The sequence below is a fragment of the Xanthomonas sp. LMG 12459 genome, assembly GCF_009192905.1.
GTDB lineage: Bacteria > Pseudomonadota > Gammaproteobacteria > Xanthomonadales > Xanthomonadaceae > Xanthomonas_A > Xanthomonas_A sontii.
In genome coordinates this window covers 1-104,697 of record NZ_NSGT01000032.1, presented here as the reverse complement: position 1 = coordinate 104,697, position 104,697 = coordinate 1, and the positions used below count along the sequence as shown (strand labels likewise).

Annotated in this window: 89 protein-coding genes and 1 tRNA gene; 38 read left to right on the top strand and 52 right to left on the bottom strand. The window is 69.4% G+C overall.

The window, feature by feature from the left end:
* Together CEK65_RS08505 and CEK65_RS08500 are read left to right on the top strand one after the other, a co-directional pair.
* A partial coding sequence (locus tag CEK65_RS08505; RefSeq protein ID WP_148829871.1) for a DUF1244 domain-containing protein occupies positions 1–124 on the top strand: 124 nt, incomplete at its 5' end.
* A 2-nt stretch (positions 125–126) separates the two neighbouring features.
* Complete coding sequence (locus CEK65_RS08500) at positions 127–900, top strand: alpha/beta fold hydrolase (RefSeq protein ID WP_152181418.1); 774 nt, start codon at positions 127–129, stop codon at positions 898–900.
* A 198-nt stretch (positions 901–1,098) separates the two neighbouring features.
* Here the strand turns inward: CEK65_RS08500 and CEK65_RS08495 are convergent, their stop codons facing one another.
* The 11 genes from CEK65_RS08495 to ndk form a co-directional block, all read right to left on the bottom strand.
* On the bottom strand, positions 1,099–2,946 hold the full coding sequence (locus tag CEK65_RS08495) for a monovalent cation:proton antiporter-2 (CPA2) family protein (protein WP_152181417.1): 1,848 nt from the start codon (positions 2,944–2,946) through the stop codon (positions 1,099–1,101).
* A 476-nt stretch (positions 2,947–3,422) separates the two neighbouring features.
* A complete protein-coding gene (gene moeB, locus CEK65_RS08490; protein WP_152181416.1) occupies positions 3,423–4,559 on the bottom strand; it encodes a molybdopterin-synthase adenylyltransferase MoeB in 1,137 nt (378 codons plus the stop codon).
* 165 nt (positions 4,560–4,724) lie between these two features.
* Complete coding sequence (gene glp, locus CEK65_RS08485) at positions 4,725–5,942, bottom strand: gephyrin-like molybdotransferase Glp (RefSeq protein WP_152181415.1); 1,218 nt, start codon at positions 5,940–5,942, stop codon at positions 4,725–4,727.
* Positions 5,939–6,544, bottom strand: coding sequence for an NTP transferase domain-containing protein (locus CEK65_RS08480; protein ID WP_152181414.1), 606 nt, complete (start codon positions 6,542–6,544; stop codon positions 5,939–5,941). Before CEK65_RS08480 ends, glp begins: the two co-directional genes overlap by 4 nt.
* Positions 6,545–6,551: 7 nt before the next feature.
* Positions 6,552–7,949 carry a ribosome biogenesis GTPase Der gene (gene der / locus CEK65_RS08475; protein WP_017910713.1) on the bottom strand — a complete coding sequence of 466 codons (1,398 nt, stop codon included), beginning with the start codon at positions 7,947–7,949 and terminating at the stop codon, positions 6,552–6,554.
* 18 nt (positions 7,950–7,967) lie between these two features.
* Positions 7,968–9,323, bottom strand: a complete 1,356-nt coding sequence (gene bamB, locus CEK65_RS08470; RefSeq protein ID WP_017910712.1) for an outer membrane protein assembly factor BamB — start codon at positions 9,321–9,323, stop codon at positions 7,968–7,970.
* On the bottom strand, positions 9,323–9,961 hold the full coding sequence (locus CEK65_RS08465) for a tetratricopeptide repeat protein (RefSeq protein WP_017913736.1): 639 nt from the start codon (positions 9,959–9,961) through the stop codon (positions 9,323–9,325). The genes bamB and CEK65_RS08465 overlap by 1 nt, the downstream gene beginning before the upstream one ends.
* Before the next feature lie 64 nt (positions 9,962–10,025).
* Positions 10,026–10,901 carry a RodZ domain-containing protein gene (locus CEK65_RS08460; RefSeq protein WP_152181413.1) on the bottom strand — a complete coding sequence of 292 codons (876 nt, stop codon included), beginning with the start codon at positions 10,899–10,901 and terminating at the stop codon, positions 10,026–10,028.
* A complete protein-coding gene (pilW, locus tag CEK65_RS08455; RefSeq protein WP_026143845.1) occupies positions 10,898–11,689 on the bottom strand; it encodes a type IV pilus biogenesis/stability protein PilW in 792 nt (263 codons plus the stop codon). The genes CEK65_RS08460 and pilW overlap by 4 nt, the downstream gene beginning before the upstream one ends.
* 13 nt (positions 11,690–11,702) lie before the next feature.
* Entirely contained in the window at positions 11,703–12,884 is a 1,182-nt protein-coding gene (gene rlmN, locus CEK65_RS08450; RefSeq protein ID WP_017910708.1) for a 23S rRNA (adenine(2503)-C(2))-methyltransferase RlmN, read from the bottom strand.
* Between the two features lie 35 nt (positions 12,885–12,919).
* Positions 12,920–13,345: a nucleoside-diphosphate kinase gene (gene ndk / locus CEK65_RS08445; protein WP_002812972.1), complete on the bottom strand. Its 426-nt coding sequence runs from the start codon at positions 13,343–13,345 to the stop codon at positions 12,920–12,922.
* 214 nt (positions 13,346–13,559) lie between these two features.
* Here ndk and CEK65_RS08440 point away from each other — a divergent pair, with 214 nt between their 5' ends.
* The 3 genes from CEK65_RS08440 to CEK65_RS08430 all read left to right on the top strand — a co-directional run bounded on the left by CEK65_RS08440 (position 13,560) and on the right by CEK65_RS08430 (position 17,957).
* Positions 13,560–14,192, top strand: a complete 633-nt coding sequence (locus tag CEK65_RS08440; RefSeq protein WP_017910707.1) for a TetR family transcriptional regulator — start codon at positions 13,560–13,562, stop codon at positions 14,190–14,192.
* A gap of 34 nt (positions 14,193–14,226) precedes the next feature.
* Positions 14,227–16,599 carry a 3-hydroxyacyl-CoA dehydrogenase/enoyl-CoA hydratase family protein gene (locus tag CEK65_RS08435; RefSeq protein ID WP_152181412.1) on the top strand — a complete coding sequence of 791 codons (2,373 nt, stop codon included), beginning with the start codon at positions 14,227–14,229 and terminating at the stop codon, positions 16,597–16,599.
* Positions 16,600–16,751: 152 nt separating this feature from the next.
* Positions 16,752–17,957, top strand: a complete 1,206-nt coding sequence (locus CEK65_RS08430) for an acetyl-CoA C-acyltransferase (protein WP_017913732.1) — start codon at positions 16,752–16,754, stop codon at positions 17,955–17,957.
* A gap of 651 nt (positions 17,958–18,608) precedes the next feature.
* Here CEK65_RS08430 and galU read toward each other — a convergent pair.
* From galU to cmk, 8 genes are all read right to left on the bottom strand, one after another.
* The gene (gene galU, locus CEK65_RS08425; protein ID WP_043092104.1) at positions 18,609–19,490 is read right to left on the bottom strand and encodes a UTP--glucose-1-phosphate uridylyltransferase GalU; all 882 of its coding nucleotides are present in this window, start codon (positions 19,488–19,490) and stop codon (positions 18,609–18,611) included.
* The gene (locus tag CEK65_RS08420; RefSeq protein WP_152181411.1) at positions 19,490–21,400 is read right to left on the bottom strand and encodes a nucleoside-diphosphate sugar epimerase/dehydratase; all 1,911 of its coding nucleotides are present in this window, start codon (positions 21,398–21,400) and stop codon (positions 19,490–19,492) included. Before CEK65_RS08420 ends, galU begins: the two co-directional genes overlap by 1 nt.
* Entirely contained in the window at positions 21,400–22,389 is a 990-nt protein-coding gene (locus CEK65_RS08415) for a glycosyltransferase family 4 protein (protein ID WP_152181410.1), read from the bottom strand. Before CEK65_RS08415 ends, CEK65_RS08420 begins: the two co-directional genes overlap by 1 nt.
* Positions 22,389–23,567 carry a lipopolysaccharide assembly protein LapB gene (gene lapB, locus CEK65_RS08410; protein ID WP_017910701.1) on the bottom strand — a complete coding sequence of 393 codons (1,179 nt, stop codon included), beginning with the start codon at positions 23,565–23,567 and terminating at the stop codon, positions 22,389–22,391. The genes CEK65_RS08415 and lapB overlap by 1 nt, the downstream gene beginning before the upstream one ends.
* A 6-nt stretch (positions 23,568–23,573) precedes the next feature.
* Positions 23,574–23,873, bottom strand: a complete 300-nt coding sequence (locus CEK65_RS08405; protein ID WP_017913729.1) for a LapA family protein — start codon at positions 23,871–23,873, stop codon at positions 23,574–23,576.
* Positions 23,874–23,946: 73 nt separating this feature from the next.
* A complete protein-coding gene (locus tag CEK65_RS08400; protein ID WP_010342890.1) occupies positions 23,947–24,252 on the bottom strand; it encodes an integration host factor subunit beta in 306 nt (101 codons plus the stop codon).
* Between the two features lie 80 nt (positions 24,253–24,332).
* Positions 24,333–26,012 (bottom strand): 30S ribosomal protein S1, encoded by a 1,680-nt coding sequence (gene rpsA / locus CEK65_RS08395; RefSeq protein WP_010342889.1) that lies wholly within the window; start codon positions 26,010–26,012, stop codon positions 24,333–24,335.
* A 230-nt stretch (positions 26,013–26,242) separates the two neighbouring features.
* On the bottom strand, positions 26,243–26,914 hold the full coding sequence (gene cmk, locus CEK65_RS08390) for a (d)CMP kinase (RefSeq protein ID WP_152181409.1): 672 nt from the start codon (positions 26,912–26,914) through the stop codon (positions 26,243–26,245).
* A 172-nt stretch (positions 26,915–27,086) separates the two neighbouring features.
* On the opposite strand from cmk, the gene ykgO reads away from it, so the two are divergent.
* From ykgO to CEK65_RS08365, 5 genes are all read left to right on the top strand, one after another.
* Complete coding sequence (gene ykgO / locus CEK65_RS08385; protein ID WP_010342887.1) at positions 27,087–27,212, top strand: type B 50S ribosomal protein L36; 126 nt, start codon at positions 27,087–27,089, stop codon at positions 27,210–27,212.
* Between the two features lie 127 nt (positions 27,213–27,339).
* Positions 27,340–27,669, top strand: coding sequence for a hypothetical protein (locus tag CEK65_RS08380; protein ID WP_017913727.1), 330 nt, complete (start codon positions 27,340–27,342; stop codon positions 27,667–27,669).
* A 168-nt stretch (positions 27,670–27,837) separates the two neighbouring features.
* Positions 27,838–28,875, top strand: a complete 1,038-nt coding sequence (locus tag CEK65_RS08375; RefSeq protein ID WP_043092108.1) for an agmatine deiminase family protein — start codon at positions 27,838–27,840, stop codon at positions 28,873–28,875.
* 141 nt (positions 28,876–29,016) lie between these two features.
* Positions 29,017–29,901, top strand: a complete 885-nt coding sequence (locus CEK65_RS08370; RefSeq protein WP_043092109.1) for a carbon-nitrogen hydrolase — start codon at positions 29,017–29,019, stop codon at positions 29,899–29,901.
* A 157-nt stretch (positions 29,902–30,058) separates the two neighbouring features.
* On the top strand, positions 30,059–31,339 hold the full coding sequence (locus CEK65_RS08365) for a TraB/GumN family protein (protein ID WP_193314731.1): 1,281 nt from the start codon (positions 30,059–30,061) through the stop codon (positions 31,337–31,339).
* Positions 31,340–31,470: 131 nt separating this feature from the next.
* Here CEK65_RS08365 and CEK65_RS08360 read toward each other — a convergent pair whose 3' ends face one another.
* Genes CEK65_RS08360 through CEK65_RS08350 form a run of 3 tightly spaced genes read right to left on the bottom strand, consistent with a single transcriptional unit; the run spans position 31,471 to position 39,178 of the window.
* Positions 31,471–34,557, bottom strand: coding sequence for an efflux RND transporter permease subunit (locus CEK65_RS08360; protein WP_152181407.1), 3,087 nt, complete (start codon positions 34,555–34,557; stop codon positions 31,471–31,473).
* On the bottom strand, positions 34,554–38,060 hold the full coding sequence (locus CEK65_RS08355) for an efflux RND transporter permease subunit (protein WP_152181406.1): 3,507 nt from the start codon (positions 38,058–38,060) through the stop codon (positions 34,554–34,556). The genes CEK65_RS08360 and CEK65_RS08355 overlap by 4 nt, the downstream gene beginning before the upstream one ends.
* Positions 38,060–39,178: an efflux RND transporter periplasmic adaptor subunit gene (locus tag CEK65_RS08350; RefSeq protein ID WP_152181405.1), complete on the bottom strand. Its 1,119-nt coding sequence runs from the start codon at positions 39,176–39,178 to the stop codon at positions 38,060–38,062. The genes CEK65_RS08355 and CEK65_RS08350 overlap by 1 nt, the downstream gene beginning before the upstream one ends.
* A 194-nt stretch (positions 39,179–39,372) precedes the next feature.
* Between CEK65_RS08350 and CEK65_RS08345 the strand changes: the two genes are divergently transcribed.
* Both CEK65_RS08345 and CEK65_RS08340 read left to right on the top strand, forming a co-directional pair.
* Positions 39,373–39,756: a cytochrome c gene (locus tag CEK65_RS08345; protein WP_026143839.1), complete on the top strand. Its 384-nt coding sequence runs from the start codon at positions 39,373–39,375 to the stop codon at positions 39,754–39,756.
* 7 nt (positions 39,757–39,763) lie between these two features.
* Positions 39,764–40,225 carry a cytochrome c gene (locus tag CEK65_RS08340; protein ID WP_017911097.1) on the top strand — a complete coding sequence of 154 codons (462 nt, stop codon included), beginning with the start codon at positions 39,764–39,766 and terminating at the stop codon, positions 40,223–40,225.
* 350 nt (positions 40,226–40,575) lie between these two features.
* On the opposite strand, the gene CEK65_RS08335 is transcribed toward CEK65_RS08340, so the two are convergent.
* Positions 40,576–42,267: a transmembrane repetitive protein gene (locus tag CEK65_RS08335; protein WP_152181404.1), complete on the bottom strand. Its 1,692-nt coding sequence runs from the start codon at positions 42,265–42,267 to the stop codon at positions 40,576–40,578.
* Between the two features lie 13 nt (positions 42,268–42,280).
* A complete protein-coding gene (locus tag CEK65_RS08330) occupies positions 42,281–42,877 on the bottom strand; it encodes an NfuA family Fe-S biogenesis protein (protein ID WP_010343876.1) in 597 nt (198 codons plus the stop codon).
* An 86-nt stretch (positions 42,878–42,963) separates the two neighbouring features.
* Here CEK65_RS08330 and CEK65_RS08325 point away from each other — a divergent pair, with 86 nt between their 5' ends.
* From CEK65_RS08325 to CEK65_RS08310, 4 genes are all read left to right on the top strand, one after another.
* Positions 42,964–43,305 (top strand): 4a-hydroxytetrahydrobiopterin dehydratase, encoded by a 342-nt coding sequence (locus tag CEK65_RS08325; protein ID WP_017910810.1) that lies wholly within the window; start codon positions 42,964–42,966, stop codon positions 43,303–43,305.
* A gap of 5 nt (positions 43,306–43,310) precedes the next feature.
* Positions 43,311–43,742, top strand: coding sequence for an energy transducer TonB (locus CEK65_RS08320; RefSeq protein WP_043090883.1), 432 nt, complete (start codon positions 43,311–43,313; stop codon positions 43,740–43,742).
* A gap of 85 nt (positions 43,743–43,827) precedes the next feature.
* Positions 43,828–44,649 (top strand): zinc transporter ZupT, encoded by an 822-nt coding sequence (gene zupT, locus CEK65_RS08315; protein ID WP_152181403.1) that lies wholly within the window; start codon positions 43,828–43,830, stop codon positions 44,647–44,649.
* A 126-nt stretch (positions 44,650–44,775) separates the two neighbouring features.
* Positions 44,776–46,614 carry a DUF3300 domain-containing protein gene (locus CEK65_RS08310; RefSeq protein ID WP_152181402.1) on the top strand — a complete coding sequence of 613 codons (1,839 nt, stop codon included), beginning with the start codon at positions 44,776–44,778 and terminating at the stop codon, positions 46,612–46,614.
* A 43-nt stretch (positions 46,615–46,657) separates the two neighbouring features.
* Here the strand turns inward: CEK65_RS08310 and CEK65_RS08305 are convergent, their stop codons facing one another.
* Positions 46,658–47,647 carry an RluA family pseudouridine synthase gene (locus CEK65_RS08305; protein WP_043090516.1) on the bottom strand — a complete coding sequence of 330 codons (990 nt, stop codon included), beginning with the start codon at positions 47,645–47,647 and terminating at the stop codon, positions 46,658–46,660.
* A 394-nt stretch (positions 47,648–48,041) separates the two neighbouring features.
* On the opposite strand from CEK65_RS08305, the gene CEK65_RS08300 reads away from it, so the two are divergent.
* Complete coding sequence (locus tag CEK65_RS08300; RefSeq protein ID WP_152181401.1) at positions 48,042–51,587, top strand: Rne/Rng family ribonuclease; 3,546 nt, start codon at positions 48,042–48,044, stop codon at positions 51,585–51,587.
* Positions 51,588–52,204: 617 nt separating this feature from the next.
* Here CEK65_RS08300 and CEK65_RS08295 read toward each other — a convergent pair.
* Positions 52,205–52,852, bottom strand: coding sequence for a response regulator (locus CEK65_RS08295; protein ID WP_026143418.1), 648 nt, complete (start codon positions 52,850–52,852; stop codon positions 52,205–52,207).
* Positions 52,853–53,313: 461 nt separating this feature from the next.
* Here CEK65_RS08295 and CEK65_RS08290 point away from each other — a divergent pair, with 461 nt between their 5' ends.
* Positions 53,314–53,775 carry a GNAT family N-acetyltransferase gene (locus tag CEK65_RS08290; protein ID WP_152181400.1) on the top strand — a complete coding sequence of 154 codons (462 nt, stop codon included), beginning with the start codon at positions 53,314–53,316 and terminating at the stop codon, positions 53,773–53,775.
* 27 nt (positions 53,776–53,802) lie between these two features.
* On the opposite strand, the gene CEK65_RS08285 is transcribed toward CEK65_RS08290, so the two are convergent.
* A complete protein-coding gene (locus CEK65_RS08285) occupies positions 53,803–54,990 on the bottom strand; it encodes a DUF2252 family protein (RefSeq protein WP_152181399.1) in 1,188 nt (395 codons plus the stop codon).
* 347 nt (positions 54,991–55,337) lie between these two features.
* On the opposite strand from CEK65_RS08285, the gene CEK65_RS08280 reads away from it, so the two are divergent.
* The 3 genes from CEK65_RS08280 to CEK65_RS08270 all read left to right on the top strand — a co-directional run bounded on the left by CEK65_RS08280 (position 55,338) and on the right by CEK65_RS08270 (position 57,303).
* The gene (locus CEK65_RS08280) at positions 55,338–55,916 is read left to right on the top strand and encodes a DUF3617 domain-containing protein (protein WP_226980521.1); all 579 of its coding nucleotides are present in this window, start codon (positions 55,338–55,340) and stop codon (positions 55,914–55,916) included.
* A gap of 278 nt (positions 55,917–56,194) precedes the next feature.
* A complete protein-coding gene (locus tag CEK65_RS08275) occupies positions 56,195–56,524 on the top strand; it encodes a hypothetical protein (RefSeq protein ID WP_152181398.1) in 330 nt (109 codons plus the stop codon).
* A 29-nt stretch (positions 56,525–56,553) separates the two neighbouring features.
* Positions 56,554–57,303 (top strand): BPL-N domain-containing protein, encoded by a 750-nt coding sequence (locus tag CEK65_RS08270; RefSeq protein ID WP_226980520.1) that lies wholly within the window; start codon positions 56,554–56,556, stop codon positions 57,301–57,303.
* A gap of 68 nt (positions 57,304–57,371) precedes the next feature.
* On the opposite strand, the gene CEK65_RS08265 is transcribed toward CEK65_RS08270, so the two are convergent.
* The 5 genes from CEK65_RS08265 to CEK65_RS08245 form a co-directional block, all read right to left on the bottom strand.
* The gene (locus CEK65_RS08265) at positions 57,372–58,676 is read right to left on the bottom strand and encodes a hypothetical protein (protein WP_152181397.1); all 1,305 of its coding nucleotides are present in this window, start codon (positions 58,674–58,676) and stop codon (positions 57,372–57,374) included.
* Positions 58,669–59,262: a hypothetical protein gene (locus tag CEK65_RS08260; RefSeq protein WP_226980519.1), complete on the bottom strand. Its 594-nt coding sequence runs from the start codon at positions 59,260–59,262 to the stop codon at positions 58,669–58,671. The genes CEK65_RS08265 and CEK65_RS08260 overlap by 8 nt, the downstream gene beginning before the upstream one ends.
* Positions 59,249–59,827, bottom strand: a complete 579-nt coding sequence (locus CEK65_RS08255) for a hypothetical protein (protein ID WP_152181396.1) — start codon at positions 59,825–59,827, stop codon at positions 59,249–59,251. Before CEK65_RS08255 ends, CEK65_RS08260 begins: the two co-directional genes overlap by 14 nt.
* Positions 59,824–60,387 carry a hypothetical protein gene (locus CEK65_RS08250; RefSeq protein WP_152181395.1) on the bottom strand — a complete coding sequence of 188 codons (564 nt, stop codon included), beginning with the start codon at positions 60,385–60,387 and terminating at the stop codon, positions 59,824–59,826. The genes CEK65_RS08255 and CEK65_RS08250 overlap by 4 nt, the downstream gene beginning before the upstream one ends.
* A gap of 192 nt (positions 60,388–60,579) precedes the next feature.
* Positions 60,580–61,320 (bottom strand): DUF2306 domain-containing protein, encoded by a 741-nt coding sequence (locus CEK65_RS08245; RefSeq protein ID WP_226980518.1) that lies wholly within the window; start codon positions 61,318–61,320, stop codon positions 60,580–60,582.
* A gap of 114 nt (positions 61,321–61,434) precedes the next feature.
* Here CEK65_RS08245 and CEK65_RS08240 point away from each other — a divergent pair, with 114 nt between their 5' ends.
* Positions 61,435–62,355, top strand: coding sequence for an AraC family transcriptional regulator (locus CEK65_RS08240; RefSeq protein WP_152181394.1), 921 nt, complete (start codon positions 61,435–61,437; stop codon positions 62,353–62,355).
* Between the two features lie 111 nt (positions 62,356–62,466).
* Here CEK65_RS08240 and CEK65_RS08235 read toward each other — a convergent pair.
* The 3 genes from CEK65_RS08235 to serS all read right to left on the bottom strand — a co-directional run bounded on the left by CEK65_RS08235 (position 62,467) and on the right by serS (position 65,313).
* Positions 62,467–62,556: transfer RNA gene (locus tag CEK65_RS08235), tRNA-Ser, on the bottom strand.
* 101 nt (positions 62,557–62,657) lie between these two features.
* Positions 62,658–63,647, bottom strand: a complete 990-nt coding sequence (locus CEK65_RS08230) for a LysR family transcriptional regulator (RefSeq protein ID WP_152181393.1) — start codon at positions 63,645–63,647, stop codon at positions 62,658–62,660.
* Positions 63,648–64,032: 385 nt separating this feature from the next.
* Positions 64,033–65,313, bottom strand: coding sequence for a serine--tRNA ligase (gene serS / locus CEK65_RS08225; RefSeq protein ID WP_152181392.1), 1,281 nt, complete (start codon positions 65,311–65,313; stop codon positions 64,033–64,035).
* Between the two features lie 131 nt (positions 65,314–65,444).
* On the opposite strand from serS, the gene CEK65_RS08220 reads away from it, so the two are divergent.
* Positions 65,445–66,101, top strand: coding sequence for an energy transducer TonB (locus CEK65_RS08220; RefSeq protein ID WP_152181391.1), 657 nt, complete (start codon positions 65,445–65,447; stop codon positions 66,099–66,101).
* Positions 66,102–66,329: 228 nt separating this feature from the next.
* The gene (locus tag CEK65_RS20955; protein WP_167521972.1) at positions 66,330–66,467 is read left to right on the top strand and encodes a hypothetical protein; all 138 of its coding nucleotides are present in this window, start codon (positions 66,330–66,332) and stop codon (positions 66,465–66,467) included.
* Positions 66,468–66,534: 67 nt separating this feature from the next.
* Here CEK65_RS20955 and aroA read toward each other — a convergent pair whose 3' ends face one another.
* The 3 genes from aroA to serC all read right to left on the bottom strand — a co-directional run bounded on the left by aroA (position 66,535) and on the right by serC (position 70,700).
* Positions 66,535–67,848, bottom strand: coding sequence for a 3-phosphoshikimate 1-carboxyvinyltransferase (gene aroA, locus CEK65_RS08210; protein ID WP_152181389.1), 1,314 nt, complete (start codon positions 67,846–67,848; stop codon positions 66,535–66,537).
* Between the two features lie 538 nt (positions 67,849–68,386).
* The gene (gene pheA, locus CEK65_RS08205; protein WP_017910781.1) at positions 68,387–69,535 is read right to left on the bottom strand and encodes a prephenate dehydratase; all 1,149 of its coding nucleotides are present in this window, start codon (positions 69,533–69,535) and stop codon (positions 68,387–68,389) included.
* Positions 69,536–69,614: 79 nt separating this feature from the next.
* Complete coding sequence (gene serC / locus CEK65_RS08200; protein ID WP_152181388.1) at positions 69,615–70,700, bottom strand: 3-phosphoserine/phosphohydroxythreonine transaminase; 1,086 nt, start codon at positions 70,698–70,700, stop codon at positions 69,615–69,617.
* A 154-nt stretch (positions 70,701–70,854) separates the two neighbouring features.
* Here serC and msrP point away from each other — a divergent pair, with 154 nt between their 5' ends.
* Entirely contained in the window at positions 70,855–71,823 is a 969-nt protein-coding gene (msrP, locus tag CEK65_RS08195; RefSeq protein ID WP_152181387.1) for a protein-methionine-sulfoxide reductase catalytic subunit MsrP, read from the top strand.
* Positions 71,824–71,957: 134 nt separating this feature from the next.
* The gene (msrQ, locus tag CEK65_RS08190; protein ID WP_152181386.1) at positions 71,958–72,587 is read left to right on the top strand and encodes a protein-methionine-sulfoxide reductase heme-binding subunit MsrQ; all 630 of its coding nucleotides are present in this window, start codon (positions 71,958–71,960) and stop codon (positions 72,585–72,587) included.
* On the opposite strand, the gene CEK65_RS08185 is transcribed toward msrQ, so the two are convergent.
* The gene (locus CEK65_RS08185) at positions 72,556–73,353 is read right to left on the bottom strand and encodes an FHA domain-containing protein (RefSeq protein ID WP_017916065.1); all 798 of its coding nucleotides are present in this window, start codon (positions 73,351–73,353) and stop codon (positions 72,556–72,558) included. The genes msrQ and CEK65_RS08185 overlap by 32 nt on opposite strands.
* A gap of 116 nt (positions 73,354–73,469) precedes the next feature.
* Between CEK65_RS08185 and CEK65_RS08180 the strand changes: the two genes are divergently transcribed.
* Complete coding sequence (locus CEK65_RS08180; protein WP_017907797.1) at positions 73,470–73,745, top strand: polyhydroxyalkanoic acid system family protein; 276 nt, start codon at positions 73,470–73,472, stop codon at positions 73,743–73,745.
* 545 nt (positions 73,746–74,290) lie between these two features.
* Here the strand turns inward: CEK65_RS08180 and CEK65_RS08175 are convergent.
* Complete coding sequence (locus CEK65_RS08175; protein WP_017916053.1) at positions 74,291–75,010, bottom strand: hypothetical protein; 720 nt, start codon at positions 75,008–75,010, stop codon at positions 74,291–74,293.
* 87 nt (positions 75,011–75,097) lie between these two features.
* Here CEK65_RS08175 and CEK65_RS08170 point away from each other — a divergent pair, with 87 nt between their 5' ends.
* From CEK65_RS08170 to CEK65_RS08160, 3 genes are all read left to right on the top strand, one after another.
* Positions 75,098–76,363 (top strand): patatin-like phospholipase family protein, encoded by a 1,266-nt coding sequence (locus CEK65_RS08170; protein ID WP_152181385.1) that lies wholly within the window; start codon positions 75,098–75,100, stop codon positions 76,361–76,363.
* 126 nt (positions 76,364–76,489) lie between these two features.
* A complete protein-coding gene (locus CEK65_RS08165) occupies positions 76,490–77,140 on the top strand; it encodes a phasin family protein (RefSeq protein ID WP_152181384.1) in 651 nt (216 codons plus the stop codon).
* Between the two features lie 200 nt (positions 77,141–77,340).
* Positions 77,341–78,354 carry a restriction endonuclease gene (locus CEK65_RS08160; protein WP_193314730.1) on the top strand — a complete coding sequence of 338 codons (1,014 nt, stop codon included), beginning with the start codon at positions 77,341–77,343 and terminating at the stop codon, positions 78,352–78,354.
* A gap of 158 nt (positions 78,355–78,512) precedes the next feature.
* On the opposite strand, the gene CEK65_RS08155 is transcribed toward CEK65_RS08160, so the two are convergent.
* The 3 genes from CEK65_RS08155 to CEK65_RS08145 all read right to left on the bottom strand — a co-directional run bounded on the left by CEK65_RS08155 (position 78,513) and on the right by CEK65_RS08145 (position 82,964).
* Positions 78,513–80,501, bottom strand: a complete 1,989-nt coding sequence (locus CEK65_RS08155; RefSeq protein WP_152181382.1) for an SDR family oxidoreductase — start codon at positions 80,499–80,501, stop codon at positions 78,513–78,515.
* A 284-nt stretch (positions 80,502–80,785) separates the two neighbouring features.
* Positions 80,786–81,517 (bottom strand): histidine utilization repressor, encoded by a 732-nt coding sequence (gene hutC, locus CEK65_RS08150; protein WP_026144128.1) that lies wholly within the window; start codon positions 81,515–81,517, stop codon positions 80,786–80,788.
* Between the two features lie 49 nt (positions 81,518–81,566).
* The gene (locus CEK65_RS08145; RefSeq protein WP_152181381.1) at positions 81,567–82,964 is read right to left on the bottom strand and encodes a formimidoylglutamate deiminase; all 1,398 of its coding nucleotides are present in this window, start codon (positions 82,962–82,964) and stop codon (positions 81,567–81,569) included.
* A 63-nt stretch (positions 82,965–83,027) separates the two neighbouring features.
* Between CEK65_RS08145 and hutI the strand changes: the two genes are divergently transcribed.
* The 7 genes from hutI to CEK65_RS08110 all read left to right on the top strand — a co-directional run bounded on the left by hutI (position 83,028) and on the right by CEK65_RS08110 (position 90,413).
* On the top strand, positions 83,028–84,230 hold the full coding sequence (gene hutI / locus CEK65_RS08140; protein ID WP_152181420.1) for an imidazolonepropionase: 1,203 nt from the start codon (positions 83,028–83,030) through the stop codon (positions 84,228–84,230).
* Positions 84,227–85,765, top strand: a complete 1,539-nt coding sequence (gene hutH, locus CEK65_RS08135; RefSeq protein ID WP_152181380.1) for a histidine ammonia-lyase — start codon at positions 84,227–84,229, stop codon at positions 85,763–85,765. Before hutI ends, hutH begins: the two co-directional genes overlap by 4 nt.
* A gap of 124 nt (positions 85,766–85,889) precedes the next feature.
* Positions 85,890–86,753, top strand: coding sequence for an N-formylglutamate deformylase (hutG, locus tag CEK65_RS08130; RefSeq protein WP_152181379.1), 864 nt, complete (start codon positions 85,890–85,892; stop codon positions 86,751–86,753).
* Positions 86,754–86,803: 50 nt separating this feature from the next.
* Entirely contained in the window at positions 86,804–88,471 is a 1,668-nt protein-coding gene (hutU, locus tag CEK65_RS08125; protein WP_152181378.1) for a urocanate hydratase, read from the top strand.
* Between the two features lie 140 nt (positions 88,472–88,611).
* Positions 88,612–89,436, top strand: coding sequence for a hypothetical protein (locus tag CEK65_RS08120; protein ID WP_148828295.1), 825 nt, complete (start codon positions 88,612–88,614; stop codon positions 89,434–89,436).
* A 93-nt stretch (positions 89,437–89,529) separates the two neighbouring features.
* Positions 89,530–89,787 carry an acyl-CoA-binding protein gene (locus CEK65_RS08115; protein WP_017909407.1) on the top strand — a complete coding sequence of 86 codons (258 nt, stop codon included), beginning with the start codon at positions 89,530–89,532 and terminating at the stop codon, positions 89,785–89,787.
* On the top strand, positions 89,787–90,413 hold the full coding sequence (locus CEK65_RS08110) for a TetR/AcrR family transcriptional regulator (RefSeq protein WP_152181377.1): 627 nt from the start codon (positions 89,787–89,789) through the stop codon (positions 90,411–90,413). The genes CEK65_RS08115 and CEK65_RS08110 overlap by 1 nt, the downstream gene beginning before the upstream one ends.
* A gap of 44 nt (positions 90,414–90,457) precedes the next feature.
* Here CEK65_RS08110 and CEK65_RS08105 read toward each other — a convergent pair whose 3' ends face one another.
* Complete coding sequence (locus CEK65_RS08105; protein WP_157835214.1) at positions 90,458–90,946, bottom strand: GNAT family N-acetyltransferase; 489 nt, start codon at positions 90,944–90,946, stop codon at positions 90,458–90,460.
* A 77-nt stretch (positions 90,947–91,023) separates the two neighbouring features.
* Positions 91,024–91,428 carry a hypothetical protein gene (locus CEK65_RS08100; RefSeq protein WP_148828293.1) on the bottom strand — a complete coding sequence of 135 codons (405 nt, stop codon included), beginning with the start codon at positions 91,426–91,428 and terminating at the stop codon, positions 91,024–91,026.
* A 162-nt stretch (positions 91,429–91,590) separates the two neighbouring features.
* Here CEK65_RS08100 and CEK65_RS08095 point away from each other — a divergent pair, with 162 nt between their 5' ends.
* Positions 91,591–92,445 (top strand): hypothetical protein, encoded by an 855-nt coding sequence (locus CEK65_RS08095; protein WP_152181376.1) that lies wholly within the window; start codon positions 91,591–91,593, stop codon positions 92,443–92,445.
* 202 nt (positions 92,446–92,647) lie between these two features.
* Here the strand turns inward: CEK65_RS08095 and CEK65_RS08090 are convergent, their stop codons facing one another.
* From CEK65_RS08090 to ligA, 7 genes are all read right to left on the bottom strand, one after another.
* The gene (locus CEK65_RS08090) at positions 92,648–95,077 is read right to left on the bottom strand and encodes a membrane-bound PQQ-dependent dehydrogenase, glucose/quinate/shikimate family (protein ID WP_152181375.1); all 2,430 of its coding nucleotides are present in this window, start codon (positions 95,075–95,077) and stop codon (positions 92,648–92,650) included.
* 358 nt (positions 95,078–95,435) lie between these two features.
* Positions 95,436–98,252 carry a DNA gyrase subunit A gene (gyrA, locus tag CEK65_RS08085; RefSeq protein ID WP_152181374.1) on the bottom strand — a complete coding sequence of 939 codons (2,817 nt, stop codon included), beginning with the start codon at positions 98,250–98,252 and terminating at the stop codon, positions 95,436–95,438.
* Positions 98,253–98,462: 210 nt separating this feature from the next.
* The gene (gene mtnA, locus CEK65_RS08080) at positions 98,463–99,527 is read right to left on the bottom strand and encodes an S-methyl-5-thioribose-1-phosphate isomerase (RefSeq protein ID WP_152181373.1); all 1,065 of its coding nucleotides are present in this window, start codon (positions 99,525–99,527) and stop codon (positions 98,463–98,465) included.
* A 69-nt stretch (positions 99,528–99,596) separates the two neighbouring features.
* A complete protein-coding gene (locus CEK65_RS08075) occupies positions 99,597–100,241 on the bottom strand; it encodes a DUF3011 domain-containing protein (protein WP_152181419.1) in 645 nt (214 codons plus the stop codon).
* A 199-nt stretch (positions 100,242–100,440) separates the two neighbouring features.
* The gene (epmA, locus tag CEK65_RS08070; protein WP_152181372.1) at positions 100,441–101,391 is read right to left on the bottom strand and encodes an EF-P lysine aminoacylase EpmA; all 951 of its coding nucleotides are present in this window, start codon (positions 101,389–101,391) and stop codon (positions 100,441–100,443) included.
* Positions 101,391–101,876: a GNAT family N-acetyltransferase gene (locus CEK65_RS08065; protein WP_152181371.1), complete on the bottom strand. Its 486-nt coding sequence runs from the start codon at positions 101,874–101,876 to the stop codon at positions 101,391–101,393. Before CEK65_RS08065 ends, epmA begins: the two co-directional genes overlap by 1 nt.
* Entirely contained in the window at positions 101,873–104,389 is a 2,517-nt protein-coding gene (ligA, locus tag CEK65_RS08060; protein WP_152181370.1) for an NAD-dependent DNA ligase LigA, read from the bottom strand. The genes CEK65_RS08065 and ligA overlap by 4 nt, the downstream gene beginning before the upstream one ends.
* Positions 104,390–104,697 lie beyond the last annotated feature (308 nt).

Below are 104,697 nucleotides of genomic sequence, written 5' to 3'. Positions count from 1 at the left end.
CAAGGAACAGGCGCGCGAGCGCGTCTACGGCATGCCGTTCGCCGACTGGAAGGCACAGCACCAGGCCGAGGCCACACCTGAGCAACTGGCCGCCTTCGCCGAGGCGCAGCGCAAGCACGGCTAGCGATGCTGCGTTACACCGCGATCGCGGCGGCCATTCTCGCCGCGGCCTATGTACTGGTCTGTGCCTTGCTCTACCTGGGCCAGCGCGACCTGCTGTACTTCCCGCAGGGCACGCGGGTGGCACCGGCACAGACCGATTTCGCGCTGCGTCGCGGCGCGGACGTGGAGCTGCGCGGCTGGCAGGTCAATCCCGGTCGCGACAAGGTGCTGCTGTACTTCGGCGGCAATGCCGAGGATCTGCGTTTCGCACGCGCGCAGTTGCAGGCCGCCCTGCCCGACCACAGCCTCTACCTGCTCGCCTACCGTGGCTACGGCGCCAGCGACGGCAAGCCCAGCGAGAACGCACTGGTCGGCGACGCGATGGCGCTGTACGACCACGTCCGCGCCGCGCAGCCGCAGGCACAGATCGCGGTGCTGGGGCGCAGCCTGGGCAGCGGCGTGGCCAGCCAATTGGCGGCGCGTCGCGCCGTGGCGCGCCTGGTGCTGGTGACGCCGTTCGACAGCCTGGTGTCGGCGGCGCAGGCGCACTACCCGTGGGCGCCGGTGCGCTGGTTGCTGCGCGATCGCTACGACTCGGCGCGCGCCTTGCGCGCCTATCGCGGCCCACTGCTGATCCTGCGCGCCGGCCGCGATCAGGTGGTGCCGCCGGCCAGCACCGATGCCCTGCTCGAGGCCCTGCCGCAACGCCCGACCGTGGTCGTCTTCGCGCAGGCCGACCATAACGACATCAGCGACGATCCGGGCTACGTGCGGGCGCTGCAGGCGTTCTTGCGCTGAGGCGGCATCGCTCGGGCGGGGTACTCGAAAGGTACCCGGGAGTCGACTGTCATGCAGCCACGACGCGCGAAGTGGTGCGTGCTTCCGAAAGCGCAATGCGTCGGGACTGAAGTCCCTCCCACGGTGCATCCGGCGGGCTCGCCGCAAGTCCCTATCGGTTCCCACACGGGCACCGCACACAATGCTGCCTTGCCGTGGCTAATCGCCGCGACGCGGCTCGCCGGTCTCGACCGGCACGCCTTCCGGATTGAGCGTGCGGCTCTCGCGCCGTGGCGGCGTGAACGGAGTCGGGGTCGGCACCACTGGGGTGATGTTGCCGTACATCAGGCCCCTGCCAGCACGCACGTCGCCGGCGGCGATCTCCAGTTCCAGCCGCTCGGCATCGCGGCGGCGGATCTCGCGGGCGATGGAACGCGCCTCGCTCTCGTCCATGCCCAGTTCGATCAGCGCGGCCTGGCCGAATTCCACCGCCGATTCGAAGGTCTCGCGGATGTGGTAGTCGACGCCGGCGGCGATCAACTCCAGCGCGTGTTCGCGGTCGTAGGAGCGCACCAGCAGCTTGGCCTGCGGAAACTCGGTGGTAGCCAACTCGACGATGCGGTTGGCCGCCTCCCGGTCGTCGATGCACACCGCGATGGCGCGGGCGCTGTGCGCGCCGGAGGCGTGCAACACGTCCAGACGCGTGCCGTCGCCGTAGTAGATCTTGAAGCCGAACTTGGCCGCGCTCTGGATCATCTCGATGTCGTTGTCGATGATGGTCACGTCCACGTCGCGCGCCAGCAGCGACTGGCTGGCGACCTGGCCGAAGCGGCCGAAACCGATGATCAGCACGCTGCCGGTGAGGCCGTCGGCTGCATCCACGCCTTCCATCGACGGCGCCTCCACCGGTGCCCAGCGCCGGTACAGCAGCACGAACAGCGGCGTCAGCGCCATCGACAGCACCACGATGGCGGTCAGGTTGGCATTGATCTGCGCGTCGATGACGCCGGCAGCGCTGGCGGCGGCAAACAGCACGAAGGCGAACTCGCCGCCCTGCGCCATCAGCACGCCGCGATCCAGCGCCTGCGCATGGCCGCTGCCGGTGAGCCGCGCGACCAGGTAGATGCACGCGGCCTTGGCCGCCATGAAGGCAAGCACACCGCTGAGGATCAGCGTCCAGTTGGCCGCCACCACCGCCAGGTTCAGCGCCATGCCGACACCGAGGAAGAACAGCCCCAGCAGGATGCCGCGGAACGGTTCGATGTCGGCTTCGATCTGATGGCGGAAGGTCGATTCGGACAGCAGCACGCCGGCCAGGAACGCCCCCATCGCCATCGACAGCCCGCCGAGCTGCATCAGCAGCGCCGCGCCCAGCACCACCAGCAGGGCGGCCGCGGTCATCACCTCACGCGCCTTGGCGGCCGCCAGCAGCCGGAACAGCGGGTTGAGCAGCCAGCGCCCCGCCGCCAGCAGGCCGACGATCGCCGCGGCGCCGATACCGATGTCGATCCAGCGCGACGGCGCAGACGCGTCCGCCGGCACCGGCGCCATCCACGCCACTACCGCCAGCAGCGGCACGATCAACAGGTCTTCGAACAGCAGGATCGCGACGATCTTCTGCCCCGCCGGCAAGGCGATGTCGCCGCGCTCGCCGAGCAATTGCATCACCACCGCGGTGGAGGTCAGCACGAAGCCGGAGGCCGCGATGAAGGCCACCGGCAATGAAAAGCCGAAGGCCAGTCCGACCCCGGTCAGCACGCTCGCGCAGACGATGATCTGCGCGGTACCCAGGCCGAAGATCTGCTTGCGCAGGCTCCACAGGTGCGAGGGCCGCATTTCCAGGCCGATCACGAACAGGAACATGACCACGCCCAATTCGGCGACGTGCAGGATCGCCTGCGGATCGGAGAACCAGCCCAGGCCGAACGGCCCGATCGCCAGGCCGGCGGCGAGATAGCCGAGCACCGACCCCAGGCCGAGCCTGCGAAACACCGGCACCGCCACCACGGCCGCGCCGAGCAGCGCTACCACCTTGATCAATTCGCTGCTGTCGGCTGCACTGGTCATGCGCCGATTCTACGCACAAGGTCCGGACATCCCCATGGAGCGGACTGCGACATGAGACGCGGCGCACTGCGTGCTGCGCGCAAGGAACTTCTTGTGCGACATGCTAGCGGTCGCGCGCTGCGCGCCGCACCCTCACCCCAACCCCTCTCCCGACGGGAGAGGGGCTTGAGCGCGCACGGCGCTGCTTCCGCCATCGAGACCGCATCTCCCTTCTCCCACCGGGAGAAGGTGCCCCGAAGGGGCGGATGAGGGTACGGGTGCCGCTGCTTACAACGAAAGCCAGCGCAGCCTTGCATCGCGAGTCGCTTCGCGCCCCACCCTCACCCCAACCCCTCTCCCGCAGGGAGAGGGCTTGAGCGTGCGCGACGCTGCTTCAGCCACCGAGCCAGCACCTCCCTTCTCCCGTCGGGAGAAGGTGCCCCGCAGGGGCGGATGAGGGTACGAGTGCCGCCGCGAACAACGACAGCTAGTAGCAGCTAACCCTCAGCCCCACAGAACCGCGCGTAGTCGATATAGCCAGGGAACGGCCGCTCCGGCGCACACAAGGGACACTGCGGATCGGCGGACAGGCGGGTTTCGCGGAAGCGCATCGCCAGGGCATCGAAGTGCAGCAGGCGGCCGCGCAAAGGTTCGCCGATCTCCAGCAACAGCTTCAGCACCTCGTTGGCCTGCAGCAGGCCGACGATGCCGGGCAGCACGCCGAGCACGCCGGCGTCGGCACAGTTCGGTGCGAACTCCGGCGGCGGCGGCTCCGGGAACAGGCAGCGGTAGCATGGCGCCTGCCCGCGCCGACGGCCGGCATCGAACACGCTGACCTGGCCTTCGAAGCGCTGCACCGCGCCGTACACCAGCGGCTTGCCCAGCTTCACGCAGGCATCGTTGAGCAGGTAGCGCGCGGGAAAGTTGTCCGAGCCGTCCAGCACCACGTCCACGTCCTGCAGCAGCCGCTCGACGTTGTCCGCGGTGACCCGCTCGCGCACCGCCTCCACGCGCACGCCCGGGTTCAGCGCGCCCAGGCTCGCCGCGGCCGAGTCCACCTTGGCCTGGCCGATCCGCGCGTCGCCGTGCAGGATCTGCCGCTGCAAATTGCTGCGCTCGACCACGTCGTCGTCGGCGATACGCAAGTGCCCCACCCCGGCCGCGGCCAGGTAGAAACCGGCCGGCGAGCCCAGGCCGCCGGCACCGACCAGCAGCACGCGCGCGGCATGCAGCCGGCGCTGGCCCTCGACCCCGACTTCGGGCAGGCGCAGATGCCGCGAATAGCGGTCGAAGAAGTCTTCCTGCGCCGGTTCCAGCGTCGGTCGCTGCAACGGCAAGCCTTCGCGCTGCCAGCGCGTGGTGCCGCCCAGCACGGAAGCGACATGGGTGTAACCGGCCTGCTCCAGGAACAATGCGGTGTCGTGCGAGCGCTTGCCGCTCTGGCAAATCAGCAGCACCTCGGTCTCGGCGCCAAGATAGGCAGCCGGGTCGGCCTGCAACTGCGCGCGGGCCACGCCCTGCGCGCCCTCGGCCATGCCGGTGACGCGCTCGTGCTCCTCGCGGATGTCGATCAGGCGCGCGCCCTGCGCCTGCCGCGCCTGCGCCTGTGCCGGGGTCAGTTCTCGAATGCCCATGCGCGCATTATCGGCGCAAACCGGTTCCGCGTCCGCTGTCGACGGCGCGGCTGAAGGAACCTCGCGACGCGCTTGCCCGGGAACGCCCCGTCCCGCTGAAACCATTCCCACAGGCATCCTGTATCCGGCTTGATGATGTTGGATGCAGCTGCTTAGGGGGTGCCCTCAGTACGGCACCACCTCGACCACGTCGCCGGCCTGGAACTGGCGCGCGCCCTCCTCCAGCCGCAGCAGCACGTCGCTGTCGGCGGCGCCGCGCAGGCGATGCGAGCCGTCCGCGGGATTCGGCTCCGCCCACAACTGGCCGTGGGCGTCGCAGCGCATGCGCCCGCGCAGAAACTCCAGCCGGTCGTGGCGTTTGTCCCAGCCGGCCGCCAGCCGGGCGCGCCAGGCCCGATGCGGCTCGCTGCGCCGCTGCAGCGCATCCAGCAACGGTCGCCCGATCGCCAGGAAGGTCGCCAGCACCGACACCGGATTGCCCGGGAGACCCAGGAACAGGGCGCGGTCCCACTCGCCGAACAGCAGCGGCATCCCCGGGCGCATGCGCACCTTCCAGAACAGGATGCGGCCGTGCTCGGCCAGCAGCCGCGGCAGGTAGTCCTTCTCGCCGGCAGAGACACCGCCGCAGGTCAGCACCACGTCGAACGCCGAGGCGGCGTCGGCGAGCATGGCCTGGATGCGCTGCGGATCGTCCGGCAGGGTCGGCCACGCGGTCGGCGCCAGGCCGAGCAGGCGCAGTTGCGCCATCAACATGTCGCGGTTGCTGTTGTAGATCTGCCCCGGCTGCAACGGCAGGCCCGGCTCGACCAGTTCGTCGCCGGTGGCGAACACCGCCACGGTCGGCCGCGCCGCCACCATCAGCTGGTCCACGCCCAAGGCCGCGGCCAGGCCGATGCGCGAAGGCGTCAACAGCATGCCGGCCTCGAGCACACGCTCGCCGGCGCGCACGTCTTCGCCACGCGACCGCACATGCGCGCCAGCGGCGAGCCCGTCCGGCACCTGCACGAGGCCATCGCGCTCGTGCACGTTCTCCTTGATGACCACCGTATCGGACCCGGCCGGCAGTGGCGCGCCGGTCGTGACCCGCAGGCATTCGCCGGGCGCGAGCGCCTGGTGCCGATCGGCGCCGGCGAACTGCTCGCCGGCCAGCCGCAAGTCGGTCGCCGCCCCCGGGGTCAGATCGGCATGGCGCAGCGCGAAGCCATCCATCGCGCTGTTGGCGAACGGCGGCAGGTCGATCGGCGCATCCAGCGGCTCCAGCAGGATGCGGCCATCGGCACGCGACGCTGCAAGGCGCTCGCTGTTGACGGGACGGGCACGCGCCGCGGCGGCGACGATCGCCAGCGCGTCGGTGTAGGCGATCCGGGAGGGATAGTCGGTCATGGTGGCGGCAGGATACCCGCTGCAGCCAGGTCCTGCGGCGTGTTCAGATTACCCAGCACGATTTCCGGCAGCGGCACCGGCCGCATTCGCAGGCGCTGCTGCAAGGCGCGCGGCGCGTAGCGGGCGGCTGTCAGCGCCTCCTCCAGCGCCGGGCGCAGCGCGGCCAATCGGTACAGTGCCACCAGCGGCTGCGCGCCGGCGGCATCCTCGAGCCAGGCGCCATCGCACTCCTCAGCGGCTGCGGCCAGCACCGCAGGCAGATCACGCGGCAACACGCAGATATCGACCGGCACGGTCAGAAGCCAGGGCGTGGCACAGGCGGCGGCAAGCGCGTCCAGCCCGGCGATCGGCCCCAAGGAACGTTCCGCCCCGGCTGGTGCCGCGACGCGGTCCGGCACGGCCTGCAGGCCGATGGCGGCATAGCGCGGCAAGCTGCGGTTGGCGCTGACCAGCACTTGGGCGACCTGAGGCGCCAGCGCCTGCACCAGCCATTGCACCTGCGCCTGCCCGTCGCGCTGTAGCCAGGCCTTGTCGCATCCGCCCAGGCGCTGCGCGAAGCCGCCGGCGAGAATGCCGAGGGTGATCGCGCGCCGCGTATCCATCGTGCGGCTACTTGCCGCGGACGTGCTTCATCAGGCGCCGCTTCTTGGCGATCTGGCGCTCGGTCAGCACGTTCTTCTTGCCTTCGTACGGGTTGGCGCCTTCGCGGAACATGAAGCGCACCGGCGTGCCGACCAGCTTGAAGCGCTTGCGGAAGAAGTTCTCCAGGTAGCGCTTGTACGACTCCGGCAGCACCTTCAGGCGCGTGCCGTGGACGATGAAGGTCGGCGGATTGCTGCCGCCCGGATGCACGTAGCGCAGCTTGGAGACGTGGCCGCGGATGCTCGGCGGCGGATTGCTCTCGTAGGCGATTTCCAGCGCCTGGTTGACTTCGCTGGTGCTGAACTCGCGCACCGCCGAGGCGTGCGCGCGATGGATCGCCTGGAACAGTTCGCGCATGCCCGAACCGTGCTTGGCCGAAATGCGCACCGCCTCGGCCCAGGCCACGAAGCCGAGCTTGCGCGACAGCAGGTCTTCGGCCTGCGCACGCTGGTAGTCGCTCTGCCCGTCCCACTTGTTGATCGCCACCACCAGGGCACGGCCGGCATCGAGGATCGCGCCGAGCACGGTCGCGTCCTGATCGGTCACGCCCTCGCCGGCATCGAGCATCAGCACTGCGACCTGGCATTGCTCGATCGCCTGCAGCGTCTTGAACGCGCTGAACTTCTCCACCGCCTCCTCGACGCGACCGCGGCGACGCAGGCCGGCGGTGTCGATCAGCCGGTACAGGCGGCCGTCGCGCTCCAGATCTACCGCGATCGAGTCGCGGGTGGTGCCGGGCACCTCGGAGGCGATCATGCGCTCCTCGCCCAGCAGGCGATTGACCAGGGTCGACTTGCCCACGTTCGGGCGGCCGACGAAGGCGATGCGCATGCGCGCCGGATCGGTGTCCAGGGTCTCGCCGGCGCCCTCTTCCGGCAGCCGCTCCAGGACCTCGTCGAGCAGGTCGTCGATGCCGTGGCGATGCGCGGCGGAGACCGCGATGGCGTCGCCGAGGCCGTAGCGCGCGAACTCGGCGCGCACCTGGTCCTCGTCGGTGCCGTCAATCTTGTTGATCAGCAGCAGGGTCGGCCGCGCCAGCTTGCGCAACCAGGCCAGGATCTCGTCGTCGAGCGCGGACGATCCCTCGCGACCATCGACCACGAACAGGATCAGGTCGGCCTCGCCGGCGGCGGCGCGCGCCTGCTCGGCCGTGGCGCCGGCCAGGCCTTCCTCTTCGCCGGAGATGCCGCCGGTGTCGACGATCACGAACGGGGTGTCCGGCTGCAGCCGGCATACCCCGTAGTGGCGGTCGCGGGTGACGCCGGGCTGGTCGTGGACCAGCGCGTCACGGCTGCGCGTCAGCGCATTGAACAGCGTGGACTTGCCGACATTCGGCCGTCCAACCAGGGCGACCAGCGGCAGCATCGCGACATCCTTCTCTTGTTATTGACCCAACCGGAACGCGGTCAGGTCGCCTTTCGTGTTCTGCATCAGCAGGATCCCGTCCGCGACCACCGGCTGCGCCACCAGCGGCTTGCGGCCGACCCGCTCGCGCGCGGCGAACTCGCCGTTGTCGAGCCGGAGCCAGTGCAGATATCCCTTATAGTCGCCGACCACGGCGTAATCGCCCTGGATCGCCACGCCGGTCAGCGACCGGCGCGCCAGCCCCGGCTGCGACCACATCGCCGATCCGGAGGCCTTGTCCAGCGCCCACACGGTGCCGGCGTTGTCGGCCACCACCACGTTGCCGGAACTGACGCCGACACCGCCGGCGCCGCCATGATCGCGGTTCCACAGCGGGCGGCCGCTCGGGCCTTCCAGCGCCACGGTCTCGTTCTTGAAGCTGGTCGCATACAGCGTGGTGCCGTCGAGCACCGGAGCGCCGTCGACGTCGGCCATGCGCTCCAGCTCGGTGCGGCCTTCCGGCACGCCGATGGTCTGCTCCCACAGCACGCGGCCGTCCTGCATCGCCAGCGCGGCCAGCGTGCCGTCGTCGTTGCCGATGAACAGCACGCCCGGACCCGCCACCACCGGCGCATTGCCGCGCACGGTCAGGCTCGGCAGTTCCTGCGCATTGAACCAGCGCTGCTGCCCGGTCGCCGCATCGAAGGCGGTGGTGCGGCCGTCGTTGCTGCGCACGAACACCATGTTCTGCGCGATCACCGGCGCGGCGATCACTTCGTTGGGCACCTTGGCGCGCCACTTCTCGGTGCCGTTGGCGGCATCGAGCGCGATCACGGCGCCGTCCAGCGCACCGACGACCACCAGGCCGTCGCCCACACCCGGACCACCGGCGAAACGCGGCAGCGGACGCTTCTTCTCGAGCCGCTTGCGCTCCTTGGCCTGCTGCTTCTCGTTGCGCAGGCGCTGCTTATAGGCGGCGCGCTCGTCCTTGGACAGGTTCTTGCCGGACTCGCTCTCGACCTGGCTCTTCGGCTGGTCCTCGGCCTGCGACAGCTGCTGCTTGCGCGCCTGCTTGGCGTCGTATTCCCAAATGGTCTTGCCGGTCTGCAGATCCAGCGCGTACACCGTGCCGGAGGTCGCGGCCGCATACACCTTGCCGTCGGCCACCACCGGACGCTGGCGCACGCCGATCTGGCGCTCACCCTTGCCGGCATCGGTGGACCACAGCTTCACCACCTTCACCGACGGGGTGAACTTCACCAGTTCGGCCGGCTCGGCGGCTTTCTTGGCGGCCGCATCCTTGCCGGCGAACCAGCCCTTGACGGTGGTACAGCCCGACAAGGCCAGACCCAGCAGGGCCACGGTGGCGACACGCTTGAACATGACTACCTTCATCAGATCGGCTCCGCGGCATTCGGCACGCTGCCGCCCGCATCCATCAATTTCGTTTCGACCACGCGCCGCTGCGGCGAGGCCACGTCCAGGCTGGTCAGCGCCTTGGCGTACGCATCGCGCGCCGCCTCGCGCTTGCCCTGCGCGATCAGCGCATCGCCGCGAATCTCCAGACCCTGCGAATCGGTGGCCGAGGCCACCAGCGCCAGCGCGTCCTGCGGCTTGCCGCCGGAAATCAGCAACCGCGCCACGCGATGGTCGACCAGCACCTTCATTTCGCCGTCGGCCTTGAGCGCGCGCAGCGTGGTCAACGCGGCATCGGACTTGCCGGCATCGACCTGCGCCTTGGCCAGGCGCAGCGCCGCCAGTTCGGCGTAGATGTTGGTCGAGCCCTGCTGCAGTTCGGCCATGTCCTTGGCCGCCTTGTCCAACTGATTGGCCTGGATGCTCTTGAGCACCGCTTCGTAGCGGGTGTTGGCCTGGGCCAGATCGTTGGACCGCTGCTTGGTCCACCACTGCCAGCCGATGATCGCGCCAAGGCCCAGGACGATGCCGCCGATCAGGCCGGCGCCGTTCTTCCTGAGCCAAGTGCGGACGCGTTCGCTTTGTTCGTGCTCGTCGAGCAGGTCGTCAATCGCCATGCGTACTCTCGCCCCGCCGCTGCGACGGGACATGAAATGTTGAAGATGAGGAACCGCGCCGCCGTCACTCGGAGGCGGGCACCACGGAACCGTCAGAGGATACCGCAAAGCGCGCCACGTTCGCGCGCCTGAACGGGGTCAGATCCACGGTACTCCCGGATTGCTGAACCTGGACCGCGGAGGCATTGCCCAGCACCACACGCCCGACCTGCCCCGGCGCATACGTGCGGGTCTCGCCGGCCTTCAGCAGTGCCTTCTCCACCGGCGTGCCGTCGGGCGCGAGGATCTGCACCCAGCTGTCGCCCTGGAACGACAGGCTCAGACTGTTCTTCTCCGGCTCTGCAGCCGGACGCGGCATCGGCGTCAGCGAAGCGATGTACGGCGCCGCGGCGCTTGGCGCCGGACGCGTGGCCGCCGGCGTGGTCGGTGCCGGCGCAGCAGCACCGTTGGCCGGCGTCGCCGTCGCGGCAGCGGTCGTGCCCGGCGTGCCAGGCACCACGTCCAGCGAGGCGGTGCTGGGGCCGTTGTCGTCGGCGAAATGGCTACGGGTGGCGTACCACACCGGCACCGCCAGTCCGGCGGTGATCACCACGTAGACCATGCGCCGCGTGGCGCTCTCGAGCATGCGCCGCAGCGGCGGCGTGTGCGTGTGGCTGATCAATTCGACCGGCTGCACCGGCGCGATCTGCGCGGTCTGCAGCAAGGGCTCCAGGTCGACGCCGAGCAGGCGCGCGTAGCTGCGCAGCTGCCCGCGGACAAAGACCGGCGCGCCAAGGCGCTGCCACTGCTCCGACTCGAGTGCCTGCACCACATGCACCGGCATGCGCAGTCGGCTGCCGACGTCGTCGATGCTCAGGCCGGCCGCTTCGCGCGCTTCGCGGAGCTGTTGCCCGCAGCCTTTGGCGCCATCGAAAGCGTTCGGATTGGAATCACTGATCACAATGCACTAGCCCCGGGTGTCGTGGTCGCGGCGTCGGGAAACTCCTTGCGCAACCGCTGTTGGTAACGGCCGGCGGCAGCCTTGTCGCCCAGCCTTTGCTCAATCTGAATAGCAAGTTGTAACACGGAAGCGGTGGCAGGCGCAGCCGCCAGACGCCGCTCGGAGAAGGCCCGCGCCTCGAAAAAGCGCCCTTGCGCGACCTCGTTGCGGGCCATCGCCTCGAGCGCGTACGCGTTGTCCGGATCCAGCTCCAGCGCCTTGCGCAGGTCGCGTTCGCCACGCTCGCGCTGGCCGACCTGCAGTGCGCAGCCACCGGCGTTGGCCAGCGCCGAGGCTGGCGTGGCGTAGTCCTGCAGCGCGAGCGCGCGGTCGAACCAGGCCAGCGACTCCGCCGGCGAGCCGTTCGCGCACAGCCAGGCGCCGTAGTTGTTCAAGGTCGCGCCGTTGCTCGGCGCCAGCTCGGCGGCCTTGCGGTAGTACCCGCCGGCGGTCGCGGCATCGCCCTTGCGATCGGCGACCACCGCCAGCACGGTCAGTGCGTCGACCGAGTCGGCGTCCACTGCCAGCGCCTTGCGCGCGTGCGTCTGCGCTGCATCCAGGTCGTTGGAGGCGAGCCCGTTGGCGGCCAGGCCCAGTTGTTCCTGCAAGGCCACGCGCGACTTCACCGCGCGGCTGTCGCGGAAGGAATAATGCGGCTGCACCTGTTCGGCGGTGCGCACGGTGCCGGTCTTGGCAGCGATCCAGTTGCAGCCCGGCAAGGCCAGCACTGCGATCGCCACCACCGCGATGGAACGCCCTTGGCTACGCCGCCGCATCCCGATCCGCCCGCGTCTGCAATTCGCGCTTGAACTCGGCCTGCCGGCGGGTACGGTCCATGACCTGCCCCTTGAGCTGCCCGCAGGCGGCATCGATGTCGTCGCCGCGCGTGCGCCGCACCATGGTCAGCACCTGTGCGTCCAGCAGGATCTTCTGGAATGCACGGATCTCGGTCTCGCCGGAGCGCTCGTAGCGCGTGCCCGGGAACGGATTGAACGGGATCAGGTTGACCTTGCCGGCGTTCGACGCCTGCACCGCGTTGTCGAACTGGCGCATCAGCCGCGCCAGTTGCCGCGCATGCTCGGGCTGGTCGTTGATCCCCTTCATCAGGGTGTATTCGAAGGTCACCGACTCGCGGCGCTTGTTGGCGCGCAGGTAGCGCGCACAGGCGTCCATCAGTTCGGCGATCGGGTACTTCTTGTTGAGCGGAACCAGGGTCTCGCGCAGCGCGTCGTTGGGCGCATGCAGCGACACCGCCAGCGACACGTCGCTCTCGCTGGACAGGCGGTCGATCTGCGGCACCAGACCCGAGGTGGACAGGGTCACGCGCTTGTTGGCCAGGCCGTAGCCCAGGTCGTCGCGCATCACGCTCATCGCGCGCACGACGTTGTCGAAATTCATCAGCGGCTCGCCCATGCCCATCATCACCACATTGGTGAGGCGGCGCATCTGGTGCGGCACGTTGCCCAGATGCCGCGCCGCCACCCACACCTGGCCGATGATCTCGGCGGTGGAGAGGTTGCGGTTGAAGCCCTGGGTGGCGGTGGAGCAGAAGGTGCAGTTGAGGCCGCAGCCGACCTGCGAGGACACGCACAGCGTGCCGCGGGTCTTGTCGGGGATGTAGACGGTCTCGATCGCGTTCTTGCCGTCCACGCCCATCGCCAGCAGCCACTTGTGGGTGCCGTCGGCGGAAGGCTTGTCGAACACGATGTTGGGGACGACGACCTCGGCATGCTGCTGCAGCTTGGCGCGCAGCGCCTTACCGAGGTCGGTCATCTGGTCGAAGTCGGTGACGTAGCGGTGGTGGATCCACTTCATCACCTGGTGGGCACGGTAACGCGCTTCGCCGAGGGTCTCGGCGAAGAAGCGCTCCAGCCCCTCGCGATCGAGGTCGAGCAGATTCTGCTTGGCCGCCGCGCCGGTCCGCACGGGATCGGCGATGGCCAAGGGAGGATGGACGACCTCGTTCACGACGACCTCGCTTAGCGCGAAACCACTTCAGTGGCGGCGAAGAAATACGCCACTTCGTTGGCGGCGTTCTCGACCGAATCCGAGCCGTGCGCGGCGTTGGCGTCGATCGAATCGGCGAAGTCGGCGCGGATGGTGCCCGGCGCGGCGTCCTTCGGGTTGGTGGCGCCCAGCAGGTCGCGGTGCGCGGCCACGGCGTTCTCGCCTTCCAGCGCCTGGATCATCACCGGGCCGGAGATCATGAACTCGACCAGCGCGTTGAAGAACGGACGCTCGCGGTGCACGGCGTAGAAGCCCTCGGCCTCGCGGCGCGACAGCTGCTTGTACTTGGCGGCCACGACCTTCAGGCCGGCCTTCTCGAAGCGCGAGTAGATTTCGCCGATGACGTTCTTGGCGACGGCATCGGGCTTGATGATGGACAGGGTGCGCTCCAGCGCCATGGGAAGTTCTCCGTTGGGCGGGCCACTGAAGGCCCGAGGTTAACATGAAAAAAACCCGCGTCAAAACGCGGGCTTAGCCAGAGCTGCGATGGACAATTCTATCCAATCGGCGCCGGCTTTGCACGGCCAGGCTGAATCGTGCTGCAAAGCAGCATGACGCGCCCACCGCCCGGGCCTAGACTCAAACAATCGTTTGATTGATTCTGGCGGCCGCATGGCAAAGCAAGCGCACTTCTCGACCAAGGACCGCATCCTCAGCGCGGCCGAGGAACTGTTCGCGCAGCACGGCTTTTCCGGCACCTCGCTGCGCCAGGTCACCAGCCAGGCCGACGTCAACATCGCCGCGGTGAACTACCACTTCGGGTCCAAGGAAAACCTGGTCAACGAGGTGTTCCGGCGGCGCATGGACGAAATGACCGCCGCACGCATGGCGCAGCTGGAAACCGCGCAACGGCAGCATCCCGGCCAGCTCGGCCCGGTGCTGGCCGCCTTCGTCGAGCCGGCCCTGGCGATGGCCCAGGAGCGGCAGAGCGGCGGCGCCTTCGTGCGGGTGATCGCCCGCGCCTATGCCGAGAACAACGACAGCCTGCGCCAGTTCCTGTCCGACCACTACGGCCATGTGCTGCGCGAATTCGGCAAGGCCATCGCCGCTTGCGTGCCCGGGCTGAGCAAGCAGGAACTGTACTGGCGCCTGGATTTCCTGGCCGGTGCCCTGACCTACGCGATGGCCGACTTCGGCCTGATCAAGCGCCCCGCCGGCGTCAGCGAGGGCGCGCACCGTGCCCACGCCGCCCGCGAACTCATCCGTTTCGCCGAAGCCGGCTTCCTCGCCCATTCGGTTCCCTGATCCCGCAAACGTTGACCCACAGAGGCTGATCGCTATGTCCAATCCCCTGCTCGTCCGCCGTGCCGCTGTCCTGGGCGCGGGCGTGATGGGTGCGCAGATCGCTGCGCACCTGACCAACGCCGGCGTCGACACCGTGCTGTTCGACCTCCCCGCCAAGGAAGGCCCCGCCGATGGCGTGGTGCTCAAGGCGATCGCCAACCTGACCAAGCTCAGCCCGGCGCCGCTGGCCAGCACCGCGCTGGCCGAGGCCATCACCCCGGCCAACTACGACTCCGGCCTGGAGCAGCTGCGCGGCTGCGACCTGATCATCGAAGCCATCGCCGAGCGCATGGACTGGAAACAGGACCTCTACAAGAAGATCGCGCCGTTCGTGGCCGACCATGCGGTGCTGGCCTCCAACACCTCCGGCCTGGGCATCAACGCCCTGTCCGACGTGCTGCCGGAACAGCTGCGCCACCGCTTCTGCGGCGTGCACTTCTTCAACCCGCCGCGCTACATGCACCTGGCCGAGCTGATCCCGGCCAAGCACACCGAGCCGTCGGTGCTGGAAGGCCTGGAAAGCTTCCTGGTCACCACCCTGGGCAAGGGCGTGGTCTACGCCAAGGACACCCCGAACTTCATCGGCAACCGCATCGGCGTGTTCTCGATCCTGTCCACCATCCACCACACCGAGCAGTTCGGCCTGGGCTTCGACGAGGTCGACGGTCTCACCGGCCCGCTGGTCGGCCGCCCCAAGTCGGCGACCTACCGCACCTCCGACGTGGTCGGCCTGGACACCATGGCGCACGTCATCAAGACCATGGGCGACACCCTGCCGAACGATCCGTGGCATGCTTTCTTCAAGGCGCCGAAGTGGCTGGAGGCGCTGATCGGCAAGGGCGCGCTGGGCCAGAAGACCGGCGCCGGCATCTTCCGCAAGGTCGGCAAGGACATCGTGGTGCTGGACCTGCAGAAGCAGGACTACCGCCCGGCCGACCGCGCCGCCGCACCGGAAGTCGTCGAGATCCTGAAGATCAAGAACCCGGCCGAGAAGTTCGCCAAGCTGCGCGAGAGCCAGCATCCGCAGGCGCAGTTCCTGTGGGCGACCTTCCGCGATCTGTTCCACTACAGCGCCTACCACCTGGCCGACATCGCCGAGACCGCGCGCGACGTGGACCTGGCGATCCGCTGGGGCTACGGCTGGGCGCTGGGTCCGTTCGAGACCTGGCAGGCCGCGGGCTGGAAGCAGGTCGCGCAGTGGATCGCCGACGACATCGCCGCCGGCAAGAGCATGAGCAGCGCGCCGCTGCCGAACTGGGTGTTCGATGGCCGCGACGGCGTGCACGCCGCCGAAGGTTCGTACAGCCCGGCGCGCGACGCCAAGCTGCCGCGCTCGGCGCTGCCGGTGTACAAGCGCCAGCGCTTCCCCGATCCGCTGCTGGGCGAGAAGTTCGCGCAGGGCGAGACCGTGTTCGAGAACGACGGCCTGCGCATGTGGCACGACGGCGACGACATCGCCGTGGTCAGCTTCAAGACCAAGATGAACACCGTCTCCGACCAGGTGCTGGACGGCCTGCAGGAAGCGGTGGGCCGCGCCGAGAAGGACTTCAAGGGCCTGGTGCTGTGGCAGCACAAGGAACCCTTCTCCGCCGGCGCCGACCTGGCCGGCGCGCTGGGCCTGCTGCAGGCCGGCAAGGTCGATGCGTTCGAGGCGATGGTCGCCAACTTCCAGGCCACCAGCCAGCGCATCAAGTATTCGCTGGTGCCGGTGGTCGCGGCGGTGCGCGGGCTGGCGCTGGGCGGCGGTTGCGAGTTCCAGATGCACAGCGCCAAGAGCGTGGCTGCGCTGGAGAGCTACATCGGCCTGGTCGAGGCCGGCGTGGGCCTGCTGCCGGCCGGTGGCGGCCTCAAGGAGATCGCGGTGCGCGCGGCGCAGGCGGCGGGTCCGGGCGGCGACGTGTTCGCCGAGCTGAAGAAGACCTTCGAGACCGTGGCCATGGCCAAGGTTTCCACCTCGGCGGTCAACGCCAAGGAACTGGGCCTGCTGCGCGGCACCGACAAGGTGGTGTTCAACAGCTATGAATCGCTGTACATCGCCAAGGCCGAGGCGCGCGCCCTGGCCGAGGGCGGCTACCGCCCACCGCTGCCGGCGCGACGCATCCAGGTCGCCGGCGACGTCGGCATCGCCACCTTCAAGATGCTGCTGGTCAACATGCTGGAAGGCCGCTTCATCAGCGAATACGACTACGAGATCGCCACCCGCATCGCCACCGTGCTGTGCGGCGGCGAGGTCGACCGCGGCGCGCTGGTGGACGAGGAATGGCTGCTGAAGCTCGAGCGCAAGCACTTCGTCGAACTGGCCCAGCAGGAAAAGACCCAGGCGCGCATCGGGCACATGCTGAAGACGGGTAAGCCGCTTAGGAACTGAGAATCGGGAATGGGGAATCGGGAATGGAAACGCATTCCCAGCTCCTCCTTCTACCCCTAATTTTCTGCCGGAAATAGGACTGCTGCAGATCGCGCGAATCGCTTTACGATTCCCGACTCCCCATTCCCTATTCCCGGCTTTCGGAGAAAGCCATGAGCAAACAGATCCAGGAAGCCTACATCGTCGCCGCCACCCGCACCCCGGTCGGCAAGGCGCCCAAGGGCATGTTCCGCAACACCCGTCCCGACGACATGCTGGCGCACGTGCTGCGCGCGGTGGTGGCGCAGGCGCCGGGCATCGACACCTCGCGCATCGACGACGCGATCATCGGCTGCGCGATGCCCGAGGGCGAGCAAGGCATGAACGTGGCGCGCATCGGCGTGCTGCTGGCCGGCCTGCCGAACTCGGTGGCCGGGCAGACCATCAACCGCTTCTGCTCCTCGGGCATCCAGGCAGTGGCGCTGGCCGCCGACCAGATCCGTCTGGGCAACGCCGACCTGATGCTGGCCGGCGGCACCGAATCGATGTCGATGGTGCCGATGATGGGCAACAAGGTCGCGCTGTCGCCGAGCGTGTTCGCCGACGACCACGTGGCCATCGCCTACGGCATGGGCATCACCGCCGAGAAGGTGGCCGAGGAATGGAAGGTGTCGCGCGAGGACCAGGATGCCTTCGCCCTCGCCTCGCACCAGAAGGCCATCGCCGCGATCGCCGCCGGCGAGTTCCGCGACGAGATCAGCCCCTACGAGATCCTCTCGCACCAGCCCGACCTGGCCGGCAACGTCATCGCCCTGCGCAAGAAGCTGGTCGATACGGACGAAGGTCCGCGTCCGGACAGCTCGATCGAAGGCCTGGCCAAGCTGCGCCCGGTGTTCCGCAACGGCCAGTTCGGCGGCAGCGTCACCGCCGGCAACTCCTCGCAGATGAGCGACGGCGCCGGTGCGGTGCTGCTGGCCTCCGAGCAGGCGATCAAGGACTACGGGCTGACCCCGCTGGCCCGCTTCGTCAGCTTCTCGGTCGCCGGCGTGCGTCCGGAAGTGATGGGCATCGGCCCGATCGAGGCGATTCCGAAGGCGCTCAAGCAGGCCGGCCTGAGCAAGGACCAACTGGACTGGATCGAGCTCAACGAAGCCTTCGCCGCGCAGTCGCTGGCGGTGATCCGCGACAGCGGCCTGGATCCGTCAAAAGTCAATCCGCTGGGCGGCGCCATCGCCCTGGGCCATCCGCTCGGCGCCACCGGCGCGATCCGCACCGCCACCCTGGTACACGGCCTGCGCCGCCACAAGCAGAAGTACGGCATGGTCACCATGTGCATCGGCACCGGCATGGGCGCCGCGGGGATCATCGAGGCGCTGTAAGCGCGCGGCGCCCTCCCCTCATCCGGCCCTGCGGGCCACCCGACGGGAGAAGGGAGCAGTACACAGCCCCTCTCCCACCGGGAGAGGGGTTGGGGTGAGGGTCCGGCGCGAAGCGACTCGCGATGCAAGGCAGCGCTGGGTTTCGTTGTACGTAGCGGCACCCGTACCTTCATCCGCCCCTTCGGGGCACCTTCTCCCGGTGGGAGAAGGAAGGAGAGATCTCGATGGCTGAAGCAGCGTCGCGCACGCTCAAGCCCCTCTCCCTCCGGGAGAGGGGTTGGGGTGAGGGTCCGGCGCGAAGCGACTCGCGATGCAAGGCAGCGCTGGGTTTCGTTGTACGTAGCGGCACCCGTACCCTCATCCGCCCCTTCGGGGCACCTTCTCCCGGTGGGAGAAGGAAGGAGAGATCTCGATGGCTGAAGCAGCGTCGCGCACGCTCAAGCCCCTCTCCCTCCGGGAGAGGGGTTGGGGTGAGGGTCCGGCACCAAGCGTTTGTTATACAGACCAGCGCACAGAACGGAAAAGGCAGCCTCGCGGCTGCCTTTTCCGTTTGTCATCCGATTCGGCTTCTCCGGATCGAATCAGCCGCCAGACGCTCCTGGATCGGCACTCAGCCAGCGCACCGCTCTGCAGCGGCGCGCAGCACCAGGCTCATTCCTCCGCGAGCATCTGCGTGAGCTTCTCGCGCGCCGGCTTGGCCAGCTTCTTGTTCTCCAGCGCAAACCGGATGGTCGCCTCGACCAGGCCCAGGTGGGTACCGCAGTCGAAACGGGTGCCCTCGAAACGGTAGGCGTCCACTTCCTCGCTCTTCAGCAGCGCGGCGATGGCGTCGGTCAGCTGGATCTCGCCGCCCGCACCGGTGCCGGTGCTTTCCAGCAGTTCGAAGATCTTCGAGCTGAGCACGTAGCGCCCGACAACCGCCAGATCGCTCGGCGCGTCTTCCGGCTTGGGCTTCTCTACGATCTGCGCGATGCGGCCCTTGCGGCCGTCGAAGGCCTCGGTGGCCACGATGCCGTAGCTGGCGGTGTTCTCGTGCGGCACGTCTTCCACCGCGATCACACTGGCGCCGCTGCGCTCGTTGAGATCGGCCATCTGCTTCAGCGCGCCGTCGCCGCGGTTCCAGATCAGGTCGTCCGGCAGCAGCACCGCGAACGGCTCGTCGCCGATGACCGACTTGGCGCACAGCACCGCGTGGCCCAGGCCCAGCGCTTCGGCCTGGGTCACGAAGACCGCGCGCACGCCGTCCGGCAGCACGTGGCGGATCATTTCCAGCTGCTCGTGCTTGCCGGCACGCTCCAGCTTCTGCTCCAGTTCGTAGGCCTTGTCGAAATAATCCGCGACCGCGTGCTTGTAGCGGTTGGTGACGAAGATCAGGGTGTCACACCCGGCTTCGATCGCCTCATCCACGGCGTACTGGATCAGCGGCCGATCGATGATCGGCAGCATTTCCTTGGGAACGGTCTTGGTGGCGGGAAGGAAGCGGGTACCCAAACCTGCCACCGGGAATACTGCCTTGCGGATTCTCTTGCTCATCAGAGCCTTCTGGCCTCGCGTGCGGGGAATGGAACGATGGTAGCGGAGTCGTCGTGACCGTCTTGCTGACGCAAGGGCGCGAACTCCGGCATGGTCATGCGCAACACCTTCTCGATGGTGTCGCTATCGTAATCGGCCACCGCGGCGCGCAGTTGCTGCACGCCGCGCAGCACGTCCTCGCGCGAGAAGCTGCGCACGCCGGCCTCGAGGATCTTCGGGTGCGAGGTGGGCCGGTAGTTCTCGTCGGCGTAGAACAGCGTCTCGTGCAGCTTCTCGCCCGGACGCAGGCCGGTATAGACGATGGCGATGTCGCGCCCGGGCTGCTTGCCCGCCAGGCGAATCATCTGCTCGGCAAGCAGTCGGATCGGCACCGGCTCGCCCATGTCCAGCGTATAGATGGCGCCATGCGACGCCGAGGCCGCCGCCTGCACGATCAGCTGGCTGGCTTCGGGAATGGTCATGAAGTAGCGCGTCACCTGTGGATCGGTGACCGTCACCGGGCCGCCCTGGCGGATCTGCTCCCGGAACAGCGGCACCACGCTGCCGGCCGAGTCCAGCACGTTGCCGAAGCGCACGGTGACGAAGCGCGTGCTCACCGCCTGGTCGTCCAGCGACTGGCACACCATTTCGGCGTAGCGCTTGGACGCGCCGAGCAGGTTGACCGGATTGACCGCCTTGTCGGTGGAAATGAACACGAAGGTCGAGACCTTGGCCGCGACACAGGCGCGCGCCACGTTCTCGGTGGCCAGCACATTGTTGCGCACCGCCTCGCGACACTGCCGCTCCAGCAGCGGCACCTGCTTGTAGGCGGCGGCATGGAACACCGCGTCCGGCTCGGCCACCTGCATGGCGTGGCGGATCACCGCCGGATCGCCGCAGTCGCCGAGCACGCAGTCGATCTCCAGATCGGGGAACGTGCGGTGCAGGTCGGCATGGATGGTGATCAGCGCCAGCTCGTTGATCTCCAGCAGCACGATCTTGCGCGCGCCGTGACGCGCGCACTGACGGCACAGTTCCGAGCCGATCGAGCCGCCGGCGCCGGTGACCAGCACGGTCCGCCCGGACAACCAACCCTTGATCAGCTTCCAGTCCGGGGTCACCGGCTTGCGCCCGAGCAGGTCCTCGATCGCGACCTCCTTGAGCTCGCCCGGCAGATAATGGCCTTCGAGCACGTCGAGCAGGCGCGGCACGGTGCGGAACGGCAGGCCGGTGCTTTCGCAGATCGCCACCACACGCTGCATGCCGGCCGCGTCCAACGACGGGATCGCGATCACCAGCAGCTTGGCGGCGGTTTCCTTGGCGATCGCGCCGGCTTCGTCGATGCGGCCGAGGATCGGCAGGCCCTGCAGCTTGGCGCCGTGCAGATGGCCGGCGTCGTCGACGAATCCCACGGGCTGGTAGGCACCGGAACGGCGCAGGTCGCGCACCAGGGCCTCGGCCGCACGGCCGGCACCGACGATCAGCACACGTCGCGCGGTGTCGTCCGAGTGGGCGATTTGGTAGTCCTTCCAGGCGCGGTACAGCAGCCGCGGCGCGCCCAGCAGCGCCGACAGCGCGAACGGATACACCATCAGCACAGAGAGCGGGATCGCGTCGAAGCGGCTGTAGGCCAGCCCCAGCACGATCGCCACCAGGCCATAGAAGCTGGCCTTGAAGATATTGAGCAGGTCGGGAACGCTGGCGAAGCGCCACAGGCCGCGGTACAGGCCCACCTTCCAGAACACCAGCCCCTGGGCCACCAGCACGATGGCGGTGTTGAGGTTCCACAGCGGCAACGGATGCTCGCCGGGGAGCATGGTGTAGCGCGCGGCGTGCAGCAATTGCCAACAGACCCAGACGATGGCCAGATCGTGGAGGACCACGGAGGCCTTGGGAAACAACTCTGTGACTCGGTCGCGCGTGGAAAGCATCAGTGATCCGTGAGAGTTCGGCGCATCCGGTTGCGCAAGGCCAGCCAAAGCACACCTGCCGAACAGAACCAGGCGATCGTCAGACCGGCCTGCGTGCCCGCATCCAGGGGCCTGCCCAGCCGCGCAATTGTAATCGCGACAATGCTGAACAGACCGTAGGCGAGCGTGACGACAGTATGGCTACTGCCGGTGTGTACCCAACGCTGGTAAAAATGTTGCGCGTGCGGTTGCCACCAGCGTTCGCCGGCGAGCATGCGCGAGACGAGCGTGAAGCCTGCGTCGATGGCAAAGGCCGACAGCGGCAGTGCCGGCAGCCAGGGCGCCTGGCCGCCGGCGACGAGGCACCAGGCGAACAGCGCAGCGATCAGGTAGCCAAGCGCGCCACTGCCGACATCGCCAAGGAAAATACGCGCCCGGGGGTAGTTGAACGGCAAAAATCCCGCGCAGGCCACCAGCAGCACCCAGCACGGCCAGCGCAGCGGCGCCGGCAGTAGGCAGGCGAACCCCAGGGCGGCGAGCATCGCCTGGCTGCCGGCCAGTCCATTGATGCCATCCATGAAATTCCAGATATTGATTAGCGAAACCGTCGCCAACCACACCAGCGCGACGATCCACAGCGGCTGGCTCGCCTTGTAGACAAGTGCAGCCAGCAGGGTCGCGGCGACCGCATGCACCAGCAATCGCAGCGCCGCCGATAGCGACCGGTGGTCGTCCCACCAGCCGACGCCAGCGACCAGCACCAGGCCGGCGGCGACGGTGGCGATGCCCGCGCCGTGCTGCGGCCATTGCAGGGCCGCCCAGCCGCAGGCCAGCAGCACCGCCGCCACGATCGCCACGCCGCCGCCGCGCGGCGTCGCCACGGTGTGGCTGCGCCGCTCGCCCGGCGCGTCCATCAACTTGCGTTTGAGTGCGTACTGGCGCGACAGCCAGGTGCCGGCCGCGCTGAACACCCCGAGCGCCAAGAGCAGCGCGGCTCCTGCGATGGGCACTACACCACCGCGTAGTTGAGCAACGGCTTGACCGTGCCCCACTCCTTGCAGCTGGGGCATTGCCAGTGGTGGGTGCGCGCGCCGAAGCCGCAGCGGGTGCAGCGGTAGCTGGGATTGCGCACCAGCAGCTGGTCGGTGATGTGCTTGAGATCCTGCAGAGTCGCGGTGGAATCGGCGCCCTCGGCCAGGGTCAGGTCGATCAGCGCGGACTCGCCGCGCACCGACGGCCGGTCCTTGAGCTGCCGGCCCAGGTAGGAACGCGCGGCGGAAATGCCTTCCTGCGACTCCATCAGGCGGGTCAGCGCCAGCACCGGAGCGATGCCGCGGTAGTGCTCGGTCATCTCCGACAGGAACGCGCGCGCGCCGCTGAGATCGTTGCCGCGGCGATAGCACTCCATCAGCGCCGGCATGATCTCCGGCAGGTAGTCCGGGTCGTGGCGCGCGGCGCGCTCGAAGGCGCGGATGGCGGCCTCGTCGTTGCCGTCGTCGACATCGATGCGCCCTTCCAGGATGCCGGCACGCACCGACTTGGCATCGGCCTGGTAGGCGCGCGCGATCGCCTCCCGCGCCAGATCGTTCTTGCCCGAGGCGCGGTAGCGGTCGGCCAGCTCGCATTCGAACTGGGCGATCAGCTTGCCCATCGGCTCGCCGGTCACCTCTTCGTAGCGGGTGGCGTTGTCGATGGCCTTTTCCCAGTCGCGTTCGGCCTGGTAGATGCCGATCAGGTGCTTGAGCGCCTGCGGCGCACGCTGGTCGATCTGCGCCAGCTCGGTGAACACGGTTTCGGCGCGGTCCAGCAGCCCCGACTTCATGTAGTCCTCGCCCAGCGCCAGCAAGGCCTGCACGCGTTGCGCGTCGCTCAGGTCGCCGCGCTGGACCAGGCCCTGGTGCAGGCGAATGGCGCGGTCGACCTCACCGCGGCGACGGAACAGGTGGCCCAGCGCGACCTGGGTCTCGAAGGTTTCCTTGTCCAGTTCGGCGATGTGCAGGAACAGCTCGATCGCCTTGTCCGGCTGCTCGTTGAGCAGGTAGTTGAGGCCGCGGAAATAGGTGCTGGACAGCCGGCTGACCTGGGTATCGCCATGGCGCTGGCCGCCACGGCGGCCAATCACCCAGCCGCTCAATGCCGCCAGCGGCAGGAACAGGAAGAACCAGAACCACTCGGTCAGAAAGTCCATCGAAGATCAGCGTCCGTCCAAGGGCTGGTGGGCATGGGGGGAAACCGGCGCGACGGCCGGGGTCGCGGCGTTCGCGGCCTTGTTGGCGCGACGCAGCTTGGCATACAGGGGAATCACCAGGGCCGCCAGCACCAGCGAGGCGCCGATCAGCACGCCGGCGAACAGCGAGACAATGATGGCGATGCCGGAGGTGGTGGCGATGCTGGAGAACACGAAGTTGATCTGGATCGGCTGCGAATTGAGCGACCCGATGACCAGGCCGGCCAACAGCAACACCAGCAGGATCAGCAGTCGTGCGATCTTCATGAGCAACTCCAGCGTCGGGAGACACTAGATTAGCCGAACAGGCGTGGATTCCGGCAAGCGCCGGACGCCGGGCTCAGGGCGTGTCGGATTCGACCGGGACGACGCCGCTCACGCGCTCGCGCAGCTCCTTGCCGGGCTTGAAATGCGGCACGTGCTTGCCGGGAAGCGCGACGGACTCGCCGGTCTTGGGATTGCGTCCCAGGCGCGGCGGCCGGTAATGCAGGGAAAAGCTGCCGAAGCCGCGGATCTCGATGCGATCGCCGCCGGACAGGGCGCCGCCCATCATTTCCAACAACGACTTCACCGCCAGATCGACGTCGTCCGACTTCAGATGCGCCTGCTTGCGCGCCAGGATTTCGATCAGCTCGGATTTGGTCATTTACGGATGCGTGCAGTGGGGTCGCAACCTGGCACGGCCCGGGAACACCGGGCCGTGCCAGTAACGCTGCGTGTGGCGGATTACTCGGACTTGTTGCCGTTCAGCTGCGCACGCAGCAGCGCGCCCAGCTGGGTGGTGCCGCCCGACGCGGACTGGTATTCCTCCAGCACTTCGCGCATTTCGGCATCGTCCTTGGCCTTGATCGACAGCTGCAGGGTGCGGCCCTTGCGGTCCATGCCCACGAACTTGGCTTCGATCTTGTCGCCGACCTTCAGGTGCTGGCTGGCGTCGTCGACGCGCTCGTTGGCGATGTCGCGCGCGGCGACGTAGCCTTCGATGCCGTCGGCCAGGTCGATGGTGGCGCCCTTGGCGTCCACTTCACGCACCACGCCCTCGACCTTCGAGCCCTTCGGGTTGGCGGCCATGTACTGGCCGAACGGATCCTGCTCCAGCTGCTTGACGCCCAGGCTGATGCGCTCGCGCTCCGGGTCCACCGCCAGCACCACGGCTTCCAGCGTGTCGCCCTTCTTGAAGTTGCGCACGATGTCTTCGCCGGTGGTGTTCCAGCTGATGTCGGACAGGTGCACCAGGCCGTCGATGCCGCCGTCCAGGCCGATGAAGATGCCGAAGTCGGTGATCGACTTGATCTGGCCGGACACCTTGTCGTTCTTCTTGTGGGTGGCGGCGAAGGTCTCCCACGGATTGGCGGCGACCTGCTTCATGCCCAGCGAGATGCGGCGACGCTCTTCGTCCACGTCCAGCACCATCACTTCGACTTCGTCGCCGACCTGCACGACCTTGGACGGGTTGACGTTCTTGTTGGTCCAGTCCATCTCGGACACGTGCACCAGGCCTTCCACGCCCGGCTCGATCTCGACGAACGCGCCGTAATCGGTGACGTTGGAGACCTTGCCGAACACGCGGCTGTTGGCCGGGTAACGACGCGCGATGTTGTCCCACGGATCCTCGCCCAGTTGCTTCAGGCCGAGGCTGACGCGGTTACGCTCGCGATCGAACTTCAGCACGCGCACGTCCAGCTCGTCGCCGACGTTGACCACTTCGGACGGATGGCGCACGCGCTTCCAGGCCATGTCGGTGATGTGCAGCAGGCCGTCGATGCCGCCCAGGTCCACGAACGCGCCGTAGTCGGTCAGGTTCTTGACCACGCCCTTCAGAATCGCGCCTTCCTGCAGCTTGTCCATCAGCTGCTCGCGCTCTTCCGAGTGCTCGCTCTCGACCACCGCACGACGCGAGACCACCACGTTGTTGCGCTTGCGGTCCAGCTTGATCAGCTTGAACTCCAGTTCCTTGCCTTCCAGGTAGGCCGGGTCGCGCACCGGGCGCACATCCACCAGCGAACCGGGCAGGAACGCGCGGACATCCTTGATGTCCACGGTGAAACCACCCTTGACCTTGCCGCTGATGCGGCCGGTGATGGTCTCGTTCTTCTCCAACGCTTCTTCCAGCTCGTCCCACACCATGGCGCGCTTGGCCTTCTCGCGCGACAGCACGGTCTCGCCGAAGCCGTTCTCGAGCGAGTCGAGCGCGACCTTGACCAGGTCGCCTTCGGCGACGTCGATTTCGCCAGCGTCGTTACGGAACTGCTCGATCGGCACGATGCCTTCGGACTTCAGGCCGGCGTTGATCACCACCACGTCGCCGCGGACTTCCACGACGGTACCGGTGACGATGGCGCCGGGCTTCAGCTTGGCCAGGTTGGCTTGGCTGGCTTCGAACAGTTCGGCAAAAGATTCGGTCATTTGAAATTACTCTAGTGGACACACGGACAGGGCGTTTTCTTCTGGAAAACAGCGACTGTCCACCTGTTAGTCGGCCCGAACAGCGGCCGGGTGTGGAATGGAAAAACCGCAGCGCGGAATTGCGCAGCGGAGCCTTTGACGCTATCGATGGAACATGGATGTTGCGGGTGTAACGAGGAACCGGTGGCGCGGATGACGCCACCAAACTGCTGCCCTGCCCTGCGTGCCGCTCAGACCGGCAGCAACTGCAGGACGCGGCCCACCACCTGGTCGATGTCCATGCCGGTGGTATCGAGGAGGACGGCATCGTCTGCCGGCCTCAGCGGGGCCACCGCGCGTTGCGCATCGCGTGCGTCGCGGGCCATGATCTCGCGCAGCAGGTCGTCGAATATAACCGAAACCCCTTTTTTCTTCAACTGCTTATGCCGGCGCTGGGCGCGCTCCTCGGCGCTGGCGGTCAGGAACACCTTGTACGGGGCGTCCGGAAAAATCACCGTCCCCATATCGCGACCGTCGGCGACCAGCCCCGGCGGGGTGCGGAAGGCGCGCTGGCGCTGTTTCAGCGCCGCACGCACCTCGGGGATGGCGGCGATCGCCGAGGCCACCGCACCGGTGGTCTCCAGGCGCAGCTCGTCGGTGGCATCGGCGCCGTTGATCCGCACCCGCAGGCCGCCATCGGCGACCTCGTCGAACTCTACTCGGGTGTCGAACGTGCAGCGCACCAGGGCGGCGGCGTCGGAAATGTCCAGATTGGCCCAGCTGGCCGCCACCCCGACCGCCCGGTACAGCGCCCCCGAATCCAGGTAATGCCAGCCCAGGCGGGCGGCGACGATGCGGCTGACGGTGCCTTTGCCGGCCCCGGAAGGGCCATCGATGGTCAGGACGGGAGCGGGCTCGTTCATGCGGTTCCTCGGACGGGGGGCGGCGCATTGTAGCGCCGACGCCGGCCGGGCTGGCGCAAGCAGTTGAAACCATGAAGAAAACCAGGCTACAATCGCCGGCTTACTGATCCCGCGCCATGGTTTCGGCCGTGCCGCCCTCCTTCGAATCCACAAGTTTACGCCGAGGTGTGCCATGAAAGTCCTGTCCTCCCTGAAGTCGGCGAAGGCCCGTCACCGCGACTGCAAGGTGGTCCGCCGCCGCGGCAAGGTCTTCGTGATCTGCAAGTCCAACCCCCGTTTCAAGGCGCGTCAGCGCTGATCCGACCCGGCCTGCCCTGCCGCGCCGCGCGCAGCGGTGGCCGGTCGTCGACGAAAGCCGCCTTCGGGCGGTTTTTTGTTATCGAAGTTTGCTGTAATCGGCGCTCGTCCTCTGGGGAGTACACGTGATGAAGCATCGTCTGTCCGTCCTGCCGCTGCTGGCCGTGTTGGGCCTGGCCGGCGGCGCCCACGCCGAGACCCTGCTGGTCGACCGGGTCAAGGAAGAGCCCGCCGCGGCGCTGCCGACCCGCGGCCTGAGCATGGCCCAGGTGCAGGCGCGCTACGGCGCACCGCAGCAGAAACTGGAGCCGCGCGGCGGCCAGAAGCGGCAATGGCCGACCATCAACCGCTGGGTCTATCCGGCCTTCACCGTGTACTTCGAGAAACAGAAGGTGGTGGACGTGGTCGCCAACAAGGCCGACGCCAACGAGATCGGCCCGAAACCCGCGATCCGCTGACGCCGACCCTGCGCCCGGTCGCGCGTGCGCCTGGCCGAGCACCCCAGCACTGCCGCGTCGCGGTCGCCCAGTCGCGGCGCGGCGCAAAGCTCCCGCGCCCCGCCGGTGCGGGATACGAACGACACACACCCTGGCGCGATGCCGGGCACAACCTGAGTAGTGGTCGCAATGACTGATCGTCTTCGCCTTCCCGCGGAATGGGAGCCCCAGTCCGCCATCCTGATCGCCTGGCCGCATGCCGGCACCGACTGGGCCGAGCGCCTGGCCGAGGTCGAGGAAACCTACATCGCCCTGGTCGCGGCGATCGTGCGCTTCCAGCGGGTGCTGATCTGCGTGGCCGACGCCGATCTGCAGATCTACGCAGAGGCGCGGCTGCGCTCGGCGCGGGTGGACATGCAGCGGGTGCGCTTCGTCGAGGCCGAGTACGACGACACCTGGCTGCGCGATTCCGGCCCGATCACCCTGGCGCGCGCCGGCGGCGGCTTCCAGCTGCTGGACTTCCGCTTCACCGGCTGGGGCGGCAAGTTCCAGGCCAGCCGCGACGACCAGTTGGTGAGCGTGCTGGCCGAGCAGGGCCTGTTCGCCGACAGCGACGTGCGCCGCATCGACTTCGCTCTGGAAGGCGGCGCCATCGACTGCGACGGCGCCGGCACCCTGCTGACCACCTGGCAGTGCCTGCACGAGCGCCACCCGCAGCGCAGCCGCGAATCGCTCAGCCACGATCTGGCCGACTGGCTGACGCAGCAGCGCGTGCTGTGGCTGGACCACGGCTACCTGGAAGGCGACGACACCGACGCGCACATCGACACCCTCGCCCGCTTCGCCGGGACCGATGCGATCGTCTACCAGGCCTGCGACGACGCCGGCGATTCGCACTTCGCCGAGCTGCAGGCGATGGGCGCCGAACTGGCCGCGTTGCGTACCGCCGAGGGCGCGCCTTATCGGCTGTTCCCGCTGCCGTGGGCGCAGCCGGTGATCGATCAGGGCCGGCGCCTGGCCGCCTCCTACGCCAACTTCCTGATCGTCAACGGCGCGGTGCTGATGCCGGCCTACGGCGACGCGGCCGATGCGCAGGCGCAGGCGGTGATGGCGCAGGCCTTCCCGCAGCACGAGATCGTGCCGATCCCCTGTCGCGCGCTGATCTGGCAGAACGGCAGCCTGCACTGCATCACCATGCAACTGCCGGCCGGACTGCTGGCGGACTGAACCGCCGCGCCTGCGCCGCACGCCGGCGCAGCACCGAGCACCCGCGCCGCCGCCAAGCGTGGCGCGGGATTCATCTCCCCGGAACCTGCCGCGCGGCCATCCGCGCTACCATGCCGGTTTACCGCGAACCTTGATTCCGCAATGAGCCGAAACACTCTTTCCGTCGCGCTGATCCAGGAGCGCAACCACGGCGACGCCGCGGCGAACCTGGCAGTGATCGAATCGCGTGTGGCCGAGGCCGCCGCGCAGGGCGCGCAGCTGGTGCTGCTGCAGGAACTGCACAACGGCGCGTACTTCTGCCAGCACGAATCGGTGGACGAATTCGACTTGGCCGAGCCGATTCCCGGCCCCAGCACCGAGCGCCTGGGCGCGCTGGCCAAGCGCCATGGCGTGGTCCTGGTCGGCTCGCTGTTCGAGCGCCGCGCCGCCGGGCTGTACCACAACACCGCGGTGGTGTTCGAAAAGGACGGCAGCCTGCTCGGCAAGTACCGCAAAATGCACATCCCCGACGATCCGGGTTTCTACGAGAAGTTCTACTTCACCCCGGGCGATCTGGGCTTCACCCCGATCCAGACCTCGGTCGGCCGCCTCGGCGTACTGGTGTGCTGGGACCAGTGGTATCCGGAAGCGGCGCGGCTGATGGCCCTGGCCGGCGCCGAACTGCTGCTGTATCCGACTGCGATCGGCTGGGACCCCAGCGACGAACAGGCCGAGCAGGAACGCCAGCGCGATGCCTGGATCCTCAGCCATCGCGGCCATGCGGTGGCCAACGGCGTGCCGGTGCTGAGCTGCAACCGGGTCGGCCACGAGCCGTCGCCGCTGGGCGCGTCGGGCATCCAGTTCTGGGGCAACAGCCACGTGCTCGGGCCGCAGGGCGAGTTCATCGCCGAGGCCGGTGGCGAGCCGACCGTGCTGGTCTGCGACGTCGACCTGCAGCGCAGCGAGCACGTGCGGCGGATCTGGCCGTTCCTGCGCGACCGCCGCATCGATGCCTACGGCGACCTGCTGAAGCGCTACATCGACTGACCCGCAGCGCCGCCCCGGTCCTCGCATGCGCTGCGCCGCTGGCTGCGACGCAGCGTACCCCGGCCGCAGGCGCCCATGCCTGTCGCGGCCGATGCCCTCACACCCCCATGCCCGCTGAGCCCCGGCGCTGCCGAGGCGCCCTCCGATGAGTGATGGAATGAACGAACTTTCCCAGGCCGACGGCGACGATGCGCTGTTCGACGGCCAGCCGTACCGCATCGTCGAACGCGATGGCATCCGCTACACCCTGCTCGGCACCGCGCACGTGTCCCTGGCCAGCGTCGCCGCGGTGGAACGGGCGATCGGCAGCGGCCGTTTCGATGCGGTGGCGGTGGAACTGGATCCGCAGCGCCTGCAGGCGCTGACCGATCCGGACGCGCTGACCAAGCTGGACCTGGTGCAGGTGATCCGCAAGGGCCGCGTGGCCCTGTTCGCCGCCAACCTGGCGCTGGCCGCCTACCAGCGGCGCCTGGCCGAGCAACTGGGCATCGAGCCCGGCGCCGAACTCAAGCGCGCAGTCCTGCTGGCGCGCGAACGGCAGTTGCCGGTGTACCTGATCGATCGCGAAGTCGGCCTGACCTTCAAGCGCGCCTCCAGCCGGCTCGGCTTCTTCGGCAAGCTGAAGCTGGCCAGCGGCCTGCTCGGCGGCTTGTTCGCCTCCGACGAGGTCGGCGAGGCGGAGATCGAGAAGCTCAAGCAGGGCGACATGCTCGAAGCCAGCTTCGGCGATTTCGCCAGCGAGAGCCCGGCGCTGTACGACACCATCATCGCCGAGCGCGACCGCTACATGGCCACGCGCCTGCGCGAGGAACAGGCGCAACAGCGCGCGCTGCCGCTGGCCGGCAATGTCGAACCGCTGGATGGCGCCCCCGTTGCCGGCGTGCGCGACGTGCTGGCGGTGGTCGGCGCGGGCCACCTGGCCGGCCTGGCGCGGCACCTGCAGGGCGACCAGGACGACCCGGCGACGCTGCGCAAGGCGCTGGAAGAGGTGCAAACCAAGAAGAAGGTGCCGTGGATCACCCTGACCCTGACCGCGCTGGTGCTGGGCGGCGTGGCCTGGGGCTACTGGCACGGCGGCTTCGCCCTGGGCACCGACCTGCTGCTGCAGTGGGTGCTGTTCACCGGCGGCCTGGCCGGGCTGGGCTGCATCCTGGCCGGCGGGCATCCGCTGAGCGTGATCGCCGGCGCCATCGCCGCGCCGCTGAAGCCGTTCCGCCCGGGCGTGCCGGCCGGGGCGTTCAGCGCCCTGGTCGAAGTGCACATGCGCAAGCCGGCCTATGGCGATTTCCTGGCGCTGCGCGACGATGCGCAGAACCTGCGCGGCTGGTACCGCAACCGCGTCTCGCGGGTGGTGCTGACCTTCCTGCTGACCAACCTGGGCAGCATGCTCGGCGTGTGGCTGGCCGGCTTCCGCATCTTCGGCAAGCTGGCGGGTTGAACACCCGCCGCGCGGCGGCGGCAACTGTCACCGCGCGGGTTCGCCTTTGTGGGAGGGGCTTCAGCCCCGACGCCTCGGCGCTACGGCGTCGGGGCTGAAGCCCCTCCCACAGGTCGTCTGAAGCCTCCGGATCAGGACACCATCTGCGCGGCCATGCCGCGACGCCCACGCGCGCGCCGCACCAGGTTGGCCACGCCGTTGCTGAGATCGTCCAGGATCGCGTAGATGGTCGGCAGGAACAGCAGGCTGACCACGGTCGAGAACGCCAGGCCGCCGGCGATGGCGCGCGCCATCGGGTAGTAGGCCGGGCCGTCGCCGAACATCTGCGTGGTGGTCAGCGAGATCGGCACCATCGCCAGGATCGCCGTGCCCATGGTCATCATGATCGGGCGAAGGCGCTCGCGCGAGCCTTCGATCAGCGCCTCGGTGCGGCCCAGGCCGCGCCGGCGCAGATTGTTGATGTGCTCGATCATCACGATGCCGTTGTTCACCACCACGCCCATCAGTACCAGGATGCCGATGAAGGCCATGATCCCGAAGCTGGTGCCGGTGATCCAGAACAGCCAGAACACGCCGAACACCGAGAACAGCACACCGCTCATGATCGCCACGGGAAACAGCAGCGATTCGAACATCGCGGCCATGACCACGTAGATCATCACCAACGCGATCAGCAGGTTGAACAGCATCTGCTTGCTGGCCTGGTCGTCGTCCTGGCCGTCCGCGCCGTCGAAGCTGTAGCGGTAGCCGACCGGAAAGCTGACTGCGTTGAGGATGTCCTCGATCGCCTGCTTGGCTTCCGGCGCGGTGACCTTGGCGCCGAGGTTGGCGGTGATGGTCAGCGTGGTCTGCCGGTTGGTACGGGCGATCTGGGTCGCGGCCGCGCGCGGCTGCGTCTCGACCAGGCTCAGCAGCGGCACGCTGCGCCCGTCCTGGGTGCGCACGTTGAAGCTGTCCAGGTCTTCCGGCGAGGTCTGCTCGGCACCGGCGAAGCGCACCCACACCGGCACCTCGTTGTCGCCGTGGCGGAACTCGCGCAGCGACGCGCCGCGCAGCGCCAGGCCGACGAAGCTGGCGACCTGCTCGGCGCTGAAGCCGAACGCGGCGGCGCGCTCGCGGTCCACCCGCACCGCCAGTTCGGCGCTGCGATCGCCGCTGTCCACGCGCACGTCGCGCAGCTCCTTGCGCCGCGCCAGCACCGGCACCACGTCGTCGGCGAGCGCGCGCAGCGCCTCGGTGGAATCGCCGACCAACTGCACCTGCACGGTCTGCCCGCCGCCATTGCCGCCATCGCCGCCGTTGCTGTTGCCGACGTGGAAATCCACCCGCGCCGAGCGCGGCAGTTCCTTGCGGATGCGTTCCATCAGTGCCGGCAGGTCGCGGACCTGCTTCAGATCGACGGTGAGCGTGGTGCTGCTGCCCTCCTCCTCGCTGAACCAGGAATACACCTGGGTCACGTGGTATTGCGCGCGGCGCGCGTCGATGAAGCGTTCCAGCCGGGTCACTTCCTCGGCCATCTGCTCGCGCGTGTAGGCGCCCTTCCACTGGTAGCCGATGAAGACCTGCTCGCCGCCGTCGCCGCCGAACATGTCCTTCTTGGTCTGCAGCATCGGGATCACGCTCAGCGCGCTGATCAGCACGATCGCGCACACGCTCCAGCCACGGTGCGCCAGCGACCAGGCCAGCACCCGCGCGTAGCGGCGCTGCAGGCGCGGGATCAGCCCGTGCGGGGAATGCAGCAGCGCTGGGGTGCGCATGCGCGCCGACAGCATCGGGATCAGGCTCACCGCCACCAGCCACGACGCCAGCAGCGACACCGAGATGGTGATGGCGATCTGCGACATGAAGATGCTGATGTTGTTGGTCTCGCCGAACAGGTTCGGCAGGAACACGATGCAATGGCACAGGGTGCCGGCCGACAGCGCGATGGCGACATTGCGGGTGCCGAGGATGGAAGCGCGCTGCGGCTGGTCGGGCATGCGCTCGCGCTCCTGGTAGATGCTCTCCACCACCACCACCGCGTTGTCCACCAGCATGCCCACCGCCAGCAGCAGGCCCATCATGGTCAGGATGTTGAGGGTGACCCCGGCGAAATACATGAAACCCAGGGTGATGGCGAAGCAGATCGGGATCGCCAGGGTCACCATCAGCGTCGACGGCCAGTGCCGCAGGAAGAAGAACAACACCGTCACCGACAGCAGCAGGCCCACCGCGCCGGCTTCGGCCAGCTCCGCCAGCGACGAGGTCACCGCCTTGCCCTGGTTGTCGATGACCTTGATCTGCACGTCGCTCAGCGCCGGCTGCTTGCGGATCTGCTCGACCTCGGCCAGCACCGCGCGCGAGACCTCGACCAGATTCGCGCTGCGCTCCTTGAACACGTCCAGGCCCACCGCCGGACGCCCGTCCAGGCGCCGCCCGTAGCTCATCCGGGTCGGCTTCAGCCGCACCTCGGCGATGTCGCCCAGGCGCAGGCCTTTGGCGTCGATGACCAGGTCGCGCAGCTCCTGCAGGTCGCGCAGTTCGCCGACCGGCTGCACCCGCAGGCGCTGGCCGTTGTCGTCGATCTGCCCGGCCGACAGCGAGAAGTTGAGCTTGCCCAGGCGCTCGCTGAGCTGGTTGAGGCTGAGGTTGTGCGCGCTGAGCCGGTCCGGGGCGATGGCGATCTCGACCTCGTTCGGCGGCGCGCCGGACACCGACACCTTGGCCACCCCGGGAATGCGCTCCAGGCGACGCTTGAACTCGCGATCGAGCATGTCGTACGCGCCGGTCAGGTCGGCTGCGCCGGCCAGGCGTACTTTCAACACCGGCTGGTCGCTGCTGGACCACTTGAACACGTTGTAGCGCCGCAGGTCGGCCGGCAGGTCGGCGCGGATCGCGTCGATGCGCTCGCGCGCATCGGACGCAGCGATGGCGATGTCGCGGTCCCAGTCGGAGAACTCGATGAAGATGTTGGCGCCGTCGGCGGTGGCGGTCGAGCGCATGCGCTTGATCCCGGCCATCGTCGCCAGCGCTTCCTCGGTCGGCCGCACCAGGTTGCGCTCGACCTCGTCCGGGGTCGAGCCGGTGTACGGCAACTGCACGAACAGGAACGGCGCGGAGATGTCCGGCAAGGCCTCCAGCGGCAGGCGGAAGGCGGCGATCAGCCCGACCACCACCAGCGACACGAAGCACATGATGGTGGTGACCGGACGGCGGATGCTGAACTCGGCGACGCTCATGCCGGCGCGCCCTCGCCGTCCTGCAGGCGCTGCTCGCCGTTTTCACGTTGCCGCGCACGTCGCCCGCGTTCGGCGTAGTACGCGTCGGCGCGGCGGTCCAGGCGGTCGTAGACCACCGGGATCACCAGCAGGGTCAGCAACGTGGACACCAGCAGCCCGCCGATCACGGTGATCGCCATCGGCGCGCGCACCTCGGCGCCCTCGCCGCTGGCGATCGCCAGCGGCAGGAAGCCGAACAGCGTGCACAGCGTGGTCATCACGATCGGCCGCAGCCGCGAGCGTGCGCCTTCGATCAGCGCCGCGCGCTTGGCCACGCCTTCCTCGCGCAACTGGTTGACCTTGTCGATCAGGATGATCGCGTTCTTGGTCACCAGGCCCACCAGCAGGATCAGGCCGATGAACACCACCACCGACACCGGCTTGCCGGTCAGCAGCAGCGCCAGCACCGCGCCGACCAGCGCCAGGGGGATGGTGAACAGGATGACGAACGGGTGCAGCAGCGACTCGAACTGCGAGGCCATCACCAGGTACACCAGGAACACCGCCAGGCCGAACGCGAACAGCAGCGAGCGCGCCGATTGCGCCAGTTCCTCGCCCTGCCCGCCGATGTGCATGCCGACGCCGGCGCCGAGCGGATCGCGCGCCACCATCTCGCCGACCTCGCGCACCGCCGTGCCCAGGTCGATGTCGCGCAGATTGGCCGAGACGATCGCCACGCGGATCTGGTCGGCGCGGTGGATCTCGCTGGGACCGGTGGTGGCGACCACGTCGGCGACCGCGTCCAGGGTCACCGGCCGGCTGCTGCCCGGATTGACGATCAGCCGGCGGATGCTGTCGACGCTGGCGCGGTCGCTCTGCTGCGCGCGCACCAGCACGTCGATCTTGCGGTCGCGGAAGCTGTAGCGGGTGGCGACGTCGCCGCGCACCTTCTTCACCACCACGTCGGCGATCTGCCGGGTGGTCAGCCCCAGCGCGCCGGCGCGCTCCTGGTCGAAGCGGATCTGGATCTCCGGGAAGCCCTCCTCCACCGTGGATTTGACGTCGGCGAAGTGGCCGTTGCCGCGCAGCAGCGCCGCCAGCTTCTGCCCGGCGTGCTGGATGGTCTGCAGGTCCTGGCCGCGCAGTTCGATCTCCAGCGGCGTGGAGAAACTGAACAGCTCCGGCCGGCTGAAACCGACCTGCACGCCCGGATGGTTGCGCATCGTCGCGCGCATGCGCTCGCTCTGCTGCGCCTCGAACTGCGCGCTGCCGCCGCCGGCCATGGCGATGGTCAGCTTGCCGATGTTCTCGCCGCTCTCGGTGGGGTTGGCGTCGAGCCGGGTGCCGCTGCCGCTGACGCCGTACAGCGCCTGCACGCCCGCGTCCTTGCCGTGCACCTCCTGCAGTTCGCGCACCAGCGCGTCGGTCTGCCGCAGCGGCGTGCCGGCCGGCAGCTTCACCGTCATCTCGAAACGATCCTGCGCCAGCTGCGGGATCAGGTCGGCGCCCAGCAGCGGCGCCACCGCCAGGGTCGCGGCGAAGGCCAGCGCCGCCAGTCCCAGCACCCAGCCCGGACGCGCCAGCGCGCCGGGCAGCAGCCGCAGGTAGCCGCGCTCGGCCAGCGCGTACGGCGCCATCGCCAGGGCGCTGGCCTTGCGCATCACCGGGGCGACCACCGCCACCGCACCGCGCCACAGCCGCACGCACAGCCAGGCCACGCCGAAGAACACGCCGCGCACCGCTGCACCTGCGCCGCGCCGGCTCCAGGCCAGCGGCTTCAGCCAGCCGCGCCGCGGCTGCCAGTGCGGCGGCGCCGGTTCCACCGGGAACGCCAGCGGCGCACGGCCCTTCAGCGAGCTGAGCATCGGGATCAGCGTCATCGACACCACCAGCGAGATCGCGATGGCGATCGCCACAGTCAGCGCCTGGTCGCGGAACAGCTGCCCGGCCACGCCCTCCACGAACACCAGCGGCAGGAACACCGCGATCGTGGTCAGGGTCGAGGCGACCACCGCCATGCCCACCTCGCGGGTGCCGACGATCGCCGTATCCAGCACGCTCAGCCCGCGCTCGCGCGCCTTGGCGATGCTTTCCAGCACCACGATCGAATCGTCCACCACCAGGCCGGTGGCCAGCGCCAGGCCGCCCAGCGACATCACGTTGAGGCTCAGGCCGAGCCTGTCCATGAAGAAGAACGTGGTCACGATCGACACCGGCAGCGACAGGCCGATCACGAACGTGCTCCACCCATCGCGCAGGAACAGGAAGATGATCAGGATCGCCAACAGGCCGCCGATCACCGCGTCCTTCTTGACGTCGCCGATGGCGTGCTCGATGAAGCGCGACTGGTCTTCCAGCGTGGTCAGTTCGGCGTCGGCGGGAATCTGCGCCTGCAGTTGTTCCAGGCGCTTGCGCAGCGCCGCCGCGGTGGCCACGGTGTTGGCGTCGCCTTCCTTGTAGATGGCCAGTTCCACCGCCTCCTTGCCGCCCAGGCGGATGATCGCCTCGCGCTCCTTGTAGCCCTGCCGCACCTGCGCCACGTCCTTGAGCCGGATCGGCATGCCGCCAGCGACGGTGGTGGTCGTGCTGGAGGTCGCGCTCTGCGCCGCCGAGGCCGCCGCGATCGCGGCTTCCGAGCCGGTGGAGGCGGCGATCGCATACATCTGCTGCAGGGCCGCGTCGGCCGCGTTGCCGCCGGCGCCCTGGGTGGTCAGCAACAGGTTGCGAATCTCGTCCAGGTCGGCGAACTGGTTGACCGTGCGCACCAGGTAGCGCTGCGTCCCCTGCTCCAGGCGTCCGCCGGAGAGATTGACGTTCTCGTCCTTGAGCCGCGCGATGACCGTGTCGATCGGCATGTTGAGCTGCGCCAGCCGCTGCTGGTCGATGTCGACCTGGATCTCGTCCTCCAGCCCACCGCCGACCTTGACCGCGGCCACGCCCGCCACCGGCTCCAGCTTCTTCTTCAGGTCCTCGTCGGCGTAGCGGCGCAACTGGGTCAGCGCGCGCACCGCCTCGGCGTCGGTGTGCGCGGCGGTCTTGCTCGACAGCACCAGGCGCATGATCGGTTGGGTGGACGGATTGAAGCGCAGCAGCACCGGCGCCTTGGCCTCCAGCGGCAGCGACAGCGCCTCCATCTTGTCGCGCACCTCCAGGCTGGCCTGGTCCATGTTGGTGCCCCAGGCGAACTCCAGCACCACGTCGCTCTGCCCGGTGCGCGAGACCGACTTGAGCTTGCGCAGGTTCTTGACCACGCCGACCGCTTCTTCGACCGGCTCGGTCACCAGCGTCTCGATCTCCGACGGCGCGGCGCCGGCGTACTCGGTGCGCACGGTCAGGGTCGGATAGCTCAGGTCCGGCAGCAGGTTGACCTTGAGCCCGTGCAGCGCGATCGCGCCGAACAGCAGCATGGTCAGCGTGATCATCGCGATGGTCACGCGGCGGCGGGTGGCGAACTCGACCAGGCCGCCGCCGTGCGCGGCGGCGGGCGCAGGCGGTGCGTGCGCGTCGGAATCGGCGCCGTGCATCAGCGCGCTCCGCCGGTGGTGGCCGGGGCGGCTTCGGCCACCTCGCGCTGCGGCGCGATCACCTGCACGCGGCTGCCGTCGCGCAGCGCGACCTTGCCGGCGGTGACCACCTGGTCGCCGGGCTGCAGGCCCTGGCGGATCTCCACCCACGGCCCTTCGGCATAGCCCAGCGTCACCGGCACCCGCGCGACCTTGCCGGCGACCACGCGGAACACCGCCGGCTCGCCGTCGTCGAGCAGCGCCAGCCGCGGCACCACCAGCGCATCGGCGCGCTGGTCGTAATCGATGCGGATGCGGCCGAACATGCCCGGCTGCAGCGCCTCCGCCCCTTCGTCGAAGGCGCAGACCACGCGGAAGGTGCCGCTGCCGGCATCCACCACCGGCGCGATGCGGTCGACCCGGCCGCGGAACTGCTTGCCCGGCAGCGCATCGGCCAGCAGGGTCACCGGCTGCCCGGTCTTGAGCGTGGCCAGCTCGCGCTCGGGCACGTTGAGCGTGGCCTCCAAGCGCGAATCGTCGACGATGCGGAAGATCGGCGTGTTGATCTGCACGAAATTGCCGGTCTTGATCGAACGCGAGGCGATCACCCCGGAGATCGGCGCCACCACCGTGGCATAGGACAGCTCCAGCGCGGCCAACTGATGTTGCGCGCGCACGTTGGCCAAGTCGTATTTGATCTGGTCGACGTCGGCGGCGCTGACCAGTTGCTGGCCCACCAGTTGCTGCGAGCGGCGGTAGTTGTTCTCCAGCTTGCGCAGCTGCGCCTCGCTTTGCGCCAGCGCCAGCCGCGCGCGGTCGGGGTCCAGCCGCACCAGCGGCTGGCCGGCGCGCACCTGCTGGCCTTCCTCGGCTAGCACCGCCAGGGCCACGCCGGAGGTCTTGGCCACCACCTGCGATTCGGCGCGCGCTTCCAGCGCCGCGGTGCCGCTGTAGCTGGCCGCCACCGCGCGGCGACTGGCCGCCGCCACCTCCACCGGCACCGCCTCCGGTGCCTTTTCGCTGTCGGCGGCCTTGGCCTTGGCCTCGGCGGCCGGCTTGCAGGCGCTCAGCAGCAGCGTGGTGGTGACCAACAGCGCGGCAGCGCAAGTGGCAGTGCGGCGCGTGAGCGATCGCGTCATCGTGGTGTCCTTGGTGGATGGCGTGAATGGTGTTGTAGATAAGTAGATCACCAATCGACGTCGTGCCGAATGCCCCAAAGGTCACGGGTCGCCTACCGCCGCCAGTTTCGAAGCCGCGAAAGGTGAGGCTATACTCGGGCCGTTCCGTGTTCCCCCACGCCGGAACCCCAATCCGTCCTCCGGACCACGAAACCATGCGCACGCAGCCGCTAGCCGCTTGTTTTGCTCTGGCCGTACTCGTTTCTGTTGGGGCCGCCCCGGCGATGGCGCAGACCGCGCCGGCGCCCGCCGCTCCCGCCGCCGCAGCCGCGGCACCCGCGCCTGTTCAGGGCAACGCGGCCAACGGCCGGGTGCTCACCTACACCTGCCAGGGCTGCCACGGCGTCACCGGCTACAAGAACGCCTACCCCAGCTACCGCATCCCCAAGATCGGCGGGCAGTCGGCGCAGTACCTGACCCAGGCGCTGACCGAATACCGGCTCGGCAAGCGCAAGCATCCGACCATGCAGGCCCAGGCGGAAAGCTTCTCCGACCAGGAGATCGCCGACATCGCCGCTTTCCTGTCCACCCTCAAGTAGGCCTCCCATGCCGAACGCCGCGCACGCCTTGCGTCCCGCCCTCGTCCTGCTTGCCGCCCTGTGCCTGGGGGCCTGTTCGCAATCGCAGGTGGAATCCACCAGCAAATCCGCCGGCGACCCTGGCCACGCCAGCGGCGAGCACGGTTCCGGCTCCTCCGCCGGCCTGCCCGGCGGGCGCATCGACGCCGGCGACAAGCTGGCCCACGCCAAGGGCAAGGCCACCGGGCAGAGCTGCATCGACTGCCACGGCGCCGACGGCAACGCGCCGATCGACCCGACCTATCCCAAGCTCGGCGGCCAGTACGGCGATTACCTGGCACACGCGCTGCAGGCCTACCGCGGCGGCACCCGCACGCATCCGCTGATGAGCCCGCAGGCAGCGCAGCTGAGCGACCAGGACATCGCCGACCTGGCCGCCTACTTCGGCTCGCGCAGCAGCCAGTTGCGCGATTTGCACGGCGTGAACTGAGCGCACCGCGCGCAGGGACCTCGCACGCCACATGACGCGCCCGGTCGCCTGCGCCAGACTGCGCCGAGCAGCGGCGACGGGACTGCGCACAGAGCGCGCTCCGGATGCGACACCGTCGACGCGTGACCAGCTCGCCGCCACTCTCGCGTGGTGCGCGATCCGGTGGCGCTTCGACCCTATCCAACGACGTGAGGCACACACTTAAGAGCGGCTTCATCCGCGATGAGCCCTCGCAGGCAACGCCGTGCCAGCTGAAGTCGTCCACTCGGACCAAACCGCGCCCGGTCCGCGTGTGCCGCAGCTGGTGATGTGCGGCGCCCGCATGTGTGAGCGGGCGGATAGCCCGCCACTCAGCGACTGCCGTTGTCTTCCTGCAGCTCGCGTTTGAACGGCACGTTCGGCGGCGGCCGCGCGCCAGCCGGCTGCTCGTTGAGATTGGGGTCGGTGATGCTGCAGCCGCCGCCCACCTGCAGAATCGAGACCACACAGGAAATGCTGCTGGTGGTGCCCGGAATCGGGATCTTCACCGACTTGATGCCGCGCCGCACCCACTCTTCCAGCAGCGTCGCGTTCGGCAGCCAGTACTTGTCGAACGAAGTCGGCGTGTAGTCGTACGGCGGACGTTTGAGCCATTCCCCGGCCTTTTCGATGCGCTCCCGCGTCCAGGTGTCGGTCTCCGAGCCGGGTGCGCTGCGCGCCGGTGCCTGGTCGTTGCCGCGGCCATCGGCCAGGCGCACGCTGCCGTCGGCATTGAACAGGCCGCCGCCCTTGCTGGCGCCGGCACCGGCATCGCCGGGGCGGTTGCGTGCGGCCGCACCCCAGTCGTCGCCGCGCTGCGGCGTGGCCCAGCCGCCGTCACGTGCGACCGGCGCCGGACCGCTGCCCGGGCTCGCGGCCTGGCTGCCGGGCGGCGCGGTGCCGGCCGCGGGCGCGGTCGGCTTGGCAGTCGCACTGGCCGCAGCGCCGGCCGGCGCCGGCTGCGGGGTCTGCGCGCTCGCCGGCGTCGTGTCCGGGCTTGCGGCCGGGGCAGCCGCCGGTGCCGGCGTGGGTGCGCTCGCGGTGGCGGTGCTCGGCGTCGGCACTTCGATCTGCCGCACCTGCGGCACGTCCGCACTGCGCAACACCGGCGTGGGCGTCGGCGTGCGCAGCTGTGGTGCGGGAACCTGCACCTGCGGCAGCGGTGCCGGCACTTCCCGTTCGCGCACCTGTACCTGCGGTGCGACTGGGCGCGGCACCGCGATGTCGCGCGACCGCAGTTGCGCCACGGTCGGCACGTCGGTGACCACTTCGACCTCGCGCACCGACACCTGTACGTCGGGCGGCACCACCGCGCGCGGTGTCGGCACCGCTACACGCACGCTCGGTGGCGGCGGCAGTACGAAGTCGCGGGTGGGCGTCGGCGTTTCGGTCACCTGCAGCGGCTGCTCAACCGGCGGCGGTGGCGGCGCACTGGCCGTGGTCGGCGCGGGCACCGGCGGAGCCGGCGCTGGCTCCGCGGCCGGTGCAGGCGCGGGCGCTGCAGCGGCCGGCGGCGTCGGGCGCGCACGCGGCGGGGTCGGCGACGTCGCCTCCGCGGATGCCGCCGCCTCGGCCGGCGCCCCACCGCCGCTCTCGGCGGGCGTGCCGCGGCCGACGAATTCCACCTGCACGCGTCCGGCCTGGTCCGCATCGGTCAGCGGCGGCAGCCAGCGCACGAACGCCACCCACAGCAGGAACACCGCGAACAGCAGATGCAGCAGCAGGCTGAGCAGCACGGCGATGCGCCGCCACCAGCGCTGGTCGTACGGCGCCGGATCCCAGTGCTGCCACCACAACCGGCGGAACGCCTGCCACAGCGGCAAGGCCGGCAGGCGCAGGGTCGCCGGCGGCTGCGCCGGCGGCATCGCCGCGATCAGTTCGGGAGCCGCGAACGGCCGCGGCAGCGCAGGCTGCGCCGCGATCCAGTGCGCCCATGCATACGGCAGGCCGGTGCGGCGATCGCGCAGCAGCTTGCGCGGCGTGCGCGCCAACAACACATCGAGGATGTCGGCGGCGCGCGTCACCGGCAGCGAAACGTCAGGCGGCCGAATCGCGCGGGATGTAGGGAGCGCTGCCGCTGTCGTGGTCGGTGGCGTCGCGCACCGCGGTCACCCCCGGCACGCGGCCCATCAGCGTCTTCTCGATACCCTGCTTCAAGGTCACGTCGGCCATGCCGCAGCCGTGGCAGCCACCGCCGAAGCGCAGCAGCACCACGCCGTCGGCGGAGACTTCCTGCACCGCCACGCGGCCGCCGTGCTGGGCCAACTGCGGATTGACCTCGTTCTCCACCACCCAGCGCACCCGCTCCACCAGCGAGGCCGCCTCGCCCGGCGCTTCGCCCTTGATCTTGGGCGCCTTGATGGTGAGCTGCTGGCCGGTGCCCTGGGTGACGTAGTCGATTTCGGCGCCGTCGAGCCAGCCGACGCTGTCGGCCGCCACGTACAGGGTAAAACCGGCGCAGTCGATCGCCCATTCGTCGCCGGCCAGGTCCGCCGGCTCGGCGAACTCCAGCCGCGCATCGGCGCGCGGGGTGCCGGCATCGACCGCGCTCAGGCGCACGCCCATGCCGGGCACGGCCTCGCGTTCGAGCAGCTTGCGGAAATGGGCCTGTGCGTTGTCTGAGATCTGGATCATGCGGGTATTCTAGACCCTTCCACGCCCTGCGCTCATCGCGGGCGGTATCTTGACCGGCCCTGTCCGTTCCACCGCAGAGACCTTCCATGAACGACCTGATCCCGCTCGCCCAGGCCCATTGCTCGCCCTGCAAGGGCAGCGAATACAGACTGACCCAGGCGCGCCTGGCCGAACTGCTGCCGCAGGTGCCCGGCTGGGAAGTGGTCGAGAACGGCAACGCGATCAGCCGCACCTTCCGCTTCCCCGACTATTACCGCACCCTGGCCTTCGTCAACGCGTTGGCCTGGATCGCGCACCGCGAAGACCACCACCCCGACCTGGGCGTGCACTACGACCGCGTGGTGGTGCGCTATTCCACCCACGACGTCGGTGGCCTCAGCGAGAACGACTTCATCTGCGCCGCCAAGGCGTCCGCTCTTCCGGAATGACCCACATGACCGTTGCCGCCCGCCGTCTGCTCCCCCTGGCCTGCCTGAGCGCCGTGCTGCTCAGCGCCTGCGGCCAATCCCAGCAATCCCAGCAACACACCGTGACCCAGCCGCCGACCGAGGTCGCCGCGGTGAAGACACCGCCGCCGGACTACCCGATCGACGTGGCCTGCGCCGGCATCGGCGGCACCGTGGTGCTGAAGGTGGTGGTCGGCGTGCAGGGCAAGCCCACCGAAGTCGACGTGGTCACCGGCAGCGGCCAGGCCAAGCTCGACGCCTCGGCGCAGCAAGCCGTGCGCGGCTGGACCTTCAATCCCGCTACCCGCAACGGCCAAGCGGTGCCGTGGACCATCCAGGTGCCGGTCAACTTCAATCCGCCGCAGCCGCGCCCGGACCGTTGCTTCGCGCTGGACGCGCAGGCGCACAAGGCCGGCTGAACCACGGGCGCGCACCGCGCGCCTTCACGCGACACCCGCACCGCGCCGGGTTTGATCGACGCCTCGTCCTCGGAGCCGCCGGCGCATGCTGGAGATCCCACTGCACAATGTCCTGGTCGCGCTCGCCGTGACCCTCGGCGCCGGCCTGACCACCGGCCTGGGCAGCGTGCTGGTGTTGTTCAGCAAGGGACCCAATCCACGCCTGCTCGCCTTCGGCCTGGCGTTCTCCGCCGGCGCGATGGTGTACGTATCGCTGACCGAAATCCTCGGCAAGTCGATCGCCGCCTTCAGCGCGGCCTTCGATCCGCGCCTGGGCCAGGCCTACGCCACCCTGGCGTTCCTGGCCGGCATGGTGCTGATCGTGACCATCGACCGGCTGGTGCCCAATCCGCACGAAAGCCTCAACAGCCGCGACCCGCTGTTCCGCGACGACAACCGCGCCTACGTCAAGCGCGTCGGCCTGCTCACCGCGGTGGCGATCACCGCGCACAACTTTCCGGAGGGTCTGGCCACCTTCTTCGCGACGCTGGAGAGTCCGGCGGTGGGCATGCCGCTGGCCTTCGCCATCGCCGTGCACAACATCCCCGAGGGCATCGCCATCGCGGTGCCGGTGCATTACGCCACCGGGCGCAAGTCCTATGCCTTCGCCGCCAGCCTGCTGTCCGGCCTGGCCGAGCCGATCGGCGCGCTGATCGGCTACGTCGCGCTTGCGCGCTTTTTGTCCGAGGCGGTGTTCGGTGCGGTGTTCGGGCTGATCGCTGGGGTGATGGTGTTCCTGGCCCTGGACGAATTGCTGCCGGCCGCCAAGCGCTACGCACAGGGGCACGAGACGGTGTACGGCCTGGTCGCAGGCATGGCCACGCTGGCGCTCAGCCTGGTGCTGTTCCGACTGTCCGCACCGGTCTGATGGCAGCGGCCGACGCCGGCTGAACGCGCGCTCGCTGGCCTGCGCGAGCGCGCTGCGCAGAAAGGTCGCAGACACCCAAGGCGGCGCATGCTGCGGCCACCTTCGCCCCGCTCGATGAGGTGTCGCATGGATCTCCGTCCCCTGCCCCCGGCCAGGCTGGCCCTGTTCACCGCACTGAGCGTGGTGGCGCTGGGCGCCTGCCAGCGGCAGGACACGCCCACTCCTGCGGCCCAGGCCGATGCGCCCGCCCCGGCCGCGGCACCCGCACCTGCCCCCTATGTGGCCCCGACCGCCGACCAGCTCTATCAACTGGTCGCGCCGATCGCGCTGTTCCCGGACAAGCTGCTGGCGCAGACCCTGGCCGCCTCGGTGTACCCGGACCAGGTGGTGTCCGCGCAGGATTGGCTGCGCAACAACCGTACCCTGTCCGCCACCGACCGCCTGCAGGCGGCCGCGGCGCAACCCTGGGACCCCAGCGTCAAGGCGCTGACCGCCTTCCCCGACGTGGTCGACCAGTTGGCCGGCAACGGCGACTGGACCCGCGCGCTGGGCGACGCCTATGCCCACGATCCCAACCAGGTGCTGGACGCGGTGCAGGTGATGCGCCAGCGCGCTCAGGCGCAGGGCCACCTGCGCAGCACCCCGCAGCAACGCGTGCAGGTGGTGCAGCGCACCGTGGTGCAACCGGCCCCGGCCTACGCCGACGCGGTGCCGCCGCCGACCCGCACCATCGTCATCGAACCGGCGCAGCCGGACGTGGTCTACGTGCCGCGTTACGACCCCGACGTGGTCTACGGCGCACCGGTCAACGTCTACCGCGAGTACCGCTATCGCCCGCCGCGCCCCTACTACGACACCGGCGACCTGGTCACCGCCGGCATCATCTCCTTCGGCGTTGGCGTGCTGGTCGGCGACGCGCTCGAACACCACCACCACAGCGTGTTCGGCTGGCTGGAACCGGCGCCGCCGTGGCACAGCTGGGGCTGGAACAACTGGGGGGTGAACTGGAACGCGCCGCCGTCGGCGCCGAACTACGTGGTCTACCGCAACAGCGTGTACGCGCCGCGCACCACCATCATCAACAATCACTACGACAACCGCAGCTACGTGCACAACGACTACCGCGGTGCGCCGCCGCCGGTTGCGCCGATGGGCGGTCCGGGCGGGCAGCAGGCCTTCGCTGCCGCGCGTGCGCCCGGGGCCGCGATGGCCGCCGCGGCGATGGCGGCGCGCACCCCGGCAGCCGCGTTCGGGCCGGCCCGCGCGCAGCCGCCGGCGATGCCGCAGACCATGCCGCATTTCACCAGCCAGATGCTGCAGGCCGGCCGCCCGGTCGCGGCGATGCCACCGTCGGTGCAGCGCCTGCCGGCCCCAGGCACCCCGGCGGCCATGGCGACCGCGCGCGATCCGCGCCTGCTGCCCGGTTTTGTGCAGCATGCCGCAGCTCCGCAACGCAGCGTGGCGATGGCCCAGCCGAGCGCGCCGCGCGCGGCTCCGGCGATGCCGGTCCCGCAGTTCCATGGCCGCCCGGTACCGCAGGCGCTGACGCCCAGCCAGGCGCCGCGCGAGGCCATCGCCAACCGCGGCATGCCGGAAGCGCGCTTTGCGGAACCGCCGCGGCGCGGCGACCCGGGCATGCAGCCGTCCGGTTTCGCCCGCGAGATGGCACGCACGGAGCCGCCGCGCCAGGCGATGCCGAGCGAAGCCCCGCGCGCGCAGGCCTGGCATGCGCCGGCGCCCGAGCGCGAGGCGCGCGCGCCGCAGATGCCGCGCGAGGCGATGCGTGCGCCGATGCCGGAACCGCGCCAGGAGCAGCGTCAGGAACAACGCCAGGAGCAGCGCGTGGCCCGCTTCTCCCCGCCTCCGCGCATGCCCGAGCCGCGGCCGGCCGAGTCGCATCCGGCACAGCGCCCGGCACCCGCCCATCACGACGGGCACCACGATCACGACCATCACGAAAGCTGAGCGCAGTGCGGGGGCGGCAGCAGGCCGCTCCCGCGGGCCTGGGTCAGCCGAGGCGGTTCAGCGCTTCGGCCAGTTCGTCGGCCAGCGGGGCATTCAATAGATAAGGCGTCTTGCCGTCGTCCAGGCTGAATTCCAGCGAGGCGGCATGCAGGAACAGGCGCTTGAGCCCGATCTGCTCGCGCAGGCGCTTGTTGACCGCCGGATCGCCGTACTTGTCGTCGCCGGCGACCGGATGCCCGAGGTGCTGGGCGTGCACGCGGATCTGATGGGTGCGACCGGTCTCGATCCGCACCTCGCAATAGGAATGCCCGCCGCGCCGCTCCAGCACCCGGAAGTGGCTCAGCGACGGCTTGCCCGCCGCGTTCACCTGCACGTGGCGCTCGCCGCCCTGGCGCAGGCCGATGTGCAGCGGCGCGTCCACGCTCATGGTGCCGTCGGGCATGCGCCCGACCAGCAGGGTCAGGTAGCGCTTGCTGATGCCGCGGCCCTGGACCCGGTCGTCCTCGCGCATCAGCGCCTGCAATTCGGTCAACGCCGAGCGCTTCTTCGCCACGATCAGCAGCCCGGAGGTGTCTCGGTCGAGCCGGTGCACCAACTCCAGCGACTGATTGGGACGCAGCGCACGCAGCGTCTCGATGGCGCCGAAACTGATCCCGCTGCCGCCGTGGCTGGCGACGCCGGATGGCTTGTTCAGCGCCAGCAGCCGCGCGTCCTCGTAGACGATCGCCGCCTCCAGCCGGGCCATGAACGCATCCGGCGGCGCGCTCTTCTCGCCCTCCTCGGTCAGCCGCACCGGCGGGATGCGCACCTCGTCGCCGGCCTCGAGCTTGCGCTCGGCCTTGGTGCGGCCGCCGTTGACCCGCACCTGGCCGCTGCGCATCAGCTTGTAGATCAGGCTGCGCGGCGCGCCCTTGAGCTGGCCGAGCAGGAAATTGTCTACGCGCTGTCCGGCCCTGTCTTCCGGGACCTTGAGAATGCGCACCGCGCTGGTCGCGACATCGCGCGGCTTTGGAGGGATCGGGGGGGAAGTCATCAGGCAGTTTATTCTGTTACACTCGGGGGGCGAGATAAGGGTTTGATTTCGTTGGAAGTTAGTTGAGGGCCAGAAGCCCGGCTTACGACGATTCCGGCACAGTGCGCGACCACCGCCCCCGGGGCGGCCATGTTAGCGGCTCACCGGCCTACCCGGCCATCGCCGGATGCCGCAAGCGTCCGCGCTGAACATGCCCCGTGCGGCGCCCAGCCTGGCTGGAGTCGCCGCCGGTCCTGAACCACCTAAAAGCAAGAAGCGCTCCCGCGGCTCGCCGTGGTGTCGTAGCGCTGGAAACCCAAGACGCCCACCCCGCGCCTGCGCGATGGGCGACGAAGCGTGACCAGAAGCGAAACCCCATGGCGTTCCGCGCGGTAGCAGCGCGAGGAACGCAACAATGAAGCGAATGCTGATCAACGCCACGCAGGCAGAAGAACTGCGTGTGGCCATCGTGGACGGCCAGACCCTGTACGACATCGACATCGAGCAGCCGTCCAAGGAACAGAAGAAGTCCAACATCTACAAGGGCCGCATCACCCGGCTCGAACCCTCGCTGGAAGCGGCCTTCGTCGAGTACGGCGGCGAGCGCCACGGCTTCCTGCCGCTGAAGGAAATCTCCCGCGATTACTTCCAGGCCGGCGTCGACCACAACAAGGCGACGATCCGCGAACTGCTGCGCGAGGGCCAGGAAGTCGTGGTCCAGGTAGACAAGGAAGAGCGCGGCAACAAGGGCGCGGCCCTGACCACGTTCATCTCCCTGGCCGGCCGCTACATGGTGCTGATGCCGAACTCGCCCAGCGCCGGCGGCGTCTCGCGCCGCATCGAGGGCGAGGACCGCGCCGCGCTGAAGGAAGCGCTGGACAAGCTGAACATCCCCGACGACATGGGCGTGATCATCCGCACCGCCGGCGTCGGCCGCGATGCCGAAGAGCTGCAGTGGGACCTGGACTACCTGCTGCAGGTGTGGAAGTCGATCGCCGAGGCCGCCCTGGCCAAGCCGGCGCCGTTCCTGATCTACCAGGAGTCGCGGCTGATCATCCGCGCCCTGCGCGACTACCTGCGCGCCGACATCGGCGAGATCCTGGTCGACACCGCCGAGATGTACGGCGACGCCCAGGAGTTCATGCAGCAGGTGATGCCGCAGAGCCTGCGCAAGCTCAAGCACTACACCGACGACATCCCGCTGTTCAACCGCTTCCAGATCGAGTCGCAGATCGAGGCCGCCTACGAGCGCAGCGTGCGCCTGCCGTCCGGCGGCTCGATCGTGGTCGACCAGACCGAGGCGCTGACCGCGGTGGACGTCAACTCCTCGCGCGCCACCAAGGGCAGCGACATCGAGGACACCGCGTTCCAGACCAACCTGGAGGCGGCCGAAGAGGTCGCGCGCCAGCTGCGCCTGCGCGACCTCGGCGGCCTGGTGGTCATCGACTTCATCGACATGGCCTCCAACAAGCACCAGCGCGAGGTCGAGAACCGCCTGCAGAACGCGCTCAAGTACGACCGCGCACGGGTGCAGATCGGCCGCATCTCGCGCTTCGGCCTGCTGGAGATGAGCCGCCAGCGCCTGCGTCCGTCGCTGGGCGAATCCAGCCAGATCGTCTGCCCGCGCTGCGACGGCCACGGCCGCATGCGCAGCGTCGAGTCGCTGTCGCTGTCGATCATCCGCGTCGCCGAGGAGCACGCGATGAAGGAGAACACCGGGCAGGTGCTGGTCCAGGCCCCGGTGGAGATCGCCAACTACCTGCTCAACGAAAAGCGCCGCGCGCTCAGCGAGATCGAGAAGCGCCACGACGCGCCGATCGTGATCGTCGCCGACGAGCAACTGCACACCCCGCACTACGAAGTGACCCGCCTGCGCGAGAACGAGCTGGGCGAGGAAAGCACCAAGCCCAGCTACCAGCGCGGCACCCCGCGCAAGCTGCCGGTGCACGCGCTGACCAAGGCGCAGTTGAACATCCCGGCGCCTGCGGTGACCAATGTGAAGCACTCGCAGCCGGCCCCGGTGCGCGAAGTGGTCGAAGAACCTGTGGCCGCACCGGCACCGGCACCCGTGGTTGCGCCGGTCCCGGTCGCGCCGCCGGCCACCGGCGTGGTCGGCTGGCTGAAGCGCATCTTCGGCGCCGGCGAGAGCCCGGCCCCGGCCCCGGCCGCCGCCGAGCCGGCACAGCGCCAGCGCCCGCAGGACGGCAATCGCAACCGCAACGACCGTGGCGATCGTCACGACCGCAATGCGCGCCGCGACGGCAACCGCAACGGCGGCCAGGGCGGCAATGCCGCCCGCGGCAACGGCAACAACGGCGGCGGCAACGCGCGCCGCGACGAGCGCCGCGCCGGCAATGGCAACGGTGGCGCCGCGCCCGCCGGGCAGCAGAACCAGCAGCCCAAGGCGCCGCGCAACGAGCAGGCCGCGCAGCAGGCCAAGCCGCAGCAGCAGCCGCAGCAGCCCAAGCCGCCGAAGCAGCAGCAGCCGCAGAACCCGCCGCGCCAGCCGAAGCCGCAGCAGGAGCCGGCGCAGGCCGCCGCGCAGGGCGACAAGCCGCAACGCCAGCCGCGCGCCGACGAAGCCGTCGCCAAGCAGCAGGCCGCACCGGTCGCCACCGCACCGGCGACCCCGGTGCAGGACGCCACCACGCTGGCCGCCGCCGCGGTCGCCGGTGGCGCGATCGCCGCGTCGCAGGAACCGGCAGCAGCCGTCGACGCTGCAGCCGCCGCACCGGTGCAGCCGGCGCAGACCGCGGCAGCAGTGAGCATCGATGAACGCGAAAGCGCCGCCGAAACCGCGCAGGCCGTGCCCGCTGGCGAAGGCGCCGAGGGCGAGGACGGTACCGGCGATGCCGGCGGCCGCCGCCGTCGTGGCCGTCGCGGTGGCCGCCGCCGTCGCCGTGGCAATGGCGAAGCCGGTGCTGCCGGCGATGCCGCCGGCCTGGACGATGCCGACCTGGATGCCGGCGACAGCGACGGCGAAAGCGCGCCGGCGCCGAGCCGCAGCCAGCCGGAGTTCGACTTCGACGACGACGGCACCACCGATGCTGCTCCGGCCAAGTCGCAGCCGCCCGTGCAGGAAAAGCGCGAGCCGCAGGAGAAGCGTGAGCCGCGTCGCGAGCGTCCGGCTCCTGTCGGTGCACCGGCACCGGCCGACGGCGCTGCCCAGGCCCCCGCGCCGATCACCGCCGACCCCGTGCCTGCGCCGGCCACCGCACCGATGCAGCCGGCTGCCCCCGTCGAGGCCGTGACCGCATCGCCTGCGCCGACCGCGCCGGCCGCTGCAGCCCAGGGCGTCAGCGATGCCGCCGTGGCCCACGCCGACACCATGGTCGCGGCCACACCGGTGGCGGCCGCAGTCGCCGAGACCAAGCCGGTCGCGCAGGAAACCGTCGCCACCGAGCGCACCGCGGCACCGGCCGAACCCGCAACGCCGGCCGTCGCGCCGCAGCCGCAGGCGGTCACCACCGCCATCGAGCAACCGACTGCCACCGCCGCCAAGGCGCCGGTCGCCGAGCCGGACGCGGCGGATGCCAAGGCCACCGTCGAGGATCCGGCGGGCGTGACCACGCCGGCGGCAACCACCGTCGCGCCGAGCGCAGCGCCGGCCGCCACGCCCACCGCTCCCGCGGAACCGCGTGCGGAAGACGCTGTCCCGGCCAAGCCAGCCTACGCGCCAGTGCAGACCACCCTGCTCGACGCCTTCGCCGAGGCACCGGCAGCGGTTCCGCACAATGGTGAGGCAGCGGCCGCAGCGTCGACCGAGGCCGCATCGGTCACGCCGGGACGCGACGACAGCGCAACGTCCGTCGCTGCTCCGGCGACGGCGGCGCAGGCGGAGATCGCGACTGTGGACGAGGCGGCGCGGAAGGAACGTGCTGCTGCCGCGGCGCAGTCCGCAGCGCCTGCGCCGCATGCCGCGGACAAGGCGGACGGCGACGAGCACAAGGATCGCGGCTGATCCCCGCTCCTGCCGGTGCAGCATGAAAGAAGCGGCCTTCGGGCCGCTTTTTTCTTTTGGGCGCCCATCAAACGCATCCATCGCTACGGCTCAACTGCACGCGTACTGCCTTTCGCGCGTCCCGTTCGGCGCAGCAGCCGTGGCTTCCCCTTCAAAGCCACGGCAACACTCGCTTTGCCGTGACTCGATGAGCTACACGATCACCTCCTAGGAGCGGCTTCAGCCGCGACGGGGCTTTCCCGATGCGCCGGTCGCGGCTGAAGCCGCTCCTGCGAAAACACGCGATGCGTGCAGTACCTGCTGCGCGGAACGCTGCGACCGAAGTGTCTTGAAGACCCACCACCACATGCACATCCGCGTCGTTGTGCGCTCGCTGCAGTCGCGAGCGATGCATTCGCGCAGAGCACGCACTCCCTACTCCACCGCTTTCGCCAAGTGCTGCCGCAGCGGCACCCAGCCATTTCGACCGCGGCACGCGCCAGTGCCGGGGGCGTCGGCGATAGCCGCGGACGCGGGTTCGCAATCGATCCACTGCGAACAGGTCCGCACGTTGGCGCAAGCACAACGCAAAAGCGGCCCGAAGGCCGCTCTGGTGTCAGCTCGGCAGGCAACGCCGACTACAGCGGATGCGTCGGATCCAGCAAGCCGTACTGCGTGGCCAGGCGCGCCAGGGCGATGTTGTCCTGGATGCCGACCTTTTCGAACAGGCGCGCCTTGTGCGTATTGACGGTCTTGGCGCTGAGGCTCAGGCGCTTGGCGATGTCTTCCTGGCGCAGGCCGCGGGTCAGCAGCAGGGCCACTTCCAGCTCGCGCGGCGACAGCGCGTCGAATGGCGAACCGCCGCCTTCCAGATTGGCCAGCGCAAGGTTCTGCGCGATGTTGGCGCCGAGGTAGCGCTTGCCCATCGCCACGTCGCGGACCGCGCGCAGCAGCTCCTGGGCGTCGCCGGCCTTGCCGACATAGCCGGAGGCACCTGCCTCCAGCAGGCGCTTGGGCAGCGGACCGTCTTCCAGCACCGAGACGATGATGACCTTGGTGCCGTGGTCGCCCTTGACGATGCGCTCGGTGACTTCCAGCCCGCTGACGCCGGGCATGTGCAGATCGCACAGGACGATGTCCGGCTTCAGCTGCCGGATCTGCGGGAGCGCATTTTCGCCACTGTCGGCCTCGCCGACGATCTCGATATCCGTTTGATTCGACAGGATCAGCTTCATGCCCGTACGGACAAGAGCGTGATCATCGACCAGAAAAACCCTGATGGCCATCTCGTATAACCCCAACGCAGCGGATACCGCACCATCCAGACTATCTGCGTGAATTATTCAGGGCAATACGAATTTGTAGACAAACGACGACGCTTCACGGAGTGCTCATCTGCACTTCGCGAAGCGTCATCGTGTCGTCATCAAAACCCTGCCGAGCTTACTCAAGGCTCGGCACGCAGGGTCGAGTGACCTGCCAGCGCTCTCCCCGTAAGGCGCGCGACGGTCCCTGCGTCAGGCCGAGGCCAGTATGCTGGTGCGGCGGGAAAAGCGTTATCAGGACAATCCTGATCTCACGTCAGAATTATCTGACCCTCCCCCTTCCCGCTTCCGGACACCACCCCGCTGCGGATCCCGGACAGGCCCGGCGAAATTTTCCGACACTCGCGTCGGAAATGGCCGATGCGACCTTCCGCAGGCGGCGCAGCCACGACATGCCTGGCCGCCTGCGGCACACTGCCCGAGTGAACACGATCCGCCCCTACGTCATGCAGGACCGCGCCGCCTGCCTGGCGCTGTTCGACAGCAACGTCCCGCAGTTCTTCGATCGCAGCGAGCGCGCCGGTTTCGACCGCTTCCTGCAGCACGACACCGGCGCCTGGCACTACCTGGTCGTCGTCCGCGCGGGCGCGGTGGTGGCCTGCGGCGGCCACGCGGTGCGCCTCGACGGCCGCGTCGCCAGCTTCGGCTGGGGAATGGTTGACCGCCGCCTGCACCGCCAGGGCCTGGGCCGCGCACTGACCGAGGCCCGGCTCGACGCCTGCCGCAGTGCCGGCGTCGCGCGGATCGAATTGGACACCAGCCAGCACACCCAGGCGTTCTACGCGCACTTCGGCTTCACGGTCGAGCGCGTGGTCGCGAACGGCTACGGCGCGGGGCTGGACCGTTGGGACATGGCGCTGGACCTGGACCGCACGCGCGGCTGAAACGGATCGCGCACCACGGAGTCGCCGTCAGGCGGCCAACGCGTAGCGGCGGCAGTGCTCCAGATAACCGGCTTCGTGATGCCCGGCGAGCGCGACCACGCTCTCCCACAGCCACGACGGCGTGTCGATGGCCTTGCGCCGGTCGGCGTCCAACTGTTGCAGCCACGCGGCCCGCGTCCTGGGCTTCATCTGCCGCGCATGCGCCTTGCCGACGACGAAGGCGAGATAGCGCGCCGAGCGCACCGCCTCGACGTGATTGAATTGGTCGACTTCCAGTTTCAGGTCGCGCGGCGAGAGCTCGCGAATAAACAGCGAGCGGCCCAGCAGATGTACCGGCAACATTCTGCTGCCCAGGTAGGGCGACAACGCCCGCGCGGCGGCGGTCACGCGTTCGGCGTTGTCCGCCGGCATCCGCGCATCGGGCGCGGCCGGTGCGATCGGGGCGACCGCCTCCTTCAGATCGACCAGCGCATAGGACCAATGGCCCTTGCCGGTCTTCAGGCCGACGATCGCCGCATAGCGCAGCAGGCCCAGCGAACTGCAGCCCTTCATCCAGTACGCCGCATCGACCAGGCGCACTTCGCGATCCTTGGGCTTTCCCTTCAGCGACAGCACCATCTGCGCCACCTTCGGATCGGCGAACAGCCGTTCCAGCGCCTCGCGTTCTTCCGGCGCCAACGCCCAGAACTTCTCGCCCAGCGGGATACGCGGCTCCACCGCCTGCAGGCGTTCCTTGGCCAGATGCCGCCAGCGCCGGCCGAAGGCCTCGCGGCGGATGCTGCGCACGGTCTCGGGTTCGGCACCGGGGTGATCGCGGGTCGGATCCTCGATGGCGGCGCCATAGCCGTCGATCATCGCCTCCATCATCCGTGCCGTGGTGACGCCGGGCAGGTCCGAGCCGCGTGCCGCGGTGGCCAGCGACAGGCCCAGGCGGATCAGATCGTGCGCAGGATTGCCGATCACGCCCTGGTCGAGGTCGCGGATCTGGATCTCGACGTGCCCCTCGCCGTCGGCAACCGGGCCCAGGTTGCCGAGGTGACAATCGCCGCAGATCCAGATCGCCGGCCCCATCGGCACGCGCCGCGCCGCCGGCGACGCTGCCAGCCATTCGTAGAACTTGAGCGTGTTGCCGCGGACATAGGCGTGGGCGGAGCGGGCCATCTTCAACGTGCGTTTGCGTTCGAGGATGACGGGGCGTTCGGCGAGGCTGGGCATCGAAGGTCGGACCTGGAGCGGATGGCGTGGGGGTCACGCGCGGCGGCGCAGACGCTAGCAGAGCCGAACGAAATGGTCCGTGCACGGCAAGCACCTGGGCAACATACGCAGTGATCGCGGGGATCGCGCGGCCACGCACCGCATGCAGGCGCGGTGGCGGCGTGCGATTACGCAGGGTTTGCTGCTTCTTCTGCCGCCGACGCGCGTGCCTGCGGCGGTCGGATCCAGCCTCTCCACCGCCTCCTGCGCGACCAGGCACGCGCCAACGGCAGCGCCCGGCGTCGACGTGATCTTAATCACGTCCCCGGCTATGCTCCGCGCACCTCACATAACTTAGGGAGAAGTTCATGCGTCTGACCATGCCGGCAACGGTTGCTGTATGTGTGCTGCTCGCTGCCTGCGGCAAGGGTGGCGACAAGAACGGCGACAACGTCGCGATGTCCAACGCCTCGGTCGCCGACGTGGCCAAGGTGCAGGCGGCCAAGCTGCAGCCCGGCCAATGGGAGATGCGGATCGAGCAAGTGAGCAGCGAGACCAGCGGCGGCTCGGGCAACATGCCGCAGATGCCGAAGGTGCCGCCGAGCACCGCCAAGGTCTGCCTCACCGCCGAGCAGATCAACGATCCCACCAGCCTCTTCGGCAGCGCCTCGCCGATGCAGAAGAACTGCGTGTACGACTCCTTCAGCATGAAGGACGGAAAGATCGACGCGAAGATGCATTGCACCATGGGCGACATCAAGGTCGCCGGCACCAGCACCGGCACCTTCAGCGCCACCGAGATGGCCTCCGAATCGCATTCCGAGATCACCGGCCTGCCGGGCGGCATGTCGATGAAGACGCACATGAAGATGGACGGCAAGCGCCTGGGCGAGTGTCAGCCGGGCGATATCAAGGCCGGCGATACCAAGGCACCGCCTGCAGGCTGAGCGCGCCTGTCCTGATGCCGACGCCCAGCGTCGCTTTTGGAAGCATCCCAGTCCTGTTCCAAGCGCCGCGACGGTGACCCGTCGCGGCGTTTTTCATGCGCGGGCGTCCGCGCTTGCCGCGGCGCGATCCACCCTCCGACCAGTTGCCTGCGCAGCGAGGCACTGGCCTGTTCATGCCTGATTGCAGGCCGATCGGCTGAATGTACGCCTCCAGCGACAGCGCGTCGCTCCTTGCGTCCTTGCCGTGCCGACCCACCCACAACGAACAGGAAACACCCATGCGCAACACCCTTCTGGCCACGATCATCGCGCTGGCCGCAGTACCCGCCCTGGCGAGCGCACGTACGCCGGCGCCGGACTGTCACGCGATGATGCTCGCCACGGTGAAGGACGACATGCACAACACCTGGAACGAGGGCCAGACCTTGCCGGTGGACATCGCGCGCGACACGCCGTCGGGCGGCGCATTCTGCACGCATGGCGGCAGTTGCCTGCCGCGCAAGGTGGCCGGCAAGGAGGCGGTTCGCCTCACCGATTGCAAGATCGGGCCGTCGATCGGCGACGGCGACTACCGACTGGTCGCATTGCCGCATTCGCACGAACACTGAATCTCCGACTTGCGCCAGGAGCGCCGACCATGAAACTTCCATTGCGACTGGCGGCGCTGTGCTGCCTCGCGTTCGCCTGCGTGTCCGCGGCGAACGCGCAACCCACGATCCGTGTCGCAGTCTATCGCGGCGCAGCCGGCTGCGACGATTGCTCAGAAACCGCCAAAGAAGCGATCGAGGCACTGAGTCCGCAGTACAAGGTCGACATCATCGGCCCGAAGGAGGCGCAAGACGTCACGCCCGCCACCCTGCGCGGCTATGCGATCTATGTGCAACCGGGCGGCGGGCAGGACATTCCGGCCGCGCTGCAGGCGATGGGCGAGCGCCGGATCGCCGCCATCCGCGACTTCGTCGCGCAGGGCGGCGGCTATCTGGGCCTGTGCATGGGCGCCTATCTTGCCGATGACACCAACATGGGCCTGATCGGCGACGATCTCGATGGCGAGGTCGGCCGACCCGGCTTCCCCGTCACCACCATCGATGAGGAGGCCGTCGCGGTTCGCTGGAAGGGCCGCCCCGACAGCGTGTTCTTCCAGGACGGCCCCTACTTCCCGAAGAGCACCCAGGGTGGCTTCCGCGCGCTCGCCACCTACGCCAATGGCGATGTGGCCGCGGCGCGCTACGGCTTCGGCCGCGGCACCGTCGTGCTCAGCGGTCCGCATCCCGAGGCGGACCGGAGCTGGTTCGAACAGGCCGAGATCCCGCTGGACAGGATGCCCAGGACGCCGGTCCTGCAGGCGCTGTTCGACGAGTTCGCCCTGCCGGCGTCGCAGCCCTGAGTCCATCGGTGCCGACCGCCGCCGGCTGACGCGTCACCGCCCGATGCGGACGGCTCGGGCGGCGCGGACTACTTCAACGCCCGCCAACTCCGACCGGCACGGAAGGCGCGCTCGAGCGTCGCCGCGAGCAGGCAGATCTTCAGCGTCTGCGGCAGGATGCCGTCGCCCGGATCGCTGGGCGTGCCCAGCACCAACGACAGCTGATTGGCGATCGCCTGCCACACCACCTGCGGGTGCGGGCCGATCAACCGGGTCAGTCCCATCCAGGCCCAGGCCGAGGCCCAGTCCAGGGCGCGATACAGCACGATCAAGGTGACCAGGGCCGCCAACCCAGTGGCGCCGGCCAACTGCACGCTGTTGGCCGCAGCGCGATAGCGCGAAACGGTCCCCGCCCAGAAATGGCCGATGAAGTCGCGCAACCACGTCGGCAGCTTGCGCCACAGCCCCAGCGTGCCGTCGACCTTGCTCGACCACTTGCCGGGCGCATTCCATTCGGCGTTGTGCACGTCGTAGCGGTAGATCAGCGCGGCCAACGCCAGCCAGACCACCGGCAACAAGGCCGAGAAGAAGATCACCACCAGCGTGTCAGCCACACCTGGCGGCGCCTGTTCCACCGCGCCCGGCAGCGCGGCATGCGCGACACCGATCGGATGGCTGATGCCCTGCCACAGTTGCTGGCCGAGATCGGCGATGCGCAGATGCGCCAGCCAGCGGAACACCCCGCCCTTCCATTCGGTGAGCACGTACATGCCGACGAAGGTCCAGCCGGCCTCGCACAGCACGATCAGCACGTTCCACGCCGGATGCGCGCTGCGCTGCTTCTGTTTTTTCGCGCCGCGCCGGATCAGCCACAGCAACCCCACCGACGCCGCCAGCCACCAGCCGCCGGACACCTCGAACAGCGACCCTCGGTAGGTCGGATCGAACGGATTGAGCTGTCCCAAGCCCTCGCGCCCGTAGGCACGGATCGTCTCGCCGAGGAAGCCCCAGGCGGCGTAATAGGCGAAGAACGGCACCAGCGCCTGCGAGACGATCGCCGACAGACGGCGCCAGCGCGCCCTGCCCTCGTCCTGTGCAGTCGTCGCGTCGGCCTGGTCGGCCAGCGCCGCACTGGCGATCCCCGGCAAGGCCGGGCGCAGCGTTTCGAACAGCAGCACGAAGATCACCAGCTTGACCAGCACCACCAGCGTCAGCGACAGCAAGCCGGCGAGCCGATTCTGGTAGCCGATCCACACCGCAGCCTGCAGCAGCAGTTCGTTGAGCAACACGCCGGCCAGCGCCACGGCGAGCAATTGCGGCAGGTAGCGGAACCACAGCCGCAGCGTGTCGCCGATCAACCCCAGCGGCCCGCCGCGCAGCGCCAACTCAGTCATGGCCTTGCCCCCGCGCGAAACGGAGGTAATGCGGGCGACCGCCGCGCGTGCTCACGGTGAGTTGCAGCTGCGCAGCCACCGCACGCGGCACCAGGTAGTAGCCGTCGATCGCCAACGGCACGCCCGGCTTGGCCGCGGACACGGCCAGTCCATCGCAGGCCAAGCCGGGTGGTTCGCCCGGCTTGGCCAGGGCGCGCTGCAACAGGTCCGGCACGGTATCGATCGCGGACCAGGATCGGCCAGTGCTGTCGATCAGTTTGAGCGTGCAATCGCTCCACTGCGCGCCGGCGGCGCCCGGCACCAGCGCCAGACGCGTGCGCACGAAGGTGCGATCGGCGGGCAGCCCCGCCTCGAACGGCAGCACGTCGACCGACGCGAGGCGAACGGCGGCGCCGTCGTAGTCCACGGTCTGCGCCATCGCCACATCCACCGGCCGCCATTCGCGCGCATGCAGCAGTTCCCGCGCATCGCGCCAGCCGGTCGCGGCCATCGTGCACGGCACCAGCACAATCAATGCCGCCAGTGCGAGCCAGCGCATGCGCCGCTCGGAAACGGCCGGGGCCACGTCGCGGTCAGAGGCGTGCATGCAGCGCATCCAGATCGAGCACATCAGTGACCGCCGTTGCGGGCGGGAGCGGCGGATAGCGCACCTGCGCCTCGGCCGTCAGCTGCGGGTCGCGGTCCTCCGACAGCAGCAGCGTGCCGCCGGCCCTGGCGAGCGCGGTCGGCAGTTCGAACACCAGCACGTCCTTGCGCTCCAACCCGGGCTGCAGGGTCTTGATCGACGACAGCACCGCATCGCCCATCTCGGCGCGGCCGCTGGCGCGGTAGCGCCGGCCGTCGGGCGTTGCCCAGATCCGGCCATACACGCGCGTGGTCGCGCGCGCGACCTTCGACCGCACCGGCACCACCAGCCACACGCCGCCACTGTCGCGCTGCTGCACCGCGCCCGCCGCCTTGAAGCGGATCGTGTGCGCGAGCTGCAGCGTGCCGGCGTCCACGGCCAGATTGTCGGTCTGCACCCAACTGCCCGGCGCTCCGGACACCGCGATCGGACCGGTGATGCGTTCGTAGCGCGGCATCGTCCAGCGCATCCCGGCAAGCAGCACGAAGCCAAGCAGCAGGATCGCGATGGCAGCCAGCCGCTTCACGGTTCACCCGCCTGTGCGCCGGTAGGCGCTGCGCCAAGCGGCAGCTCCACGACCCCGACCGGATGCGGATCGGTCCACAGCGGCTGCGCGTAGAGATTGTCGAAGGCCTTGAAAGTCCTGGCGGTGACGTCGAATCGCACGCGCGCGGCCGTCTGCTCCGTCGCCGGATAGGTCCAGACCAGGGCGACCTGTTCCGGCAGGCCCGGCTGCAATTCGGTGGTCGCCGCACGATCGCGCACGAGATAGGCGGTCGGCCGCGCATCGGCCCCGCGCGGCGGCGTCTTCAACGCCACCGCCTGCACCAGCGAGCCGCTGGTCTGCGTGGTGCGATTGGTGGCCTGCAGATACAGCACGATCGCCTTGCGACCGTCGCGCGACACCACCTCGCCATCCGGTAACCGGTCGCTGGTCTCTACGTGGTCGAAGCGCAGCGACCACTCACCTGCGGCAACGTCCTTCCCGGCCTGCAGTGCGGGCGGCACCGGCACCTCCTTGGCCTCAAACAAGCCGATGCCCCACCCCACCACGATCGCGGCAATGCCACCGACCCCGGCCAGCATCCGTGTCCGCCACTGTCCTAGAGACGCTTTGCTCACCAAACCGGGTGACCCTTTTGGAAGCTCGGCCGGACGGTAGCACCGGGTTGCGAAGACGTGCAACCCGCAACTGAATGAAGAGAAACAGTATCCGTCCGCACTGTGGATCCTACTTCCAGACCACCTAGCAAATGCTCCAAGCGAGAGACAAGGCGCTTATCGCGGATCCCGCGACGCGGGTGCCTGTTCTGAGCGCTTGAAATCGGGGCTAACGTCATCTCGCCCGAGGGCCGATGGGTGCGCTTTCATCAGCCACTCGGCCACCAGAAGATTCGGTAGCGAGCATAACCAGGCAATCGCCCGATAGGCCACGACAAATTCGATGCCCAAGACAAACGTCGAGAAAGGCAGGTAAAGACGCAGCGTTACCGCAGACAGGGTCAAGGCGAACGAGCGCATCATCCAGCGCCGATGCTCAGCCAGCCGACCTGTCAGAACCTTGCGCAGCGCGATGGCCGTTGTCGCCATCCACGCGATTCCAAGCGCACCGAATCCCGCGCCAGCGACAGGCCCGGTGGATATCCCGGCAGCAAGAAACACGGCGGAAAGGCCTCCGACCATGCAACCCGCGACATACACGCGTCCGGTCGCCCGATGCCACCCTGGGTGACGCAGACGAAGCCGGCGAACGAATTGGAGGGGCCCACAGAGCAGCGCCGTCGCGGCGCTGGTCGCGTGCACGATCAACCAGGGATGCACGTGCCGGTTGGCTGCGACCCCAGGTGGCACCGGACCTCGATCAAACAGATAGCGATAGGACAGCAGGGCGACCGTGCCGCTCAATACAGCGAGCACGCCCCATGCATAGCCCGACCGTCTGGATTTCGCTGTCGTGCTTGCCTGCGACCGATACGCCGAATGCATCATGCTGCCCCCTGGAGTGACAAATGCGGCCATGGGCCGAACTTCAAGCCGCGGCATGTCCGCCACGTCCTTCAAGTGCAACACTATCGGTGCCGGGCAGCCGAGCCCATGTTCGATCGTCGAAACATCTGTCGCTATCGTCCAGACATGACCGACCCGCTTTCCGACATCCTCACCCTCGTTCAGCTCGACTCGTATGGATTTCGCGGGTTGGACGCTGGAAGCGACTGGGGACTGCGTTTCCCACCAGCCGACGGCATCCGATGCTTTGCCATCGATTCGGGGGAATGCAGGATCGTGCTGCAGAACGCCCGCTCTCATATCGCCTTGGAACCGGGTGATGTGATTCTTGTGCAAGGAGGAGCCGCCATGCAGCTGTATGCAGGCGCCCCCGTAACGTGGCAGGACGCCATCTCGTTCCTGACACAGGTGCCGCCTGGCCACGTCGCTGAACTCAATGGCGGCGGGGTGTGTCGAGGCATCGGGGGATTCTTTTCGTTGCGCGGCCAACATGCTGCGGCCATCCTTTCAGCGGTACCGCCGGTGGTCCACATCCGGTCTCAAGATCACAAGGCGGCGCTTCAAGCCAGCGTACGGCGCCTCATCGTCGAACTGCGCGAACCTCGGCCAGGCAGCGATCTGCTCGCTGGACACCTTGCGCAGGCGCTCTTGATCGAGGCCTTGCGCGCCCATCTGGAGACAGGCCAGCAGCAGATGGGATGGCTGGCCGCGCTCGGCGTGCCCGCACTGCATCGTGCCCTGACGGCCATGCACGCGAACGTCAGCCATCGGTGGACGGTCGCAGAATTGGCCGCCGCCGCACGGATGTCGCGCTCCAGCTTCGCCGCCCATTTCGAGCGCGTCACCGGCGAGACGCCGATGGATTATCTGACCCGGTGGCGCATGGCCCTGGCGTCTCATCGTCTGCTGACGTCGACGCTGTCGGTCGGTGCGATCGGCATGTCTGTCGGTTACTCGTCTGAAAGCGCGTTCGCGGTTGCATTCAAACGCAACTTCGATGCATCGCCCAGCCAGTATCGCGCGCAATCAATAGCGGCCAAGTTCTGACGCTGTGGGTGTCTTAAGGACGCGAACACTGCTTAGGTCCCACCGCCCTAGATCAACGCAGGCGTCCCGCCCTTGGGCTCCGCAAACGCCATCACGCCTTGACCGCCAGTGTGGCGGAGAGAGTGGGATTCGAACCCACGGAAGGTTTGACCCTTCGCCGGTTTTCAAGACCGGTGCCTTAAACCGCTCGGCCATCTCTCCGTTTGCGAACGCGGCGGTAACCCGGAATCACCCGCACGGGCGCGCATTTTCGCACGCCCGCGGCGGTTTTGCTCGACCGACGTGCGCGGCCGGCGTCTGGATCAACCCGCCTCGACCGCCATCGCGCCCAGGGTCGAGTGACGCGCCTTGGTGCGTTCGGTGCAGTTGCCGCCGCAGTCCAGGCGCGAGGCCTCGATCTGCCGCGGCAGGTGTTCGGCGAGGAAGTCGATGAACACGCGCACCGCCGGCAGCAGGCCGCGGCGCGAGGCGAACACGGCATGGCAGATGCCCTGCGGCAGCGACCATTCCGGCAGCACCACTTCCAGTTCGCCGTTGCGCACGGCTTCGGCGCAGACGGTCTCCGGCAGCAGGGTGATGCCGAAGCCGTCCTTGACCATGGACTGCAGCAGCGGGAAGTCGAAGCCGGCCACGCGCGGCTGCAGGTCGACGCGGCGCACTTCGCCGGCCGGGCCATGCAGTTCCCAGCGCTGCCGGGCCTCGTCCTCGCTGATGCTGAGGGTGACGTGCGAGGTCAGCTCCTCGGGATCCTTGGGGCGGCCGGCGCGGTCCAGGTACTTGGGGCTGGCGACCAGCAGCTCCTGCACCTGGCCGAAGCTGCGCATCACCAGGCTGCCGTCGTCGTCCAGGCGCGAACGCACGCGCAGGGCGACGTCGTAGCCTTCGTTGATGATGTCGACGCGGCGGTTGCTGATGTTCAGTTGCAGCCGCACCTTGGGGTACTGGTCCAGGAACATCGGCAGCAGCTTGGGCAGCTGCATCTGCGCCAGCGACACCGGCACGCTGACCCGCACCAGCCCGCGCGGCTCGGCGCTGAGCCGGTCGACCACTTCGCGCGCGGCCTGCGCCTCGGCCAGCATGGTCTGGGCGTGGCGATGCACGCTCATGCCCAGGTCGGTGACGGCGAAGCGGCGCGTGGAGCGCTGCAGCAGGCGCACGCCCAGGTCGCTCTCCAGCTGGCTGATGCGGCGGCTCAGGCGCGACTTGGGGATGCCCAGGGCGCGCTCGGCGGCGGCGAACCCGCCGTGGTCGACCACCATGGCGAAGTAGTACAGATCGTTGAGGTCGTGCATGTTCTTTCGATATTTAGAACGATGGGGACAATCGGATCCGGTTCATTCTACTCCTACAACGATTTGCGCTGCAGGGACGCCGGTCGCGCTCGCGCGGTGGCTGAGGCACGGATGGAGGCCGCCGCAGGGTAACCCCGGCCGGGCTAGCGCGAAGTGACGGGACGGGACGGGAGTTCGGCGCACGCGGAACGCCGCTGCGGCGCGTGCTGCAACGGGCACTGCTTGCGAACGCCCTGCACCGTCCGGGTCGACGCCCCACTTGGCGCAAGGCGGTGCACTGCCCGCATCAGGACACGTTGCCTGAGCGCAGGGACGGACAGGAGGGCGTCGCCGCAGCAACGGCGACGCGAGGCGCGCCCGGGGCCGACGCCCCGGGCCCGAGCGATCAGCCGATCCGCTCGGCGCCGCCCATGTACGGGCGCAGCGCGTCGGGCACGGTGATCGAGCCGTCGGCGTTCTGGTAGTTCTCCATCACTGCGATCATGGCGCGGCCGACCGCGGTGCCGGAGCCGTTGAGCGTGTGCAGCAGCTCGGGCTTGCCGGTGGCGGGGTTGCGCCAGCGCGCCTGCATGCGCCGCGCCTGGAAGTCGCCGCAGTTGGAGCAGGAGGAGATCTCGCGATAGGTCTGCTGCGACGGCAGCCAGACTTCCAGGTCGTAGGTCTTGCTGGCGGAGAAGCCCATGTCGCCGGTGCACAGCAGCATCTTGCGGTACGGCAGGCCGAGCGTCTCCAGCACCACCTCGGCGCAACGGGTCATGCGCTCGTGTTCGGCGGCGCTGTCTTCCGGGCGGCACACGCTGACCAGTTCCACCTTCTCGAACTGGTGCTGGCGGATCATGCCGCGGGTGTCGCGGCCGCCGCTGCCGGCCTCGGAGCGGAAGCACAGCGAGTGCGCGGTCATGCGCAGCGGCAGGCGCTCGGCCTCGACGATCTCGTCGCGCACCAGATTGGTCAGGGAGATCTCCGAGGTGGAGATCAGATAGCGCTTCTGTTCGCCCAGCGCGGTGGCGAACATGTCTTCCTCGAACTTCGGCAACTGGCCGGTGCCGTACAGGCTGTCGGCGTTGACGATCACCGGCACGTTGGTTTCCTGGTAGGCATGCGGGCCGGTGTGCAGGTCCAGCATGAACTGCGCCAGGGCGCGGTGCAGACGCGCGATCGGCCCGCGCAGCACGGTGAAGCGCGCGCCCGACAGCTTGGCCGCCGACTCGCCGTCCAGCCAGCCGTGGCGCGCGCCGAGTTCGACGTGGTCCTTGACCTCGAAATCGAAGCTGCGCGGGGTGCCCCAGCGCTGCAGTTCGACGTTGTCGGCTTCGTCCTTGCCCACCGGCACGTCGGCCTGCGGCAGGTTGGGAATCTCCAGCGCCAGCGTCTCCAGCTGCGCGCGGATCTCGTCCAGGCGCTGCTCGGAGGCCTTCAGTTCGTCGCCGAAGCCGGCCACTTCGGCCATCAGCGCGCTCGCGTCCTCGCCCTTGGCTTTGGCCTGGCCGATCGCCTTGGAACGGCTGTTGCGCAGGCTCTGCAGTTCCTGGGTCCGCACCTGGATGCGCTTGCGGTCGGCCTCCAGGGCCTCCAGGGCGGCCACGTCCAGCGCATAGCCGCGACTGGTGCGCAGGCGCTCGGCGAGGTCGGCGGGCTGTTGGCGAAGCAGAGCGGGATCGAGCATGGGCGCGGGGTGCCAGGGGAACGAACCCGGGATTATCGCCTGTCCGTCGCGGTTTTGCCGACTCGCGCCCGCCGCGGCGCGCGATTCACTGCGGCTATGCCAGAATCGAACGGTTCCCTACGGTGAGTCCCATGTCCACGTCGCCCTCGTCCTCCAAGTCCGGCATCGTGCTGCATCTGCCGCGGCGCCTGCTCGCGATCGTCGGCATCGCCTTCGCCGCCGGCCTGCTGCTGTTCCTGGTGGTGTGGCTGGTCGGACGCAAGGACAACGATTTCTACAAGCCGCAGCCGGCGCAGCAGGTGCAGCAGGATACCGAACAGGTGAAGCCGCTGCCCGAGCCGCTGCCCGCCGGCAGCGCCGCCAGCAGCATGCCGCAGGCCAAGCCGGCCCCCGCCGGCGACGCGCCGAAGCTGGTGGAGACCGCACCGGCGCCGCCGCCAACCACGGAAGCGCCGGCACCGGCCGCCGGCACCGATGCCGCCGGCAACACGGCCACCGCGCTGGCACCGGGCAACCGCCCGGTGCCGCTGGAAGGGCAGACCCCGCCGCCGCGCTATCCCCCGGCGGCGCTGCGCCGTGGCGATGCCGGCACGGTGGTGGTGCGGGTCGAGGTCGATGCCAGCGGTGCGCCCGCCGGCGTGGCCCTGCTCCGGCGCAGCGGCTCGCGCGATCTGGACCGCGCGGCGATGGAAACCGTGCGCCGCTGGAAGTTCCGCCCGGCGCAGCAGAACGGCCGTGCAGTGCCGGCCAGCATCGAGATTCCGTTCGACTTCAAGCCCGGGCCTTAACTGAACCGCCGCCCGGACGCGCGGGCGGCGTTCACATGGGGGTGACACCCCTGACGCGGGTCCTGGGTGACACTGGACCCGTCCCACGGCACCGGAGTTGCCGCCATGCCCACCCCGTACAAGTCGACACAGCCGCTGGACGCGTGGAAGCGCCCCGCCCGTCCGTCGTCTGCGCATGGGGAAGCGCACGCGCGGGCCGATCGCGGGTCGCCCTGGGCCTGGATGATCGTGATTGCACTGGCTCTGGCGGTGGCCGGCTGGTGGCTGGCCGTGGACCGCGACGACGACGGCAGCGGCTACCGCGCTACCCAGTCGACACCGTCGACACCCGCCAACGATCCGCCGCGTCCGCAGCCGACGCACTGACGTTTCGACAACCCGACTTGCCTCTTCCCCCGGCCGCGCTTGCACGCGGCCGGCGCTGCGCAGGCGGTCAGGCGGTGCGCAATGCGAAGCCGGCGCCGCGCGCCAGCGTGTCGAAACCCGGGAACGACGTCGCCACGTTCGCCACATCCTGGATCCGCACCTCGCCCTGCGCCAGCTGCCCGGCGATGGCGAAGGCCATGGCGATGCGATGGTCGCCGTGGCTCTCGATGGTCCCGGCACCCAGCGTGCCGCCGTGGATGGTGGCGCCGTCCGGGGTCTCATCGACGACGATGCCGAGGCTGCGCAGCCCGGTGGCCATCGCCGCCAGGCGGTCCGACTCCTTGACCCGCAGTTCCGCCGCGCCGCTGACCACGGTCTGGCCGTCGGCGGCGGCCGCGGCGACGAACAGCGCCGGGAACTCGTCGATCATGTCCGGCACCACGTCCTCCGGAATCCGCGCACCGCGCAGCGGCGCGTAGCGCACGCGCAGGTCAGCGACCGGCTCGCCGCCATGTTCGCTGTGGTTGTGCTCGACGATGTCCGCGCCCATCAAGCGCAGCGCGGCCAGTAGACCCGTTCGGCGCGGATTGAGCCCGACCGCCTTCAGGGTGATGTCCGAGCCGGGAATGATGCTGGCGGCGACGATGAAGAACGCCGCAGAGGAGAAGTCCGCCGGCACCGCGATATCGGTGGCGCGCAGACGCTGGCCGCCGCGCAGCCGCGCTTGGCCCGGCGCGAACTCGATGTCCACGCCGAACGCGGACAGCATGCGCTCAGTGTAGTCGCGGGTGGGATGCGGCTCCTGCACCGTGGTGACACCGTCGGCATACAGACCGGCCAGCAGCACCGCCGACTTGACCTGGGCGCTGGCGACCGGCGATACGAAGTCGATGCCGCGCAGCGGCTGGCCGCCATGGATGCGCAGCGGCGGCACGCCATTGGCTTCGGTGTCGATGCGCGCGCCCATCAGCGCCAGCGGCTCGGTGACCCGGCGCATCGGCCGCTTGGACAGCGACGCATCGCCGACCAGCACGCTGTCGAACGGCTGCGCCGCAAGCAGCCCGGCGAGCAGACGCATGCCGGTGCCGGCGTTCCCGCAATCCAGCTCGCCCTGCGGCGCCTGCAGCCCATCCACGCCCACCCCATGCACGACACGCTGCGACGGCGACGGCGTCTCGATCCGCACCCCTAGCCGCGCGAAGATCGCCGCGGTCGAACGCGTGTCCTCGCCCTCGAGAAACCCCTCGATCCGCGACGTGCCATCGGCCAACGCCGCGAACATCACCGCCCGATGCGACACCGACTTGTCCCCCGGCACCGTCAGCGTGCCCTGCAGCGCAGTGCCGCGCGTTGCGATCCAGCCTTGCTCGTTGCTCATCATCGTTCCTGAAAGTCCAACCACCCGAAGATCCACCACCACCCGGCGACATCGGCGCCGCTACAGCGCGCTTGCGCTGCTGCCACGACGCCTACACCAAGTCAGCCACCGCCGTTGCTCTTGCCGTTGCTCTTGCCGTTGCTGTTGCTGTTGCTCTTGCTGTTGCCGTTGTTCTTGCTTTCGCTGTTGCTCTCAATCCCCCCGTGAGGGCTGGCGGACACGGCGGGTAAAACCCCGTGAGGGGCGACGCGCAGGATGCGCGTCGTTTTCGGCAGGCACATGGATGTGCCTTCCGAAAATTCCCGTCGTGTCCGCGGACCCCGCGCGCAGCGCGGGGCAGCCCGCCCGGGGGTGTGTTTCTTTTGGTTACTTTTCTTTGCACAAGCAAAGAAAAGTGACTCGCGCGTCAGCGCGAAAGCTGTTGCTATTGCTTCTGCTGTTGCCTTCCCGCTTTTCTCCAGCCAACAACGTTAGAGCACTTGACTGTTAATCAAATGGCCTTTGGTTTTGGCCGTCGCGCCGCGACGAAAAGACGGCTCGATCAAGGCACCGCCACCGGATACGACCCCAACACCTTGATCTGCGCCGAATGCGCCTTCAACTCCGCCAACGCCAACTTCATCGCCTCATCCTCCACATGCCCCGCCAGATCGATGAAGAACCCGTATTCCCACTTCGCCTGATGCGACGGCCGCGACTCGATCCGATTCATGCTGATCCCATGCCGCGCGAACGGACTGAGCACATCGAACAGCGCACCGGGCTTGTCGTGGATGAACACCAGCACCGACGTGCGATCGTGCCCCGACGGCGGGAAGATCTGCCGCCCGATCACCAGGAAGCGCGTCGTATTGTCCGCGTCGTCCTCGATCGACTTCATGATGACCTTCTTCAGCGCATACACATGTGCCGCGCTCTCCCCGCCGATCGCCGCCGCATCGTCGGCATTGCGCGCCCGGCGCGCGCCTTCGGCGTTGCTGGAGACCGGAATCTTCTCCACCTTGGGCAGGTTCGCGCGCAGCCAACCGGCGGTCTGCGCGAACGACTGCGGATGCGCGTAGATCCTCTCGATCGCGTCCAGCCGCCCGCTGCGCGAGAGCAGGAACTGGTGCACGCGCAGCTCGGTCTCGCCGCAGATCTTCAGGTTGGAGGTCAGGAACATGTCCAGGGTGACCTGGATCGTGCCCTGCCCCGAGTTCTCCACCGGCACCACGCCGAAGTCGGCGTTGCCGCTTTCCACTTCCTGGAACACTTCCTCGATGGTGGCCATCGGCAGGCCCACCGCCGAGCGGCCGAAGTGCTTGAGCACCGCCTGCTGGCTGAAGGTGCCTTCCGGCCCCAGGTAGCCGATCTTCAGCGGCTCCTGCTGCGCCAGGCACGCGGACATGATCTCGCGGAATACGTGCACCAGCACTTCGTCGCTGAGCGGGCCCTGGTTGCGGTCCACCACCATGCGCAGCACCTGCGCCTCGCGCTCGGGCCGGTAGTAGTCCACCGCCGCGGCAAGCTTGCCCTTGGCCTTGCCGACCTGGTGCGCGAACTGCGCGCGCTCGGCGATCAGCGCCTGGATGGTGCGGTCGATCTCGTCGATCTTGGCGCGCACGTCGGCCAGGGCCGGCGTGGCGGCGGGTTTCGCGGGCTTGGCCGGCTTGGCGTCGGCGGCGGGAGATTTCTTCGGCTTTGCGGCCATGGATCGGGGGTTCCTCGGTGGTCCGGATCGCCGGCGCGATCCGGTCGCGGCTGAAGCCGCTCCTACAAAAATCGGCGACTCAGCCGTGGCGCTGCTGGAAGTCGTGCATGAACGCGACCAGCGCCTGCGCGCCGGCCAGGGGCATGGCGTTGTAGAGCGACGCGCGGATGCCGCCGACCGCCTTGTGGCCCTTCAGCGCCAGCAGGCCGGCCGCCTTGGACTCGGCGACGAAGCGCGCGGTGAGGGTTTCGTCCGGCAGGAAGAACGGGATGTTCATCCGCGAGCGCACCGCCGCCGCGACCTCGTTGCGGTAGAAGCCGCCGGAGGCGTCGATCGCCGCGTACACCAGCGCCGACTTGGCCTGGTTGCGCGCGGCGAACGCCTCCACGCCGCCCTCGGCCAGCATCCACTTGAACACCAGCCCGGCCAGGTACCAGTTCCAGGTCGGCGGGGTGTTGAGCATGGAGTCGCGCGCCACATGCGAGCGGTAATCGAAGATGTCCGCGCGCGGCTGGCCGGCGCGTTCGAGCAGGTCGCGGCGGATGATCACCACCGTGACGCCGACCGGGCCGAGGTTCTTCTGCGCACCGGCGTAGATCAGCGCGTACCTGGACACGTCGATCGGCTCGGAGGCGATGCTGGAGCTGAAGTCGGCGAACAGCGGCACGTCGCCGACGTCGGGCGTGTCGCGGAACTCCACGCCGTGGATGGTCTCGTTGGCGGTGATGTGCACGTAGGCGGCATCCTCGCGCAGTTGCCAGGCCGCGCGCGGCGGGATGTCGCGGAAGCCGTCGGCCTCGCTGCTGGCGGCCACGTGCACGTCGACGTACGGCCCGACCTGCTTGATCGCGGTCTTGCCCCAGTGCCCGGTCACCACGTAGTCCACGGTCTGCCCGGGCGCGGCGAAGTTCAGCGCCAGCAGCGCCTGCTGGGTGGTGGCGCCACCGGCCAGGAACAGCACCGCGTAGTCGTCGGGAATGCCGATCAGCCGGCGCAGGTCGGCGTCGGCCTGTGCCGCCACCTCCATGAACTCGGCGCCGCGGTGGCTCAGCTCCACGATCGAGGCGCCCACGCCGTTCCACTCCAACATCTCCGCCTGCGCCTGGCGCAGGACCGATTCCGGCAAGGCAGCGGGGCCGGCACTGAAATTGAACGCGCGCGTCATGGGGCACCTATCGGACAGGACCCCTAGTATGCCGCAGCGCAACAGCTTGCGGCCCGGGCAATTTAGGTTGCATTTGCATCCATTCGCCCTGCGCATGCGTAGTCTGTGGTGAAGTCTCCGCCACTGCTCGCCCCCTTCCCTCCAGGAGTCCGCCATGTCGTTGCGCGATGCCCTCACCGTTCCCAGCCGCGAGATCACCGACGAGGCGGTCTACCGCGACCGGCGGCGCCTGCTGCAGGCCCTGGCGCTGACCCCGGTGGCCGGCCTGGTCGGCTGCGCCGACGCCGAGCCGCCGGCCCCGCCCAAGACCGTGGTGACGCCGGAGCAGGCGCGCAGCGGGTTCCGCACCAACGAGGAGCTGACCCGCTACGAGGACGTGACCAGCTACAACAACTTTTACGAATTCGGCACCGACAAGACCGATCCGTCGAAGGCGGCCAAGACCCTGCGCACCTCGCCGTGGTCGGTGAAGGTGTCCGGCGAATGCGAGAAGCCCGGCACGCTGTCCCTGGACGACCTGCTCAAGGGCCATACGCCCGAGGAGCGGATCTACCGGCTGCGCTGCGTGGAAGGCTGGTCGATGGTGATCCCGTGGCTGGGCGTGCCGCTGGGCGACGTGCTCAAGCGCTTCGCGCCGACCTCCAAGGCCAAGTATGTCGCCTTCACCACCCTGGCCGATCCCAAGCAGATGCCCGGCATCCGCTACAGCTCGATCGACTGGCCGTACAAGGAAGGCCTGCGCATCGACGAGGCCATGCACCCGCTGACCCTGCTCGCCACCGGCCTGTACGGCAAGCCGCTGCCGCAGCAGAACGGCGCGCCGCTGCGGCTGGTGGTGCCGTGGAAGTACGGCTTCAAGAGCATCAAGTCGATCGTGGAGATCCGCTTCGTCGAGCGCATGCCGGAAACCGCCTGGCACGAGCTGCAGCCGTCCGAGTACGGCTTCTTCTCCAACGTCAATCCGGCGGTGGACCATCCGCGCTGGAGCCAGAAGACCGAGCGCCGTATCGCCGGCAAGGCCAGCAAGCTGTTCGCCGAGCGCATTCCCACCCGCCCGTTCAACGGCTATGCCGATCAGGTGGCGTCGCTGTATGCGGGGATGGATCTGAAGAAATGGTATTGAGGAGAGGCTGGAAATGGGGAACTGGGAATCGGGAATGGGAAAAGCGCGGCGTCTGGTGGTTGCCTCGCGCGACGGCTGGAGTCGCAGTCGGCGTGCCGCGTGGCACCTGTGCCAACACGGCGCGATGACGGCGCATGGCTAAGACCTCCGCTTCGTTGATCGCCGCCAAGGCGGTGGTGCATGCGCTGGCGCTGGCGCCGATGGCGTACCTGGGCTGGCAGTTCTGGCAGGTGTGGCAGACCGGCAGCGATGCGCTCGGTGCCGATCCGGTGGCCGAGGTCGAGCACCGCACCGGGTTGTGGGCGCTGCGGCTGCTGCTGTTGACCCTGGCCATCACCCCGCTGCGGCAACTGACCGGGCAATCGGTGCTGCTGCGTTTTCGGCGCATGCTCGGACTGTACGCGTTCTTCTACGCGACCGTGCATCTGGCGGCCTATCTGGGGTTGGACCTGCGCGGCTATTGGACGCAGATCTTCGAGGAGATCGTCAAACGTCCCTACATCACCGTCGGCTTCATGGCGTGGCTGCTGCTGGTGCCGCTGGCGATCACCTCCACCCAGGGCTGGATGCGCCGGCTCAAGCGCAACTGGGGCAAGCTGCACAAGGCGATCTACGCGATCGGCGTGCTGGCCGTGCTGCACTTCTGGTGGCTGGTGAAGTCGGACATCCGCGAACCGCTGCTGTACGCGGCGATCCTGGCGGTGCTGCTGGGCTGGCGCGGCTGGCGGGCGCTCAGCGCGCGCCGAACCACAGCAGGCCGCTGAGCGCGGCGGCCAGCAACAGGGCGCTGAGCAACAGCCACGGCCAGCGCCGCGCGGTGGCCGGACGTGGCGCCACCGCCGGGGTCAGCGCGAGCGCGGCCAGGGCGGGGTCGTCGCGTAGCGGCTCGGCACCGACGACCTGCGGGACTTCCAGCACGAAGCGGTGCTGGGCATCGAACACCACCTGGTCGCCGGGCTGCAGCCAGCAGCTGCGCACGGCGACGCCATTGACCTGGGTCTGCGCCTCACCGAAGCCGCGCAGTAGCACCCGCTCGCCATGCCGTTCCAGGCGCGCGTGCTGCTCGGCGCAGGCCGGATCGTCGATGCGGATGTCGCACTCGCGCAGGCGGCCGATGCTGCGCACCCGGTCCACGGTGAAACTGCGGCCATGGTGCGGGCCGCCGACGCCGCGCAGGACCAGGCGCGGATCGTCGTGCTCGGCCTCGCTGACCTCAGGCAGGCGCTGCAGCGGCTCGCACTTGCCTTGCACCACCATCTCCACGCCGTCGGCGTAGACCGCGTCGCCGGCGCGCAGCAGGGCCATGCGCCGCACCGGGCGGCCGTTGACGTGGATACCGCGGCTGCCGTTGGCGACCTGCAGCCACAGGCCGCGCCGGTCCAGGCAGAACTGCGCCAGCAGCAACGCGCCCTGGGTGTCGTCGACCACGCTGACCTGGCCGGAGGCCAGCCGCACGATGCGATGCACGCCCGCGCGCAGGGGCCGGTCGGGATGTTGGCGGTTGCTGAAATGGACTTGCAGATCGTGCACGGCGGGCAGCCTAGCAGGTTGCCTGCGAGTGCAGAAGCGCGCGCGCTGGACAATGCACCGCGCATACGCACAATGCCTGATCGTTCACGCGGGCACCCGCCCGCACAGGAGCCAGCATGTCCAGCATCGACATCCGCCACGACCACGACAAGACCCCCGCGCAGGCGCGCAAGGCCATCGAAACCGCCGCCAAGAAACTGTCCGAGCGCTTCGACCTGGAATCGCACTGGGATGGCGATTCCCTGCTGTTCTCGCGCTCGGGCGTGGACGGACGCATCGAGCTGCTGCCCAAGCAGGTGCACGTGACTGCCGAGCTGGGCTTCCTGCTGTCGGCGATGAAGGGCACGGTGGAAAGCGAGATTCGCCGCGTGCTGGCGGAAAAGCTGGGCTGATCAGTGCATCGAGCCCCCCCCCTCCCCTCGGGAGAGGGGTTGGGGTGAGGGTGCGGTAGCAAGCGCTGACGCGATCAGTTGCACGAGGCTTCGCACGTACCCTCATCCGCCCCTTCGGGGCACCTTCCCCCGCAAAAGGGGGCCATGGTCCCGGCGGGAGAAGGGAGAAGCCAAAGCCCCTCTCCCCTCGGGAGCGGGGTTGGGGTGAGGGTGCGGCGTCAAGCGTTGACGCAATCAAGCTGCACGAGGCTTCGCACGTACCCTCATCCGCCCCTGCGGGGCACCTTCCCCCGCAAAAGGGGGCCATGGTCCCGAGGGGAGAAGGGAGAAGCCAAAGCCCCTCTCCCGCCGGGAGAGGGGTTGGGGTGAGAGTGCGGCATCAAGCGCCGACGCAATCAGTTGCACGAGGCTGCGCTCGTACCCTCATCCGCCCCTTCGGGGCACCTTCCCCCGCAAAAGGGGGCCATGGTCCCGAGGGGAGAAGGGAGAAGCCAAAGCCCCTCTCCCACCGGGAGAGGGGTTGGGGTGAGGGTCCGACCGCTGACTCACTCCAACGCAAACGGATCCGGATCGCCCGCGAACAATCGTTCCGACACGGCGCGCTCGGTGGTCTCGATATCGCCGATGAACCCCTCGGCATCGCCCAGCTTGGAGAACGCGTCGAAACCCCGCTCCAGGAATCCCTGCAGTTCCGACAACCCCGCTGCCTTGGCCGGGCCGCGGGCGAAGCGCAGCAGCATGCGCACGCCGGGTGTGTGCACCGCCTTGGCCAGGCCCAGGCCGACGCGGGCGATCAGGTCGATCTGGCGCTGGCGCAGCCGGGGTAGCCCGGTCTGCCGATAGGCTTCGGCATACAACGCTTCGTCCAGGCGCTTGCGCCGCGGCGCCAGGGCCTGCAGCGCCTCGGCCATGCGCAGGTCCAGAGCGTGGGTCAGCGCACCCAGCTCGATGCCGTCGGCGACCGTGTCCAGCAACGACGCCGGCATCAGCCGCTGCATCATCGGCAACACCTTGACGATGTCGGCGTCGCGACGGCTGAAGTCGCGGTCGCCATAGACGTCGGTCAGGAAGAACATCGCCGCCGGACGCCGCTGCGGATCCTCCAGGAAATGCTCGAAGCTGTGCTCCAGCCGCTCCGATTGCCAGCGCCGCAGTTCCTGTAGCCAGCGCAGCGCATTGCGCGGTTCGCGCACGGGGTCGTGCAGCGCCTGGTGCCACGCCAGGCGGCGGCCGAGTCGTTCCAGGACGGGAGTGCTGCGCGCCATGGGCGCCGATGATGGTCGCAGCCCGGCACGACCGCAAGCGTCACGGCGCTCGGCTACACTCGCGCCACTGCCTCCTGCGGACCGCGCATGCTTTCCCTCCACAGCGCCTCGCCCCGTCCTCATTCCAACGGCCGCATCGGCCTGGCCATCGCCGGCGGCGGGCCGATCGGCGGCATGTATGGACTCGGCGCGCTGCGCGCCCTGGACGAGGCGCTGGACGGACTGGACCTGACCCGCCTGGATTGCTACGTGGGCGTCAGCTCCGGTGCATTCCTGACCGCCGGTCTGGCCAACCGCATCAGCAGCGCCGAGATCTGCCGGATCTTCGTCACCGGCAACAGCGACGATGCGCGGTTCCGCCCGGAAGACTTCCTTCGGCCCAACGTCTACGAATACCTGCGACGCGCCGCGACCCTGCCGGGGCTGGCCTACGGCTGGTGGCACGACCTGCTCACCGAACCGCGCAAGACCCGCTGGTCGGACCTGATCACCCGCTTCGGCGGACTGGTGCCCAGCGGCCTGTTCGACAACGCCGGGGTCGAGCGTTTCCTGCAGGACGTGTTCAGCCGCCGCGGCCGCAGCAACGATTTCCGCGACCTCGACGCCAATCTGTTCGTGGTCGCGGTGGACCTGGACAGCGGTCGTGCGGTGCGCTTCGGCGAGCCGGGCATGGACCACGTGCCGATCTCGCTGGCGATCCAGGCCAGCGCGGCGCTGCCGGGGCTGTATCCGCCGGTGCAGATCGACGGCCACCATTACGTGGACGGCGCGCTGCGCCGCACCATGCATGCCTCCACCTTGCTGGAGCGCGGCATCGACCTGATGATCGGGATCAACCCGCTGGTGCCCTACGACGCCACCCACGCGCCGCGCCGCAATGGCCACATCGACCGCGCGCGGCTGCTCGCCGGCGGCCTGCCGGCGGTGCTGTCGCAGACCTTCCGCACCCTGCTGCAATCGCGCATGCAGGTGGGGCTGGAGAAGTACGCGCGGCAGTACCCGCAGGTGGATCAGTTGGTCTTCGAGCCCAACGCCGACAACGGCGAGCTGTTCTTCACCAATCTCTTCAGCTATGCCGCGCGCCACCGCGTGTGCCAGCTCGCCTACCGCAACACCCTGTCCGACCTGCGCCGCAACGCGCAGACGCTGGAGCCGCTGCTGGCCGCACACGGCATCGCGCTGCGCCACGATATCCTCAACGACCGCAAGCGCACCTTCCTCGATGGTGTGGACGTGCAGCCGCGGCGCATGACCGAGACCACCGCGCGGCTGCGGCGTGCGCTGGACGACGTCGACCAGGTCATCGCCAACCGCCGCGCCAACCGCCGCACCCGCCGTTCGCCGGAGGCGTAGCGCTGCCGCCCCGGCCGACGGCGCCATCGCACCCCGCGCACGTCCTGCGTACGCTGGTGTGATTACTCTAGTCACAGTCCCGAGTCTCGAACCCCGCCACTCACCCGCCGAAGGAACCGCACCGTCATGGCCACTCTGAAGAAGTCCGCCCGCAAGAAGCGCAGCACCGCCGCTGCCGACGACACCCTGCAGGCGCAGGCGGAGAAGCTGTCCAAGCGCCTGGGCGAATCGGCGCAGCAGGTCTGGCTGGCCGGGGTCGGCGCGTTCGGCCGTGCGCAGGCCGAGGGCGGCAAGCTGTTCGAGACCCTGGTGAAGGAAGGCCTGAGCCTGGAGCAGAGCACCCGCAAGCTGGCCGGCGGCGGGGTCGATGCGGTGCGCGATGCGGTGGAGAACCGGGTCGGCCAGGCCCGCGAGCGCGCCGCCGACACCTGGGACCGCCTGGAAAAGGTGTTCGAGGACCGCGTGCAGCGCGCGCTGCGCCGCCTGGAAGTCCCCAGCCGCGAGGACCTGGGTGCGCTGATCGAGCGCGTGGACGCGCTCAATGGCGAACTGCGGCATCTGCGCGGCGGCCGTGCCACGCAGGCGGCGGGCAAGGCGCCGACGGCGAAGAAGGCCGCCAGGAAGACCACGGCGTCGCCCGCCGGCGCCGCCAAGCGCGCGGCACCGGCGCGCCGACCTGCCGGCCCGGTGGTCGCCAAGGTCGCGCCAGCCAAGCGCGCGGCCGCGCCCAAGCGCGCTAGCCGCAAGCGCAGCGAGACGCCGACCACGGCCGAGTAACCGGATTGTTGCAAAGCAGCACGTTTTTCCAGACAATCGAAACGGACCCGCCAGTCCATCAGAAGACCGTTTGCTCCCCTCCCCTCTCGGCTTCGGACTGGCGGGTCTTTTTTGTCCGCCGTCCACCGCTGTCGCCTTGCCGGCGCCGTGACACGCTGGCGATACACTGACTTCCTTACGGCGCGTGTGCGGGTGCGAGCATGTTTTCCTGGATAGCGGCAGCGATCTTGGCAGTCGCGGCATGGCTGGCGGCCAGCCTCTACCTGTGGCTGGTACGGCGCCGCGAGAATGAGGCTAGCGCCGGACTGCATGCGCTGGCCGGCCTGCACTGGCGCGATTTCTCCTACATGGTGCGGCGCGCGATGCGCGAACAGCGCGACCTGCAGGACGCCACCGTCGACGAGCACACGAGCCAGGAACCGCAAAGCGACTTCGTGATGACCCGCGGCGAGGCGCGCTGGCTGCTGTCGTGCAAGCACGGCCGGGCCTACCGGATCGGCTCGGCCGCGGTCAACGAACTGGGCGCGGCGGCACGGCTGATGGGCGCGCAGGGCGGCATCCTGATCACCGAGGGCAAGGTGCAGCGCGACGGCATCGCCGCGGCCGAGAAGCAGGCGGTGGAAATCCTCGACGGCCCGCGCATCTGGCCGATGCTCAAGCCCTACCTGCCCAGCGAACTGGAAGACGGCGTGATCGGCGCCAGCCGCCGCCGCGCGCAGCGCCACATCGCCATCGCCGGCCTGGCCTCGCTCGCCCTGGGCGTGGTGACCGGCGTCGGTGCGCTGGCGTTGCAGCAGCCCGCAGCGCCGCCGGCAGCCGTGGCCGCAACAGCGTCATCGCCTACGCCCGCTGCCGCTGCCGCTGCCGCAGCCGCGCCTACGCCGGCCGCAACCACGCCAACGAGCACCACCGCTGCCGCGCCCCAACCGGCGCTGGACGACGCCGGCGACCTGGCCGACCCCGATCCCGCCACCGAACAGCGCAACCGCCAGGAACTCTCCAAGGCCCTGGCCGCCACCCCGGGCGTGATCCGCGGCATCTGGCAGACGCAAATGACCCTGGTGGTCGACCGCAGCGGCGACGACGCCCAGGTGTGGACGCGCATCTGCAAGGAAGTGGAGCGCTACCCATCCCTGCGCACCGTCCGCATCCAGCTCAACCCGCGCCCGGGCCACGAGGAACCGGTGCGGTGGCGGCAATGTAGGACGTTCTGAGCGGGGATTGGAGAATCGGGAATGGGGAATCGGTAGAGCGGGCTATCGGCATTCGACTAGCATGCACCCGTGACGTTCCTGCCTGACAGGACAGAACCCGCACCGCGTGCAGCCAGCGCTGTTCCGATTCCCTACTCCCCATTCCCGATTCCCGGCTCTTACCAATGCACCCCCCGCATCAACGCAGCAAACGCGATCTGCTCCTGGCTCGGCTTGGTCTCGCGTAGCGCCTTGCGGTCGCCCTTGGCCGCGGCCGAATCGGGGAACAGTTCGAAGGCGGTGTTCATCACCACCTCGTAGGCCTTCGGCGCCACGGCGTTGACCAGGGCGGCGAAGATGCCCAAGCGGGTGGCCACGCGGCTGGGGCGTTCGATGATCGCCTTGACCATCAGGTCGGCGGCCTCGTCCACGCTCAGCGTCGGCACGCTGTCGTACATCTTGGTGGGCGCGATCATCGGCGTCTTCACCAGCGGCATGTTGACCGTGGTGAAGCTGATGCCCTTGCCCGACAACTCGCCCTGCGCGCAGCGGCTCCAGGCGTCCAGCGCCGCCTTGGAGGCGACGTAGGCGGAGAAGCGCGGCGAGTTGGCCAGCACGCCGATCGAGCTGACGTTGATGATGTGGCCCTTGCGCCGCGCGGTCATGCCCGGCAGCACGCCCATGATCAGGCGCAGGCTGCCGAAATAGTTCAGCTGCATGGTCCGCTCGAAATCGTGGAAGCGGTCGTAGCTGAGTTCGATCGAGCGGCGGATCGAGCGGCCGGCATTGTTGATCAGCACGTCGACATGGCCATGCGCGTCCAGCACGGTCTTGAGCAGGCGGTCGCAGTCGGCCAGATCCGACAGGTCGGCGGTATAGGCGAAGACCTTGCCGCCCTTGGCGTTCATCGCATCGCGTGCGGCATGCAATTCCTGCTCGCCGCGGGCCACGATGACGGTGATGGCGCCGGCCTCGGCAACGCGCTGCGCGGTGGCCAGGCCGATGCCCGAGGAGCCGCCGGTGATCAACACCACCTTGCCGCGCACCTTGCCCTTGAGCGAACGGTCGACGAACAGGTCCGGGTCCAGGTGCCGTTCCCAGTGGTCCCACAGGCGCCAGGCGTAGTCTTCCAGCCGCGGCACGGCGATGCCGCTGCCCTTGAGCGCGCGCTCGGTCTCGCGGCTGTCGAAGCGCGTGGGATAGGTGATGAACTTCAGCACCTCGCGCGGGATGCGGAAGTCGCGCAGCAGCATGCCGGTGAAGCGGCGGATCGGCGGCAGGCTGCCGACCGCGGCACGGATGCTCGAGGGCACGAACGCGAACATGCGCGCGTCCACCCGCAAGGTCATCTCCGGGGCATGGCCGGCGCGACAGAACACGTTGAGCACCTCGCCCACGCGCAGCGGCTCGGGGTCGGTGAGGTGGAAAGTGTGGCCGTCGAGCTTGGGCTTGTGCGCGATGTGGTCCATCGCGTCGGCGACGAAGTCCACCGGCACCAGGTTGATCCGCCCGCCCTCGATGCCCAGCATCGGCGCCCACGGCGGCAGCAACTGGCGCAGCTTCTTGATCAGCGGGAAGAAGTAGTACGGGCCGTCGATCTTGTCGATGGCGCCGGTGCGCGAATCGCCGACCACCATCGCCGGACGGTAGATGCGCCACTTGATCCGGGTCTCGGCGCGCACCAGCGCCTCGGCGTCGTGCTTGGTGCGCAGGTAGGGATCGTCCAGGCCCTCGGCTTCCTCGAACATGTCCTCGCGGAAGATGCCCGGGTACAGCCCGGCCACCGCGATCGAACTGGTGTGGTGGAAGATGCCGGCGCCGAGCTGCGCGGCCAGTTCCAGCGCATTGCGGGTGCCGTCGAGGTTGGCGATGCGCTGGTCCTCGGCCTTGGCGGTGAGGTCGTACAGCGCGGCCAGGTGGAAGAAATGCTTGACCTTGCCGTGCAGCGTCTTGCGCTGCGCCGTGGTCAACCCGCAATACGCCGCGCCGACGTCGCCGTGCAGCACCACCAGGCGCTTGGGATCCCAGCCCTGCTCGCGCACCAGCGCATCGAACTTGCGCTGCGACTCCTTGCGCAGCAGGACATGCACGACGCCCTTGCGCCGCATCAGCTTGGCAATCAGGTAGCGGCCGATGAAACCGGTGGCGCCTGTCACGAAATACGTCATGCCGAACCATCCCTCGTTCCGCGGCCACGGCCCCTCGCCCGGCCCCGGCGCTAACTTGCCAGAGTGCGGCGGGCAGGACAAACGCACGCCGGCGTATGGCGAACGTGCGGCATCGCAGCATCGCAGCATCGCGCACCGGCGAGGCGACTGCGCGTGCCTCATCATCCGTGCTCGTCGCGCGTCGTGTCGCGTTCTGGAAGAACGGCGTCAACCGCGACGGCCTTCCACGGACACCTTCGTCGCGCCGGCGTACGTGAGTTGCCTGCAGTCGCCGCGCGCCGGGCTCAGCGCGCGCCGGGCGAGAACCGCGCGACCAGATCGTAGGTGTCGCCGAGGAACACCTGGCGCACGAAGGTCACCGCCTGCTCGCCGCGCCAGGTGCGGCGGTCGATCAGTAGACACGCGGTGCCGGCCGGCACCTGCAGGCGCGCCGCCTGCGCGGCGCTGGCGCCGACCGCGCTGATGCGGTGTTCGGCGCGGGTCCACGGCACGTGCTGCAGCAGCCAGCTGCCGGGCACGGTCACCGCGAAGTCCATCTGCAAGGCCTCCGGCACCGCCACCGGATTGATCACCCGCTCTTCCAGCGCGAACGGACGGCCGTCGGCGTAGTGCAGGCATTGCAACGCCAGCAGGCTGCCGCCCGCGGCGACCTCGGCCTCCTGCGGCAACGCCGCGCGCGGCGCGCGCTGCTGCCGCTCCAGCAGTTCGAAACGGTAGGCATGGCCGCGCGCGGCGACCTCGACCGGGATATCCGGGATCTCCAGCGCGACCTGCTCCATGTGCGGATGCGGCCGCGCCACGAACGAACCGGCGCGGCGTCGGCGCTCGATCATGCCGGCGTCGGCGAGCAGCGCCAGCACCTTGTTGACGGTCATCCGCGAGCAGCCGTACTGCGCCATCAGTTCGTGCTCGAACGGAATGCGATGGCCGGGCGGCCACGCGCCGCTGCGGATGTGCGCCTCGATGTCGCGGCGGATGCGCTGGCTGAGCGGCAGCGTCGGCGCGGCCGGCGTCATCGGCAGTTCGTGGCGCGGCAGGCAGCGCACAGCGCGCGCGGGTCGCGGCTCATGCGTCCAGCAACCGGGTCAGCGCACGCGCGTAGCGGGCGGCGACGCCCTCGCGCTGCAGGTGGCGGCCCTCGCGGACCAGCGCACGCCCGTGGCGCCAGACCGAACGCACCGCACCGCCGCGCGCGGCGAACAGCCAACTGTCGAGCCAGGCGTCGCCGTCGCGCGCCTGCAAGGCCGGATGCGTGGCGTCCAGTTCGACCAGATCGGCCGGGGCGCCCACGCACAGGCCCTGGGCGACGCCGAGCGCCTGCGCCGCGCCCTGTGCGGCGGACTGAAACAGCAGGCGGCCGCTGGACAGCGCGGTGTCGCCGGTGAGCACGTTGCGCCCACGCAGGCTCAGGCGCTGGCCGTACTCGAGCAGGCGCAGTTCCTCGGCCGCATCGATCAGCACATTGGAGTCGGAGCCCACGCCGAAGCGGCCGCCAGCGCGCAGGAAGTCCTGCATCGGGAACAGGCCGTCGCCGAGGTTGGCCTCGGTGATCGGGCACAGCCCGACCACCGCGCCGCTGGCGGCGATGCCCTGCACTTCCGCGGCGTCGACATGGGTGGCGTGCACCAGGCACCAGCGCGCATCCACCGGCGCGTGCGCCAGCAGCCACTGCACCGGGCGCAGCCCGCTCCAGGCCAGGCAGGCGTCGACCTCGCGGGTCTGCTCGGCGATATGGATGTGCACCGGGCCGTCGCACAACGGCAGCAGCGCCGCCAGTTCGTCCGGGGTGACCGCGCGCAGGCTGTGCGGGGCCAGGCCCAGCACCGCGTCGTCCAGCCCCTGCAGGGCGCGGCGGCTGCCGTCCAGCAGTGCGGCGAACCCGTCGACGTCGTGCAGCAGACGCTGCTGCGCCGGGTTCGGCGCGGCGCCGCCGAAGTCGGCATGCGCGTAGAACACCGGCAGCAGGGTCATGCCGATACCGCTGGTCTGTGCCGCGGCAGCCAGGCGCTGCGCCATCTCGGCGCGGTCGGCGTAGGGCCGGCCGTCGGCGGCGTGATGCACGTAATGGAACTCGCCGACCCGGGTGAAGCCGGCCTCGAGCATTTCCACGTAGGCCTGCTCGGCGATGGCCTGCAGATCGTCGGGGCTCAGCCGCTGCAGGAAGCGGTACATCAGCTCGCGCCAGCTCCAGAAGCTGTCGCCGCTGCGCCCGCCGATCTCGGTGAGCCCGGCCATGCCGCGCTGGAAGGCGTGGCTGTGCAGATTGCCCAGCCCGGGCACCACGATGTCCAGGCGCTGATCGCCAAGGGCTGCGGCCACGTCGCGCTCCACCGTGGCGATGCGGCCGCCGCGCACGCCGATGCGCACGTCGCGCGCCCAGCCCTGCGGCAGCAGCGCGTGCGCGCCCCAGAATTCGCCCGATCCCGCGTTGCCGTCAGCCTGCTGCTGCGCCTGGGTCTGCACTGGACACCCTCCATCGACCACAATATTGTATATACAAAATAACCGACGAGCCTGCCCGTGACCATGCCCTGCGACACGCTCTGGCACAACGCGCACCTGATGACGCTGGACGCCGAGGACGGCGGATTGGGCCTGGTCCACGACGGCGTGGTGGCCTGCCGCGACGGCCGCATCGTCTACGCCGGCGCCGCCGCGCAGTTGCCCGGCCCGCTGTCGGCGCAACGCGGCATCGACTGCGGCGGGCGCTGGATCGGCCCCGGCCTGATCGATTGCCACACCCACCTGGTCTATGCCGGTAACCGCGCCGGCGAGTTCGAGCAGCGCCTGCTCGGCGCCAGCTACGCCGACATCGCCCGCGCCGGCGGCGGCATCGTCTCCACGGTGCGCGCCACCCGCGCCGCCGACGAGGACGCCCTGCTCGCCGCCAGCCTGCCGCGGCTGGACGCGCTGCTGGCCGAGGGCGTGACCACGGTGGAGATCAAGTCCGGCTACGGCCTGACCCTGAACGACGAACTGCGCCTGCTGCGCGTGGCGCGGCGCCTGGGCGAGCTGCGCCCGGTGGCGGTGTCGCCGACCTTCCTCGGCGCGCACGCGGTGCCGCCCGGCGGCGAGGCCCAGGCCTATATCGACGAGGTCTGCGAGCGCATGATCCCGGCGGTCGCCGCGCAGGGCCTGGCCGAGGCGGTGGACGTGTTCTGCGAGCACCTCGCGTTCACCCCGGCGCAGACCGAGCAGGTGTTCCAGGCCGCGCAACGCCATGGCCTGGCGCTGAAGATCCACGCCGAGCAACTATCCAACCAGGGCGGCGCGGCGCTGGCCGCGCGGTACGGCGCGCGCTCGGCCGACCATGTCGAATACCTGGACGACGCCGGCGTCGCCGCCATGGCCGCGGCCGGCACCGTCGCGGTGCTGCTGCCGGGCGCGTTCTATTTCACCCGCGACACCCAGCTGCCGCCGATCGCCGCACTGCGCGCCGCCGGCGTGCCGCGTGCGCTGGCCACCGACTGCAACCCCGGCACTTCGCCGCTGACCAGCCCGCTGCTGGCGATGAACCTGGCGGCGACGCTGTTCCGGCTGACCGTGGCCGAATGCATCGCCGGCTTCACCCGCGAGGCGGCGCGCGCGCTCGGGCGCCAGGACCGGGTCGGCCGGCTGCGCGCCGGGCTGGCCTGCGACCTGGCGATCTGGGACATCGCCGAACCGGCCGAATTGGTCTATCGCATGGGCTTCAACCCGCTGCATGCGCGTATCTGGAGAGGACAATGAGCGACGACGAGATCCTGCTGCGCCCCGGCGCGGTCAGCCTGGCGCAGTGGCGCGCCGTGTACCGCGGCGCCAGCGTGCGCCTGGACCCGGCCTGCGCCGACGCGGTGCTGCGCAGCGCGCGCACCGTGGAGGCGATCGTCGCCACCGGCGCGCCGGTGTACGGCATCAACACCGGCTTCGGCAAGCTGGCCAGCGTGCGCATCGAGCGCGAGGACCTGGAGGCTCTGCAGCGCAACATCGTGCTGTCGCACGCGGCCGGGGTCGGCGCGCCGATGCCGGTGCCGGTGGTGCGGCTGATGATGGCACTGAAGCTGGCCAGCCTGGCCCAGGGCGCCTCCGGCGTGCAGCCGCAGACGCTGGCGCTGCTGGAAGCGCTGCTGCGCCACGAGGTGATCCCGGTGGTGCCGTGCCAGGGCTCGGTCGGTGCCTCCGGCGATCTGGCACCGCTGGCGCACCTGGCCACGGTGATGCTCGGGGTCGGCGAGGCCTTCGTCGGCGACGCACGCCTGCCGGCGGCGCAGGCGCTGGCCCAGGCCGGGCTGCAGCCGCTGACGCTGGGCGCCAAGGAGGGCCTGGCCCTGCTCAACGGCACCCAGTTCTCCACCGCCTACGCGCTGGCCGGGCTGTTCGAGATCGAGCGCGTGTTCCATGCCGCGCTGGTCGCCGGCGCGCTGTCCACCGAGGCCGCGAAAGGCTCGGACACCCCGTTCGATCCGCGCATCCACGCGCTGCGCGGCCAGCCCGGGCAGATCGACACCGCCGCGGCGCTGCGCGATTTGATGCACGCCTCGGCGATCCGCGATTCGCACCGCGACAACGACGTGCGCGTGCAGGATCCGTACTGCCTGCGCTGCCAGCCGCAGGTGATGGGCGCGGCGCTGGACGTGATGCGCCAGGCCGCCACCACCCTGGCCACCGAAGCCAACGGCGTGTCGGACAACCCGCTGGTGTTCAGCGACACCGGCGAAGCGCTGTCCGGCGGCAACTTCCACGCCGAGCCGGTGGCCTTCGCCGCCGACATGCTGGCGCTGGCGGTGTGCGAGATCGGCTCCATCAGCGAACGCCGCGTCGCCATGCTGGTGGATCCGGCGCTGTCCGGATTGCCGGCGTTCCTGACCCCCAAGCCCGGCCTCAACTCCGGCTTCATGATCCCGCAGGTCACCGCCGCGGCGCTGGTGTCGGAGAACAAACAGCGCGCCTACCCGGCCAGCGTCGATTCGATCCCGACCTCGGCCAACCAGGAAGACCACGTGTCGATGGCCGCGCACGGCGCGCGCCGCCTGCTGGCGATGGCCGAGAACGCGGCCAACGTGGTCGGCATCGAACTACTGGCGGCCGCGCAGGGCTGCGACTTCCACGCGCCGCTGCGCTCCAGCGCCGCCCTGGAAGCCGCGCGCGCGCTGCTGCGCGTCCGCGTCCCGGCGCTGCAGGACGATCGCTATTTCCATCCGGACATGCTGGCCGCCACCGCGCTGGTGCGCGACGGCGCGCTGGCCGCGGCGGTGGGGATGCGGCTGCCCGAGGTTAGCGTCTGATCTGAAGACCCCGTCGCAGGAGCAGCCCTGCCCCTTTTTGGGATCAGCCGCGACCGGGCTTTACCAGGTAATGCCCCGTTCGCGGCTGAAGCCGCTTCCACAGAACAGCACAACGCGAGGCCGTATGACATCCCTGCCCGACTGGCTCACTGTGCACCGCGGCGATGCGCCGCTGATCCTCAGCTTCCCGCACACCGGCACCGACCTGCCGGAAGCGCTGGCCGACCGTTTCGTCTCGCCATGGCTGGCGCAGCGCGATGCCGACTGGTGGGTGCACCTGCTGTACGACGTCGCCAACGCGCTGGGCGCGACGACCGTGCGCACCGCGATCTCGCGCTCGGTGATCGACGTCAACCGCGACCCGGCCGGGGTGTCGCTGTATCCCGGGCAGAACACCACCGGGCTGTGCCCACTGACCACATTCGACGCGCAGCCGCTGTACCGACCCGGGGCCGAGCCGGATGCGGCCGAGATCGACGCGCGCCGCGCGCAGTGGTTCGCGCCCTACCACGCCGCGCTGGACGCGGAGATCGCGCGCCTGCGCGCCCTGCACCCGGCCATCGTGGTGTACGACGCGCATTCGATCCGCTCACGCATTCCGCACCTGTTCGACGGCGAGTTGCCGCAGTTCAACATCGGCAGCGCCGGTGCCTCCGGCGCGGTGGACAGCAGTTGCGCGGCAGCGCTGACCGATGCGGTGGAGCGCGTCTGCGCCGGCAGCGGCTTCAGCCACGTCCGCAACGGCCGCTTCAAGGGCGGCTGGAGCACCCGCCACCACGGTGCGCCGGCCGACGGCGTGCACGCGATCCAGATGGAACTGGCTTGCCGCGGCTACATGCACGAGCCCGACACGGTCGACCCCGGCAACTGGCCCTCGCCGTGGCAACCCGAATACGCCGCGCCGCTGCGCGCGGTGCTGCAGCAGGTGCTGCAGGCCTGCCTCGACTTCGTCCGCAGCCCCGCCGCATCCGCCCGCACCACCGCCTGACGCGCGCGCAGCGCGTTCCGCCTTCCGCGCATCCACCTGAGGATTCCCGCATGACCCGCCTCGACGCCACCCGCATCATCCAAGCGCCCACCGGCAGCGCCCTCACCGCCAAGAGCTGGCTGACCGAAGCGCCGCTGCGCATGCTGATGAACAACCTGCACCCGGACGTGGCCGAGCGCCCGCAGGAGCTGGTGGTGTACGGCGGCATCGGCCGCGCCGCGCGCGACTGGGAGAGCTTCGACGCCATCGTCGAGACGCTCAAGCGCCTGGACGACGACCAGACCCTGCTGGTGCAGTCCGGCAAGCCGGTCGGCGTGTTCCGCACCCATGCCGACGCGCCGCGGGTGCTGATCGCCAATTCCAACCTGGTGCCGCGCTGGGCCAACTGGGACCACTTCAACGAACTCGATAAGAAGGGCCTGGCCATGTACGGCCAGATGACCGCCGGCAGCTGGATCTACATCGGCGCGCAGGGCATCGTGCAGGGCACCTACGAGACCTTCGTCGAAATGGGCCGGCAGCACTACGGCGGCGACCTGTCCGGCAAGTGGCTGTTCACCGGCGGCCTCGGCGGTATGGGCGGCGCGCAGCCGCTGGCCGCGGTGATGGCCGGCGCCTCGTGCCTGGCGGTGGAGTGCCGCAAGAGCAGCATCGACATGCGCCTGCGCACCGGCTACCTGGATACCTGGACCGACTCGCTGGACGAGGCGCTGCGCCTGATCGCCGAGGCCTGCGCGGCGAAGACGCCGCGCTCGGTCGGCCTGCTCGGCAACGTCGCCGACGTGCTCGCCGAACTGCTGGCGCGCGGGATCAGGCCGGACCTGCTGACCGACCAGACCTCCGCGCACGACCCGGTCAACGGCTACCTGCCGCAGGGCTGGACGGTCGAGCAGTGGGACGCCAAGCGCGTCTCCGCGCCGAAGGAGGTGGAACAGGCCGCGCGCGCCTCGATGGCCAACCACATCCGAGCCATGCTCGGTTTCCACGCCCTGGGCGTGCCGACCGTGGACTACGGCAACAACCTGCGGCAGATGGCGCTGGAGGAAGGCGTGGCCAATGCCTTCGACTTCCCGGGCTTCGTCCCCGCCTACATCCGCCCGCTGTTCTGCCGCGGCGTCGGCCCGTTCCGCTGGGCCGCGCTGAGCGGCGACCCGGAGGACATCGCCAGGACCGACGCCAAGGTCAAGGAACTGATTCCGGACGATGCCCACCTGCACCGCTGGCTGGACATGGCCGCCGAGAAGATCCAGTTCCAGGGCCTGCCGGCGCGCATCTGCTGGGTCGGCCTGGGCGACCGCGACCGCCTGGGGCTGGCGTTCAACGAGATGGTCGCCAAGGGCGAACTGAAGGCGCCGGTGGTGATCGGCCGCGACCACCTGGACAGCGGCAGCGTCGCCTCGCCGAACCGCGAGACCGAGGCCATGGCCGACGGCTCCGACGCCGTCTCCGACTGGCCGCTGCTCAACGCCCTGCTCAACACTGCCAGCGGCGCCACCTGGGTCTCGCTGCATCACGGCGGCGGCGTCGGCATGGGTTTCTCGCAACACGCCGGCATGGTCATCGTCTGCGACGGCACCGAGGCGGCGGCCAAGCGCATCGCCCGGGTGCTGTGGAACGACCCCGCGACCGGCGTCATGCGTCATGCCGATGCGGGGTATGCCATCGCCCTCGACTGCGCCCGCGACAAGCACCTGGACCTGCCCGGCATCCTGCGCTGAGGCCGGCGCCCGTCCGCCGCCTGCGCGCGGCGGGCGGGCGCACGACGCGGCAAAGCGGAACTGCGTCACCCCTCGCACGATACAGCCTCAAGTTCGGCCGAGCTGCGCCGACAAGGGATGCATCGTTTCAAGGAGCCTGCATGGGCATCCTGATCTACCTCACTCCTGCCGTGGCGCTGTGGGCTGCCGTTGCCACAGCGTTCGCGCATGGCTTGTTCCAGCGTCTGGGGCATGCCTATCGGCGCGACGCGACTGCGAAGGAGACGATCGCGCGGTATCAGGCGGCGCTGAGCCAGCTGAAGGCGCAGGCCGCCGCCAGCGCGCAGGAACTGGAAACGCTGCGCCAGGACCACGAGCGCCTGCGCGCGACCTACGAATACGAGGCAGCGCCCGCAGCGGCGGCGTCCGCCGATGCCGCACCGGCCGCGGCGCCTTCGCCCGTTCCCCCGAAGCCGGGGCCGGCACCGGCGGCGCCTCCGGCCGCGCCGCCATCGACCATCGCCCTGGCGCAGATCGACATCGCCGACGAAGTCGGCACCCTGCTCGCCCACGTCGCCCGCGTGGCGCGCAGCATCCGCCGCTACAGCGCCTACAGCCGCGGCCACAACGGCCCGGAGCCGGCCAGCGCGCGCTACGACCTGCACTGGCTCTCCGACTGCCTGCACAACCTGGACCAGGTCGGCCATGCGCTGGCGCGCAACAACATGGAAACCCTCACCGCCGCCTGCACCGAACTGCTGACCATGTACGAGCAGTACCTGCGCGACGGTTCCGGCTACAACAGCCGCGACACCTTCCAGCGGCTCAGCACGCAGGTGCCGCTGGCCGAAGTCACCGATGCGATCCGTTCCATCGCGGCCAAGGCCTCGCTGGCGCGACAGGCGCAGGCCGCCCACGAAGAGGCCGCGCATGCGCACGAACGCGTCGCCGACAGCCGCCAGGCCGACGCACTGTCGATGCTGTAACCGCGGCGTCCGCGCCGGCCACCGGCCGCGGCCCGCGTTGACCCGGCCTCCCGCCCGTGCTGTGATGCCTGCCGGTCAGGGCGGAGCGGGATCATGGCAGACAGCAAGGCGGCCTTCGAGAAAGCGGTCCAGGACATCAAGCAGCGGGCCGAGCGCCCCGACAACGACACCCTGTTGCGGCTGTACGCGCTGTACAAGCAAGGCTCGGAGGGCGACGTCAGCGGCGCCAAGCCGGGCTTCTTCGACTTCGTCGGCACCGCCAAGTACGAGGCCTGGGCCAAGCTCAAGGGCGTGCCGCAGGCGGAAGCGCAGAAGAAATACGTGGACCTGGTGAAGAAGCTGCTGGCCTGATGGCACGCGACACCCGGCGGCGCATCCTCGAGACCGCCCTGGCGATGTTCAACGCGCAGGGCGAGCCGCACGTCACCACCAACCACATCGCCGACGAGCTGGAAATCAGCCCCGGCAACCTGTACTACCACTTCCGCAACAAGGACGACATCATCGAGCACCTGTTCGCGCGCTACGAGGAGCGCATGGACACGGCGCTGGCGCTGCCGAGCACGCGCCTGCCGGGGCTGGAGGATATCTGGCTGCAGTTGCACCTGGTGTTCGAGTGCATCTGGGACTACCGCTTCCTGTACCGTGACCTGGTCGAGATCCTCAGCCGCAGCCGGCGCCTGCGCCTGCGCTTCGCACGCATCCTGCGCCGTGCCGACGCCAGCGTGCAGGCGGTGTTCGAGGGACTGGCGCAGACCGGCGCGATGCGCGCCAGCGCCCAGGAACGCGGCGGCGTGGCCACCAACGTGCTGGTGGTGGCCACGTTCTGGCTCAACTATGCGGCCGCGCGCGGCGAAAAGGACGAGCAAGTGGCGATCCGCCACGGCATCGTGCAGGTGATGCAACTGATCGCGCCGTTCCTGCGCGACGCCGAACGCGCGCACCTGGCCGCGTTGATGGACGCCTATCTGGATTGAAGCGCCCTGCCCTGCGCGCAAGCACAGCCGGGGCGCGGTGCCGCTCAGTCGGCGGCGGCCTGCGCGGCTGGCCCGTCGAGCCGGTAGACCTTGCAGACCAGGCCCGGCGGGGTGCGGTAGGTGCGAAAGCCGATGGCCTCGTAGTACGCCTGCCCGAGCGCATTGTCGGCGGCGATGCTGGCGTCGATCTGCGCCAGCCCGGCGCTGCGCGCGGCCGCACAGGTGGCCCGGAACAGCGCGCTGCCGACCCCACGGCGCGCCGCGCGCGGATCGACGTGTGTGCCGATGATGCCCCAACCCTCGGCCACGTCGTAGGCATTGCCGGGACGCGCGATGCGCAGCGACTGGAAGCCGAGGACACGCCCGTCGGCGTCCTCGGCCAGCACGCACTGGAGACGATCGGGATGCTGCAGGTAGGTCGCGCGCACCGTCGCCAGATCGGTCGGCGCCTTGCGCAGGCCGGCCGCGAAGATCGCGTCCTGCACCGCGACCATCGCCTCGGCATCGTCAAGCGTGGCGGGCCGGATCTGCATGGTGCCGTCTCTCGTCAGGTCGTGGCCGGCGAGTATGCCCGAGCGTGGCCGGCCGCCATGCGTGCGGAGGCGCCGGGTCAGGCGCCAGCGCGACGACGACCAGTCACACGCTTGGCCGGGCTGCGCTTGGCCGCCGCCGGCTTGGCGCCGCGCTTGCCCGTCGCGGCGCGCTTGCGCGACTGCGGACGCGCCTGCAACCCCAACTTCACCAGCACCGGCTGCAGGCGCGCCTCGACCTCGGCGCTCAACGGCTGCACCTGACCACGCAGCGCCGCCGCGCCCTCGCGCACGCTGCTCTCGGCCTCGTCGGCCAGTTGCGTGGCCAGCGCCTTGAGCGTCGCCGCGCCCTGCGCGGCATCGGCCGCGGCGGCCAGCGCGCGCTTGCGGGTCAGCGCGACCACGCCCAGCCCGGCCAGCCACAGGTGCCGCGGGTTCAGCCGGTCCGGCCGCAGCGCGGAGGTGGAACGCTTCTTGGTCGCCATCGCAGGATCTCCAGAGGGGGCCGGCAGTGGCCCCGATGCGCACCATGCTGGGGCCGGCGGCTTGAGCAAACACACTATCGGCGCCCCACCCTTGCCACGCGCCGGCAGCGGCGCCATGCTCGGCGCGGACGCCGTGGCCCGGCGCCGCACAGGGAGATCCACATGGCAGCAAAATCGGGCGCGTGGGCGCCGTTTCCGTACGACGCCAAGGCCTACGCCTACGCCGGCGAGGCGCTGAAGAAAGCGTGGCCCAAGCTGCACGCTGGCGACCGCGAACCCTATCCGGACCCGGCACGCGCGCAGGCCCTGCTCGACGCAGCCGGCAAGGCCGGAAAGGGCCACGACGCGCAGACCCTGTCGGCCGCGCTGATCGAGGCCTGGCGGGCGTTCCACCAGGGGCAGTTCCAGCAGGCCTACGAGGCCGGCAAGGCGCTGGGCGTGTTAGGCGCCTCGGTCGCGGTCAAGGCGATCGGCATCCACGCCGGCTATCTGGTCGAGGACGAAAAAGAGCAGTTGCAGCGGCTGCAGCAGGCCGCGACGCTGGCCGAGGCGGCGATCGCCGCGCTGCCGGACGAGGCCAACAGCCACTACCGCCACGCCTTCGCACTCGGTCGCTACAGCCAGGGCCTGAGCATCGTCAAGGCGCTCAAGCAGGGCATCGCCAGCAAGGTGCGCGCCTCGCTGGAAGCGGCCCTGGAGCTGGAGCCCAAGCATGCCGAGGCGCACATGGCGCTGGCCCTGTACCACGCCGAGATCATCGGCAAGGTCGGCGCGATGATCGGCGGCCTCACCTACGGGGCCAAGGCCGCCACCGCCGAACAGCATATCCAGCAGGCGCTGAAGCTGGTGCCGGACGCGCCGATCGCCCACGTCGAACACGCCAACGTGCTGCTGTTGCTGTACGGCGACAAACGCGAGGAAGACGCCGCCGCGGCGTTCGAGAAGGCCGCCAAGCTCAAGCCGCGCGATGCGATGGAAGCGCTGGACGCAGCGTTTGCTCGCGATCAGTTGGAGTAGACGCCGGCGCAAGTTGAGCGTATCGCAATGTTTTCTCGTAGGGGCGGCTTCAGCCGCTGCTACGACGCATCGCATACCCGTGATTGGACACACCGCGAGGCGACCGGCGTGATCGGCGGCAGGAGGCCAATCACACCCTTCCCGCATCCACCCCGCCCCGCCGCCGCGAAGCCGCATCGCGACCTCGCAGCGACGGCCCGCGTCAGCCTGCCGGAGGCAGCGCGTAGGCGATTACATAGTCGCCGCGCTTGGTCTCCATGAAGTGATGGCCGGCGGCGACGATGACCAGGTACTCGCGCCCGTCGACCGCATACACCATCGGCGTGGCCTGGCCACCGGCCGGCAGCTTGGCCTGCCACAGGGTCTTGCCGCTGGCCAGGTCGATCGCGCGGATCAGGTCGTCGGTGGCCGCGGCGATGAAGATCAGGCCGCTGGCGCTGACCACGGCGCCGCCGTTGTTGGGCGTGCCGATCTCGATCGGCAAGCCGGAGTGGATGCCGAACGGGCCGTTGCCGCGCGCGCTGCCGAACGGACGGTCCCATAGCGTTTTGCCACTGGTCAGGTCGATCGCACGGATGCCGCCATAGGGCGGCTGCTTGCACAGCAGCCCGGTGAACGGCAGGCGCCAGCCGGCGTTGACGTTGATCGCGTACGGCGTGCCGGCCTGCGGATCGCCGGCGCCCTCGGCGCCGCCGCTGTCGCCGCGCACCTGGTCGCGCGGCGCCCAGCCCATCTTGTCGGCCTTGGCCCGCGGCACCAGCCGGTTGTAGTTGGGCATGTCGTTGTAGTTGGCGACGATCACCGCACGCTGCGGATCCACCGCCACGCTGCCCCAGTCCGAGCCGCCGTTGTAGCCGGGGTACTCGATCGAATGGCGGTCGGCTTCCGGCGGCGTGTAGATGCCCTTGTAGCTGGCGCTGCGGAACTGGATGCGGCACACCAGTTGGTCGATCGGGGTCATGCCCCACATGTCGCGCTCGGTCAGGTCGCGCTTGCGCAGCGAGTGGTACAGCGAGAACGGCTGGGTCTTGGCGCGGCGCTGCGGCTCCACACCGCCACCCGGCACCGCGCGTTCCTCGACCCCGACCAGCGGCTTGCCGGTGCGCCGGTCGAGCACGTACAGCTCGCCCTGCTTGCTCGGCAGCAGCACCGCCGGCACGGTGGTGCCGTCGTGCGGGAAATCCAGCAACGTCGGTTGCGAACCCAGGTCGTAGTCCCACACGTCGATGTGGGTGGTCTGGAAATTCCACACCGGCTTGCCGGTGGTGACGTCCAGCGCGACCAGCGAGGTCGCATAGCGGTCTTCCTGCGGGGTGCGCGAACTGCTCCAGTAGTCGGCCGAGGAATTGCCCATCGGCAGGTACACGTAGCCGAGCTGCTCGTCGCCGGCCGCGCTGGTCCACATGTTGGGCGTACCACGGGTCCAGGTCTGCCCCGGCGGCGGCGCGCCGGTCCAGTCCGGATGGGTCATGTCCCAGGCCCAGCGCAGCGCGCCGGTCACCGCATCGAAGCCCTGGATCACGCCGGACGGCTCGTAGCGCTTCTGTCCGTCCAGCACCTGGTGGCCGGTGACGACGACCCCGCGCACGATGGTCGGCGGCGAATTGATTGAGACATAGCCGGGCGGCGTGGAGCCCATGCCGACGGTGATGTCGACCTGGCCATGCTGGCCGAAGTCCTCGCAGGGCTTGCCGTCGGCCGCATCGACCGCGATCAGGCGTCCGTCCAGGGTGCCTTCGATGATGCGCTGGCGGCAGGCCGTCGACGCCGTGGCTTGGGCGTCGGGCACCGCGTAGTAGCTGACGCCGCGGCAGGCGGCGGTATACGGGATCGCCTTGTCCGCCACCTTGGGGTCGTAGCGCCAGCGTTCGCGGCCGCTGCGCGCATCCAGCGCGATCAGCTGATTGCGTGCGCTGCACAGGTACAGGCTGTCGCCGATCTTCAGCGGCGTGGTTTCCGCGCCCCAGCGCTTGTCCGGCAGGTCGCCGGTGCGGAAGGTCCAGGCGGTACGCAACTGCGCCACGTTGTCCGGAGCGATCTGCCGCAGCGGCGTATAGCGGCTGCCGGCGTTGTCGCGGCCGTAGGCGGCCCAGTCGGCATCGGCAGGCGTGTCGGCCGGCTGCGCGCCGGTGCGCGAGGTCGCCAGCGCCGCGGCCATGCCGGCCGCATGCGCCAGCGTGCCGTCGGCCTCGGTCACGCCGTACGGCAGGAACGCCAGCGCGAACGCGCCGACGAACACCAGCGCCAGCACCGCGGCGAGCGTGCGCGACAGCGTGCGCGAGAACGGGCGGTCCAGCCGCGGCAGGAGTAGCGCCAACAGCAAGGCCAGGAACACCATCAGGCCCATGCGCGGCACCCAGCGCCAGTAATCGGTGCCCGATTCCCACGCCGCCCACAGCAGCGACAGCAGGAAGGTCGCGGCGAACCACAACGCGCCGCTGCGCCGCGCGCGCCAAAGCTGCACGCCGGAAATCGCCAGGCCGAGGCCGGCGACCAGGTAGTACCAGGAGCCGCCTATCGCCAGCAGCCAGGCACCCCCGATCGCCAGCACCACGCCGATCAGCACACAGGCGCCGCCGAGCAGGCGCAGCGGCCAGCCGCCACGACGCTGCGTTCGTTCGAATTCGTTCATTGCCACTCCTTGCAGGACACGGCCACGCGGAACATCCGCCGTGGCAGCGGCGCACGCGCGCCGCGCATCCTTATCCCAAGCGGCCGGTGAATGCCGCGCGTTTCCTGCTGACACACGCTGACACGCAACCTTGCCGTCCTCGTGATCCAGCATCGACCTGGGCATCACGCGGCCTGTGTCGTCGAGAGCGACAACGACCGGACGATTATGTGCGGTCGGTGTGGCGCAGCGGTCGTACAAATGGCCGCCGTGGCGCCGCGTGCACGCTCGCAGCAGAGCATCCGCCTCGTCGCGGTGGCCAGCCCCAAAAACGACGACGCCGGCACGAGGCCGGCGTCGTCGTTCGCTCAGGAGCGGATCACGCCTGCGGCGGTGCAGCCTCGCCAGTACCTTCGGCGACGCCGTCCTCGCCCGGCAGCACGTCTTCCTCGACCAGCGAGCCGTCCAGGCGTTCCACCGCCTGCAGCTTCTCGCCCTTGGACAGACGGATCAAGGTCACGCCCTGGGTGTTGCGGCCGACGCGGGAGATTTCCGAGGCACGGGTCCGCACCAGGGTGCCGCCGTCGGAGATCAGCAGCACTTCGTCGCGGGTGCTCAGCAGCACCGCACCGACCAGCTTGCCGTTGCGCTCGCTGGTCTGGATGCCGATCACGCCCTGGGTGCCGCGGCCCTTGCGCGGATACTCGCCCAGCGGGGTGCGCTTGCCGTAGCCGTTCTCGGTCGCGGTGAGGATGTAGGCATCGGCCTCGTCGCCGTTGCGCGCCTCGGCATCGACCTCACTGTCCGCTGCGGCGTCGACGTCGTCGGCGTCCTCGTCCTGGCCCACGGCCGGCTCGGCCACGATCAGGCTGACCACGTACTCGCTCTTGGCCAGGCGGATGCCGCGCACACCGCGGCTGCTGCGACCGGTCGGCTTGACCCCGCCGCGGCTCTTGCGCCGCGCGCCACGGGCGTCGTCGCCCTCCTCGCCCGCGGCCTCGTCGTCGGCCACTGCGCCGTCGTCGGCACCGACCTCGTCGACGGCCGCATCATCGGCCTCGTCGTCCTTGGGCCGTTCGGAGAAGCGCACGGTCTTGCCGTTGGAGGCGAACAGCAGCACGTCGCGCTCGCCGTCGGTGAGCGCCACGCCCACCAGCGCGTCGCCCTCGTCCAGGTTGATCGCGATCTTGCCGATCTTGCGCTGGAAGGCGAACTCGCTCAGCGGGGTCTTCTTGACCATGCCGTTGCGGGTGGCGAAGAACACGTAGCGGCCCTCGGCGTACTCACGCACCGGCAGCACCGCCTGCACGCGCTCGCCGTTCTCCAGCGGAATCCAGTTGACGATCGGGCGGCCGCGCGCGTTCGGCCCGGCCTCGGGCAACTGGTGCACGGGCAGCCAGAACACCTTGCCGCTGCTGGTGAAGGTCAGCAGGGTGTCGTGGGTGTTGACCAGCCACAGCTGGTCGATGAAATCCTCTTCCTTGGTCGCCGCCGCGCTACGGCCGCGGCCGCCGCGGCGCTGCGCGCGGTAGGCGCTGACCGGCTGGCGCTTGGCGTAGCCGGCATGCGACAGCGTCACGACCACGTCTTCCGGCGCGATCAGGTCGAGGATGTCCAGGTCCTCTTCGCTGTGACGGATCTCGGTGCGGCGTGCGTCGCCGTATTCCTCGCGGATGTTGACCAGTTCCTCGCGGATCACCTGCAGCAGCACGTCCGGGTTTTCCAGGATGCGGATCAGCCCGGCGATGGCGTCCAGCAACTGCTTGTATTCCTCGGTCAGACGCTCCTGCTCCAGGCCGGTCAGGCGGTGCAGGCGCATTTCCAGGATCTGCGTAGCCTGCACTTCGGTCAGCTGATAGCCGCCGCCGACCAGGCCGACGCCGCTGGGCAGGTCTTCCGGGCGCGAGGCCTCGGCGCCGGCCGCGTTGAGCAGCGCGCCGACCAGGCCCGGTTGCCAGGTCTTGGCCAGCATGCGCTCGCGCGCTTCGTTCGGGTTCGCCGAGGTCTTGATCAGCTCGATCATCTCGTCGATGTTGGCGAGCGCGACGGTCAGGCCTTCGAGGATGTGCGCGCGGGCGCGCGCCTTGCGCAGTTCGAAGATGGTGCGGCGGGTGACCACTTCGCGGCGGTGGCGGACGAAGGCCTCCAGCATCTGCTTGAGGTTCATCAACTGCGGGCGGCCGTCGACCAGCGCCACCATGTTGATGCCGAACACCGACTCCATCTGGGTCTGCTGGTACAGGTTGTTCAGCACCACGTCGGCGGCTTCGCCGCGCTTGACCTCGATGTAGATGCGCATGCCGTCCTTGTCGGACTCGTCGCGCAGCTCGCTGATGCCTTCGAGCTTCTTTTCCTTGACCAGCTCGGCGATCTTCTCGATCAGCCGCGCCTTGTTGACCTGGTACGGGATCTCGGTGACCACGATCGCTTCGCGGCCGTTGTCCTGGATCTCGATCTCGGCCTTGGCGCGCATGCGCACGCGGCCGCGGCCGGTGCGATAGCCGGCGACGATGCCGGTGGTGCCGTTGATGATGCCGGCAGTCGGGAAATCCGGGCCGGGGATGTGCTCCATCAACCCGTCCACGTCGATCTGCGGGTTGTCGATCAGCGCCAGGCAGGCGTTGATCGACTCGGTCAGGTTGTGCGGCGGGATGTTGGTGGCCATGCCCACCGCGATGCCGGCCGAGCCGTTGACCAGCAGGCTCGGGAAGCGCGTCGGCATCACCGACGGTTCCTGTTCCTTTTCGTCGTAGTTGGGCTGGAAATCGACGGTTTCCTTGTCGATGTCGGCCATCATCTCGTGCGCGAGCCGCGACATGCGCGCCTCGGTGTAACGCATCGCCGCCGCGGAATCGCCGTCGACCGAACCGAAGTTACCCTGCCCGTCCACCATCAGGTAACGCAGCGAGAACGGCTGCGCCATGCGCACCAGGGTGTCATACACCGACTGGTCGCCGTGCGGATGGTACTTACCGATGACGTCGCCGACGATACGCGCCGACTTGTAGTAGGGCTTGTTGCTGTGCGCGCCCAACTCGTTCATCGCGAACAACACGCGGCGATGCACCGGCTTGAGGCCGTCGCGCGCATCCGGGAGGGCACGCCCCACGATCACGCTCATGGCGTAATCGAGGTAGCTCTTGCGCATCTCGTCTTCCAGGTTGACCTGGATGATTTCCTTGGCGGATTCTGCCATTCGGGTTCCGTAAGTCTGGTGGCGGATCGACCACCACGCCGGCCCGCGACAGGCGGGCCCGCCGCGGCCGCACGCCTAGGGCGCACGGCGGTCGATCGAACCGCCGGATTCTATCATGACAGGCGCCCGATTGCCCGGTTTTTGCCGGCGCGAACAAGCACTTGCGCGCCATCAGCCGCCTCTGCCGGGCGCGACGGCGCTCCCTGGAACTCAGCCGCCGAAGGCGGCGCGCATGCGCGCCGGGTCCGGCTGCTCGATGACCCCGCGCTCGGTGACGATGGCATCGATCAGGTCCGCCGGGGTCACGTCGAACACCGGGTTCCAGGCGGCGATGCCGTCGGCCACGGTGCGCGTGCCGCCGACGCCGAACAGCTCGCCCGGATCGCGTTGCTCGATCTCGATCTGCGCGCCGTCGGCAGTGTCCATGTCCACGGTGGACGACGGCGCCACCACCATGAATTTGACGCCATGGTGGCGCGCGGCGATCGCCAGCTGGTAGGTGCCGATCTTGTTGGCGGTGTCGCCATTGGCGCAGATGCGGTCGGCGCCGACGATCACCCACTGCACCGCGCCGGTCTTCATCAGGTGCGAGGCAGCCGAATCGGCGATCAGGGTGGCGTCGATGCCGTCCTGCTGCAGTTCCCACACGGTCAGCCGCGCGCCCTGCAGCCACGGCCGGGTCTCGCCGGCGAACACCTTGGCGATGCGCTGCTGGGCGACGCCGGCGCGGATCACGCCCAGCGCGGTACCGAAGCCGGCGGTAGCCAGCGAGCCGGTGTTGCAATGGGTCAGCACGCCGCTGCCCGGCACGATCAGGCCGGCACCGAGCGCGCCCATGTGCCGGTTGGCGGCCAGATCCTCTTCGGCGATCGCCTGCGCCTCGCGCTCCAGCACGGCCTGCCAGTCGCTGCCTGCCGCGCCCAGGGCGCCGCGCATGCGCGCCAGCGCCCAGGCCAGGTTGACCGCGGTCGGGCGCGCGGCATTGAGCCGTTGCAGGGCCGGCTCCAGCTTCAGCAACGCCTCGGCGCCGTTCTCGGCCTGCACCTCGCGCGCGGCCAGCACCGTGCCCCAGCCTGCAGCGATGCCGATCGCCGGCGCGCCGCGCACGGCCAGGGCGTGGATCGCCGCGGCGACCTGGTCGCTGTCGGTGCAGCGCACGTGTTCGACCGCGAACGGCAGCTTGCGCTGGTCCAGCAGCTCCAGCGCGTCGCCGGTCCACAGGATCGGGCGGATATGGTCGTAGCGGGCGTAATCGATATCGAGGGCGGCGTTCATCGCGCCATTGTAAACGCCGGCGATTGCGGATTGAGGACGCCGCGCGGTGTCGCAACGCCGCGCCAGCGATCAGTTGACGCTGAACTCGGCGCGGCAGCCCTTGTCCACCCAGATACCGTCGCGGTCCCAGCCCCAGCTGTCGTCCTGCACGCAGGGCGCGCCGGACAATTGCCGGCGCAGTTCGACACGATCCTGCACACTGACGCCGCAGCGGCGCCGCGCCTTGCCCTTGGATTCGCACAGCACCGGCCGCGGGCCGGCGGGGAAGCCGGAGCCGTCGGCGGCGCCGATCTCGAACTCGCCGCGGCAGCCGCGCGCGACCCAGATCTCGTTGCGGCGCACGCCCCAGCTGCGCTCCTCGCGGCACGGCACCGACGACAACTGCCGCATCAATCGCACCGGGGCGCCGCGCAGCATCACCGGGCAGCTCTCCAGGCGCCCATCGGATTCGCAGCGCAACACGCGGCGCATCGCGCTGCGCGGCGCCTCCACCGGATTGGGACGGAATTCGGCGCGACAGCCCAGGGTCACCCACACGCCGGTGGCGTCGGAACCCCACTCGCTGCCACGGATGCAGTCGTTGTCGGAGAGTTGCCGCACCAGTTGCACGCCCCGGTCGGTGGACATCGGACAGTGCACCCAGGTCATGTCGCGCGACTCGCAGCGGACCACCGCGGCATCGTACGCATCGGTGTCCTGCGCCTGCGACGGCATCGGCCACACACTTGCCGCCAACCCCAGCCAACACCAGCCACCGAGCCCGTACGCCCACTTCATGCTTGGCTCTGCCCCTATGCCTAGAACCTGAACAACGAAGACCTGCTGGCGCGCAGCGTGCGCTTGCCGTGCCCGATCAAACCATCATCGGTGTGGACAACGCAACAAGGCGCCGCGAAAACACGTGACGGCCGGTTCAGGCATGCGCGAAATCGTAGGCGAGCACGTCGCCGATCTGCGCGGTGCCGCGCATCGCCATCAGCAGCCGGTCCACGCCGACCGCGACGCCGGCACAGTCGGGCAAGGCCGGCAGCGCCTGCAGCAGCCGCTCGTCCAGCGGCGGCAGTACCGCGCCGCGCGCCTGACGCAGCGCATGGTCGCGCAGGAAGCGCCGGCGCTGCTCGGCGGCATCGTTGAGCTCGTGGTAGCCGTTGGCCAGTTCGTAGCTGCCCAGGTACAGCTCGAAGCGCTCGGCCACCGGCGGGTCGCCGTCGCGCACGCGCGCCAGCGCGCACTGGCTGGCCGGCCAGTCGTGGACCACGGTGAGGCGGTCGGCCGGGAACGCCGGCTGCAGGCAGTGGGTCATCAGCAGGTCCAGCCAGTCGTCGCGGCCCAGGCCGTCGGCATCGATGTGGATCTCGCGTAGCGGCTGCTGCAGCGCCTCCAACGGCGCAGCGAATGGATCCAGGCCCAGCCCCTGCAGGAACAACTCGCGATAGCTGAGCACCTGCAGCGTGGCGCTGCGCCCGACCAGGGCCAGCGCCGTGCGCACCAGCTCCACGGTTTCCTCGATCAGTTGCCGGTGATCCCAGCCGACCCGGTACCACTCGAGCATGGTGAACTCGGGATTGTGGCGGCCGCCGGCCTCGCCGTTGCGGAACACCCGCCCCAGTTCGTAGCAGTCGCCGATGCCGGCGGCGAGCAGCCGCTTCAGCGGGTACTCGGGCGAGGTGCGCAGCCAGCGCAGCGCCGGACCTGCGTCGACGTGGCCGCTGAAGCGGGTCTGGAAGCTGTCGATGTTCGGCTCGGTGTTGCCGGCCGCCGACAGCATCGGCGTCTCCACTTCCAGCACGCCGCGCGCGGCGAAGAAGCCGCGGATGGCGGCATTGAGCCGGGCGCGCAATTGCAGGGTGGACAGCAGGTCCATCACGGCGCCGTGTCGAGCCGGCGGCTCAGCTGGTCGCGCGCGTCGTCGCGGTAGCCCAGGCCCAGGTACAGGCGCTTGGCGGCGGCGTTGTGGTGATTGACCTCCATCCGCAGCACGTCCACCCCCAGCGCGCGGGCGCGCGCCTCGACCAGCGCCACCGCCCGCCGCCCCCAGCCGCGCCCGCGTGCGGCCGGGCCCAGGTACAACTCGTCGAGCAGCAGATAGCGCCCGCCCAGTTCGACGCTGAAACAGGCGGTGATCAGCGCATAGCCCACCACCGCGCCGTCCGGCGACAGCCACAACAGCGCCTCGCCCAGCGCCGGCTGCGCCAGCAGCGCCTGCAGGCCGCGCGTCACCCGCTCGGCGTCGAAGACGATGCCGTCCTCGGCGTAGAACGCCTGCAGCATCGCCAGCAGGGCCGGCTGATCGGCCGCGCCGGCAGTACGCCAGCGCAACTCTTCCTGCTTCATGCCGAGCGCGCTCATGCGCCCTGCCCCTGCGACTGCAGGAACGCCAGCAACTGCGCCTCGTCCCACACCGCCACGCCCAGCTCCTGCGCCTTGTCGAGCTTGGAACCGGCAGCCTCGCCGGCGACCACGAACGCGGTCTTCTTCGAGACGCTGCCGGCGACCTTGGCACCAAGCGCCTCAAGTTGCGCCTTGGCCTCGTCGCGGGTCAGCGCGGTCAGGGTGCCGGTCAGCACCACGGTCTGCCCATCCAGCGGGCCGGCGCGGCGCTGCGTCTGCGCAGGGGCGGCATCGAGCAGGCGTTGCATTGCCGCCTCGGCATCCAGGAGCGCCTGCTTCTGCGCCGGATCGGCCAGGTACGCGGCCAGGTTGGCGGCGCCGGCCGTGGACAGGCCGGCGCCGGTCCAGCCGCTTTCGTTGGCGCCCAGCAACGCGTGCAACGTGCCGTAGGTGGCGGCCAGGCGCTGCGCGCTCTTGCCGCCGAGCTTGTCCACCGGCAGCGTGCCCAGCAGATGCGCCAGGTCCAGGCGCTCGCGCAATTCCGCCGGCGGCGTGCCCTCGTCGGAGAAGCCGATGCCGGCATTGATCAGGCCATCGACCACCGCAACGTTGCCGCGCTGCTCGAAGAAGGTCGCGATCGAGCGCGCCACCTCGCCGCCGATGTCCGGCAAGGCCTGCAGCAGCACCGCCGGGGTGCTGCGCACGAACGCCAGCGAGCCCAGCCAGTAGGCCAGCGCCTTGGCCGTGGTCTCGCCCAGGTGCGGAATGCCCAGCGCGAACAGGAAACGCGGCAGCGTGGTGGCGCGGCTGGCGTCGATGCCGGCGACCAGGTTCTCGGCCCACTTGGTCGCCAGCTTGCCCCCCGGGTCCACTGCCAGGTGTGCGCGCAGGAAGTCGGCGTGCCGCCACTGGGCGGCCTCGTCATCCAACGCGGCGCGGCCGGCCGCGTCCAGCGCCAGCGCGCCCTTGCTGTCCTCCACCGCCTGCAGCAGGTCGACGGCGGTGGCCGCGTCCAGCGCGGCCTTCATCCGTACCAGGTCCTCCACGCTCAAGGCGTACAGGTCGGCCAGCGACTGCACGAAGCCGAACTCGACCAGGGCATCGGCCTGGCGCTCGCCCAGGCCTTCGATGTCCATGGCGCGGCGCGAGGCGAAGTGCCGCACGGCCTCCTTGCGCTGCGCGGCGCAGGCCAGGCCGCCGCTGCAGCGCCAGGCCACCGCGTCCTCTTCCTTGACCAGTTCCGAACCGCACACCGGGCACGCCGCCGGCATCGTCCACGGCGCGGTGCCCGGCGGACGCCGTTCCTCGATCACCCGCACCACTTCCGGGATCACGTCGCCGGCGCGGCGCACGATCACCGTGTCGCCTTCGCGCACGTCCAGCCGCGCGATCTGGTCGGCGTTGTGCAACGTCGCGTTGGTAACCGTGACGCCAGCGACCTGCACCGGCTCCAGCCGCGCCACCGGGGTGACCGCGCCGGTGCGGCCGATCTGCACCTCGATCGCGCGCAGCACGGTGGATTGTTCCTGCGCCGGGAACTTGTGCGCCAGCGCCCAGCGCGGCGCGCGCGAGACGAAGCCCATCGCCTCCTGCTGGTCGTAATCGTCGAGCTTGTAGACCACGCCGTCGATGTCGTACGGCAAGCTGTCGCGAGCGGCGCCGATGCGGCGGAAATAGGCGATCAGACCGTCGAAGCCGGTGGCGGTGTCCGCCTCCGGCGCCACCGGGAAGCCGTAGTCGCGCAGCAGCTGCAGCGTCTGCGAATGGGTTTCGGGCAGTTCCAGGCCGCGCACCTCGCCCACCGAGTAGGCGAAGAACGCCAGCGGCCGGCGCCGGGTCACCGCCGGATCGAGCTGGCGCAGCGAGCCGGCGGCGCCATTGCGCGGGTTGGCCAGCAGCTTTTCGTTGCGCTCCAGCGCCTGCGCGTTCCACGCGGCGAAGGCGGCGCGCGGCATGTAGATCTCGCCGCGCACTTCCAGCACCGCCGGCGGCGGCACGCCGAGGTCGCGCAGCTTCAGCGGCACCGAACGCACTTGGCGCAGGTTGGCGGTGACGTCCTCGCCGGTGCTGCCGTCGCCGCGGGTGGCGCCCTGCACGAACACGCCGTCCTCGTAGCGCAGGCTGATCGCCAGGCCATCGAGCTTCGGTTCCACCGAGAACACCGGCGCGGCCAGTTCGAGTTCGCGCTCGATGCGGCGCTCGAAATCGGCGACCTCGGCAAAGCGCGTGCGATCGTCGGCGTCCTCGGCCACGCCCGGGGTTTCGAAGGCATTGGCGAGCGAGAGCATCGGGATCGCGTGGCGCACTTCGGGAAAGCCACCGTCCGGGCGCGCGCCGACCTTGCGCGTCGGCGAGTCCGCGCTGGCCAGCTCCGGGTGCGCGGCTTCCAGTGCCTCCAACTCGCGCATCAGCGCGTCGTACTCGGCATCGGGAATCGCGTTGTCGTCGAGCACGTAGTAGCGGTGATTGGCGTCGTCGATGCGCTGACGCAACTCGGCGGCACGCTGCTGGGGATCGGGAATTGCGGTCATGCGCAGCGGAAATGGGGGTAACGGAGAGGGGGGCGATAGTAGCTTGAAGGCTGGGATTGGGGATTGGCTTGACGGCTGAAATTGGCGAGTTGGGAGTGGGGATTCGCAAGAGCCCAAGCTCGGACTTCTCGCGTCGGCGGCGGTCTTACCCTCATCCGCCCCTGCGGGGCAGCTTCTCCCAAGGGGAGAAGGGAGAAGCCAAGGCCCGTCTCCCGCCGGGAGAGGGGTTGGGGTGAGGGTACGGAGCGCGCAGCGCCATCGACCTCACCACCCGGCTTTTGCCAATTCCCAATCCCCAATCCCCAATC

What these genes read in the sequence shown, in the direction of transcription:
- serS (WP_152181392.1), bottom strand. Translation starts at nt 65,313, where the DNA reads ATGCTCGATCCCGCTCTGCTTCGCCAACAGCCCGCCGACCTCGCCGAG.
- hutU (WP_152181378.1), top strand. Translation starts at nt 86,804, where the DNA reads ATGACCCGCCTCGACGCCACCCGCATCATCCAAGCGCCCACCGGCAGC.
- CEK65_RS08405 (WP_017913729.1), bottom strand. Translation starts at nt 23,873, where the DNA reads ATGAAGATCGCACGACTGCTGATCCTGCTGGTGTTGCTGTTGGCCGGC.
- CEK65_RS08240 (WP_152181394.1), top strand. Translation starts at nt 61,435, where the DNA reads ATGACCGACCCGCTTTCCGACATCCTCACCCTCGTTCAGCTCGACTCG.
- CEK65_RS08160 (WP_193314730.1), top strand. Translation starts at nt 77,341, where the DNA reads ATGTTTTCCTGGATAGCGGCAGCGATCTTGGCAGTCGCGGCATGGCTG.
- hutH (WP_152181380.1), top strand. Translation starts at nt 84,227, where the DNA reads ATGAGCGACGACGAGATCCTGCTGCGCCCCGGCGCGGTCAGCCTGGCG.
- CEK65_RS08305 (WP_043090516.1), bottom strand. Translation starts at nt 47,647, where the DNA reads ATGACTTCCCCCCCGATCCCTCCAAAGCCGCGCGATGTCGCGACCAGC.
- pheA (WP_017910781.1), bottom strand. Translation starts at nt 69,535, where the DNA reads ATGGCCGCAAAGCCGAAGAAATCTCCCGCCGCCGACGCCAAGCCGGCC.
- CEK65_RS08310 (WP_152181402.1), top strand. Translation starts at nt 44,776, where the DNA reads ATGGATCTCCGTCCCCTGCCCCCGGCCAGGCTGGCCCTGTTCACCGCA.
- CEK65_RS08275 (WP_152181398.1), top strand. Translation starts at nt 56,195, where the DNA reads ATGCGCAACACCCTTCTGGCCACGATCATCGCGCTGGCCGCAGTACCC.
- cmk (WP_152181409.1), bottom strand. Translation starts at nt 26,914, where the DNA reads ATGAACGAGCCCGCTCCCGTCCTGACCATCGATGGCCCTTCCGGGGCC.
- der (WP_017910713.1), bottom strand. Translation starts at nt 7,949, where the DNA reads ATGCTGCCGCTGGTCGCCCTGGTTGGACGGCCGAATGTCGGCAAGTCC.
- ndk (WP_002812972.1), bottom strand. Translation starts at nt 13,345, where the DNA reads ATGGCGCTGGAGCGCACCCTGTCCATCATCAAGCCCGATGCCGTCGCC.
- CEK65_RS08260 (WP_226980519.1), bottom strand. Translation starts at nt 59,262, where the DNA reads ATGCACGCCTCTGACCGCGACGTGGCCCCGGCCGTTTCCGAGCGGCGC.
- CEK65_RS08090 (WP_152181375.1), bottom strand. Translation starts at nt 95,077, where the DNA reads ATGAACGAATTCGAACGAACGCAGCGTCGTGGCGGCTGGCCGCTGCGC.
- moeB (WP_152181416.1), bottom strand. Translation starts at nt 4,559, where the DNA reads ATGGGCATTCGAGAACTGACCCCGGCACAGGCGCAGGCGCGGCAGGCG.
- CEK65_RS08155 (WP_152181382.1), bottom strand. Translation starts at nt 80,501, where the DNA reads ATGACGTATTTCGTGACAGGCGCCACCGGTTTCATCGGCCGCTACCTG.
- CEK65_RS08175 (WP_017916053.1), bottom strand. Translation starts at nt 75,010, where the DNA reads ATGGCGCGCAGCACTCCCGTCCTGGAACGACTCGGCCGCCGCCTGGCG.
- CEK65_RS08500 (WP_152181418.1), top strand. Translation starts at nt 127, where the DNA reads ATGCTGCGTTACACCGCGATCGCGGCGGCCATTCTCGCCGCGGCCTAT.
- CEK65_RS08250 (WP_152181395.1), bottom strand. Translation starts at nt 60,387, where the DNA reads ATGCTGGCCGGGGTCGGTGGCATTGCCGCGATCGTGGTGGGGTGGGGC.
- CEK65_RS08355 (WP_152181406.1), bottom strand. Translation starts at nt 38,060, where the DNA reads ATGCACGGCGCCGATTCCGACGCGCACGCACCGCCTGCGCCCGCCGCC.
- rpsA (WP_010342889.1), bottom strand. Translation starts at nt 26,012, where the DNA reads ATGACCGAATCTTTTGCCGAACTGTTCGAAGCCAGCCAAGCCAACCTG.
- CEK65_RS08350 (WP_152181405.1), bottom strand. Translation starts at nt 39,178, where the DNA reads ATGACGCGATCGCTCACGCGCCGCACTGCCACTTGCGCTGCCGCGCTG.
- gyrA (WP_152181374.1), bottom strand. Translation starts at nt 98,252, where the DNA reads ATGGCAGAATCCGCCAAGGAAATCATCCAGGTCAACCTGGAAGACGAG.
- CEK65_RS08400 (WP_010342890.1), bottom strand. Translation starts at nt 24,252, where the DNA reads ATGACCAAATCCGAGCTGATCGAAATCCTGGCGCGCAAGCAGGCGCAT.
- CEK65_RS08420 (WP_152181411.1), bottom strand. Translation starts at nt 21,400, where the DNA reads ATGCTTTCCACGCGCGACCGAGTCACAGAGTTGTTTCCCAAGGCCTCC.
- CEK65_RS08280 (WP_226980521.1), top strand. Translation starts at nt 55,338, where the DNA reads ATGCGTCTGACCATGCCGGCAACGGTTGCTGTATGTGTGCTGCTCGCT.
- CEK65_RS08495 (WP_152181417.1), bottom strand. Translation starts at nt 2,946, where the DNA reads ATGACCAGTGCAGCCGACAGCAGCGAATTGATCAAGGTGGTAGCGCTG.
- CEK65_RS08320 (WP_043090883.1), top strand. Translation starts at nt 43,311, where the DNA reads ATGACCGTTGCCGCCCGCCGTCTGCTCCCCCTGGCCTGCCTGAGCGCC.
- CEK65_RS08295 (WP_026143418.1), bottom strand. Translation starts at nt 52,852, where the DNA reads ATGGCCATCAGGGTTTTTCTGGTCGATGATCACGCTCTTGTCCGTACG.
- CEK65_RS08270 (WP_226980520.1), top strand. Translation starts at nt 56,554, where the DNA reads ATGAAACTTCCATTGCGACTGGCGGCGCTGTGCTGCCTCGCGTTCGCC.
- CEK65_RS08075 (WP_152181419.1), bottom strand. Translation starts at nt 100,241, where the DNA reads ATGCCGTCGCAGGCGCAGGACACCGATGCGTACGATGCCGCGGTGGTC.
- CEK65_RS08170 (WP_152181385.1), top strand. Translation starts at nt 75,098, where the DNA reads ATGCTTTCCCTCCACAGCGCCTCGCCCCGTCCTCATTCCAACGGCCGC.
- CEK65_RS08300 (WP_152181401.1), top strand. Translation starts at nt 48,042, where the DNA reads ATGAAGCGAATGCTGATCAACGCCACGCAGGCAGAAGAACTGCGTGTG.
- CEK65_RS08285 (WP_152181399.1), bottom strand. Translation starts at nt 54,990, where the DNA reads ATGCCCAGCCTCGCCGAACGCCCCGTCATCCTCGAACGCAAACGCACG.
- CEK65_RS08120 (WP_148828295.1), top strand. Translation starts at nt 88,612, where the DNA reads ATGGGCATCCTGATCTACCTCACTCCTGCCGTGGCGCTGTGGGCTGCC.
- CEK65_RS08435 (WP_152181412.1), top strand. Translation starts at nt 14,227, where the DNA reads ATGTCCAATCCCCTGCTCGTCCGCCGTGCCGCTGTCCTGGGCGCGGGC.
- CEK65_RS08360 (WP_152181407.1), bottom strand. Translation starts at nt 34,557, where the DNA reads ATGAGCGTCGCCGAGTTCAGCATCCGCCGTCCGGTCACCACCATCATG.
- CEK65_RS08105 (WP_157835214.1), bottom strand. Translation starts at nt 90,946, where the DNA reads ATGCAGATCCGGCCCGCCACGCTTGACGATGCCGAGGCGATGGTCGCG.
- hutG (WP_152181379.1), top strand. Translation starts at nt 85,890, where the DNA reads ATGACATCCCTGCCCGACTGGCTCACTGTGCACCGCGGCGATGCGCCG.
- msrP (WP_152181387.1), top strand. Translation starts at nt 70,855, where the DNA reads ATGTCGTTGCGCGATGCCCTCACCGTTCCCAGCCGCGAGATCACCGAC.
- CEK65_RS08095 (WP_152181376.1), top strand. Translation starts at nt 91,591, where the DNA reads ATGGCAGCAAAATCGGGCGCGTGGGCGCCGTTTCCGTACGACGCCAAG.
- CEK65_RS08230 (WP_152181393.1), bottom strand. Translation starts at nt 63,647, where the DNA reads ATGCACGACCTCAACGATCTGTACTACTTCGCCATGGTGGTCGACCAC.
- CEK65_RS08345 (WP_026143839.1), top strand. Translation starts at nt 39,373, where the DNA reads ATGCGCACGCAGCCGCTAGCCGCTTGTTTTGCTCTGGCCGTACTCGTT.
- msrQ (WP_152181386.1), top strand. Translation starts at nt 71,958, where the DNA reads ATGGCTAAGACCTCCGCTTCGTTGATCGCCGCCAAGGCGGTGGTGCAT.
- CEK65_RS08245 (WP_226980518.1), bottom strand. Translation starts at nt 61,320, where the DNA reads ATGGCCGCATTTGTCACTCCAGGGGGCAGCATGATGCATTCGGCGTAT.
- ligA (WP_152181370.1), bottom strand. Translation starts at nt 104,389, where the DNA reads ATGACCGCAATTCCCGATCCCCAGCAGCGTGCCGCCGAGTTGCGTCAG.
- CEK65_RS08365 (WP_193314731.1), top strand. Translation starts at nt 30,059, where the DNA reads ATGAACGAACTTTCCCAGGCCGACGGCGACGATGCGCTGTTCGACGGC.
- galU (WP_043092104.1), bottom strand. Translation starts at nt 19,490, where the DNA reads ATGAGCAAGAGAATCCGCAAGGCAGTATTCCCGGTGGCAGGTTTGGGT.
- CEK65_RS08480 (WP_152181414.1), bottom strand. Translation starts at nt 6,544, where the DNA reads ATGGATACGCGGCGCGCGATCACCCTCGGCATTCTCGCCGGCGGCTTC.
- bamB (WP_017910712.1), bottom strand. Translation starts at nt 9,323, where the DNA reads ATGAAGGTAGTCATGTTCAAGCGTGTCGCCACCGTGGCCCTGCTGGGT.
- hutC (WP_026144128.1), bottom strand. Translation starts at nt 81,517, where the DNA reads ATGACGCCGGCCGCGCCGACGCTGCCGCTCAGCCAGCGCATCCGCCGC.
- glp (WP_152181415.1), bottom strand. Translation starts at nt 5,942, where the DNA reads ATGACCGACTATCCCTCCCGGATCGCCTACACCGACGCGCTGGCGATC.
- CEK65_RS08440 (WP_017910707.1), top strand. Translation starts at nt 13,560, where the DNA reads ATGGCAAAGCAAGCGCACTTCTCGACCAAGGACCGCATCCTCAGCGCG.
- serC (WP_152181388.1), bottom strand. Translation starts at nt 70,700, where the DNA reads ATGACGCGCGCGTTCAATTTCAGTGCCGGCCCCGCTGCCTTGCCGGAA.
- CEK65_RS08325 (WP_017910810.1), top strand. Translation starts at nt 42,964, where the DNA reads ATGAACGACCTGATCCCGCTCGCCCAGGCCCATTGCTCGCCCTGCAAG.
- mtnA (WP_152181373.1), bottom strand. Translation starts at nt 99,527, where the DNA reads ATGAACGCCGCCCTCGATATCGATTACGCCCGCTACGACCATATCCGC.
- aroA (WP_152181389.1), bottom strand. Translation starts at nt 67,848, where the DNA reads ATGATGAGCAACGAGCAAGGCTGGATCGCAACGCGCGGCACTGCGCTG.
- CEK65_RS08180 (WP_017907797.1), top strand. Translation starts at nt 73,470, where the DNA reads ATGTCCAGCATCGACATCCGCCACGACCACGACAAGACCCCCGCGCAG.
- CEK65_RS08165 (WP_152181384.1), top strand. Translation starts at nt 76,490, where the DNA reads ATGGCCACTCTGAAGAAGTCCGCCCGCAAGAAGCGCAGCACCGCCGCT.
- CEK65_RS08340 (WP_017911097.1), top strand. Translation starts at nt 39,764, where the DNA reads ATGCCGAACGCCGCGCACGCCTTGCGTCCCGCCCTCGTCCTGCTTGCC.
- CEK65_RS08375 (WP_043092108.1), top strand. Translation starts at nt 27,838, where the DNA reads ATGACTGATCGTCTTCGCCTTCCCGCGGAATGGGAGCCCCAGTCCGCC.
- CEK65_RS08370 (WP_043092109.1), top strand. Translation starts at nt 29,017, where the DNA reads ATGAGCCGAAACACTCTTTCCGTCGCGCTGATCCAGGAGCGCAACCAC.
- CEK65_RS08110 (WP_152181377.1), top strand. Translation starts at nt 89,787, where the DNA reads ATGGCACGCGACACCCGGCGGCGCATCCTCGAGACCGCCCTGGCGATG.
- CEK65_RS08265 (WP_152181397.1), bottom strand. Translation starts at nt 58,676, where the DNA reads ATGACTGAGTTGGCGCTGCGCGGCGGGCCGCTGGGGTTGATCGGCGAC.
- lapB (WP_017910701.1), bottom strand. Translation starts at nt 23,567, where the DNA reads ATGGACTTTCTGACCGAGTGGTTCTGGTTCTTCCTGTTCCTGCCGCTG.
- epmA (WP_152181372.1), bottom strand. Translation starts at nt 101,391, where the DNA reads ATGGACCTGCTGTCCACCCTGCAATTGCGCGCCCGGCTCAATGCCGCC.
- CEK65_RS08330 (WP_010343876.1), bottom strand. Translation starts at nt 42,877, where the DNA reads ATGATCCAGATCTCAGACAACGCACAGGCCCATTTCCGCAAGCTGCTC.
- CEK65_RS08430 (WP_017913732.1), top strand. Translation starts at nt 16,752, where the DNA reads ATGAGCAAACAGATCCAGGAAGCCTACATCGTCGCCGCCACCCGCACC.
- CEK65_RS08100 (WP_148828293.1), bottom strand. Translation starts at nt 91,428, where the DNA reads ATGGCGACCAAGAAGCGTTCCACCTCCGCGCTGCGGCCGGACCGGCTG.
- zupT (WP_152181403.1), top strand. Translation starts at nt 43,828, where the DNA reads ATGCTGGAGATCCCACTGCACAATGTCCTGGTCGCGCTCGCCGTGACC.
- CEK65_RS08380 (WP_017913727.1), top strand. Translation starts at nt 27,340, where the DNA reads ATGAAGCATCGTCTGTCCGTCCTGCCGCTGCTGGCCGTGTTGGGCCTG.
- CEK65_RS08115 (WP_017909407.1), top strand. Translation starts at nt 89,530, where the DNA reads ATGGCAGACAGCAAGGCGGCCTTCGAGAAAGCGGTCCAGGACATCAAG.
- CEK65_RS08220 (WP_152181391.1), top strand. Translation starts at nt 65,445, where the DNA reads ATGTCCACGTCGCCCTCGTCCTCCAAGTCCGGCATCGTGCTGCATCTG.
- ykgO (WP_010342887.1), top strand. Translation starts at nt 27,087, where the DNA reads ATGAAAGTCCTGTCCTCCCTGAAGTCGGCGAAGGCCCGTCACCGCGAC.
- hutI (WP_152181420.1), top strand. Translation starts at nt 83,028, where the DNA reads ATGCCCTGCGACACGCTCTGGCACAACGCGCACCTGATGACGCTGGAC.
- CEK65_RS08065 (WP_152181371.1), bottom strand. Translation starts at nt 101,876, where the DNA reads ATGAGCGCGCTCGGCATGAAGCAGGAAGAGTTGCGCTGGCGTACTGCC.
- CEK65_RS08465 (WP_017913736.1), bottom strand. Translation starts at nt 9,961, where the DNA reads ATGGCGATTGACGACCTGCTCGACGAGCACGAACAAAGCGAACGCGTC.